Annotated in this window: 102 protein-coding genes, 3 pseudogenes and 1 other annotated feature (1 of these 106 cut by a window edge); of the genes and pseudogenes, 23 read left to right on the top strand and 82 right to left on the bottom strand. The window is 43.7% G+C overall.

What is annotated here, in order from left to right; translation table 11 throughout:
• Positions 1-507, top strand: the 3' portion of a protein-coding gene (locus E6W40_RS09890) for a LysR family transcriptional regulator (RefSeq protein WP_136605328.1). The gene continues 375 nt to the left of window position 1, outside the view; only the last 507 of its 882 coding nucleotides appear in the window; the start codon falls outside the window, past its left edge; its stop codon occupies positions 505-507.
• 197 nt (positions 508-704) lie between these two features.
• On the opposite strand, the gene E6W40_RS09885 is transcribed toward E6W40_RS09890, so the two are convergent.
• A complete protein-coding gene (locus E6W40_RS09885; protein ID WP_136605327.1) occupies positions 705-989 on the bottom strand; it encodes a GNAT family N-acetyltransferase in 285 nt (94 codons plus the stop codon).
• 219 nt (positions 990-1,208) lie between these two features.
• On the opposite strand from E6W40_RS09885, the gene E6W40_RS09880 reads away from it, so the two are divergent.
• Positions 1,209-2,618 (top strand): amino acid permease, encoded by a 1,410-nt coding sequence (locus E6W40_RS09880; protein WP_136605326.1) that lies wholly within the window; start codon positions 1,209-1,211, stop codon positions 2,616-2,618.
• A 119-nt stretch (positions 2,619-2,737) separates the two neighbouring features.
• Here the strand turns inward: E6W40_RS09880 and E6W40_RS09875 are convergent, their stop codons facing one another.
• The 11 genes from E6W40_RS09875 to pyk all read right to left on the bottom strand — a co-directional run bounded on the left by E6W40_RS09875 (position 2,738) and on the right by pyk (position 12,837).
• The gene (locus tag E6W40_RS09875) at positions 2,738-3,700 is read right to left on the bottom strand and encodes an NAD(P)H-dependent flavin oxidoreductase (RefSeq protein ID WP_136605325.1); all 963 of its coding nucleotides are present in this window, start codon (positions 3,698-3,700) and stop codon (positions 2,738-2,740) included.
• A gap of 36 nt (positions 3,701-3,736) precedes the next feature.
• Positions 3,737-4,531, bottom strand: coding sequence for an energy-coupling factor transporter transmembrane component T family protein (locus E6W40_RS09870; RefSeq protein ID WP_136605324.1), 795 nt, complete (start codon positions 4,529-4,531; stop codon positions 3,737-3,739).
• The gene (locus tag E6W40_RS09865) at positions 4,532-5,380 is read right to left on the bottom strand and encodes an ATP-binding cassette domain-containing protein (RefSeq protein WP_136605323.1); all 849 of its coding nucleotides are present in this window, start codon (positions 5,378-5,380) and stop codon (positions 4,532-4,534) included.
• A complete protein-coding gene (locus E6W40_RS09860) occupies positions 5,365-6,165 on the bottom strand; it encodes an energy-coupling factor transporter ATPase (RefSeq protein WP_136605322.1) in 801 nt (266 codons plus the stop codon). Before E6W40_RS09860 ends, E6W40_RS09865 begins: the two co-directional genes overlap by 16 nt.
• Positions 6,166-6,246: 81 nt before the next feature.
• Positions 6,247-6,987 carry an SDR family NAD(P)-dependent oxidoreductase gene (locus tag E6W40_RS09855; RefSeq protein ID WP_136605321.1) on the bottom strand — a complete coding sequence of 247 codons (741 nt, stop codon included), beginning with the start codon at positions 6,985-6,987 and terminating at the stop codon, positions 6,247-6,249.
• Positions 6,984-7,328, bottom strand: a complete 345-nt coding sequence (locus E6W40_RS09850) for a MaoC family dehydratase (protein ID WP_136605320.1) — start codon at positions 7,326-7,328, stop codon at positions 6,984-6,986. Before E6W40_RS09850 ends, E6W40_RS09855 begins: the two co-directional genes overlap by 4 nt.
• The gene (locus E6W40_RS09845) at positions 7,306-7,704 is read right to left on the bottom strand and encodes an FAS1-like dehydratase domain-containing protein (protein ID WP_136605319.1); all 399 of its coding nucleotides are present in this window, start codon (positions 7,702-7,704) and stop codon (positions 7,306-7,308) included. Before E6W40_RS09845 ends, E6W40_RS09850 begins: the two co-directional genes overlap by 23 nt.
• Positions 7,701-8,852 (bottom strand): thiolase family protein, encoded by a 1,152-nt coding sequence (locus E6W40_RS09840; protein WP_136605318.1) that lies wholly within the window; start codon positions 8,850-8,852, stop codon positions 7,701-7,703. Before E6W40_RS09840 ends, E6W40_RS09845 begins: the two co-directional genes overlap by 4 nt.
• Complete coding sequence (locus tag E6W40_RS09835) at positions 8,849-10,330, bottom strand: AMP-binding protein (protein WP_136605317.1); 1,482 nt, start codon at positions 10,328-10,330, stop codon at positions 8,849-8,851. Before E6W40_RS09835 ends, E6W40_RS09840 begins: the two co-directional genes overlap by 4 nt.
• Positions 10,331-10,361: 31 nt before the next feature.
• Positions 10,362-10,916 (bottom strand): biotin transporter BioY, encoded by a 555-nt coding sequence (locus E6W40_RS09830; protein ID WP_136605316.1) that lies wholly within the window; start codon positions 10,914-10,916, stop codon positions 10,362-10,364.
• A 505-nt stretch (positions 10,917-11,421) separates the two neighbouring features.
• Positions 11,422-12,837, bottom strand: a complete 1,416-nt coding sequence (gene pyk / locus E6W40_RS09820; protein ID WP_136605315.1) for a pyruvate kinase — start codon at positions 12,835-12,837, stop codon at positions 11,422-11,424.
• Positions 12,838-12,943: 106 nt separating this feature from the next.
• Between pyk and E6W40_RS09815 the strand changes: the two genes are divergently transcribed.
• Positions 12,944-13,729 carry an AraC family transcriptional regulator gene (locus E6W40_RS09815; RefSeq protein WP_136605314.1) on the top strand — a complete coding sequence of 262 codons (786 nt, stop codon included), beginning with the start codon at positions 12,944-12,946 and terminating at the stop codon, positions 13,727-13,729.
• Positions 13,730-13,878: 149 nt separating this feature from the next.
• Here the strand turns inward: E6W40_RS09815 and E6W40_RS09810 are convergent, their stop codons facing one another.
• The 4 genes from E6W40_RS09810 to E6W40_RS09795 form a co-directional block, all read right to left on the bottom strand.
• Positions 13,879-14,763 (bottom strand): IS3 family transposase, encoded by an 885-nt coding sequence (locus tag E6W40_RS09810; RefSeq protein ID WP_168928788.1) that lies wholly within the window; start codon positions 14,761-14,763, stop codon positions 13,879-13,881.
• Complete coding sequence (locus tag E6W40_RS09805; protein WP_246072784.1) at positions 14,685-15,029, bottom strand: helix-turn-helix domain-containing protein; 345 nt, start codon at positions 15,027-15,029, stop codon at positions 14,685-14,687. The genes E6W40_RS09810 and E6W40_RS09805 overlap by 79 nt, the downstream gene beginning before the upstream one ends.
• A 178-nt stretch (positions 15,030-15,207) precedes the next feature.
• Positions 15,208-15,975: a DODA-type extradiol aromatic ring-opening family dioxygenase gene (locus E6W40_RS09800; RefSeq protein WP_136605313.1), complete on the bottom strand. Its 768-nt coding sequence runs from the start codon at positions 15,973-15,975 to the stop codon at positions 15,208-15,210.
• A gap of 85 nt (positions 15,976-16,060) precedes the next feature.
• Positions 16,061-16,414: a DoxX family protein gene (locus E6W40_RS09795; RefSeq protein ID WP_136605312.1), complete on the bottom strand. Its 354-nt coding sequence runs from the start codon at positions 16,412-16,414 to the stop codon at positions 16,061-16,063.
• Between the two features lie 148 nt (positions 16,415-16,562).
• On the opposite strand from E6W40_RS09795, the gene E6W40_RS09790 reads away from it, so the two are divergent.
• Complete coding sequence (locus E6W40_RS09790) at positions 16,563-16,940, top strand: winged helix-turn-helix transcriptional regulator (protein WP_136605311.1); 378 nt, start codon at positions 16,563-16,565, stop codon at positions 16,938-16,940.
• A gap of 160 nt (positions 16,941-17,100) precedes the next feature.
• On the opposite strand, the gene spoVB is transcribed toward E6W40_RS09790, so the two are convergent.
• The 11 genes from spoVB to E6W40_RS09735 all read right to left on the bottom strand — a co-directional run bounded on the left by spoVB (position 17,101) and on the right by E6W40_RS09735 (position 28,606).
• Positions 17,101-18,657 (bottom strand): stage V sporulation protein B, encoded by a 1,557-nt coding sequence (spoVB, locus tag E6W40_RS09785; protein WP_136605310.1) that lies wholly within the window; start codon positions 18,655-18,657, stop codon positions 17,101-17,103.
• A gap of 305 nt (positions 18,658-18,962) precedes the next feature.
• Complete coding sequence (locus E6W40_RS09780; RefSeq protein ID WP_136605309.1) at positions 18,963-20,099, bottom strand: FtsW/RodA/SpoVE family cell cycle protein; 1,137 nt, start codon at positions 20,097-20,099, stop codon at positions 18,963-18,965.
• 10 nt (positions 20,100-20,109) lie between these two features.
• Positions 20,110-21,240 (bottom strand): putative lipid II flippase FtsW, encoded by a 1,131-nt coding sequence (gene ftsW / locus E6W40_RS09775; protein ID WP_136605308.1) that lies wholly within the window; start codon positions 21,238-21,240, stop codon positions 20,110-20,112.
• A gap of 46 nt (positions 21,241-21,286) precedes the next feature.
• Complete coding sequence (locus E6W40_RS09770; RefSeq protein ID WP_168928874.1) at positions 21,287-21,820, bottom strand: hypothetical protein; 534 nt, start codon at positions 21,818-21,820, stop codon at positions 21,287-21,289.
• Positions 21,821-21,913: 93 nt separating this feature from the next.
• On the bottom strand, positions 21,914-23,170 hold the full coding sequence (locus tag E6W40_RS09765; RefSeq protein WP_246072941.1) for a sensor histidine kinase: 1,257 nt from the start codon (positions 23,168-23,170) through the stop codon (positions 21,914-21,916).
• Between the two features lie 130 nt (positions 23,171-23,300).
• Positions 23,301-24,005 (bottom strand): response regulator transcription factor, encoded by a 705-nt coding sequence (locus tag E6W40_RS09760; RefSeq protein WP_136605305.1) that lies wholly within the window; start codon positions 24,003-24,005, stop codon positions 23,301-23,303.
• Positions 24,006-24,295: 290 nt separating this feature from the next.
• The gene (gene pepF / locus E6W40_RS09755) at positions 24,296-26,095 is read right to left on the bottom strand and encodes an oligoendopeptidase F (RefSeq protein WP_136605304.1); all 1,800 of its coding nucleotides are present in this window, start codon (positions 26,093-26,095) and stop codon (positions 24,296-24,298) included.
• A 546-nt stretch (positions 26,096-26,641) separates the two neighbouring features.
• Complete coding sequence (locus tag E6W40_RS09750) at positions 26,642-26,818, bottom strand: hypothetical protein (RefSeq protein WP_211146990.1); 177 nt, start codon at positions 26,816-26,818, stop codon at positions 26,642-26,644.
• Between the two features lie 141 nt (positions 26,819-26,959).
• Positions 26,960-27,676 carry an HAD family hydrolase gene (locus E6W40_RS09745; RefSeq protein WP_136605303.1) on the bottom strand — a complete coding sequence of 239 codons (717 nt, stop codon included), beginning with the start codon at positions 27,674-27,676 and terminating at the stop codon, positions 26,960-26,962.
• 73 nt (positions 27,677-27,749) lie between these two features.
• Positions 27,750-28,109: an acylphosphatase gene (locus E6W40_RS09740; protein WP_136605302.1), complete on the bottom strand. Its 360-nt coding sequence runs from the start codon at positions 28,107-28,109 to the stop codon at positions 27,750-27,752.
• Between the two features lie 35 nt (positions 28,110-28,144).
• Positions 28,145-28,606, bottom strand: a complete 462-nt coding sequence (locus tag E6W40_RS09735) for a GNAT family N-acetyltransferase (RefSeq protein ID WP_246073069.1) — start codon at positions 28,604-28,606, stop codon at positions 28,145-28,147.
• A gap of 632 nt (positions 28,607-29,238) precedes the next feature.
• On the opposite strand from E6W40_RS09735, the gene E6W40_RS09725 reads away from it, so the two are divergent.
• Entirely contained in the window at positions 29,239-29,664 is a 426-nt protein-coding gene (locus E6W40_RS09725; protein WP_136605300.1) for a hypothetical protein, read from the top strand.
• 225 nt (positions 29,665-29,889) lie between these two features.
• Here the strand turns inward: E6W40_RS09725 and E6W40_RS30455 are convergent.
• The 6 genes and pseudogenes from E6W40_RS30455 to E6W40_RS09695 form a co-directional block, all read right to left on the bottom strand.
• Positions 29,890-30,186: pseudogene (locus tag E6W40_RS30455) on the bottom strand (transposase); the annotation flags it as partial.
• A 348-nt stretch (positions 30,187-30,534) separates the two neighbouring features.
• Positions 30,535-31,350: an ABC transporter permease gene (locus tag E6W40_RS09715; protein ID WP_136605299.1), complete on the bottom strand. Its 816-nt coding sequence runs from the start codon at positions 31,348-31,350 to the stop codon at positions 30,535-30,537.
• A complete protein-coding gene (locus tag E6W40_RS09710; protein WP_136605298.1) occupies positions 31,347-32,378 on the bottom strand; it encodes an ATP-binding cassette domain-containing protein in 1,032 nt (343 codons plus the stop codon). Before E6W40_RS09710 ends, E6W40_RS09715 begins: the two co-directional genes overlap by 4 nt.
• Before the next feature lie 162 nt (positions 32,379-32,540).
• Entirely contained in the window at positions 32,541-33,944 is a 1,404-nt protein-coding gene (locus E6W40_RS09705) for a vWA domain-containing protein (protein ID WP_136605297.1), read from the bottom strand.
• Between the two features lie 261 nt (positions 33,945-34,205).
• Positions 34,206-35,081: a hypothetical protein gene (locus E6W40_RS09700; RefSeq protein ID WP_246072939.1), complete on the bottom strand. Its 876-nt coding sequence runs from the start codon at positions 35,079-35,081 to the stop codon at positions 34,206-34,208.
• A gap of 311 nt (positions 35,082-35,392) precedes the next feature.
• Positions 35,393-36,319, bottom strand: a complete 927-nt coding sequence (locus tag E6W40_RS09695; protein WP_136605296.1) for a VanZ family protein — start codon at positions 36,317-36,319, stop codon at positions 35,393-35,395.
• 397 nt (positions 36,320-36,716) lie between these two features.
• Between E6W40_RS09695 and E6W40_RS09690 the strand changes: the two genes are divergently transcribed.
• Positions 36,717-39,698, top strand: coding sequence for a hybrid sensor histidine kinase/response regulator (locus tag E6W40_RS09690; protein ID WP_246072938.1), 2,982 nt, complete (start codon positions 36,717-36,719; stop codon positions 39,696-39,698).
• A 105-nt stretch (positions 39,699-39,803) separates the two neighbouring features.
• On the opposite strand, the gene E6W40_RS09685 is transcribed toward E6W40_RS09690, so the two are convergent.
• The 11 genes from E6W40_RS09685 to E6W40_RS29420 form a co-directional block, all read right to left on the bottom strand.
• Positions 39,804-40,538, bottom strand: a complete 735-nt coding sequence (locus E6W40_RS09685) for an amino acid ABC transporter ATP-binding protein (RefSeq protein WP_136605294.1) — start codon at positions 40,536-40,538, stop codon at positions 39,804-39,806.
• The gene (locus E6W40_RS09680; RefSeq protein WP_136605293.1) at positions 40,531-41,979 is read right to left on the bottom strand and encodes an amino acid ABC transporter substrate-binding protein/permease; all 1,449 of its coding nucleotides are present in this window, start codon (positions 41,977-41,979) and stop codon (positions 40,531-40,533) included. The genes E6W40_RS09685 and E6W40_RS09680 overlap by 8 nt, the downstream gene beginning before the upstream one ends.
• A gap of 342 nt (positions 41,980-42,321) precedes the next feature.
• On the bottom strand, positions 42,322-42,705 hold the full coding sequence (locus E6W40_RS09675) for a VOC family protein (RefSeq protein ID WP_211146989.1): 384 nt from the start codon (positions 42,703-42,705) through the stop codon (positions 42,322-42,324).
• Positions 42,706-42,768: 63 nt separating this feature from the next.
• On the bottom strand, positions 42,769-43,563 hold the full coding sequence (locus tag E6W40_RS09670) for a carbohydrate-binding protein (protein ID WP_211146988.1): 795 nt from the start codon (positions 43,561-43,563) through the stop codon (positions 42,769-42,771).
• 165 nt (positions 43,564-43,728) lie between these two features.
• Positions 43,729-45,285 carry an ABC-F family ATP-binding cassette domain-containing protein gene (locus tag E6W40_RS09665; RefSeq protein ID WP_136605290.1) on the bottom strand — a complete coding sequence of 519 codons (1,557 nt, stop codon included), beginning with the start codon at positions 45,283-45,285 and terminating at the stop codon, positions 43,729-43,731.
• A 113-nt stretch (positions 45,286-45,398) separates the two neighbouring features.
• On the bottom strand, positions 45,399-47,957 hold the full coding sequence (locus tag E6W40_RS09660) for a glycosyl hydrolase family 95 catalytic domain-containing protein (RefSeq protein ID WP_136605289.1): 2,559 nt from the start codon (positions 47,955-47,957) through the stop codon (positions 45,399-45,401).
• Between the two features lie 217 nt (positions 47,958-48,174).
• A complete protein-coding gene (locus E6W40_RS09655) occupies positions 48,175-48,954 on the bottom strand; it encodes a GNAT family N-acetyltransferase (protein WP_136605288.1) in 780 nt (259 codons plus the stop codon).
• A 44-nt stretch (positions 48,955-48,998) separates the two neighbouring features.
• A complete protein-coding gene (asd, locus tag E6W40_RS09650) occupies positions 48,999-50,084 on the bottom strand; it encodes an aspartate-semialdehyde dehydrogenase (RefSeq protein WP_136605287.1) in 1,086 nt (361 codons plus the stop codon).
• A 189-nt stretch (positions 50,085-50,273) separates the two neighbouring features.
• Positions 50,274-50,534, bottom strand: a binding site (T-box leader).
• 93 nt (positions 50,535-50,627) lie between these two features.
• Complete coding sequence (locus tag E6W40_RS09645; protein WP_136605286.1) at positions 50,628-51,125, bottom strand: GNAT family N-acetyltransferase; 498 nt, start codon at positions 51,123-51,125, stop codon at positions 50,628-50,630.
• Between the two features lie 147 nt (positions 51,126-51,272).
• Positions 51,273-51,605, bottom strand: a complete 333-nt coding sequence (locus E6W40_RS09640; protein WP_136605285.1) for a hypothetical protein — start codon at positions 51,603-51,605, stop codon at positions 51,273-51,275.
• Positions 51,606-51,794: 189 nt separating this feature from the next.
• Entirely contained in the window at positions 51,795-51,953 is a 159-nt protein-coding gene (locus E6W40_RS29420; protein ID WP_168928873.1) for a hypothetical protein, read from the bottom strand.
• A 222-nt stretch (positions 51,954-52,175) separates the two neighbouring features.
• Here E6W40_RS29420 and E6W40_RS09635 point away from each other — a divergent pair, with 222 nt between their 5' ends.
• Positions 52,176-53,663: an MDR family MFS transporter gene (locus tag E6W40_RS09635; RefSeq protein ID WP_246072937.1), complete on the top strand. Its 1,488-nt coding sequence runs from the start codon at positions 52,176-52,178 to the stop codon at positions 53,661-53,663.
• Positions 53,664-54,063: 400 nt separating this feature from the next.
• On the opposite strand, the gene E6W40_RS09630 is transcribed toward E6W40_RS09635, so the two are convergent.
• The 11 genes from E6W40_RS09630 to metE form a co-directional block, all read right to left on the bottom strand.
• Entirely contained in the window at positions 54,064-55,923 is a 1,860-nt protein-coding gene (locus E6W40_RS09630; protein ID WP_136605283.1) for an LTA synthase family protein, read from the bottom strand.
• Positions 55,924-56,185: 262 nt separating this feature from the next.
• Entirely contained in the window at positions 56,186-56,620 is a 435-nt protein-coding gene (locus E6W40_RS09625) for a YciI family protein (RefSeq protein ID WP_136605282.1), read from the bottom strand.
• A gap of 114 nt (positions 56,621-56,734) precedes the next feature.
• A complete protein-coding gene (locus tag E6W40_RS09620) occupies positions 56,735-57,547 on the bottom strand; it encodes an alpha/beta fold hydrolase (RefSeq protein ID WP_136605281.1) in 813 nt (270 codons plus the stop codon).
• Between the two features lie 305 nt (positions 57,548-57,852).
• Positions 57,853-60,375 carry a hypothetical protein gene (locus tag E6W40_RS09615; protein ID WP_136605280.1) on the bottom strand — a complete coding sequence of 841 codons (2,523 nt, stop codon included), beginning with the start codon at positions 60,373-60,375 and terminating at the stop codon, positions 57,853-57,855.
• Positions 60,376-60,479: 104 nt separating this feature from the next.
• Positions 60,480-61,379: an extracellular solute-binding protein gene (locus E6W40_RS09610; RefSeq protein ID WP_246072936.1), complete on the bottom strand. Its 900-nt coding sequence runs from the start codon at positions 61,377-61,379 to the stop codon at positions 60,480-60,482.
• A gap of 13 nt (positions 61,380-61,392) precedes the next feature.
• Positions 61,393-61,668, bottom strand: coding sequence for a hypothetical protein (locus tag E6W40_RS09605; protein ID WP_136605278.1), 276 nt, complete (start codon positions 61,666-61,668; stop codon positions 61,393-61,395).
• An 87-nt stretch (positions 61,669-61,755) separates the two neighbouring features.
• Positions 61,756-62,634 carry a carbohydrate ABC transporter permease gene (locus tag E6W40_RS09600; protein WP_136605277.1) on the bottom strand — a complete coding sequence of 293 codons (879 nt, stop codon included), beginning with the start codon at positions 62,632-62,634 and terminating at the stop codon, positions 61,756-61,758.
• Positions 62,635-62,648: 14 nt separating this feature from the next.
• The gene (locus tag E6W40_RS09595) at positions 62,649-63,515 is read right to left on the bottom strand and encodes a carbohydrate ABC transporter permease (protein WP_136606921.1); all 867 of its coding nucleotides are present in this window, start codon (positions 63,513-63,515) and stop codon (positions 62,649-62,651) included.
• Between the two features lie 270 nt (positions 63,516-63,785).
• The gene (locus E6W40_RS09590) at positions 63,786-65,204 is read right to left on the bottom strand and encodes a DUF4179 domain-containing protein (RefSeq protein WP_136605276.1); all 1,419 of its coding nucleotides are present in this window, start codon (positions 65,202-65,204) and stop codon (positions 63,786-63,788) included.
• 22 nt (positions 65,205-65,226) lie between these two features.
• Positions 65,227-65,736 (bottom strand): sigma-70 family RNA polymerase sigma factor, encoded by a 510-nt coding sequence (locus E6W40_RS09585; protein ID WP_136605275.1) that lies wholly within the window; start codon positions 65,734-65,736, stop codon positions 65,227-65,229.
• 434 nt (positions 65,737-66,170) lie between these two features.
• Positions 66,171-68,459 carry a 5-methyltetrahydropteroyltriglutamate--homocysteine S-methyltransferase gene (metE, locus tag E6W40_RS09580; RefSeq protein ID WP_136605274.1) on the bottom strand — a complete coding sequence of 763 codons (2,289 nt, stop codon included), beginning with the start codon at positions 68,457-68,459 and terminating at the stop codon, positions 66,171-66,173.
• A gap of 268 nt (positions 68,460-68,727) precedes the next feature.
• On the opposite strand from metE, the gene E6W40_RS09575 reads away from it, so the two are divergent.
• Positions 68,728-69,693 (top strand): iron-hydroxamate ABC transporter substrate-binding protein, encoded by a 966-nt coding sequence (locus E6W40_RS09575; RefSeq protein ID WP_136605273.1) that lies wholly within the window; start codon positions 68,728-68,730, stop codon positions 69,691-69,693.
• 111 nt (positions 69,694-69,804) lie between these two features.
• Here the strand turns inward: E6W40_RS09575 and E6W40_RS09570 are convergent, their stop codons facing one another.
• From E6W40_RS09570 to E6W40_RS09555, 4 genes are all read right to left on the bottom strand, one after another.
• The gene (locus E6W40_RS09570; RefSeq protein ID WP_246072935.1) at positions 69,805-70,275 is read right to left on the bottom strand and encodes an SRPBCC family protein; all 471 of its coding nucleotides are present in this window, start codon (positions 70,273-70,275) and stop codon (positions 69,805-69,807) included.
• 31 nt (positions 70,276-70,306) lie between these two features.
• Positions 70,307-70,690, bottom strand: a complete 384-nt coding sequence (locus tag E6W40_RS09565; RefSeq protein WP_246072934.1) for a hypothetical protein — start codon at positions 70,688-70,690, stop codon at positions 70,307-70,309.
• A gap of 54 nt (positions 70,691-70,744) precedes the next feature.
• Complete coding sequence (locus tag E6W40_RS09560) at positions 70,745-71,074, bottom strand: low molecular weight protein tyrosine phosphatase family protein (RefSeq protein WP_211147042.1); 330 nt, start codon at positions 71,072-71,074, stop codon at positions 70,745-70,747.
• 225 nt (positions 71,075-71,299) lie between these two features.
• On the bottom strand, positions 71,300-74,449 hold the full coding sequence (locus E6W40_RS09555; protein ID WP_136605271.1) for a glycosyl hydrolase: 3,150 nt from the start codon (positions 74,447-74,449) through the stop codon (positions 71,300-71,302).
• Between the two features lie 261 nt (positions 74,450-74,710).
• Between E6W40_RS09555 and E6W40_RS09550 the strand changes: the two genes are divergently transcribed.
• A complete protein-coding gene (locus tag E6W40_RS09550) occupies positions 74,711-75,382 on the top strand; it encodes a Crp/Fnr family transcriptional regulator (protein WP_136605270.1) in 672 nt (223 codons plus the stop codon).
• Between the two features lie 82 nt (positions 75,383-75,464).
• Entirely contained in the window at positions 75,465-76,022 is a 558-nt protein-coding gene (locus E6W40_RS09545) for a peroxiredoxin family protein (protein ID WP_136605269.1), read from the top strand.
• Positions 76,023-76,182: 160 nt separating this feature from the next.
• Here E6W40_RS09545 and E6W40_RS09540 read toward each other — a convergent pair whose 3' ends face one another.
• The 6 genes and pseudogenes from E6W40_RS09540 to E6W40_RS09515 form a co-directional block, all read right to left on the bottom strand.
• Positions 76,183-78,741, bottom strand: a complete 2,559-nt coding sequence (locus tag E6W40_RS09540) for a hypothetical protein (RefSeq protein WP_136605268.1) — start codon at positions 78,739-78,741, stop codon at positions 76,183-76,185.
• Positions 78,742-78,790: 49 nt separating this feature from the next.
• On the bottom strand, positions 78,791-79,924 hold the full coding sequence (locus E6W40_RS09535; protein WP_136605267.1) for an efflux RND transporter periplasmic adaptor subunit: 1,134 nt from the start codon (positions 79,922-79,924) through the stop codon (positions 78,791-78,793).
• A gap of 17 nt (positions 79,925-79,941) precedes the next feature.
• Positions 79,942-80,820: pseudogene (locus E6W40_RS09530) on the bottom strand (carbohydrate ABC transporter permease).
• A gap of 15 nt (positions 80,821-80,835) precedes the next feature.
• Entirely contained in the window at positions 80,836-81,717 is an 882-nt protein-coding gene (locus E6W40_RS09525) for a carbohydrate ABC transporter permease (protein ID WP_136605266.1), read from the bottom strand.
• Positions 81,710-83,092 (bottom strand): ABC transporter substrate-binding protein, encoded by a 1,383-nt coding sequence (locus tag E6W40_RS09520; protein ID WP_168928872.1) that lies wholly within the window; start codon positions 83,090-83,092, stop codon positions 81,710-81,712. The genes E6W40_RS09525 and E6W40_RS09520 overlap by 8 nt, the downstream gene beginning before the upstream one ends.
• A 329-nt stretch (positions 83,093-83,421) precedes the next feature.
• Positions 83,422-84,219, bottom strand: a complete 798-nt coding sequence (locus tag E6W40_RS09515; protein ID WP_136605264.1) for an AraC family transcriptional regulator — start codon at positions 84,217-84,219, stop codon at positions 83,422-83,424.
• 115 nt (positions 84,220-84,334) lie between these two features.
• Between E6W40_RS09515 and E6W40_RS09510 the strand changes: the two genes are divergently transcribed.
• Complete coding sequence (locus tag E6W40_RS09510; RefSeq protein WP_136605263.1) at positions 84,335-85,573, top strand: MFS transporter; 1,239 nt, start codon at positions 84,335-84,337, stop codon at positions 85,571-85,573.
• Here the strand turns inward: E6W40_RS09510 and E6W40_RS09505 are convergent.
• A complete protein-coding gene (locus tag E6W40_RS09505) occupies positions 85,557-85,931 on the bottom strand; it encodes a glyoxalase superfamily protein (RefSeq protein WP_136605262.1) in 375 nt (124 codons plus the stop codon). The two genes, E6W40_RS09510 and E6W40_RS09505, sit on opposite strands and share 17 nt — an antisense overlap.
• 174 nt (positions 85,932-86,105) lie before the next feature.
• Here E6W40_RS09505 and E6W40_RS09500 point away from each other — a divergent pair, with 174 nt between their 5' ends.
• Positions 86,106-86,918, top strand: a complete 813-nt coding sequence (locus tag E6W40_RS09500) for a CAP domain-containing protein (protein ID WP_136605261.1) — start codon at positions 86,106-86,108, stop codon at positions 86,916-86,918.
• A gap of 116 nt (positions 86,919-87,034) precedes the next feature.
• Here the strand turns inward: E6W40_RS09500 and E6W40_RS09495 are convergent, their stop codons facing one another.
• Entirely contained in the window at positions 87,035-88,450 is a 1,416-nt protein-coding gene (locus tag E6W40_RS09495; protein WP_136605260.1) for an aminotransferase-like domain-containing protein, read from the bottom strand.
• A gap of 122 nt (positions 88,451-88,572) precedes the next feature.
• Between E6W40_RS09495 and E6W40_RS09490 the strand changes: the two genes are divergently transcribed.
• From E6W40_RS09490 to pdxR, 5 genes are all read left to right on the top strand, one after another.
• Positions 88,573-89,484 (top strand): DMT family transporter, encoded by a 912-nt coding sequence (locus tag E6W40_RS09490; RefSeq protein WP_136605259.1) that lies wholly within the window; start codon positions 88,573-88,575, stop codon positions 89,482-89,484.
• Positions 89,485-89,572: 88 nt separating this feature from the next.
• Positions 89,573-91,024, top strand: coding sequence for a spore germination protein (locus E6W40_RS09485; protein ID WP_136605258.1), 1,452 nt, complete (start codon positions 89,573-89,575; stop codon positions 91,022-91,024).
• Complete coding sequence (locus E6W40_RS09480; RefSeq protein WP_136605257.1) at positions 91,021-92,166, top strand: Ger(x)C family spore germination protein; 1,146 nt, start codon at positions 91,021-91,023, stop codon at positions 92,164-92,166. The genes E6W40_RS09485 and E6W40_RS09480 overlap by 4 nt, the downstream gene beginning before the upstream one ends.
• A gap of 279 nt (positions 92,167-92,445) precedes the next feature.
• Positions 92,446-93,543, top strand: a complete 1,098-nt coding sequence (locus tag E6W40_RS09475; protein WP_136605256.1) for a GerAB/ArcD/ProY family transporter — start codon at positions 92,446-92,448, stop codon at positions 93,541-93,543.
• Positions 93,544-93,719: 176 nt separating this feature from the next.
• Entirely contained in the window at positions 93,720-95,156 is a 1,437-nt protein-coding gene (gene pdxR, locus E6W40_RS09470; protein WP_136605255.1) for a MocR-like pyridoxine biosynthesis transcription factor PdxR, read from the top strand.
• 91 nt (positions 95,157-95,247) lie between these two features.
• On the opposite strand, the gene E6W40_RS09465 is transcribed toward pdxR, so the two are convergent.
• The 7 genes from E6W40_RS09465 to E6W40_RS09435 form a co-directional block, all read right to left on the bottom strand.
• Positions 95,248-95,451, bottom strand: a complete 204-nt coding sequence (locus tag E6W40_RS09465) for a hypothetical protein (protein ID WP_136605254.1) — start codon at positions 95,449-95,451, stop codon at positions 95,248-95,250.
• 139 nt (positions 95,452-95,590) lie between these two features.
• Positions 95,591-95,917, bottom strand: a complete 327-nt coding sequence (gene cyoD / locus E6W40_RS09460) for a cytochrome o ubiquinol oxidase subunit IV (protein WP_136605253.1) — start codon at positions 95,915-95,917, stop codon at positions 95,591-95,593.
• A gap of 1 nt (position 95,918) precedes the next feature.
• Complete coding sequence (gene cyoC / locus E6W40_RS09455) at positions 95,919-96,539, bottom strand: cytochrome o ubiquinol oxidase subunit III (RefSeq protein WP_136605252.1); 621 nt, start codon at positions 96,537-96,539, stop codon at positions 95,919-95,921.
• Positions 96,536-98,521 carry a cbb3-type cytochrome c oxidase subunit I gene (locus E6W40_RS09450; RefSeq protein ID WP_136605251.1) on the bottom strand — a complete coding sequence of 662 codons (1,986 nt, stop codon included), beginning with the start codon at positions 98,519-98,521 and terminating at the stop codon, positions 96,536-96,538. Before E6W40_RS09450 ends, cyoC begins: the two co-directional genes overlap by 4 nt.
• 21 nt (positions 98,522-98,542) lie before the next feature.
• Positions 98,543-99,499: a ubiquinol oxidase subunit II gene (gene cyoA / locus E6W40_RS09445; protein WP_136605250.1), complete on the bottom strand. Its 957-nt coding sequence runs from the start codon at positions 99,497-99,499 to the stop codon at positions 98,543-98,545.
• A gap of 73 nt (positions 99,500-99,572) precedes the next feature.
• Positions 99,573-100,487: a COX15/CtaA family protein gene (locus tag E6W40_RS09440; protein ID WP_136605249.1), complete on the bottom strand. Its 915-nt coding sequence runs from the start codon at positions 100,485-100,487 to the stop codon at positions 99,573-99,575.
• 17 nt (positions 100,488-100,504) lie between these two features.
• Positions 100,505-102,013, bottom strand: coding sequence for an aminotransferase class I/II-fold pyridoxal phosphate-dependent enzyme (locus E6W40_RS09435; protein ID WP_136605248.1), 1,509 nt, complete (start codon positions 102,011-102,013; stop codon positions 100,505-100,507).
• A gap of 226 nt (positions 102,014-102,239) precedes the next feature.
• Here E6W40_RS09435 and E6W40_RS09430 point away from each other — a divergent pair, with 226 nt between their 5' ends.
• The gene (locus E6W40_RS09430; RefSeq protein ID WP_136605247.1) at positions 102,240-103,130 is read left to right on the top strand and encodes a dihydrodipicolinate synthase family protein; all 891 of its coding nucleotides are present in this window, start codon (positions 102,240-102,242) and stop codon (positions 103,128-103,130) included.
• 155 nt (positions 103,131-103,285) lie between these two features.
• On the opposite strand, the gene E6W40_RS09425 is transcribed toward E6W40_RS09430, so the two are convergent.
• Entirely contained in the window at positions 103,286-103,921 is a 636-nt protein-coding gene (locus E6W40_RS09425) for a histidine phosphatase family protein (RefSeq protein WP_136605246.1), read from the bottom strand.
• Between the two features lie 104 nt (positions 103,922-104,025).
• Between E6W40_RS09425 and E6W40_RS09420 the strand changes: the two genes are divergently transcribed.
• Positions 104,026-104,949, top strand: a complete 924-nt coding sequence (locus E6W40_RS09420; protein ID WP_246072932.1) for a LysR family transcriptional regulator — start codon at positions 104,026-104,028, stop codon at positions 104,947-104,949.
• Between the two features lie 79 nt (positions 104,950-105,028).
• On the opposite strand, the gene E6W40_RS09415 is transcribed toward E6W40_RS09420, so the two are convergent.
• From E6W40_RS09415 to E6W40_RS09400, 4 genes are all read right to left on the bottom strand, one after another.
• Positions 105,029-105,451 carry a FixH family protein gene (locus E6W40_RS09415; RefSeq protein WP_168928870.1) on the bottom strand — a complete coding sequence of 141 codons (423 nt, stop codon included), beginning with the start codon at positions 105,449-105,451 and terminating at the stop codon, positions 105,029-105,031.
• A 171-nt stretch (positions 105,452-105,622) separates the two neighbouring features.
• On the bottom strand, positions 105,623-106,762 hold the full coding sequence (locus E6W40_RS09410) for a toxic anion resistance protein (RefSeq protein ID WP_136605244.1): 1,140 nt from the start codon (positions 106,760-106,762) through the stop codon (positions 105,623-105,625).
• Between the two features lie 25 nt (positions 106,763-106,787).
• On the bottom strand, positions 106,788-108,476 hold the full coding sequence (locus E6W40_RS09405) for a vWA domain-containing protein (RefSeq protein WP_136605243.1): 1,689 nt from the start codon (positions 108,474-108,476) through the stop codon (positions 106,788-106,790).
• A gap of 12 nt (positions 108,477-108,488) precedes the next feature.
• The gene (locus E6W40_RS09400; RefSeq protein WP_136605242.1) at positions 108,489-109,226 is read right to left on the bottom strand and encodes a hypothetical protein; all 738 of its coding nucleotides are present in this window, start codon (positions 109,224-109,226) and stop codon (positions 108,489-108,491) included.
• A 676-nt stretch (positions 109,227-109,902) separates the two neighbouring features.
• Here E6W40_RS09400 and E6W40_RS09395 point away from each other — a divergent pair.
• The 3 genes from E6W40_RS09395 (at position 109,903) to E6W40_RS09385 (ending at position 112,161) form a co-directional block, all read left to right on the top strand.
• Positions 109,903-110,832 carry an L-lactate dehydrogenase gene (locus E6W40_RS09395; RefSeq protein ID WP_136605241.1) on the top strand — a complete coding sequence of 310 codons (930 nt, stop codon included), beginning with the start codon at positions 109,903-109,905 and terminating at the stop codon, positions 110,830-110,832.
• 142 nt (positions 110,833-110,974) lie between these two features.
• Positions 110,975-111,625 (top strand): TetR/AcrR family transcriptional regulator, encoded by a 651-nt coding sequence (locus E6W40_RS09390; RefSeq protein WP_136605240.1) that lies wholly within the window; start codon positions 110,975-110,977, stop codon positions 111,623-111,625.
• A gap of 68 nt (positions 111,626-111,693) precedes the next feature.
• Positions 111,694-112,161: a hypothetical protein gene (locus E6W40_RS09385; RefSeq protein ID WP_136605239.1), complete on the top strand. Its 468-nt coding sequence runs from the start codon at positions 111,694-111,696 to the stop codon at positions 112,159-112,161.
• Positions 112,162-112,268: 107 nt separating this feature from the next.
• On the opposite strand, the gene E6W40_RS09380 is transcribed toward E6W40_RS09385, so the two are convergent.
• From E6W40_RS09380 to E6W40_RS09370, 3 genes are read right to left on the bottom strand one after another with little or no spacing between them, the layout of a single operon-like run.
• Positions 112,269-113,180, bottom strand: coding sequence for an ABC transporter ATP-binding protein (locus E6W40_RS09380; protein ID WP_136605238.1), 912 nt, complete (start codon positions 113,178-113,180; stop codon positions 112,269-112,271).
• The gene (locus E6W40_RS09375; protein WP_136605237.1) at positions 113,164-114,024 is read right to left on the bottom strand and encodes an ABC transporter transmembrane domain-containing protein; all 861 of its coding nucleotides are present in this window, start codon (positions 114,022-114,024) and stop codon (positions 113,164-113,166) included. Before E6W40_RS09375 ends, E6W40_RS09380 begins: the two co-directional genes overlap by 17 nt.
• Before the next feature lie 33 nt (positions 114,025-114,057).
• Complete coding sequence (locus E6W40_RS09370) at positions 114,058-114,618, bottom strand: GNAT family N-acetyltransferase (protein ID WP_136605236.1); 561 nt, start codon at positions 114,616-114,618, stop codon at positions 114,058-114,060.
• 384 nt (positions 114,619-115,002) lie between these two features.
• On the opposite strand from E6W40_RS09370, the pseudogene E6W40_RS29970 reads away from it, so the two are divergent.
• Positions 115,003-115,193: pseudogene (locus tag E6W40_RS29970) on the top strand (ABC transporter ATP-binding protein); the annotation flags it as partial.
• Between the last annotated feature and the right edge of the window lie 150 nt (positions 115,194-115,343).

Genomic DNA, 115,343 nt, shown 5'->3' with positions numbered 1-115,343 from the left:
CTGTCTCAGGATCGGACCAGCAGCATTTTGGAGCGTTTGAAAAAAGGCTCACTGGACATAGGCTTCGTCCATCTGCCCGTATCGGATGAAGAAATCAAGGTCCTCGACTTCCATGCCTCGCCTTATTGCGCGGTTGTAGGAATGGCCTTTGCAGATTGGACACGAGAGTCCTTACGGACTGAACAGCTGACTGAGCTCCCTCTACTGATGCTATCCTTGGGCAGCTCGACACGTTCCTTCATCGAAGGGTGGTTCCAATCGCAAGGGGTAGAGGTGGAAGCCGATTTCGAGTTGAACAGCCTGGATATGCTCGCGGAATTTGCCGAGCGTGGTTATGGAATAGCCTTCTTGCCGCGGGTCTTTGTCGCATCTCGTATTGCGGACGGATCGTTGCTGGAGCTTAGAACAGAAACTCCCCTACCGGATCGGCATATCGGTATTGCTGTCCAGAAAAATTTGACCCCATCGCTGGCTGCAGGGGCTTTTTTGAAGATGCTGCAGAACTGACGATTCTTAAACTCATATAAGATGCTTCTTTAAAACGCACCTGAAAATTCCAGTATCTTCATGACGACAACGCATTTTCGAGCCCTATCTGCAAAACAAAAGAGCCGCGATTTTCGCAGCTCCTTCTGGATTTATTCTTATCCTTCGTCAATAGACCCCTTGATTACCATCATGTAACATGCTCCCTGATACGTTAGCTACCCTTTCACCTGTGCCCAAACATCCTTATATTCCTTATGTCTTTTAAATTGAGCCAAAGCAAACGAGCACGCGGGAACGATTAGCTTGCCATCCTTGCGTGCGATATCTACGACCGCCTTCACCAGCTGATCGCCAATCTTCTGGCCTCGCAGCTGTTCCGATACATACGTATGGTCAATAACAATTGTCCGGTCATCGAGCGGCTTGAAGTGAATCTCCGCAACATCTTGCCCATCCTCTACTAGAACGAGTTCCTGACTGCCCTCACGAATTTCTCTCATGGGCTTCACACTCCTTGTCGGTTGCTGTACTTTATTATCTATTCTTCCCCCTCGCACGGTCTGCCGAAACATCGGGCCTGCTTACGGGGAGGGAAATAAGTGCTCTCCTGATATTTACTCTGGTGCTTTAGCAGAAGAAAGTGTATCATAGATACTTGTCGGTTCATTTTTCATATCACTCGTGACTTTTTCAGAAATTTTCAAAAGGGGTTTATCATCATGACCAGACATAAATTAGGTTTCTGGATCCTGACCGCCCTCGTGGTCGGGAACATGGTCGGTTCCGGAATCTTCATGCTGCCTCGATCTCTGTCAGAAGCGGCAAGTCCTGCCGGGGTCATTCTGGCTTGGGCCGCTACAGGACTCGGTGTTCTCACTTTGGCGCTTGTCTTCGGCAGCTTGGCTGTACGCAAGCCTGAGCTCAGCGGTGGCCCGCAAATCTATGCGAAAGAGCTGTTTCGTGAAGGTTCCCATGGATCCCTCTTGGCCGGCTTTATGTCCACCTGGGGATACTGGGTCGGCAATATCGCCGGTTTTGTGGCGGTTATCACGACGTTCGCAAGCTACCTTTCCACCTTCTTCCCGGTGCTTACCAGTAGCAAGGTATGGCTGACCATCGGGAATTTCACATTAAAAGCAGGCAATACCCTGACGTTTCTCGTCTGCTCGGTACTTCTATGGGGAACATACGCCATCTGCCAAAAAGGCATGAACGGTGCGGGGCGGTTGAATTTCATTGCTACGGCGACTAAGGTCATCGGATTTGTACTCTTCATCGTAATTGCCCTATTTTCGTTTGAGCAGAGCAATATTGGGCCATTCCTGGCTCCACGCACCAATGACAGCGGGGAGACGCTCAGTCTGCTTTCCCAGGTTAACTCGGCCGCGGTTGCAACACTATGGGCTTTCATCGGGGTGGAATCCGCCATGGTCTTTGCCGCACGCGCTCGGCGCAAGCAGGATATCCGCCGCGCGACCATCGCAGGGCTGTTGATCTCGATCGTATTGTATGTAGGCATTAGCATATTGACAATGGGCCTGCTGACACAAGACCAGCTAATGGCCTCACAGAATCCGCTGGTGGACGGCATTTCTACCGTGCTGGGACCCATTGGCGGCAAGCTGCTAGCGGGCCTCGGTCTGATCAGTCTGATAGGCTCCACCATCGGCTGGGTGCTGTTAAGCAGCGAAGTGCCGTTTCAAGCGTCCAAGTTAGGCGTGTTCCTGCCGTCTTTTTCCAAGGAGAATAGTAAAGGCATGCCGAAGGTATCACTCCGGATCTCCAGCATCCTCGGACAGATCTTGCTGCTGTCCACGATCTCGGGTTCCATCTCAGCAGCGTTTGATTTTATCATCTATATCGCTACGCTAGCTTATCTGGTCCCTTACCTGATTGCATCTCTCTACCACCTCAAGCTGACCTGGACCGGCGAAACCTACACACTGCAGAAGGAGCGTGTAACCGAAGGGATCATAGCGGCTTTGGCTGCCATCTACTCGCTATGGGTGATCGTGGCAGGAACCGCGGATCTCAAGACGTTCCTGCTTGGACTTGCGCTGATTGTCAGCGGCATCCTGTTTTATCCGCTTCTGCTGAAGTATCGGAAAGTCCATAAGAATTCAATCTAAGGTCTTTCATGCGCTTTCGTTCAGCAGAGTGCTACGACGATTATGAACTGTTTTGTCCATATTGGATATGAAAATAAGTTCTTGTCCTAAGCACTGGACAAGAACTTATTTTATAAAAATTATAGAGACCCCCACTTTTTACGAATACTCCCTGCTTCCTCAACCATTCTGTCCATCAGCTCGGTAACCGTAGGGATATCATGGATCATACCGGTTATTTGACCTGCCCAGCCAAAGCCTTCTTCTTTGATGCCATCGTAAATCCAGCGTTTGTTGGCTTCTCCGCTAATATAATTCTTTAACGCCTCATATGTTGGTGACTCGCGCTCGATTTCAAGTACTTTATCGATGTATTCACTTCGCAGTACTCTGGCAGGAGAATGGATCGAACGTTTAATTACTGCTGTATCAAACTCCGAACTCTCGATTAAAGCCTTTTTATAGGAAGCAGAGGCATGGACACATTCCTGAGTGGCTATAAAGCGCGTTCCCATTTCGATACCCTCTGCGCCAAGAGCTTGGGCAGCCATCCAACCGCGGCCATCTCCGATCCCCCCGGAGGCAACGACGGGAATTGAAACGGCATCAACCACCTGCGGAACGAGCACCATGGTTCCAACATCGTCACGTCCTAAGTGCCCGCCTCCTTCCTGCCCCACAACAATAACAGCGGATGCGCCTAGTTGTTCCGCTTTCTTTGCCTGCCTGCTCGAGGAAACAAGCACCAGTGTTTTGATATCCGTGGACTGCAGCATCCCTAAAATCGGCGCAGGGTTACCTCCCGTAATCGTCACAACGGATACTTGCTCATCAATGGCGACTTGCACCCGATCCTCGAAAGATGCACCATGCATACCAATAGCAAAGTTGACACCCAATGGCTTGTCTGAAAGTGTACGTGCATGCCGAATTTCTTGGCGGAGGGCATCTGCGTTCGGGAGACTCATGGCAGTGATTTGTCCTAATCCACCGGCATTCGAAACTGCGGCAGCGAGGTCTGCATAAGCTAAATAGGCAAGCCCTCCTTGAATGATAGGATACTTAATGTGCAATAATTCGGTGATTCTCGTATTCCATTGCATCGTCAGCGCCTCCTGTATTTTTACATATGCATTCAGCTATATCCTTAATAACAGTAAGGTCAAGGCAAAAAACATAACGATCACGCCTGCTTGATAATCCATTTTCTGAAATTTCAGCTGCTTATAGCTGGTTCTTCCTTTACCATTACCATAAGCACGTGCATCAATAGCGTAGGTCAGCTGTTCGGCGCGTTGAATGGTCGTGAAGAGCAAAGGTACTAAAATCGGAATATAGGATAACATGCGTTTAGCTAGCGGTAATGTCGTCATATCAAAGCCTCTGGCTTTTTGTGCTAAAAGAATGCGCTCAAGCTCCTGTACAATGGTCGGGATAAACCGAATAGCAATGACAATCATCAAAGAAAACTGCTCCACCGGAACGTGAAGCTTGGATAGCGGTGATAATAATTTTTCAAGACCATAGGCTAATGTTAGCGGTTTTGTGGTTAACGTTAATAAAGATGCTAATAAAACGAGTAAAATAATGCGCCATACGAAACGCGTCCCATTTTGTAACCCTTCCTCAGATATCTCGACGAATAACCAGGACCAAATGACAGTTCCTTTTGTAAAGATAACATGATAAAGAAAGGTAAACATCAAGATCAATAAAATGGGCTTTAATCCCCTCCAAATCACGCGGGCCGGAATCTTCGATATCATTAAAAAGCCAATGACGAAGATGGTTGCGATCAAGTAGCTAAGACTAGTTTCAAGCATCAGGAAGCTCAGCATCATCATGGTGATGCTTATAATCTTCGTCCTCGGGTCCAGCCGGTGGAATATAGAATGCGTCTCGATATATTGACCTATGAGTACGGTATTAGCCATTCAGACGCCCCTTCTTTTCCAGATTGGGATAATGGCTTTGAATATATCTTCTTCTCTACAGCTTGCCGCTTCAATTTTGTGGCCGGATAATTCCTCAATCAGCTTCAGCAGTTGTACGGGTTCCGGTAGTGACAACCCGATTTCCCGCAGCAGCGAGGTCTGTTCTAGAAATAAATTGTTGGTGTCATAATGACCCCTGAGTTGGCCGGCATGAAATACGATGACCTCATCCGAGTATTCAGCGACATCTTCCAGTTGGTGTGACACGAAGATAAGGCTGCGATCATCTTGTTGCTGCCATCTTTGCAGTAACTGTAGTATCGCGACTCGGCTGACCGGATCAAGACCTGCTGTCGGTTCGTCCACAATAAGCAGCTTCGGATCCATCATTAACACAGAGGCGATGGCTATTCGTCGCTTCTGACCCCCACTGAGCTGAAACGGAGGTAACGGAAGAATCTCCTCTGACAGACCTACTTGAGGTAAAATCGTTTGAATAGACTCCGTGATCTGCTGACTTGAAAATCCTTGCTGTTTCAGTGCAAAGGCGAGCTCCTTCTGAACCGTCGTTTCAAATAGCTGATGCTCTGGATATTGAAAAACGAATCCGATTTCCGGGACGACCCGTATCTGCCCTTTAGCATCTCTATTAACGGGCTGATGATGAATCAAATAGTCTCCATCAATGGCGGGTATCAGCCCCTTCAGCACTTTAACGAACGTAGTCTTTCCTGCACCCGTTTGACCGATGACGGAAATCCATTTCCCCTTTTGAATGGTGCAGTTTACATGCTGTATAGCTGTATGATTGGAATAATGCACGCTCACATCATTTAGTTGATAGACCATTGTGAACGAATCATCTCCTTCCAATCAGCTGTAAGTGGCGATTTTTCATGAAGCTGTTGATGTAGTCGCACGGCAAATGGCAGGTGTAATTGATAGTCCGCAGCGGGTATGGTTTCAAAAAAGGTCAAAGGGTCGCCATCAAATTCGAGTCTCCCTTGATGTATGAGTAACATTCGTTCTGCAGATAGCACTTCCTCCATATGATGAGTGATGTGAATGATGGTCATGCCTTGCCCGTGCAGCTCATGCATAATCGAAATAATCTGTTCTCTCCCTTGTGGATCTAGCATCGAAGTCGCCTCATCGAAAATAATGATTTTGGGGCGCATCGCTACAATAGCTGCAATAGCTACACGCTGCTTTTGACCGCCGGATAACTCGTGTGGCAAGGCTTCCAAATAATCCTCCATTTGAACAGCTTGCAGGGCATGCTGAAGACGTTCCAACATTTCCTCTCTTGGCACGCGAATATTTTCCAAGCCAAACAGTATCTCATCCATAACGGTTGTGGTAATGAATTGATCCTCCGGATTTTGAAAGACCAGGCCGATTTGCTCATGAATCCGGGTAAGGTCTGAAGGCCTTGACGTGTCTAAGTGGTTAAGTTCCACACTGCCTTCCTTCGGAAGCAGCAATCCATCCATCAGCTTTGCAATTGTAGATTTCCCGCAGCCATTCGCGCCTACAATCGCGACAAACTCACCTGGCTCGATCGTAAAGCTTATATTTTCTATGACAGACTGTCCCTTTTTATAATAGAAATGAACCTGTTTGAATGTAAGCATTCATATACTTCCCTTCTGTCGGTACCACGTTGTGAAGAATGCCTCTATGCTATTTTCGGAATAGACTGGCTCCGGCTTTTGTCACTTTGTCACCTTAGCGCCGTTTACACCAAATATTTCACCTGTTAACTCTGGATCCGGCTGAGCCAGTAGGGCGGTCACGAAACGGGCGATGTCATCTGCTTCCCCTACCCGCCAGAACTCCGGAAGTGGCTCATGACGACTAGCATACTTTTCCTTCAAATGATCGATCACAGGCCTTGTCATATCGGTTAAGGCAGCTGGAGAAATGGCATTCACCCTAATCTGATGATGCTTAAGTTCGGCTGCGAGCGTCCACATTAATCCAAGCAATCCCGCTTTTGCCGCACTGTAATTCACTTGTCCAACCGAACCTGTGAGTCCTGCAGTAGAAGTCATCAGAATGATGTCTCCACCATTATTTTGCATATGCGGCAGTGCTCGCTGAATCGTATAAAAGGCGCCGTTCAAATGAACATCGAGCACAGATAGCCACTCTTCATCCGCCATACGAACACATTTTTGGTCATGTACATTTCCCGCGTTATGTATCAGCACATCGATACGTCCATACTCGGCTATGACGGCATCTACCATCGCGGTGACTAAGGCCGGATTTGCAATATCCGCACAGTATCCGATCGCCTCACCACCAGCTTCATGAATCTCATGCACGACTTGATTGATTAACATTTGATTTGTACCATTAACAACGACTTGATAATCGGATTGTCCAAGATATGCGGCGATACTGCGCCCGATCCCTCTCGTTGCTCCTGTGATGATCGCTACTTTTTTCATCGCTGTCTCTCTTTCACTGACAATATGCCCGATGTTATTACTTCGCCATTCTCATCTGTAACAGTCACCTGGATATGGCCATCTCTGTCCACAAAATCAAAAGACACTACCGAATCTACTAGAAGTGGCTTATGGAATTTCATATCATACGTGGTGATCCATTGCGCTGGATGCTCTCTCAAATAGAGGGATTGTGCCAATCCCATGATATACATACCATGCACGATAGGTCGCTTGAATCCCGCCATTGCTGCGGCTTCCGTATCTAAATGGATGTCTGCCATATCTTTAGAAACTGCGGCATATAGAAGAATCGCTTCACAGGTTATGCGTTTTTTCATGATCATCACCTACCCGAATCAATACCGTGTCCGCTGTGACAATAAGTTCGCCATCACATCTACAAACAAGCGTATGTGTAAAAAATGTCAGGATGCCTTGTTTACCCGCTTTTCGCTCTATATTCGTTAATGATAATTCACAGTCCAAGATCATGCCTGCCGTAATCGGTGCCTCATATGAAAACCGCTGCGAACCGTGAATCAGAGGTGCATCCATATTCATCCAAGGAATATCAAATGTTTGCCAGAAAATAACGGGCATTGTCGCTGGTGCGATGAGATTGCCATGTATCGACTGCACAGGAGCCTCAATACTGTCTGCATACTGGGAAATCCACTCAGCTGTGATATGAACTTGATGCTGAATCCGATTCATTCCATCGCCTCCACAAGGGTTGTGATACCTATACCACCGCCAATGCCCAGCGTGGCCAGACCTCTTTGATAAGGATTATGCAGCATTTCAGCACATAGACGCGTCATTAAAATCGCCCCTGATGCACCATATGGATGACCAATAGCAAGCGCGCCACCACCAAGATTGACCTTTTCCTGAGGGATCTGAAGCTGATTTAGTGAAGCTAATACTTGGGAGGCGAATGCTTCATTAAACTCCACGATGTCTAAATCAGCCACGGTCAGCTGTTGACGGCTCAGCACCTTCTGGACAGCTGGAACGGGGCCCATTCCTAAATAATTCGGATCGACACCTGCCGCTTGAGCATCCACAACGCGCATTATAGGCTTTAACTTAAGCTCCTCACATTTTTCACGGGACATGATTAGAACAAGCGCCGCTCCATCATTGAGAGGACAAGCATTACCAGCGGTTACGGTACCTTGTTCCAGAAAGATTGGCGATAGTTTTTTCAGCTTTTCAAGGCTCGTGTTGGCTCTAGGACATTCATCGCCAGTCACCCATTCGCCTTCAACTTGAAGCGGTACTATTTCCTGCTGAAAACGTCCTGTCTGCTGAGCATGGATAGCTTTTTGATGGCTTTTCAAAGAATAAAGGTCTTGTTCTACTCTGGATATCTCGTATTTATGAGCGACATTCTCCGCGGCAATACCCATATCCGGATCACCGTAGGAACTTGGGGTAAAATGTGCACGTGTATAGAGCTTGGGAACGCCCATCAATGTTTGCGGCTTCGCCATTTTCCATGGCGCGCGACTTGTGCTTTCCACACCACCTGCCAAATATATCTCACCGGCCCCGCTTTGAATGAAGCGTGCTGCGATATTGATGGCCTCAAGACCCGAACCACACTGCCGGTCAACCGTAACGCCAGGGACGGTGACAGGAAGTCCTGCTTCAAGAGCAGCAACTCTTGCAATATTCCCACCTGGACCTACCACATTGCCAATGATGACATCATCAATGAAGTCCTTCGGTAATTTCGTTTCGGCTACAATATGCTGAATAAGTGGCGCTAATAATGCTTCCGGTTCAAGCCCGCTTAGAACGCCGCCCAACCTTCCAATGGGCGTGCGCTTAGCCATGACAATCACAGCTTCTGTCATACCATCACTCTCTTCACATAATCTTTCATCGCCTGACGAGCTAATTTCCCGCTGCTTGTGTAAATGAACTCATCCACCGTGATGAGCTGCTTCGGTGACTTGTAGCTCGCTAAATACTGCCGGCAATATTTCTTGATTTCATCGATAGATAATTGCTTTTGACTATTCCATTTCACAAGTGCCGTCACCTGTTCTCCCCAGTAGGCATCAGGCAATCCAAGTACCATTACTTCTTGAATCTCCGGAATTTGCTGCAGCACGGATTCGACTTCCTCGGGGAATACATTTAGGCCACCCGTTACCATCATATTTTTGGACCGTCCAGCCATATACAAATAACCATCGTCATCCCTATACATATAATCGCCAAGAATGAGCCATCCGTCACGAAAAACGGCTGACGTCTCCTCAGGCAATTGATAATAGCCAATAAACATCATGTCACTTCGAATGTACAGCTGCCCGGCAATCCCGGGAGACACCTCCTGAAAATGTTCATCCCGGATGGATATTTGTACGCCTGAAAAGGGCTTACCTACTGAATTCGCTTTATTCTCATCATGAACATCTAAATAACTGATGTAACTTGCTTCGGAAGAGCCGTAATATTCATAAATCTTGGCCCCGCCAAATACTTCCTTGCTCCTTTGCTTGGACGTTTCGGACCACTTCCCACCTGAACTAATCAAGGCTTGGATGTGTGTCTGTCCGGGAATGGTCTCTTGCATCATCGATTCAATCATCGTGGGCACGACAAACAAAATGGCATCTGGAATTTGCCTGCACAGCTCTAAAACCTCTCTTGCATTGAAATGTTGTACGATATGAAAGGTCGCCCCGCTGGTTAAGCTTTGCATTAATGCAAATAGAGATAAGGAGTGAACGAGTGGGCCAGGGGCTATAATATGCTCCATGTTGTCTAGTTGAAAGGCTTCGCTCGTCGCCTCAAAGCTCTTGATCCAAGATAAATGGGTGCGCATATACCCCTTGGGTGTACCAGTTGTGCCGGAAGTAAAGCCGATAAATAATAATTCATTCGTATCATCCATTTCAGCTTCTGGCTTGAAAGTATGCAGCCAGTTGTCATACGAACCTGCATCTTCAGCTGAAAAGGTTAGAAGTTTTATCTTTGTATCCTCCAAGACCAGATTCTTTACGAATCTAGTCTCCGAAAAAATCATTTTCGGCTGACATTGCTGTACAATCGCATTGACTTCGTTCATGCTCCATTTCGGATCTAAAGGTACAGGAACACAACCTGCATAGATGGCTCCTAGAAAAACCTCCACAAATTCTATGCGATTCGCAGATAAAATAGCGACCTTATCCTGTCTCAGGCCATTTTGTTGAAATCCCTGCGCGATTTGCATCATCCTCTGTACTAATGCCAAGTAAGTACGGCTCTCTCCACCATCGGATAAGGCAATTTTGCCCGGCTGTTGTATAGCATAACGCAGTAGTGGTTCTACTAAATTCATCTCATATCACACCTATTCACAATTTAAGTAACTATGTGTTATTCACTTTTTCTTCAATCGGGCTGATAGCTTTTAATTGTATTGCAATAATGGCTGCGATAACAGCTTTGATACAATCCCCTGGCAAGAATGCGGTAGCACCTACAAGTCCGGCCCAGACAGATGTATGGGTAATGAACGCCATCACCGGCGCACCAATTAAACTAACTAGCACAACACCAAACACTAAATTGATCAGGATCATTTTCCAAGTTTTTAAGGTTGACCATACCTTTTCCGTAGCATACCCGATACAAAACGCGGCCACTGGCCAGCTTAGAAAATATCCAGCTGACGGTGCTACGAATACGGAAGGACCTCCACGTCCACCAGATAATAAAGGTAAACCTAAAGCGACTAATACGATAAACAAAACCAAACTAATCGTACCCGTCTTCTTTCCTAAAAAGCATCCCGCAAGCATAACGCCAAGTGTTTGTGCGGTAATGGATACCGGGATAAAACCCAGTGGAATCGGTGGAATCAACCCTAATACTCCTATGAATGCTGCGAATAATGCAGCAAAAACCATCTCTTTTGTTTTCATTTTACGTCCTCCATGACAATGTTCTCAAATTAAATATCTATAGAGTCGACATCTATGTATGGGTAAATCATAGCTTGATATTTTTCAATTGTAAACCTAAAATTTTTATTCAGGTTAACAATACTGTTCTATGGGATAATAACAACGGTTTATCGTAAGTCTCTACCTTTTATGAAAAAATCCAATTCCAGTAAAAAAAGTAAAACTAATCAATACAAAACCCTGCTTTTTTATAGGGCAGGGTTTTGCTGTAAAGTTTGGATGCACGCTGTCTGCATACACTATACCCTTCTCGCCCCAATGAGTGGCAAGATATCTTCACCTTTGGATAACATCCAAGTAACCGATAGCTATCCTTTTCGATGTTACGATTGAAAAGAGAGTATTCTGATTCTACCAAACTTATGGGATGAATGGCATGTGCCTATCTTAGCGTATCCGCTCCAACTTGGGTAAGTCCGATATGTTTAACATAACCCGCTTTAACCATATTCTTGAATTGATCTTACAGTTCTTGCACTTTAAGTATGTTGGTGGTTCCTTCCTTACCTATTGGCACTCCAGCAGATATGATCACGTAATCACCTTTTTTGATTAGTCCCGTCCTGATACTATTATTTATTGCTGAATCGAACATATCATCAGTATTTAATGCGGTATCTCCAAGAACGGGTATAACCCCCCATAGAAGGCATAATTTCCGTAAAATATCAGGATGCCGTGTTATTGCAATAATGGGTGCCATGGGGCGATATTTAGAAACCATACGGGCAGTATATCCACTCTCTGTTGGCGTAATGATTGCTTTCGCATTTAACTCAAATGATGAACTCACCGCGGATTGACTGATAACTTCTGTAATATTTATGGCGTGTTGTGCCCTTCGTTTAGAAAATTGTTCAGCGTGGTCCAAACAGGACTCCATCTTCTCCGCCACTGTTGCCATTGTACGGACGGATTCAACAGGATATTTGCCTGCTGCCGTTTCTCCCGATAACATAAGCACGTCTGCCCCTTGTAGAACCGCTGTTGATACATCACTAACTTCCGCCCGGGTTGGACGCGGATTTAATTGCATGGAGTCTAATAAATGGGTTGCTACAATAACCGGTTTCCCGGCTCCATTGCATTTTTCAACGATTTTCTTTTGAACAAGCGGCACTTCCTCCACTGGAATTTCGACTCCGAGATCACCTCGTGCAACCATAATGCCATCAGAGACCTTTATAATTTCGTCCAATTGAGAGACTCCCTCTTCGTTCTCAATTTTCGCAATGATTTGAACTTGCTCCGCCTTGTTTTCCTTTAATATCCTTCTTACTGCCAAAATATCTTCCGCTTTTCTCACAAAGGATACCGCAATGATATCAATTTTGTTATCAAGACCAAACAAAATGTGATTGACATCCCTTTCCGTAATCCCCGGCAACGTGGTTCTAACACCTGGAAGATTAACTCCTTTTCTAGGTTTTACGATACCTCCATTTAGCACTTTGCAATAAATATCTTGACCCTTAATGGATATAACACTTAATTCAATAAGCCCATCATCAATGAGTATTCTTGAACTTGGCTTTAAGACATTAGGCATGTCTTCATAGTTAACCGAGATCATATTTGAGTTACCTAAGATTTGATTTGTAGTAATAACGATCTCGCTATCTTGTATTAATTCAACATACGGATCCTTCAGTTTCCCTATTCTTATTTCAGGACCCTTAATATCCAGCAACACAGGGATAAATGTATTCTGTTTAAGCGCGGCTTTCCGAATATTTTCAATTCGTATTCGATGTTCGTCCAATTCACCATGAGCCATGTTTAATCTGGCTATATTCATTCCGGAATGTATCATTTCATATAGAATTTCATCTGAATCGCAAGCAGGACCCATTGTACAAAGTATTTTTGATTTCCTCATATGACCAACTCCGTTCGAATTTACTTCATTATTATTCAAACGGTTATAATATGGCAATGAACTATAGTATGATGATTGTAAAATAGTACGGGACTTGGGTGACAATATGATTAAGATTCAAAGCGTACGTCAAGATAACGGATTGAATGGGAATGAAGAGAAATGGAACACGGAAGAAGCCGGTTTCAGTTTCGGTATAGTCACATACGGCAAATGTGTTTATTGGATTAATGATCAGAGAATCATCATGGAAAAAGGTGATGCAATTTTGATCCCAAGCAAGTCCCCGTTTTATTGGAAAAGTGTACCTACCGTATTTCATTCAAAATATGTAATAAACTTTAACGTAACCACGGATTCACCGGAGCTACCCCTATTAGGTTCTGAAAAAACTCTCCACTCGAAGTTAGGTTGTTTTGATTTGGTGCATGAACGGTTGAAATTGCTCATCCACCAATGGACTGATAAACATTCGTATTACGACTTATACACGAACGTATTACTCACAGAAATACTAATTCTTTGGAACAGAGAATTGGATCGAGGAACGATTCTTTCTAAGAAATACAAGCATGTTGAATTAATGAAAAGATATATTCAAGATCATTATCGGACAAAGATTACGAAGCATGATCTAGCGGATGTCGTAAATCGAAGTCCAAATCATGCGGCAACCCTCTTTAAGTCCGTTACCGGACAAACCATCAGCGAATACGTCCATGCTTTGCGCATAAAAACAGGAGTGTATATGCTAACCGAGTCTCAGCTAACGGTGGGAGAAATATCCGATTTTTTGGGTTACAGTGACGTGTCATTTTTCAATAAGAAATTTAAAGGGAATACCGGACGGAATCCTTCGGATTATTTAACGGACAGACCACGCATCGTATAAGGCGAACAATGCTCCTATGGCAGATTACGTTACGTAACTCAGCTTCCCTGATCCCTGTGGTAACCAAGTGTTTAAATTATTTTTGAAAATAAAAAACCCACCTGCTTACAGGTGGTCAAGACCCCATTTAGTGGACATTGAAAAAACACCTAGGCTGCAAACTGGCGCCGGTACTGTACCGGCGTCAGTTTGTTTAATTTACGCTGCGGTCGCCTTTGGTTGTAAAATTGTATGTACTTCTCAATTCTCCTTTGTGCCTCTGCCAGATTTCGGATATCATAGGGATAGAGCCCTTCCGTTTTGAGATGCGAGAAGAAGCTCTCCATGGAGGCGTTGTCTAGGCAATTGCCCCGGCGAGACATGCTGATTTGGGCGCTAACCTTTGGCAGCATGTCGTGGTAAGCATGAGACGTGTACTGGAACCCTTGGTCGCTGTGAACGACCAATCCGGACACGTCTTTTCGCTTAGCAAATGCTTTAGCGAACGTCTGAAGTACCAGTTCATTATCGTTACGTTCGCTAAGTTGGTAGGCCACAATCTCGTTATTGAATAGGTCTTTCACTGCCGAAAGATACAGCCAGCGCTCGCCTATCCGGTATTGAGTCACATCCGTCACCCATTTCTGGTTTGGTTTTTCGGCTGTGAAATTTCGCTTAAGCAGATTATCAGCCACGCGCTCGGCAGCCTGGTATGTCATATTAAATCGACGTTTCCGGCGAATGCTGGCTTGAAGACCAAGCTTTTGCATTAGGCGCAGTACTTTCTTGTGATTCATCCATACACCTTCATCCTGCCACAAGAAAAGTTGGATCTGACGGTAGCCATACTTTCCTTCGTAGCGTTGATACACGGTGCGAAGGAGTCGTTTAGCCTCGGCATCTCGGTCATTCTTCTTCCTCTTCAAATACGCGTAATAGCCACTTCTAGAGACGCCAAGGAGCTTGCAGTGTTCGGCTACTTGGCCGACATTCGCTGCTTGTTCGATAAGCTTGAAGCGCTGTTCTTTCCCTCCTGCATCCAGATTTCCAAACACTTTTTTAGCATCGTATTCTCCCGTTTCAACTGCTGAACATATCGCTCTTGATCTAAATATTCCTTCCGCCTTCCTCGTTGATCCAGTAAACCAAACTCACCCTTTTCACGGTATTTTCGCATCCAACGCTTCATCCGACTCTGGTCTTGGATTCCCAAATGATCGTTGATTTGCCGATACGTCCATTTTTCCTCTACGTGCAAACGGATTGCCTCCATCTTGAGTTCCTCAGAGTACGTCTTAAACTTTTGACCTTTTATAGCCATAAAAAATACACCCCCTAGAATTCATCGGTTAAACCAAGGGGTTTTTCCAATGTCTATTCTAAGGGGTGCACTTCACAGGTAGGTAGGTTTTTCTATGTCACTTCAGCGATCTATTCAGCTATTACCGTTAATTAAGGCTTGGAATGTGCCCAAATTATTAGTATTCTGACAGCCAAGATTAAAACTGAAAAGACAGCGAGCTTCCGGAACCATGCTCGATTGAATCAAATAAAACGCGAATATCGCTACCGGAGTTTCCGCTTCCCAGCGCTATAAGCAGCGGCACGAAGTGCTCTGCCCGCGGTACTGCCATCGCTGCATGCGGTGCCAAGATATCATACTGACTCAAGGACTCAATATCCCTGGCAACTACTTTATCTCGAATCCAATTTTTGAACTGCACAGCCCATTCACGAGGTGGAGCATCCTTATCCCGGTCAAAAGCACGAAGATTATGGCTTACGAAACCGCTGCCGATGACGAGAATACCGTCTTTCTCCAGACCTTGAAGTGCTTCACCGATCGCAATTTGCTGTCTGGCCGGTAAGAAAGGATTTACCGATACGGGAACGATTGGAATATCCGCTTCCGGATAAGCATGCATCATAATTGGGAATACGCCATGATCCAGCCCCCGATATTTCTGCTGGACAGGAATATTATTCCGGCGCAGCCGTTCTTCCACGATGGAAGCAACAATCGTTGAACCTCTCGCGGGATACTGTACCTGATAAAAGGAATCCGGAAACCCGTAATAATCATACACCATCTCATGAACATCATCGGTAGCGGCTATAGTCGTCATTTCGCTCTCGAAATGAGCCGAAAATATGACGATCGCTTTAGGGCGATTTTCTTGGCCGAATTGTTTGAGAAACTTCGTAAAATCGGATTCCTCAAATATAGTAAACGGTGAACCATGTGCCAAAAAGACTGGGGAAAGCATAGTCTGACCTCCTTATTTCTGTAACAGTTACATCATGTCGGTAACGATGTTCCATCATGATTTTCTTATGATTTAAACGACAAACTTAAAAGCGCCCAATCGCAACAAACACAGCTAACGCTAACAAAATGATGTTCATCCCGATCCCCTGATATTCTTTTCGTTTCGCGTGAAAGCCGGCAGCCAGTACCATGACTATTGCAAGAGCAATCGCTGCAATCGGTGTCAGGATAGGTAGAATTCCCGTAGCTTGAGGGATGATCAAACCCAGTCCGCCAAGCAGTTCCGAGATCCCGATAAAAGTAACTAAACCTTTTGAATATTCTTTTACCCAGGGCAATGAAGCCTGCGCTTTTTCATACTGAAATGCTTTCATCGAGCCTGCAAAAATAAACATGAATCCTAAAAGTCCCTGGACGATCCATAAAGCAATATTCATAACGGATGCTCCTCCTTGTATATGCCTAACTTATAGAGCTATAATAATGCCAAGGGTCATTCATTGGAAGTAGGCACTTAAATTAAACATAGTATACAAAATGATACCTAGTACCTTGCTTATACTAATACTGTGGGAGGGTTCTGATATGTCAGATGAATGTAGAGTCGAAACGGCATTAGAGATCCTGGTTGGTAAATGGAAACCTGTTATTTTATTTCAGCTATTTTCGAATGGTACGATGAGATTTAGCGAACTACAAAAAGCAATACCGGATATAACAAAAAAAATGCTTACCTCACAATTAAGGGAATTAGAGTATCATGATATCGTTCATCGTAAAATATATCAGCAAATCCCACCTAAAGTTGAATATTCTATTACGGAATATGGAATAGGTATGACCCCTGTGTTGCAGACAATGAATGATTGGGGCATGGCTCATGTGGAGCATTTAAATGAATTATACGGTGAAGTTAGAGAAGTAGAATCGTTCGAGGTAAAAGATGAGCTCGTAGGGAAATAATAAATATGCACACAAAAAATCCGCGAATTTCGCGGATTCGTTAGCTTATATGATCTTATTACTATGACCAACCAAGAAGATCCGATGCCTACGTGGTACCGGATCTTCTTATTTATTTCAGTAGCGCTCTCTGCTTCAATACCAATCCATACATTCCCATTCAAGAAACCGGCGTAATTGTCGGCGTTTTCGGTCCGCTTCGCAAAGCGCGGGTTAATTGCAATGTTGCAGCATAGACGACCAACGAAATAAACAGCGCTCCGAATAACGCAATCGTCTGCCCCAATTCCATGCGTTCCAGAAAACGGTGAGCTGCCAGACTTGTAACCGTCATGACAATGCCTCCCGCTCCCGCTTTGACGATAATACGGAGGTCAAAATAAAAGCCGATTGTAGTAGCGACGGAATAAAAATTCAGCAGGGTCAGCAGCAGGATGCCAAGCCCAAATCCCATCGCAACTCCCTCGATTCCAAGGTTAGAACCGAGCACATAAATCAGACTCACTTCAAAAATATTCGTCATCACATGATTCCACATGACGGTTGACGCTTTGCCCAAGCCCAGCAGAATCGCTTGCAGCGGCGCCTCAAAATAATGGAGGAAAAATAAAGGTGCAAGCAGCTTGAGCAGCACGCCAGCTTCTGGCGCATGATAGATTAAGGTCGCTAACGGTACTGCCCATAGATATAAGATGATAGTACAGGGCACACCGACAATAAGCGCGGTACGCATGGCCATGTCCATGCGGCTGTGCATGAGCTTAGTATTGTTGTCCACACTTGCCTCGCTGATCGCCGGAATTAACGCTGTCGACAGCGATTGGGTAAAGAAGCTGGGGAGGAACAGCAGCGGAATGGCATAACCGGCCAGCAGACCGAATTGCTTGGTCGCCACCTCCACGCCGACACCGAACAGCACCAAGCTCTTCGTAATCAGAAGCGGGAGAAATGCATGATAGATGGAATGGATAAATCCGCTGCCTGTCATCGGCAAGCCGATGCGCAGCAAATCTCTCAGCGTGCGATCTCCTTTAAGCGAAGCGCTTGGCGCAATGGGCGGGGTTTCCTTGACTTTCCCCCGATTGTCCCATTTGAATACGGCAAACAAATAGATTAAACCAACGCCTTCACCAATAACTGCAGCACCCATCGCCCCTGCCGCAGCGTAGGCGATACCGTACGGAAGCAGCACTTTGACAACTCCGATGATGACGAGGATTTGTGCCAAATTTTCAATGATGTCAGATAAGGCGAGGGGGTTCATGTTCTGTCTACCCCGAAAGTACCCCTTCAGTACAGCCGACATCGCGATAATAGGAATGATTGGCGTAATGGCGACCATTGCATAATACGCCCGCTGATCGGCTAAAACAATCGAGGCGATCCACTTGGAGCCGAATAGAGCCGCCAAGGTTAATACAACACTTAAGCTTCCTGTGACCGTTAAGGATACGGCGAGAATACGTTTTACTCGTGCTTCATCCCGTTTAACCTCTGCCTCCGATACCAGCTTCGAAATCGCAACAGGCAGCCCAAGTTCCGTCATCGTAATAAACAACGGAAGCAGCGGATGAGCAATCATAAGCAGCCCTACGCCTTCTGCTCCCAAAAAGCGTGCCAGCAATATTCCGTTAACAAATCCAAGCCCTTTTGTAAAAAATGACGATACGGTCAAAATAAACGTCCCGCGAATAAAGCTTTGTTTATTCATTCCCATCTGCTGCATCTCCACCCTACTGTCTGTCCTGTTCTACTTTCTAAACTTATTCGAGCAATAACCAATACATGCAGACAAGTATGTACAATTGATGTAAAGATGCAAAAAAAGAACCTCAAAACACAAAAAAACCGCTGTATTTTCCTTCATGGGAAATGCAGCGGTAAAGGCAATTAAAGCATGTCTACATGGTCCTGTCCATTAACGTTGAAACTTTTATCACAGTTTAATAGTTGATTCTTTAGTTCTTCCCGTTTAACCATTTCGAGATACTCCTTCGTGATCCTATTAACATCATCTGCCTTCTATTTCACAGATGGTTCTATCGAGATTTCATCTTTATGAATTTTCACACTGAGCACGAGGCCGATCGCAATCATATTGCTAAGAAGCGAGCTGCCGCCATAACTTATGAAAGGCAAGGATATGCCCGTCAAGGGAAGCAAGCCGATATGCATTCCGATATTAACGGAAACTTGAAAAATGATCATTGCGATAAACCCGATAACCAAATATGATCCTGCACGTTCCCTACTTTCCATGGCAATATGCACCATTCGATACACGAGCAGTAGATAAAACAGCAGCAGCACGGAAGAACCTATAAAACCATATTCCTCGCCAATGACCACGTATATCGAATCAGAATACGCATAAGGAATAAATCCTTTACGTAAATAGATTCCGTCGCTTCCTGTCAATCCTCCCGAACCAATCGCCGTCATTGCGTTTTTAACATGCCATGATTTATCGGGATCGCTGGTTGGGTCCAGAAAGGTCTGAATTCTTGACATTTGGTGTGGCTCTACAATTTTAGATAACAATTCGAAGTTGGCATAATATAACCACAATATTGTGCCGATCGTAGTGATCAATAAACCAAGGAAAAGAATCATATATATTGAACGGATGTTACCAATCCACAGCATACTAATTAATATGCCAACGAAAACGAGAGAAGTGCCTAGATCGGGCTGATCCATGATTAAGATGAAAGGAATCAAGAAAATGATGCAAATCGGAACTAAATCTTGAAAAAGACGGAGCTTCATTCCCTCCCGCTTACCCAATACATGAGCAATCAGTAGCACTGTGAATATTTTAGCCAGCTCAGAAGGTTGAAGCTGAAAGCCCCCAATACTTAACCAACGGGATGCACCGTTAATGTGTTCTCCGAACAATTTGACCACAACAAGCATCGCTATGCCGATCCCATAGAAAAGGTAGGACAACCTGCCCAATAGAATTTTGTAATCCAGCAATGCGAGAAATAACATCGGAATGCAGAATGCACCGAATAGATATAAATAGCTAATGTGAAGGCCATCTAAATGTGTATCTGTTGTTGCCCCATAAATGGCTACGGTTCCAATGGCAACAAGACACAATATAAGAAAAAGCGTTAATTTATCAAGTTTTGCAAGTTTGCTGGTGATAAACATATGACAACCTCTATTTTGTTGAATTTCTGTCGTTTTCTTTACGTCTTCTATAGTTGTCTCGAGAAATGCTAATTAGAATACCTGTACATGCCAAACACAAAATGAGCGAAGATCCTCCATAGCTGATAAAAGGAAGAGGTACCCCTGTAATGGGCAGGCTGCCGATTACAGCACCAATATTCAACATCATTTGAATACATATCATCATAACGATTCCCATGCCCAGCATTAGGCCAAATGGATCATTACTCCTGATTGCAGCAATAAAACCCCGCCAGATAAAAAGAAAAAATACGATGATGAGCATTGACGTGCCAATAAACCCCAGTTCCTCGCCAACCACAGCAAAGATAAAATCGGTGTAGGCTTCAGGCAAATAAAAGATCTTTTGCACACTATGACCGATTCCAGTCCCGCGAAGACCTCCATTCCCTAACGCATAAAGCGACTGAATAAGCTGATATCCCGAGTCATCCGGATGATCAAGTGGATGTAGAAAAGAAGTGATTCGCTGGAGACGATAGCTCTTACTCATGGCCAGGTAAATCAAAACAGGAACGAGCGCCAAGAACAGGATGATAAGGTGACGGAGATCAACACCGCCGACTAAAAGAATCGTTATTGCAATAAAGAACAGGATTAACACCGTGCCGAAATCGGGTTGTTTCATGACAAGCAACAGAATGATGCCTATCATGACCAAAATGGGTAGTAAGCCTCTACGAAAATTCCGGATTTGATCCCCTTTTTTACTAATGATTGCTGATAAATATACGATAATGGATAACTTGGTGAACTCTGCCGGCTGCAAATTAAAACCGCTCAACACAAACCATCTTCTAGCACCGTTGATGTTCGCGCCCCCTATTAATACAAGCATTAGTGCGAGCAATGAGAACAGCAGCAGAATTGGCGAAGCCTTTTTCCACCGTGAAAAAGGAATACCCATAAAAATGAACATCACAAATAATCCGATGAGCGCAAATACGCCTTGTTTCACGACGTAGTGCCACGGACTATTATGTTTTAATATGGCAACCGGATAGCTTGCGCTAAATATCATCATTAATCCAAAACCAACAAGCAGCACCGTTAAAAATAGAAGTACATAATCAGGGCGTCCTCTTATTTTACTGTTCAAATCATAGAACACCTCCATCAACGACAAAGACTATCCTTGGGACAAATTACTCAAGATTCAATTCTTCGTGAAAAGCCTTTTTGGATAACAGCTTTAACTTATCCTCACTCAACCTGTAGACATCTAGTCCTTTTCCTGCGTCACCCAACGACCAGCCTAACGCAAGTTCGTTATTTCCATCATGATCAATATCAAAAATTCCGGCATACTCCAGACCGTAACCAAATCCATTGACTTCCGAGATCTTTTGCCAGGTCTCATTTTGCTGCTTAAACAGCGCGGCTTTTAGAGTATTACCTATGTTTTCATTGTCTTCATATACAACGACAGCTTCGTCGATACCGTCTCCGTCCATATCTCCGAAAGAAATATCTTGCCCCTCTTGTCCCTGTATTGGTGCTAACAATTGCGCTTTCTCAGGTAATAATTTGATCAACTCTTGGCTTGTCTTATATCGCTGCATGTTTGCTTTTGATAAAGGAGGTTTTATCGTATCTAGTGGTGTTGCTGGAACCCCGCATCCTCCGAGCAACCATAACGTTGTCAACATGGCACCTATTCTAATGAACTTGCTCGGCATTAGGATCATCGACTCCTCGCTTATCAGCTTATTTAGTATTCTATCTGTGAAAGGGAATAAAGTGGTTATGAAATAGTTAAATTTGAGATTCCCTTATACCGGCAGTTCAATTTGGACGATCGTTCCCTTGCCCACCGTACTGGTTATTCGCAGTTCTCCATGATGCAGCTTAATGATCTGCTCAGATATGGCTAGACCCAAACCACTGCCTGAAGCATGTTGATCCCCTTTGTAGAACTTTTGCAGTACATTATTTAAATCCTCATCTGTAATTCCTGATCCTGTGTCCTCAACGATAATAACGACTTTGCGTGGAGCCGTATAAGCATGAACCAGGATTCGCCCAGAGGGAGACGTGAATTTGATTGAATTATCAATGAGATTAATCAGTACTTGCTTCAACCGATTCTCGTCTGCTTGAATGGTAGGAAGGGCTTCGCCTGTTTGTATTTCGAGTGATATCCCTTGGCGAGCAGCTCTTGGGGCCAGTTGTCTGACAATACGCTGTATTAGTTCCGTTAGATCCACAGGTTCAAAGTGAATGGTAATTCTTCCATTGTCCAATTTAGAGAAATCTAACAGTTCATCCACCATACGGGTTAACCGGTCACTTTCTGATTCAATAATATCCAATCCATCATGAAGCAAAGGTTTGTTGTCCACCCCATTCGATTTCAAAGTGATGATCCATCCTTTAATCGACGTTAGTGGCGTACGCAGTTCATGCGACACTGAAGAAATAAAATCATTTTTAAGCTGTTCGCTCTTCGTTATTCGACTTGCCATCATATTTAACGTGTCTGCCAAGGTACCGAGCTCATCACGGTAGCGCTTATGCACTCTAATACTGAAGTTTCCTTCAGTCATCTGGTCGGCTGCCTGTTTAAGGTCTTTAATGGATCTTGTAATGGTCCTTGATAGTACGAGTCCAAGAATGGTAACGATCGCAATAACAAGCATTCCGACACAGATCAGTAAGACTGTGATTTGATTAACCGTACTTATTGTTTCGGTTAACGAAGTGATAAATCGGACTCCTCCAACGATAGTATCATTAGCTTTTAAAGGATACGACACCGCTAATATGGCTTCTTGGGTTGCAGGGTCCTCTCCTTTCCAAACGCCAGGAAGACCTTTAACAGCTTCTTGCACATCAACAAATTTCATCATGATATTGTTACCCGGAAGTCCGGTAGAGTCCTGTAATAGTCGACCCGATGGATCAATAATCTGCACTTGTGCATCGGAATTGTTGGCAAACCCTTTCAGTAATCGTTCCGATTGTTTCTCCAGATCCTCATCTGCAAAATATTGCTGAAAAAAAGAAGCGGATAACTCCGCTTGATTCATCAGAATTCGCTCTATATTGTGAAAATAATAATATCTCAGGGAAAAAACAAGAAAGATCTCAAGGATGAGCACCGTGAGGCAAATGACCACAAGATAACTTCCGACTAATCTTTTCTGGATACCCATTAATTCAATCGTCCTTCCTGAAGCGATATCCTAGTCCCCATACCGTTTCAATCCAATGAGGCTTGGAACAATTATCTTCGATCTTTTCTCTCAGCTTCCGCACATGAACATCTACCGTTTTAGGATCTCCAATATAATCCTCTCCCCATACGAGATTCATTAATTCATTCCTGGAAAGTGCTGTGTCTGGATGCTCCAGGAAAGCCCTGATCATTTGGAATTCCTTCGGTGTTAGTTCGATATAAACGTCATTTTTGAACACCTTATTCGAATTCAGATCCATACGAATGGGTCCGGCTTGAAGTACGCTTTTTGGCGGTTTTAAAGCGATTTCTGTTCGGCGTAATATTGCATTAATTCGTGCTACCAGCTCTAACGGATTAAAGGGTTTGACTATATAATCGTCGCCGCCGAGTTCAAGGCCCTTGATTTTGTCCAGATCTTGTCCACGTGCTGTTAAGAAGACAATGATGACCGCAGGATCCCGTTCCCGTATCTTCCGGCAGACTTCAAATCCGTTAGCATCCGGAAGCATAATGTCCAGAACAACAACGTCAGGCCGATTCGTTGTGAAGCTCTGCAACGCTTCATCTGCAAACGCAGCCTCACTGACCACGAACCCGTTTGTAGTTAAATTGATTGATATAAAACGTCTAATATTGTCGTCATCTTCAACAATAAGTACATGATTACGATGTTCCGTTCCCAATATTCCCACCCCTATAACCGGATTCCTGGCAAGTAAAATGCAAAAAAAAGGCTCTCCCTGTTAAGAGAGAGTCTTGTGCTTTAGATCCTTATTCGTACTTGCACCTTCATACTGCGACTGTTCACATTATGATGGTAACGATCACATGTGGATATTACTCTAAATTGATTGACTTGTCAAAAACATAGATGAATACTGCATTTGCCCAAAAACATAGAGCCCTACGCAGCAGTTTGCGAAACAAAAATCCCACTACAATATAGAAGTGGGATTTTTGGGCAATCATAATTTTAATACAGGCTCTCCAGCTCATCAATAAGTGAACCCACATAAGCCGCTGCGCTGCGGATTGGATCAGGTTGAGACATGTCCACGCCTGCCTGTTTCATCAGTTCGAGGGGACTCATAGATCCACCGGCTTTTAATACTTCGAGCCAACGAACTACGGCAGGCTGTCCTTCCTCTCTTATGAGCTTGGCTACAGCCGTGGAAGCGGTAAGCCCCGCAGCATAAGTATAAGGATACAAACTCATATAATAATGCGGTTGACGCATCCAGGTTAACTTGGCATCCTCATCGATTACCACATCCTCTCCCCAGAAGGAAGATAGGATATTTCCTTTCAATTCACATAATTTCACCGCAGTAATCGGTACGTTGTTCATTGCAAGATCGTAGACCTGGCGCTGAAGCTCTCCTTCAAGCAGATGAGTTACATAGTTGTGGAAATAGGTGCCAAGCAACTGCGAAATAACCCAACGACGCATTCTCGGATCGTTTGACCTTGCCAGCAAATGATCAGCCAGCAAAAGTTCGTTCATCGTTGAAGGTGCTTCGATGAAATACAGCGAAGGTCTGGAGTTGGTCAAACGCTGATATTTGCTTGCAAGCATCAGATGGCCCGCATGTCCTACTTCATGAGCGAGTGTAAAGGCACCTCTCATGCTATCAGCCCAACTGATCAAAATATAGGAATGAACTCCAGGGATCGACATGCAGAACGCACCTGTTCTCTTCCCTGCATTATCCGCGTAATCCACCCAACGATTTTTAAAGGCATCCGATACAATTTCCCCATATTCAGGACCAAGAATGGTTAAGGCTTCCTTGATCAGATCACCTGCCTCCTGAAAAGAAATGTCAGGACTGAAATCAGGATCCAGCGGTGCTTTCAGATCCGCAAACGTTATCTCGTCTAAATTAAGCACGCGTTTTTTGAGTGCGGCATATTTTCGCATATGAGGCGCAAGCTCTTCTTGAAGAATATCCAAAATGTTGTTGTACATTTCCGTTGTGACCTGCTGCGGCGTCAAAAGCATATCGGTAACGGAGTCATATCCGCGAAGACGCGATTCAATGACTTGGCGCTTCACTTCGGTACCGTAGGCCTCAGCAAAGGTATTGCGGTAATTGTACAATGTCTCGCTGAAAGCTTTAAACGAATTACGGCGCAGATCTGTATCCGGAGATTCAACGTACTTATTCTCATAAAGTGCAAAAGAAACCGGCACCTCTTCCCCTTGGCCGTTTTCTGTGGATGGGAATGTCATATCTGCCAGCTTGCTGCGCTCATAGATGCGGTAAGGCGCCCCTAAAACTTCACCCAAGGAAGCAAGCACCTGTTCCGTCTCTGCCGACAGTCTGTGCGGTTTAGTTTGCATAAGCAATCCGAGACTGCGTTCGAACACCTGAAGTTTAGGCTGTTCTTTTATGTACTGGTCAATCATTCCGTCTGGAAGCGCGATAATTTCGGATTTGATAAAGGAAAGAGCTGAACTCACTATTGAAGAAAGATCGCGCGCTTTCGCAGCATTCATCTGATTTTCAGGACTAATGCTGTCTCCGGATTGATGCAGATAAGCGTAGGCTCCTACCCGGTTAACTCTTCCTTGAAGATCTTCCTGTGCAAGAAGACATGCCAGCAGCGTATCTGCTCCTTCACTGAGTCTTCCTTGATACGTTGTAACAGAAGAGATGTCCTGCTGAACTGCGTTTAATTCTGCTTCCCACGCTTCTTTTGTTTCAAAAATATCATTCAAATTCCACGTTAATTCTGTATCCACTTCTGCTCGGGTTAAAATTTTCGACATTCGTTAAGCACCTCTCCCATGTTATTAATTGACCAATGTATGGTTCCAGTAAAACCCATTGTAACATAGATTCGCAGCCTTTAACTGTTCAATGTTTTCTAGGTATGCCACGATATGAGTGGGTGTCTCGCTAATAACGAAAATTAATTTAAAAAAGCCGCTATCAGCAGTCACTGATTCACGGCAATTTTGCAATCGATGATTCCCTGTTTAAATTTCCAAAAAAGTAATTATTTTAATATGTTGAAAAATACCAATAAAAATAATATACCCAATACTAGGTAGGGGATGCGAATATAACTACTTTCTTCGTCTCTCCAAAAGCGAATCGAAGCGGCAAAAAACGTTAATGCACCGCATAAATTAAGGTATTTCAAATGACCCGTGATCAGAACAATAATAATTGTAATTATTATACAAATCACAGTGGCTATATACCATTTAGGTTCAAACCTTAAAAACATAACAGAACCCCATGTTATTTTATAGATATTTATATACTATTCATACTCATCCGTATAATGTTACTGAAAAAATTCAACTTGATTATCCGCCAAAAGCGATCCGATACCCATCAGGATCCTGAATCGTAAATTCGCTAAAAGAGTCATTTAAGTCCGGTCCTCTAACGATTTGGATCTCCTTATCCTTAAATTCCTCCAACAACCCTCGAACATCTCCATAGCAGAATGCATCAAAATACAACAGTACTGACTTAGTCATTTGTTTTCGCTCCTTCGTCCTTGTCTTGTTTTCAATTGACAGATTTACAAAGATGAAATATGTATTCCGATTAAAATATTGGTTGTTCATACTGGATTGAAAAACGATAAGTTGTTACATGAATTTATTGATATCTTCGAATTATCCCAACAAAAATGACTTTAATTCAGTAAAATTCTTAACTTTACGTACTTCCGACTCGTAATCAATATTATTGGTCTCTTTATCTAATAATATTGACATCATATTCATTCGCTTTGGAGCTAAATAGTCATTCTCGTAATCGTCGCCAACAAATATAATCTGATCAGATGCACAATCAGCATATTGAATTGCTAATTCAAAAATTTTTGGACTTGGTTTTCTCCAACCTGTATTAATAGAAGTAATCACAAATTCAAATAGATTACTTGCACCATTCAGGCGCAATAGCTCTTCGATTCCATCTCTAATCTTAAAATTCGAAACCACTGCTAACTTGTACTTTTTAGCTAAATCCAACAAAATACCCAGTTTTTCTTGTTTAATAAAGCACTTTGATTTGTATGTACTCCAATAAGTATCATATAGATTTGTTGCCACATCATTTTTCAAGTGAATATCGATGTTATCTGTTCTTTCAACAACGAATTCAAATCTTCTGATCATTTCATACTCTTCATTCGGATCAAGTATTGATGCAATTTCAATCTTGGATTCATTGTATCTCTTTAAAAATTCATCAAAGTCTTTCCAATAATGCTCTACTCCGGAACCGTTAAATGCCCATAATGCATAATCATGATCACTGGGCAGTTCATATAGATCAACGAGTGTTTCCATACAATCGAAGAAGATGTACTTCATATTGCTTTTCATTGAAATACCTCATCAATTTTTATTTTAACCGGGTGTAATCTCTGGAATCAGTCTCGCTTAAACTATACTTATTTTAATCCAAATCCACTATTGTAAATTTTTTTTCGCCTTCTCTAATCGGCAAATCAATTATAGTCATTTTCTTTACAGACGCCCGTTTCAATGACCGCATGCAATTGACCAGAAAATCAATATGCGATTCTTCTCCTTGTAAATCTGCTTCCACACTCCCATCCGTTACATTTTTCACCCATCCAGTTAAATTCAGTCTTTGAGCAATACAATTTAATTCCAAGCGGAATCCTACCTTTTGTACTCTTCCAGAAAAACACACCTTTTTTCTGACTACAATGCTTGGTGTAAACTTTGGAATTTCAACATGATTTGCATGCCATATTACGTATTTATTTCTTAATTTCTTAAAAGAATTCATTCTTCCTTGCACTCCTTTTTAAGACTGTTTTACATTTAAAAAACGAATCGATAAACAATTTCATCATCATATACTTCTCCGGTCTCAGAAAACCCCAACTTTTCATAGAGCTTTCTGGCAGCTCCATTATCTGCACATACAGTTAAATTCAAACACCTGCTATTATAGTAGTTCTCTTTTATATATCTAATCACAGATTCTATAGTTGCCTTTCCATAACCCTTACCTTGATAGCTTGCATCAATCATCAAACCATTTAGCCAATATGACCAAGCTGTTGTGTCATCTACTGTGATCATTACAAAGCCCACTAAGCTATTCTCCGTATTATATATACAAAATGGTAAATATTTGTATTCATCTCCGTCTGGACGAATGTGTACTTTAGCTAAAGACACAGCTACGGATGGAACATAATGATTTTGATGGACTTGAACTTGTAAGTTTAATGCATCCTTCCAGTTTTCTCTTGTCGTGGGAATGAATCGGATCAAAATAATATCACTCGTTTCGTTTAGTTTTAGGGACGGCCGCGACATTTATTGTTATGCGAAGTAATCAATCCTTCGAGCAGCTTACTTATTATGAATTAAAAAATTTGCCACAGGTTTTTTGTGGGTGCCTTCCTGAACTGCTTTCTCTCACTGTTTACTGTTGACCCAATTTGGGATATGGTGTTTAAAATATTGACCTACCTTCGTCAATTCATTCATTACATAATTTATTTTATGCTCATCCAAATACCAGTTATCTTTTGTGGTACCCGTCTTGTCTGTTACCGGGCTTACATAAAATTCAACCTCACTAGGAAACAAAATAAGACTTGCAAACTAATATAGCTTCATCCTCTCTATTATTTTCATCGTTTGTACCAATTTCTTATAACTTTATTCTACGAATGTCTTCATACTTCCTACTTTCAAGAGTATGACGACATTCTTAATAATGTATTTCAACATAATAGCTCAAGCACCCGCTGATCGTATCAGCCCAACTTTATATTATTTTAAAGAATAATTAAGGTTCTACTCAGGTTTGCTGTTTATAATAACATTAGGCTGAAACTCTCACATCCCTTAACTTTACGTATATCTCAAGCACCAAAAAACATGAAAAGAGGATTTTAACCATGAACATAAAGCGAGTGATGATTGTCGGAACGATGGTAGTTGTTATGTCCTTCGGAGGCACCGCTTTAGGCGGTTCCATCACAAGCGCAAGTCCGGTAGAGAAGTGGTTCTCCACTGGCGTCGCGGAAAAAGATGACCTGCTGGAAGCACTTAATCAATCATCCGACGAAGAACTGTATGAATCCTTGTATGCAGGCAAATCCCTGAATGATATTGCGGCCGGCCAAGGCGGAGATATAGCCGATGTCATCAATCTTCAGATGACCCAGCTTACACAGCAGCTGGATGACCGCCTACGCAGCGGAAGTATTTCTGCTGAGCAATATGCCGCGCATAAGGAAGAACTCAGGGATGTCGTCGAACAGAGCGTCCTGACTTCCTTCGGTGATCGGGAGGTACATAAAGACAGAAACGCTTTGCATTAAACACAACACTCTCAGTTATTGCTGCATTCTAGGTCAAGAATGAAATTCAGCATGATACGAGCGGGTATCATGCTGAATTTTTATGAATGAATTCAAATGCTCACCCGATACCTGCAAACATTGGCCGGAACAATATCTATAAGAAGGGCTGTCCCATAAGTGGATTTCCCACGACAGAGACAGCCCAGTTTTATTTTAAATCTCAGCAAAGGAGCGATTCTTCCGTTATTGGAGAATCGCTCCTTTGCGCTTTTGCTCTACTGCGTCTTGCTTCAGCATTTTTATGGGCAAGCGAAAGCCAGTCGACCTCAAGCGTCACTTTTTCCATGCCGCGAAGCAGAAATCGCCGGAAGCTCCAGTTGTTCTTTTATTGTCCAAGCACACTTTCCGGTTCCGTCATCCGACGTACGGCCAAGGCGTAACCTTTTTCACTCCGTAGAATTTCCCGAGCCTGATTCTGGTGTCGCAGTCGTTCTAGACTGACAATACCACGTCACAGTTTCCTGCCGCTTTTGTACAACGAAACCTCTCCTTGGAAATGGTTGGTCTCACTTCCATTTCACCCAAAGAAGGGTTTCTTTTTTTGTGTTTCTTTGAAGATTGTGATCCTTTTCCACTTAAACAGCGGAGAGGACGGACTGATTGTGGAAAAGCGGCAGCGGTCGCCTTGGTCTCCGGATTTTCACCGTAAAGGAGAATGAAAAAAATCTGGAGAGCACAGCGATTGGAACAACGGTCCGTTCACGCAGCGTCCACTCCAAGTGCTTACGTACATCCTACTCAAAAAACAGGGGTGTCCCAGCCATATCATGGCTTATGAGACACCCCCATATTTTCCCTACCTTGATCTGCTTTCAATTGATATTGTCATCACGTTCTACGCATATATGCACGGACTGTGATGGGTGCAAAAATCAACACAATAACGGCCGCTCCGATGAGAGAAATAACGAGATCCCATCCTACGGTTCCTGAGTTAGCAAGATCACGAACGGCAGTGACCAGATGCGAGATCGGATTAATCTTAACAAACCATTGAAGCCAGTTCGGCATGGTATCGACCGGCACGAACGCGTTGGAAAGAAACGTGAGCGGAAACAGCACGATCATCGATATCCCCTGTACGCTTGAGGCAGTACGGGCAATCACGCCGAAGAATGCGAAGATCCAACTGATTGCCCAAGCACAGGCAATGACAAGAACCGCGGCGATGGCGACGTGACCCAGACCGCCTTCAGGCCGATATCCCATAATATATCCCATGGTAAAGGTGAGCACAGTCGCAATCGTATACCTGACGGTATCTGCCAGCAGAGCTCCCGCCAATGGTGCTATACGCGCGATAGGCAATGACTTGAACCGGTCAAACACGCCCTTATCCATGTCCTCACGCAGTTGAACGCCCGTGACGATTGAAGTCGTGATCACGGTCTGTACGAGGATGCCGGGAATGATGACTGGCAAATAACTCACCACATCACCGGAGATGGCCCCGCCAAAGATATAGGTAAACATTAGGGTGAAGATGATTGGCTGCAGCGTAACGTCGAACAATTGCTCGGGAGTTCGCCGAATCTTCAGCAGTCCTCGGTAGGCCATCGTCAACGAGTTGCGAATAGACTGGCCGAAGCTCGTATGGTTTTTCAAATTGCGATCAGCGCCCGGCTGAATTGAAGTGCTTCTCATACTCTTGCCTCCTCAGCTTTATTCGATTCACTTGATGTCTGTGGCGTGTCTTCCTTCACGCCATGGCCAGTAATAGTTAAAAACACCTCGTCAAGTGTAGGTTTCTGCACACTCAATTCGGTCAAGTGAATTCCTGCTGCACGGAGAGTGATAAGCAGTTCAGTGACCAGATCGGCGTTCGCCATCGGTGCGGTAATATTACCGGATTCCGCCGATACTTTTGACTGGACTTTGAGCACCTGCTCAATGGTCCGGCGCGCGCCCTCAATGTCTTGAAGATTTTGGACTCTCAGCTGTAACGATGAAGTTCCGACTGAAGCTTTCAATTCATCCACGGTTCCCTCTGCAACGACTAGGCCCTGATCGATAACCGCGATCCGGTCAGCCAGTTGATCCGCTTCATCTAGATACTGTGTCGTGAGCAGAACCGTAGAGCCTGTATTCACCAGACGACGGATCGTATCCCACATCTGCGCACGCGTGCGCGGGTCTAAACCCGTAGTCGGTTCGTCCAAAAAGATGAGTGGCGGCTGTGCAATGAGGCTCGCTGCGAGATCCAGCCGGCGACGCATACCTCCAGAGAAGTTTTTGAGCGGCCGCTTCGCAGCTTCCGTCAAACCAAACTCCTCTAGCAACTCCTCTGCCTTGCGGCGCGCCTCTGCGCGCCCGAGTCCAAGCAGGCGGGAGAAGATAATCAGATTCTCGGTAGCGCTGAGCGACTCGTCAACCGATGCGTATTGACCGGTCACTCCGATCAACTGTCGAACAATCTGTGACTCCTTCACCACATCATGACCAAAGATTCGTGCGGAACCCGCGTCTGGCCGAAGTAAGGTCGCCAGCATTCTAATTGTAGTGGTTTTCCCCGCTCCATTCGGACCGAGCACTCCATAGATCGAACCTGCACGCACTTTCAGATCTACGCCATCCACTGCACGGTTATCACCGAAGTTTTTGACGAGTCCATGCGCTTCGACGGCCCAATCCCCATTGTTAGGATCTATTCCCTTTCTGTATACATGATCCATTGCAATTCCTCCTATATAACTGAATACTTAGGATTGTAAATTACAATTATGAACTGAATGTGAACTGTAATAAGTACTTATCATAATTAGTTAAGCGATAAAAAAAGCCTGAAGAAATCAGACTTTTAGTGGTTAAGGCTTTTATGTCATTAGATACAGCCGCTAGTTATTTTTCTTGTTTTTCAGATCATCGATATTCTTGTCACCTTCATCCTTGATATCGTCATAAACCTGATTTCCACTTTTAGTGACTTCGTCATACAAACGCCTCTTGGTATCACGAGCATAAGTCCATGCGAAACCCTTACGTTCATTAATCTGCATCCAGAGCTCACCGTGAGGGATAGCCTTTCCTCTTTTAGTTTCCAGATACCTAAGGGCTGCTAGCAGATGATCATATTCTTTATTCGCTAGTATTTGCATATCTGTTTCTGTATTATTGATCGTTCCCTGCTTCTTTTCTTTTTGTGTATTTGCCTGTCCTTCTCCTTTTTCTTTCCACATCGTCCACTCGCCTTGTAATTTGGAATATGCTTTATTGAGATAATTTTTTAGTGATTCGTCATTATCTACGGAAGTGAACTCTCCACCACCAGATGTAGCAACTTGTCGAAGCAATTTCTGTCCTTCGTTATCCACGTTAAAGCCAATAATGTTTACAACGGTCTTCACTTTGGATTGGTTGAGTTCTTTGGCTATCTGTACCGGATTACCTCCACATGTTTCAATTCCATCACTAACTACATACACGACCGAATCGGTTGTTTCAGGATTAATATCTTGTTTTACAGATTTCAGTGCATTTGCAATGGGTGTCCATCCAGCCGGTTTTACCCCTTGAAGTGCCGTTTTCATTTGATTTGTTTGGTCACCTTGGCCATGAAATATTTCTTCTGTACTGTTACATGATACTTGTTTATCTTTCTGACTTCCTGTTCCTTTATGTCCATATACCCGTAAAGACACCTCTGCATTTTGGGGTAATTTATCTGCGAAGCTCTGAATAGCTTCTTTGGCAGAGTCCATCTTTGATTTGCCATGGATCTGCGCTTTCATGCTGCCACTGGCATCAAGTAAGATTGAAATGTGCAGCTTCTTACTTGTGGGTAGAGTGATCTTATCATCAGGTCGCTCATTATTCACTTTAACTTCGGTTTCAAAATTATTGAAAATAGTCACATAAGGGCGATAATCCTCAGCCAATAGGAGGAGAAGCTCTTCCTTGTACTGATCAGCCGTCAAATTACTTGGTAATTGATCCAGAGCAGCCTGAACTTTCTGTTCATTATAGTTAGAACCAGCAAAACGTCCTGGAGTTTTCATTAAGATTTGTTCATCTGTTGAGGAAGTTTGAGGCTCAGTTTGATTGGAGTCCGTTGGGCTCTGATCTTCTGAACTCGGTTCACTTTGAGTTGAATCTGAAGGGGGCTGAACGTCTGAGGTTGCTTTACTTTGATCTGACTCTGAGGAGTTCTGAATTTCTGAGGCATTCTTTTCTGTTTCCTTACTACAACCCGCAAGGAATATGATTAACATTACAAATATTAAGACTGACCTTCGAATCATAAACTCACCTCCGATTAACAATCTTTTTACATACTACCAAATTATGTTTACTTTTCACAACTGTTTGTTAAAAGGGACAGTCCTAATTCATGATGGGTTTTTGTCTTTCGGTATGGACGAGAACTTATATTCTTAAAATAAAAAAAGCTGCGATATACGCAGCTTTATTTGAATATATTCCTGTCAAACATCCTCAGACAGCAGTCTGCAAACACAAATGTTTCCCTAGAGTGCTGCTCTGCGCTCATTGGTATTGTGAAGTTACCAGGACGACAGTTCCGTCCGTTTCCAGCTGTTTGGAGCAACGCAAACATATACATGTTGGTCGTCCCAAGACATCTGTCCCTGACTGCAGGGAGCACTGGATGAAGCGGGCGTATATTTGTCACGGATACGCAGCTTGTCCCCATTTACATCTAGCTTGGTGTCAGGTTCACTCGTGCCTATCCCGACATTGCCGCCGCTGCGCTGCATGGTAAGCGCGGAATCAACCACTTTTCCATCATCGCCGTAACGGACGAACTGCAGGTCAGCCCCCGTGTTATCGCCTGCTTCCTTCGAGCTGTCCGCGCGAACGGCCCATCTCGGTGTCGTTGCATTATCCTTGCCGGCAACGCTGAACTGGATGTCCCGGTTCGTCTCGGCTTCCCCTGCTACCCGCAAAATGCCGCTCATCACATTGAAGTTGGACGAATGGGTGCGGATCTCACTGATATCGGTGTCGAAAGGGATTTCAAACCGAGTAAACAGCTGGTTTGCATATTTTCCGGTTGGCGACATCGTCGTTTCGAACGAGATATGCTTATGGTCATGCTGCTTCGGATCATTTGCCTTGTCATGGGAAATGATCGCCGTCTTGTCATTGCCTTTCTCATCTGCCCAGACGATCGCCGGCTTGGCCCGATCCGCAGTCCATTGCAGCCTGATTAAATCGGACAGATGCCCCTCCTGCGCAATCCACTTTTTGTCCGTCGAAAGAAGCAGGCTCTCATTGTGCGGAACCCTGATTTCGTTGCCGGATACCTCAGGTTTTGCGGATGCCTCCGTCGCGCTCGGTTTCTGTTCGGAACAGCCGATACCAAGCAAGCAGACGCCTCCCAATAAATATTTTGACATAATGGCCATCGTTATTTTCATTACATATTCCTCCGTTTTCGTCGTGATTCACTTTGTTCGCTTTCACGAATAAAAAGGCTTGGTCTGATCGTATTATACCCAGTGCTTGGCATACAACCTTTTCGACGATATTCCCGGAAAAATGATTCTTTTAGGCTATAAAATTTGGCGAATTTCATCCGATATCTGTGAATGACTGCTCACATCGTCCAAGTCAACCACTTTATACACGGCAGTTAAAATGCTTTAAAATGACTCTAGGCCTATCGTCATAGTATGCCCGTTGTCTATGAACAATGAAATCCGAAGCTGCTAAGGACCATAGCTGTTTGTCATTCCCACCAATGCTTCATTTCACTAAACTTAACATCCCACAGCTTTGCGTTTCCTTTAAGCGTAATAGTAATTTCATGAACTGAATTCATTGAAAAATCTATCGTTTCCATATCTTGATAATATTGTTCATTGTATTGAACGATCTCCTTACCATCCACTGCGATGATTAGTTCACCATGATCGTCCCCATTGTCAGGAATTCCAAAAGATGAGTAAAACAGAATATCCTTCTTTTCCCCCAAAATATAAGTATATTTTTTAGTATCTTGACCCTCACTGCTATATAAATTCATTTTTGGTTCTATTTTCTTGCCTGCGACAGTAAAGCCGGGAAGATCTTTCGTCATAGGCATACTTCCCGTAATTTCTTTCACTTCATTTAATGCGTGAACAGGTCCTTCTCTTTTTTCCACAGCATAATTAATGATTTCGGAGATTCCCATAATTCCTACCAATAGAACAACAATCGTCAACCCCATTGCCATGAGCTTTTTCCAAAAAACTTTTATAGTAAGTCCTACCTTATACGCACAAAATCCGATCCCTGCACCTAACGTATTTGAGATTACATCATCTACGTCAAAAGTACCAAGAAACGTTAACGATTGAAGAGTTTCCAGTACAAGAATCGTCAGGACAAACACGGATATGAATTTCACAAGATGTGTACGATACAACAAAGGTATTACTATACCATATGGAATAAAAGCAGCTATGTTTCCCAAGTTAAATATCCACGAAAATGATAGATCAGACAGGTTGGGAAATAGAATCGGAACCGATTCTGGAATAAGCATAAAATCATATCCATACTCAGAGTATTCATGATCTAATCTATTAAAAGCAAAAAACAAAAAATATAATATCAGAAACGTGTACAAAATGATTCCTGCAAAGATGATCTTCCGTAATTTTGTTTCCATAGTAACTCCTTTATTTTCGAGTGAAATTTTCGACTACAAAAAATGATATAAGCCATGGGGCTCCAACATAGACATATCTCAATTCTAAAAGGAGATCGCTATTTATCCTATTGATTTCGGTTACACGTTCCTTACAGGTCTGTAAGCAAGCATTGGGCGAATAATTACGTTATTTCGGCTTATCTTGTGACATCATCCTTATAACGCGATCAATAAAGGAATATAAACTAATTATGTCGAATTCCATCGTATTATGATGCGAATGAAAAACTATCCCACCTTTAAATACTTAGCTATGTTTCTATTATTTGTCAGTGTTGTACTCAGTCTTCGATGGGCCTGGTCTGAATTATTTTCCACTGCGGAGCATCCACATGCCATCAATGGGGTTCTTGACATGCGCGGTTTGGATTTGGAGAAATCCACCTCATTCTTTTTGGATGGTCAATGGCATTTTTACCCTGATCAATTCATTTCATATGAGGATATACAGCCGGAGCAAACTCGATTCAGCAATATCCAGGTGCCTGGTGACTGGAGAAATCAACTGAATAAAGATTCAAGTTCCTCCTACGGGTACGGAACATATTTGCTGCGTATTTTGATTGATCCACTGGAACAGCCCGTAGCGCTCTGGCTTCAGGGAATTGAAGCTTCATCGGAAGTCGAAATGAATGAGGTGAAATTTCACAGTATCGGCAAGCCTTCCATGAGCGCTAATGAATATACCCCCAAGAATGTCTCTTATACTGCTTCTTACGCAAAGGAAGGAACAACTGAAATACACTTGCTTATACACGTCGCCAATTTCGACGAGCCATATAACGGCGGTATCCTGCGTTCCATTCGCTTTGGCTCTCAGGCAGCGATCGACTATGCACGCTGGTATTCTATCGGGTTTCAACTGGTTACACTCATTATTTTGCTGCTGCACAGCTTGTATGCTTGTATTCTATACTTCTTCAATCCTCAAGAGAGGGCTTTGTTCACTACAGGTCTCTTAATGTTCGTTGTTGGAGTAGCCGTTACGATTGGTCATGATAACGTCCTCTTGCTATGGGTGCCAATCAATTACACATGGGCGATCAAGATCAGGCTGATCGCCCTCCTGTGGCAAAATCTTTTTATTCTTCTTATATTTAGAAGGCTTTCTTTGATAAATCCGCAAAACGTATGGCTGCGAGCATACACCGCGGCATTAGTATTCTTTTCAGTCTTTCTTATGGCAGCGCCGGCTTCATTGGTACATGGAGCGGTCGAATATAAGGTATTTATTGTCTTTTATTTCATTCCATTTGCTTGGTTTATTTATATCGTTGGAACAATGATTTTCAAGAAGTCCATGGCCAAAGACGTCGTCTTTTTACTGCTATCCGCCGTCGGCATCATATCCAACTTGTCATGGAGCATTGTGGAGTCTCTCAAAAACGTTACTACCGTTTACTATCCAATTGATATCATTGTGGCCATTACCGGATTTTCAACGTATTGGTTTAAAAAATTCTTCCGTAATTCCAGGGAAAATATCAAGCTTAACGAGCAGTTGAAAATAGCCGATAAGCTGAAAGACCAATTTCTTGCCAATACATCGCATGAACTGAGAACACCGCTGCATGGCATTATGAATATCGCTCAGGCTGTTGTAACCCATGAGAAAGGGAAGATGAATGAAAGAAGCGTGAAGAATATGGATCTGCTAATAACTATAAGTCGTCGTATGTCTTATATGCTTGGTGATCTTCTTGATGCCGCACGACTTCGCGAACACCGCATTGAGCTGCAGCAAGAGTCTTTAAAGATTCAATCCATTATTCCCGGCATAATTGCGATGTTACAATTTATGACTGAAGGTAAACCCATCCAAATGCAATTGGATATCGCGGAATCCATGCCGATGGTCATGGCCGATGAGAAAAGACTCGTACAAATTTTGTATAACCTGTTACATAACGCACTCAAATATACGGAAGAAGGGATTATCTCCATTTCCGCTGAAACACGGGACGGGAATGCCATCATTCATGTCTCCGATACCGGTGTCGGCATGGATGAGGAAACACTGGCGAGAGTGTTTCTGCCATATGAACAAGGGACGTATGGAATAAACGATGGAAGAGGAATTGGACTAGGTTTAAGCATATGCAGGCAGTTGGTTGAACTGCATAGCGGTGCATTGACAGTTCGCTCCGAACTGGGTAAGGGTTCCGTATTTAGTTTTGATCTGCCGTTAGCTAACGTATCGACTTCTCCATTGCCGCTGGGCTCTGTCCCTCTACACCAGATCATGGACGTAACTGAAAATGAAGCCCATGGATTCACTTTTCCGAATAGCGCAATTGGCGAGCTTGCAACTACCCTGCATATTCCACCGCTATTGAGTGTGAGGAAGCTGAATATTCTTGCCGTTGATGACGACCCCGTTAATCTGAATGTACTCGTTGAAATCCTTTCAACGGAACCTTATATCATTACAACAGCTAATTCCGCTCGTGAAGTGTTGGAATTATTGGGTACACGGCAATGGGATCTGCTAATTGCCGATGTCATGATGCCAACGATGTCCGGCTATGAGCTCACCCAGAGAGTAAGAGAGCATTATTCCGTATCGGAGCTTCCGGTTTTGCTGCTAACTGCACGGAGTCAGCCTGTTGACATCTACACGGGATTCTCGTCGGGAGCGAATGATTATGTTACGAAGCCTGTAGATGCTCTGGAATTAAAATACAGAATCAGGGCGTTGACCACGATGAAGCAATCAATAAATGAACGCTTGCGCATGGAGGCCGCTTACTTGCAGGCACAAATTCATCCCCATTTCCTGTTCAACACGCTGAATTCAATTATGGCACTTAGTGAGATCGACATGGGGAAAATGCAAAATATGGGAGAAGCGTTTGCATCTTTTTTGCGGATCAGCTTTGATTTTATTAATACAGATGAACTGGTTGAGCTTTCCCATGAACTGGAGCTGGCCGAAGCCTATTTGTATATTGAAAAAGAGCGATTTGAAGACAGGTTGTCTGTTGTATGGGAAGTTGAATCAGACATCAACATACTGCTCCCTCCACTTTCGATTCAACCGCTGATTGAAAATGCGGTCAAGCATGGCCTCCTCAGTCAGGACAAGGGTGGTACCGTTCGTATTCGGATTACCCGCCAGAATAGCTTCACGCTTATTGAAGTATACGATAATGGTAAGGGGATGGAACAAGAAAAGGTTAACCAGCTGTTGAGTCCAACTATCAAGGAAAAAAGCGGTATTGGACTCTCCAATACCAATAGAAGATTGATACAATTGTACGGACAAGGCTTGTCCATTTCCAGTAAGCCCAATGAAGGGACGACGGTGTCGTTTGCCATTCCGGATAAACCTATCTAGCAATCCAATCTGTTGCCGCATGTTGCAATTTCCTTTGGATTGCTATTTCAAAATAAAAAAGCCGCAAAGAGCGGCTTTTTATGTGTATGATTTACTCGATATTGATTAAGCTTTCAGCACCTTCTCCAAAAAGCTGATGGTGCGTTCATGCTTAGGACTGCCAAACACTTGATCAGGCGACCCTTCCTCAACAATGTAACCTCCGTCCATAAAGATGACCCGGTCGGCCACCTCGCGGGCAAAGCCCATCTCATGTGTCACGATCATCATGGTCATCCCCTCTCGTGCCAAATCGTTCATGACACCGAGCACCTCGCCGACCATCTCCGGGTCCAGCGCCGACGTAGGCTCATCGAACAACATGATGTCGGGATTCATCGCTAGTGCCCTGGCAATGGCCACCCGCTGCTTCTGACCACCCGACAGTTGGCTTGGGAATGCATCCGCTTTATCCGATAGTCCAACCTGCTCCAGAAGCCGCAGCGCCGTGGCACGCGCCTCTTTTTCAGATTGTTTTCCAAGTTCCAGGGGAGCGAACATGATATTTTTCAGGACGTTGAAGTGAGGGAATAGGTTAAAATGCTGAAACACCATCCCGATATTCTCCCGTACCTTATTAATGTTGGTTTTGGGATCGTTAATATCCCGATCATCTACGATCACGGTACCCGCTGTCATGTCTTCCAGTCGATTGATGCAGCGAAGGAAGGTGCTTTTTCCTGATCCGGAAGGTCCAATTACGCAAACTACTTCGCCCTCTTTTACCTCCAAGTCGATGCCTTTCAGCACCTCATTCGCTCCATAACTCTTCTTTAATGCCTCTACCCGGATTTTACCCATTACTCATCTTCCTTTCCAGGCGATTCGATATTTTGGTCAGAATCGTGATGACAATCAGATACAAGATCGCGACCTCAGCCCAAATAATGAATGACTCAAACGTTCTTGCGATAATGATTTTGCCGGATTGCGTCAGTTCGACAAGACCAATGACCGAAAGGATCGATGTATCCTTCAGTGTGATAACAAGCTGGTTGATAAATGATGGAATCATGATGCGCACCGCCTGCGGTATGATAATTTTAATCATAGCTTTCCGGTAAGGTAAACCAAGCGATCTTGCAGCCTCCATCTGACCACGGTCAATGGACTGGATGCCGCCGCGTATAATCTCTGTCACGTATGCGCCCGCATTAAGACTCAGCGTCAACACTGCCGCCAGGAACAGAGGCATTTTGAATCCGAAAGCCTGTGGAATGCCAAAATAGATGAAGAATGCAAGTACAATCAGCGGGATCCCGCGGAAAAGGTCAACAAATACAGTTGCGATGCTTCGCAGCCACTTATTTTGTCCCACCTTCATGAAGCCGAAGATCAAGCCCAAAATGAAAGCAAAAAATAAGGATATGATCGTATATAGCAACGTTTTGCCAAGCCCCTTAAGAAGCGGAGGCAGCGAATTCACCATAAGTCCCAAGCGGCTTTGTTTGGCAGGTTCTTCGGCATTTACACCGGTGTACTTATCGGTAATGCGTTCATACTCCCCGTTTGCATGCAGATTAGCCAGACCCGCATTGAATTTTTCGAGAAGCTCCTTATTCTGGCCTTTACTGACCGCAAAGCCATAGGATCCTCCTTCTTCCATCTTCGTAACGATCTTTAGCCCATTCTTTTGTTTCACCCCGTAAGCAAGAACGGGAAAGTCGTCAAAACACGCAATCGAATTTCCGGTTTTAACATCATCATACATCTGAACGGATTCGTCGAAAGGTACGATGGTAAAGCCATATTTCGAAGCAATGGATTGTGCGAAGGTATAGCCCTCGGTACCTGTTTTCACGGCAACCTTCTTGCCCTTCAAATCTCCGTATTCTTTAACCTTTGTTTGATCCTCGCGGACAGCCATAACCACACCTGATTTGTAATAAGGCTCCGAAAAGTCGAATTTTTGCTTACGTTCATCCGTAATACTCATGCCGGCAATGACCCCGTCAACCTGACGGGATTCCAAAGCTTGAACAGCAGCGTTAAAACCCAACGGTTTGATTTCGAACTTGAAGTCCTGATCCTTGGCAATTGCCTCCATTAAATCCATATCGATACCGACGAAATTACCGTTAGCATCCTGGAATTCGAATGGAGCAAACGTAACGTCCGTTCCTATTTGATAGGTTTTACCTGAGGCTGGCTCTGCCGCTGAGCTTGCTGTTAAATAAGGCATGCCCGATATGCTTAAGAGCAGCAGAGACATAATAATAAAGAATGTCCGCATTTTTTTCATAGGGTCCTCCTCTTGTTAAACACCGTCTTAAGAAAGTTACCCATTAATCATTCTTTCTTAAACAATTGCTGCTTTTTTCATAACCTTTAAAATATGACTTTGGAATAACCCATGATGGAATCTCACCCTATACTTCCTCATCTTACGATTGGCACAAGGCCGCAAATATATGCACAGCTTTAAGAACATAAATACGTAAAAACGGCTTCCCTTAAAAATAAGAATCAGACTGGCATAAAACAGAAACAGCGACAGTCGTGGACAAGAAAATCCTGTCCTTGACTGCCGCCGTTTTATTGCCCAATTATACACAATTTGTGTTATTGGATTTTTAGGCTAACTTTAAATTCCTCCATTAATCTCAATCAAGTTCCCGGCAGGGTCACGAAAGTAAGCTACGCGATGTCCCCATTCAGGAGTGTCATGCGGTTCTTTTACAAACTCAACATCTCTGCTCTTCAATTGATCGTAAGTTGCATCAACATCATCCACACTGAAAATGATGGCAATTTGATCGTTTGCACTGAATTCATTTGACTCACGTAAAGCTGCCCGTGGTTCATTCACCAGAAGAGGCTCTAGCGCAATATGTATGTCCCCCGTTAAAAACTCAGCATATGGAGTGTCTTCATTACCATGGAGGACTTGTAGTCCAAGTAGATCTCGATAAAACAAAAAACAATCTCGAACATTAGGCACTAATAATCGAACTTGTGAAATTTTCACGGTAATTCCTCCTTAGAACTTATTAATTACTCCAATACCACATTCTCTCAACGAGGAAAGCGTTCACAAAACTTCATGACCGAAAACTTCAAACTGACTCAAAGCCGGGAACGGAGATGGATCTTCTGACTTAATGAGCTCTTTTAAGGTAACCCACTCTACTTTTCTTCGCTCCAGTTGAATGGTTTGCTTCAAATGGGACTTAACCAATTCTGCAGTGTGCTTGCTGCCATCCGAGAAGAGTAATGTAACCCGTTCCCAGTAATTATCATGAGGAAAATCTGCACGGATCGTCAACGCGATCTTATCAATTTCCACCGTCCTTCCAAAGTTCACAGTAATTTCTGCATCTTCCCTCTGATTGATTCCCCATGACTCAAATGGCCACTTTCCATGGGAGAAGTTCACACTGTTCCCGTTAATGGCATTTCGTGCCGCAAATACGGATTCGCCGCGGGTTTCCACATTAGCAAAAGCATGCGGGAAACAAGCAGTGTTTTCATGCTGGTCATATACATTTAATGCAAGATTTTTATAGGCACTTATTTCTTCTTCCGTTGCTGAGCGGGCAGTCAGAACATGCAATTCCCCTGTGAATGATTTTGGGGAGTATGATATCTTTTTCTCATTAAAAGGAACATAGAACCGGTACTCATGCCCTGTCATATAAATAAAGGCTGGATCCATCGCATCATCAAGCTGAATGACCAGAAATACATTTTCATTTTCGCTTCTCAAAATAATCTCGTCCCCAGGCACGTAGGATCCCCGGTAAACTAAATGGGCTTGTCCAAGATCCGAGCTTGTTGCCTGGATGATTCCATCTGCGTTCTGAACTTCGAGAGTAATTTGATTCATTATGCATTCTCCTAGTCTACATAAATTTGGATAACATCTCCATCATATCCTATTGTCTTACAATCAAGCTAGCATAGCCCTGAATCTTTCTAGCTTTAAAACCCAAAATCCGCATTGATGCGGCTTTTGGGTTTAGAGCATAATTACGATGAATTAATACGACATTTAAAATACTTTTGTCGTCCATGATTCGCAGTTCCAAATATGTGTTGCAATATCATTATAAAACTCAGGCTCGTGAGAAATCATCAGAATGCTGCCTTTGTAAGCTTTTAAGGCCCGCTTCAGTTCATCTTTCGCATCTACATCCAGATGGTTCGTCGGTTCGTCAAGAACAAGCAGATTTGTTTCCCTGTTAATGAGCTTGCATAAACGGACCTTGGCCTTTTCCCCACCGCTCAGTACAGCAATTTTGCTCTCAATATGCTTGGTAGTGAGTCCGCATTTGGCCAGCGCAGCGCGCACTTCAAACTGGCTCAGGGATGGGAAAGTCTCCCATATTTCCTCTATGCAAGTGTTGTAATTTCCCTCTTTCATTTCTTGTTCGAAATATCCGATCTCTTGATTGTAGCCAAGCTCCACAGAACCGGATAATGCAGGGATTTCACCTAAAATACTGCGCAGGAGCGTCGTTTTCCCGATCCCGTTCGCACCAACAAGCGCTACCTTTTGTCCACGTTCCATCTGTAGATCAAGAGGTCTGGAAAGAGGACTGTCATAGCCGATAACCAAGTCTTTCGTTTCAAAAATCACTTTTCCGGAAGCTTTGGCATCCTTGAAGTTAAACTGCGGCTTTGGTTTTTCTTTCGAAAGTTCAATAACATCCATTTTGTCGAGCTTCTTTTGTCTGGACATCGCCATATTCCGGGTAGCCACACTAGCTTTGTTACGGGCAACAAAATCCTTCAAGTCCGCAATTTCTTGCTGCTGACGGTTATACGCCGATTCAAGCTGCTGTTTTCTCATTTCGTAGACTTGCTGGAACTGATCGTAATCACCAACATATCGGGTCAGCTTTTGATTTTCCATATGGTAAATCAAATTGATTACGCTGTTTAAAAACGGAATATCATGCGAGATCAGAATAAATGCATTTTCATACTCCTGCAGATAACGCTTAAGCCATTCAATATGCTGTTCGTCCAAATAGTTGGTTGGCTCGTCAAGGAGCAGAATATCCGGCTTTTCCAGCAGCAGCTTGGCGAGCAGGATTTTCGTACGTTGACCGCCGCTAAGGTCATTAACGTCACGGTCGAGTCCAATGTCGGTAATGCCAAGACCGCGGGCTGTCTCCTGTACCTTCGCATCAATCATATAAAAATCCTGGCTGGTCAGCGTATCTTGAATTGTGCCGACTTCCTCCAGCAGCTTCTCCAGCTCTTCCGGTGTAACTTCCCCCATTTTGTTATACATTTCATTCATTTCTTGCTCAAGGTCGAACAAGTATTGAAATGCACCCCGGAGTACATCTTGAATGGTCATGCCTTTCGTCAAAACTGCATGCTGATCAAGATAACCCACGCGTACCCGCTTAGACCATTCGACCTTGCCTTCATCCGGCTGCAGCTTGTTCGTAACGATGTTCATAAAAGTAGACTTGCCTTCGCCGTTTGCACCGATTAATCCGATATGTTCGCCTTTTAGAAGTCTAAACGAAACATCCTTAAAGATGGCGCGATCTCCAAAACCATGACTTAATCCTTCAACATTTAATATGCTCATATATAGACACCTTTTTCTATTTTTATCGATCTATTATAAGCATGATGAAGTGAAAATTTCAATATAAAGCATAAACATATTTAATGAACAGAGCATCTTGCCATACAATTCGATTAGTTTAATACATGTAGTTCGATATCCTCGTCTTTTCGTGTGTCGAATACCAATAATGAGCCTTTCAGAATTAATTCCCTGCCAGCCGCACTGTTCAAGCCAACCTCTGCTTTACCCCAGGGATTTCTGATTCTGCATATTCCTCCTAATGAAGAGCTGATCTTAACATACGGAATGACGCCTGAATGAATCTCGGATGTGACGACAAAACCACCGTGGCACCATAAAGACATCTCTGCGTCCCAATTCGCCGGGCATGCCGAAAAAACTCGAATTACCGATTCTTTACCGGGACCTGGAGGCTGGCTTTGGCAAAGTGCCGCCTGAAGCGCGGAGGCAGCATTGCCTAATCGCTGAATGCTAATGCAGTTAATCCCTTCTCTAACGGTTAATCTGTTTTCAAAAGATTTCACCCTGCCTGTGTCCGTAAAATAACAATAGTCCCGTTCTGCGTTGACGCATTCCAATTGGGCCAATACGACCTGCTTGAAAGGTTCCGCCAATCCCATGTGGGCCAGCACGCGCGCAGTGCTCGACATTTCCGACGCCGCACGGCTCCAATCATAATCAAGCTGTCCTTCCTGGAATTTAATTGTGTTCATCGTCGTCTCAAACATTTCCGGGTTGTCGTATGCCGTTTCCAACGAGCAGAGGTTACCGAACCGGCCAGGCTTCAGCTCAATGCCGCTCTTGTTATCCAGTACAGGTCCCAGAGCACCTACCCACACAGCAGGCTCACCTTCTTGAGTTCTTAAAACGGCATCAGGATGATCACTGCGCGGCATTGGGGCAAGATGATCGTACAGCTCCTTCCAAACAGGTCTTAATTCTTCATCCACTTCCAAGATCTCCGATGCCTTAAGGACAATAGGGAAAATAGTATGCATACCCGCCATCGAGTCCATTGTATTTTTGCCACCGTAATATTTCTCGTCACTGGTTGTATTGTAAATGTGATACTTGCCGTCTTTATCCTTCTTCAGGTTCGGGAAATGGCGGAAAAACTCGGCAACTCCCTTCATCATTGGGTATGCCCGTTCCCGCAACCAGGCTGCGTCTTGAGTGTACTCATAATACATCCAGTAATGATAGGCAATTCCGACTTGGGATGCGAACATGTGGGTCGTGAAACCGAATGATCCGAAGCCTCTCTCTACATAAACTAATTTGCCATCCACATATTTTTCATGATACTTCCAATTCCATCGGCTTTCATGGGGGCGCTTCGAATAAGCAAAATCACGAAAGCGGTCAGACATTTGATCCCACGGCTTCCTGACCAGATACAGTTCTCTCATTTCCGCTGCAATATCTTCCGGCAATTCCTCCATCCCATTAAACGTCACGACTTCGGGTATGTAGATGCCCTCACTTCCCCATTGCTGTTTTGCAGCCGCTGCGCAAGAATCGTACATCGAGGTATACATGTTGAAATATGGGTGAAAAAGCTCGTTATGACCTGATGGAAGCACAGCGTTATAGTACAGATTCATATTATTCCACCAGTGCATGGCTCCCCAGTGTCTGAGATCTCCCCGTGGGCTAAGCAGCATGCCTCCAAAGTTTGGAGGAAAATTCCCTCCTCTGGAGTTTGACGCCATCAGATACAAATAATAAGTGTAATGCTGCTCTACAAATTCTCCACTCTTGTCCTCACTGCTTAAGTGGATATACGATTTCCTCCAGAACTGATTCCACCAAGTTTTGTGTTCTTGCAGCATGATGTCATACCCGGTTACAATAGCCTTCTGCACTAAAGCGACTGCTGATTCGACTACATCCTCACTTTCGTCAAAGCTGGCGGCACTACCGATAAAAATATCAAATGATCCCTTACCCGGCTTAACGCATAAACGCATTTCGGTTTCGTTCGGCTGTCCAATCACTTGGCTATCTCTAAAGCTTCCAACAGGCTTCTGGCCTCCATACTCATCATTCATTCTGGCGATGGATTCACGTCCATAAATTCCGATGGCAACGGCGGAGCTGCAGTAATAGCTGCCCTCCCTAAATTCCTGTTGTAATATAATCATCCCGTCTCGCATGCTTAGACTCGAAATGGCCGAATGGTTTTTCGTTAAAACTTCCGCAGGTCTCATCATTTTGAGTTTAATATTGATTCCCTGGGGCGCTTCCCGTTCGTCCTGCACTCGAACTCCAAATACATCTTGATTGGCTGAAGCATAAGCCTGTGTCTTCACTCCATCACCCGAAATCTCCGCTATTCCGTCATATAGACATAAATGCTGCTTGATTCGATCATCATGAAAAACATCTTCTCCATAGTCAACAAAATCAATATCGACAAAGGCACTTGCATAAGCATAATCCGAATGTCTCTGATTGAAGCTATTCGTATCACAGTCGTTTGCATAAACATCCACCCGGTTGACCTGAAATTTAACGGCGGAAGGGGATGTCCACAGCAAGCTGCCCATTCTCCCATTTCCCAGCGGTATTCCGCCTTCACTTCGTTTCACTGTATGTTCATAGTGTAAATCTGCCCGCGATACGAGTTCCTCATAATTGATTTTTAAATCGGCATTCGTTCTTTTCACTATTATTCACACTCCCTAACCCATAATGGAATAACAAGCGCTTTCATTACCCATCATAAAGGAGTTGATGTGGTTCTCCATATGAATATATTACGATGTCCATGGGATTTATTATGGCTTTACGATTAGATATCTTGATGGAACTGTCCTATTCGTTGCATTGTAATCTCACATTCCAAAATCAAAAACCCGTCTAAGAATCAGACGGGTTTGTTTTTTAGATTACAAATTCAACAATGAATTGATTGCAAATGACCTCGTAACCGATCGACCGATAAAGTCCGATTGCTCCAACATTCTCTTCGATGACATTTAGATATACATTTGATGTAACGGATCTGCCGTTACGGGTCAGCTCAGCACACACCATTTTACCGTATCCTTGTCTTCTCCATGCCTCGTCTGTTCCGATATTCCCCAGTTCGGCGTAATCCTCACTGTAAATATGATATCCGCCTACCGCGATCAATTCCTCTTGTTCCAGTACGCCATAAAACGGGTTACATAATTCCTCTTTTGTAAAGGCCATGGTTTGCATTGCTTTCATTTTCGACTCAATGCGTTCAAAATAAGGCGCTCCCAATCGCATGACCCGTTGATCTTCTGGCGGCAAGGCTCCATGATGTATATGCTTCATGAGAAGCAATTTTTTGGGAGGCTTGAGAAACTCGATCTGAGAGGAGAGAACTTCCATCTCTTCTTCATTCATAATAAAGCTGCCGACGGCGTCTTTAGGCAGTTCAAGTTGTTCTCTCATGAACGACAGCATCGACCGGAGACAAAATGACTTCTTCATGGGATACACGGAAAAAGCATAAAACGGAAGTCCCCATAGATAGGCCATCACGCCGAGCAGCTCACCCTCGTCTGTATAATGTCCGTAATGTACTGTATTTTGCTTACGTTGTGTAAGGTATGAATAGTATAGAAAATGCTGTTCCCTGTGGATCGAACTCAAAAGTGTATCCAACTCAGTAGACGTTAACTCGCGAAACATCTTCTCTACTCCTATCAACATTATGCTGTTACTGACAGTCATTATTATTTGGCTTGAATGTACCCGTCAGCTTTGAGTAGTTCAGCAATCAAAACAGCGCCGCCTGCAGCACCACGCAATGTATTATGCGATAGTCCCACAAATTTATAATCGTAAATGGAATCCTCGCGCAATCTGCCTACCGACACACCCATACCACGTTCAATGTCCCGATCCAATTTCGTCTGAGGTCTGTTGTCTTCTTCAAAATACGTGATGAACTGCTTCGGTGCGCTTGGCAGACCCAGTTCCTGCGGACGTCCCTTGAATTGACGCCAACGATCAAGGATTTCTTCTTTCGAAGGTTTGTTCTCGAACGATGCAAATACGGTAGCTAAATGTCCATCAGTTACAGGAACGCGAATACACTGCGTCGTAATTAAAGGTGAAGATGCTTTTATGATTTCATCATTTACAATGCTGCCCCATATGCGAAGCGGTTCCTGTTCGCTTTTCTCTTCCTCCCCGCCAATATATGGGATGACGTTATCTAACATATCCGGCCAATCGGTAAAGTTTTTACCGGCTCCGGAAATCGCTTGATACGTCGAAGCAATCACCTGCGTTGGTTTGTAATCCATCAATGCATGCAGTGCAGGTACATAGCTCTGAATGGAACAGTTAGGCTTAACCGCGATAAAACCGGATTTCGTTCCCAGCCGTTTTCTTTGCGCGGCAATCACTTCAATATGCCCTGGATTAATTTCCGGGATGACCATCGGAATGTCTGGTGTCCAGCGATGCGCTGAATTATTGGAAATAACAGGCGTGCCCGTTTTCGCGTATGCTTCTTCTAGTGCTTGAATTTCGCTTTTTGTCATATCGACCGCACAAAAAATAAAATCGACCTGGGAGGCAACTTCCTCCACTTTCGAAGCATCCTGTACGACAATGTTTTTCACATCTTCAGGAATGGGGGTGGACAACTTCCATCTGCTTTGGACAGATTCTTCATATGTTTTACCTGCAGAGCTGCTGCTCGCTGCAATGGCCGTTACTTTAAACCAAGGATGCTGATCCAGCAACTGAACAAAGCGCTGACCAACCATACCCGTGCCTCCGACAATACCTACTTTAAGCTTTTCTGACATTAGATATTCAATCCTTTCGATAGTGGCATCATGTTTCATTGCATCCACCAAATTCCGTAGAACGGATCAGGCAGGCAATGATCTTCTTCTAGATAACTATTCAAGTCGTCTGAATTGGTGTGCATTTTTGACAGATGTGCTGCGACTTACTTGGATACAACAAAAAAATCCCACCCCCAAGACCGTAGTCTTAGGGACGAGATTGTATGCTCGTGGTACCACCCCAGATTCGCCAATATGTCGCCATATCAACCTCTTCGAGTAAGGCATGATCATGCATGCATATACTCTAGCTCTATAACAGGAGCTCCTGGCACGACATCCCCTTACATAAGGTTCCGAGGTGCTGCTCTGAGGCTTTATTCAATAATGTACTCTCTACTCCTTTTCAGCTAACGGAGCTCTCTGTAAAAGAATCCAATTATCTACTCATCTCGTCATCGCATTTGATATTAGCATTATAATATAAAAAAAACTCGCTGAGGTAAACAATTTTTTGATATTTAGAACAATACGTGTGTGAGCATGATTTGGCATAAGGAACTAAAATGTTTTGAAGTATTGATATACGATTTTAATGCCTTCCTCAATTTCTTCTTTTTCATATGTATTTATACCACTGGATTCATAAACTTTTCTCCAGAATTTTAAGGCGGGAATGTTGGTCTCTGCTTGACCAATTGCATATCTGCCTGGATACATTTCAAAAAACTTCTGACAAGCTAATCTTCCGAACCCTTTCCTTCTGTGGTTCCTAAGGATAAAGAAGGAATTCAACACATAATCAGCATATTCTTGGTTGGAAAATGGACCACTTTGTAACAGGATAAAGCCGATGGGTTTCCCTTCTAAATGAATGAAGAACGGTGATAATCCATCTTTCTCGAAAAACCAGTCCAAGATATCGAATTCGAATAATCCCTTGTCCGGATTTAACTCTATATTATTTATGAATTCGGACAAGTCGTGTAGATGTAATGTCATTAAATTTCTTAATATTTCTTTTTTATCAGGATCGACCTTTTCAATAAGCAATTCCATTCTTTCTCCCCCTAATAAAGATGAACTTATGGTTTTTTACTAATGATGTACTATGTACTTTTATAGTGATAGGCAGAATTTGGATATAATTGAATTATCCTGATTTGTAAACCTATATGCATGCTTTTTCTTTGTTTTGGGTTACAGTTAGAACTTCGTTCCATCGGGCACCCGGTCATATCTATGGCCATTATCAAAAACAACCTGAGTATCTTTTCTAATTTTTTTTATACTATAAACGACTCCATCATCGGGCAATGGTTCCGTAGTATACGTAAGTTTGAAGGTTCCGTACTTCGTAATGATTCCACTAACAGTATCCATCAATTGTTGTCTTTCCGCTGCATTTAGTTGCCTGTACTTGGGTTTTTGTGATTGATGATTTGTGATTGCTTCACTAACAACAGTCCAGAGCATTGCTCCACCACCTATGAAAACCAATGTGCATATCATGATGAGTAAATTTCTTTTTATTTTCATGGACGTGATTCCCCCTTGAATTCATAAATGTAACTTTCTTTATATATAACAAGATCAATAAGGTGTTGGTTATAAGTATTAAATCCCTCTGACCAATAAGCGGTTATGAATAAAAAAAACAACGCTTCATGAAGACAACGTTGTTAGTACCCATTCATCCAGATGGCCAAAAAGCACAATGTAATAAATCTAAAGAAAATGCCGCAAAAAACTAAACAAATGTCCACCCGTCCGGGCAGCCCAGTCAATCAGCTCATGCAGTTTGGTGAAACTCAGATACATAATATAAAATATCAAAATGGTATAAAGTACGATTGTAAAGATATCTCTACGTTGATTTTCTTCCATAATAACCTCCTCCAATACTCTCATCTTAATGAAGTCAATGCAACATCCAACAAAAGCCTACATCTAGTATAAAAGGGGCTGGTTATTCCTCCTATTTATTTGGCTTACACAAACCTTACAGGCTTGTAAGTTTAGATCCTCCCTAGTTCACATTCAGTTCATAAATATCATTTATTATGGCTTTATTCGAACATTAGATATAGAGAAATGAGGGAGTTTGGAGTGAAATCAAGTCATAATAAGCTGATATTGATCGGTTTGATGATCGGACTCATCTTCGCTGAACTGGACGAAACGGTCGTCTCAACGGCCATGCCGACCATTATCCGTGACCTGCATGGGTTAGCTTTGTACGGATGGGTGGCCGGGATATACATGCTGGCGGCTACTATCTTTATGCCGATCCTTGGTAAATTGGCCGATATATATGGCCGGAAGGTTATTTATTTAAGTTGTATGGGCTTGTTTATCGCAGGCTCCATCGTCTGTGGACTCGCACCATCGATGACGGTGCTGCTGATTGGCCGGGGGATTCAGGGAATCGGTGCCGGTGGGCTCATGCCAATAGCTCTGGTCATCATCGGGGATGCCTACCCGCTGGAGCAACGAGCCAAGATCCAAAGCTTATTCGGTCCGATGATGATCGTGCCGCAGCTGCTTGGACCGACGGTGGGAGGTTACCTCGTTGGCCACGTGAACTGGCATTGGGTATTCCTCATAAATATTCCTGTCGGCCTGATTGCCGCCCTGGTACTTGGTGTAGGAATGCGGGAATCCCGCATCAATGAGAAGAAAACGATTGACTGGCTTGGTTCTTCCGTTCTTACCATGGGCTTGCTGTCACTGCTGATGTCGCCTGTTTTGGTGGATAATCAAGGCTTGGCATGGTCCTCACCGTTAATTACAGGAATGCTGATTCTCGGCGTCCTGCTGCTTGGCTTATTTATCTGGATAGAGTCGCGGGTTAAGGAGCCGATCATTCCGCTTCACCTGTTCCGCAACCGCAATGTGGTGGTATTGTCATTACTGGTATTTATTCTGATGCTCGGACTTATGGGCGGAATTGCGACTTTCCCATTCTTTGCCCAAAATGTGATGGGATTAACCCCGACGGAATCGGGATATCTCATGCTCGCCTTTATGGCAGGCGCGATTCCCTCCAGCATCGTGAATGGTTTTCTGATCACGAAGGTTCCATACCGAAACCTGTTTATTATCTGTTTCATTCTTCCGGTCATTGGCATCTTCTTACTGACACAGATCGGTATTCACACCTCGGTTGTATATATTGTCGCTTCGTTCTTCACTTTAGGTCTGGGACTCGGCGCTTTATTCGGAGGGGACAATTTGATCGTCCAGGAATCTGTTTCCAAGGACAACAGCGGGATTGCGCTCAGTACGGTTAATCTGATTCAATCCCTTGGTACGACCGTTGGACTCAGCGTCTTTGGCAGTTTGCTTGCCAAGCATATTAAGGACGGTGTCTCGTCTATCGGCGGTCAACTGCCTGCAGGAAGTGCCGAGCACCTGGCTACAGGCGGTATTCCGAAAGGTCTGTCTGTGGATCTGATAGTGAAGGTACAGACCGTGTTCGTGGATGCGTTCCACAACTTGTTCATGATTGCTCTCGGATTTATTATTGCTGCTTTTGTGATCTGCTGGTTCTTGAAAAAAGAGGTATTATCCAGCAAAGAAACGGCTGCGGATTAAATGTACAGCAGCAGCTCTTATACCACTTGATTCAGTATTTTTCTCAGTATCCATTAAATAGAAAAGCCGCTTAATAGCGGCTTTTTTTTGCGATATTCCAAATGTTAGCATCACCCGCATCGCAAATCTATGTAAACATATCTTTCAGTTTCAGGGCAATTTCTACGGCTTCTTTTTCGTCACATGACTTTTCTTGAGTCATGTACGTCATACCTTTCGTATCACTATGGCTCATTCGAGGTATGAAGTGTGCATGGAAATGGGAACCCATAAAAAACAAAAAACCTGCCGCCTACAATAGGCGATAGGTTATCTCTCGCGGTGTGTTTAATTCTAAAATTGAACTTAGTATACAATTTACAAATATTCCCTGTCAATAGATTTGACTTCGTGCTATTTATTATTGCTGATCTGGCAGCTGCAATATATAACTGTTGGACATATTAAGTAAACGCTGCGCTGCTGTAAATTGCGTCTCGGTTGATCCGTCCGCTGAAATGGTGTTGTCTCTTAAACTATAGTTAAGCCCATCCGCATAGGCATTACCCGTTACATACATACTTTTGTCGTTAATGAAAGACCCTGAAGGCAAAAAGTGCCTGAGTGGAATCAGATTCGTCTGCTGGTTCAGAAGATCTTCACCAAAATGCAGTTGATTCTGAACCGATATTCCAAGCAAATTCGCGACCGTAGGCAAAATATCAATTTGTCCACCTGTCACTTCGACTTTTTCAGGAAGACCGGAGCTTGGGGAATGTACGATGAACGGTATGTTGAACATATCCGTATAGCCATATTCATGACCGAGTAACTCATCCATCATGTCTCTCTCTTTACTCCCCAGGGTATACATCGGCACTCCCTGGTGGTCGCCATAGAACACAATCAGGCTGTCATCCCAAAGTCCGCTAGTCTTCAGTCCTTCCAAAAATTGTCCCATGGCAAAATCCGCATAATTCTGAGCACGAATATAATCGCCAAGCAGCGTTCCTTCGTATCTCTCAGGCAGCTTCATTTTGTACTTACCTTCCGGAATGCGAAAAGGATGATGTGCGCTCATCGACATGACCATCGCATAAAACGGCTCACTCTTTGCATCAAGTTTGGAAAGCTCCGGTACCGTTTTGGCAAACAATACCTCATCTGATGAACCAAAAGCGATATGGTCTTCATCACCATAAAAAGACTGATCATAATATTTGTCAAAACCTATCGCCTTGTATAGATCCTTACGGTTCCAGAACTCCACATCATTGGTATGGAACGTAGCAGTATCATAGCCGTTTTCACTCATCAATCTTGGCAGACTTGGCACTGCTTTCTTCATATATACCGAAGAGGTTGCCGGTTCATTTTTGGGCACGTAAAAAGAAGAATTCACTACGAACTCCGCATCCGAGGTTGTACCCTGACCTGCATTCGTGTAGAAATTACTGAAATATATATTCTCTTTTGCCAGCTTATTCAGATTAGGAGTGATCTCTTGTCCATCAAGGGTTAGTCCGATCAGAAAGTTCTGGAAGGATTCCATTTGAACGACGATCAGATTTTTACCCTTGTCCGCGCCCCAATACTGCGGTGATGCAGGCGTTGTGATGCCTTTAAGCTCATCAATGGATTGTTGTGAAATCTCCTTGGAGTTCATAATTTCTTCCTTTTCCGTCGTATCCGCAAACAGCGTATATACCTCGTAATTAAGTATCCCCATGCTCTTCGCCTTTTTGATCTCATTCATACTTGCGTGATTGGGCCAGATGTTAAAGATACAGAGTCCAAAGGAAACGGCAGAGATCACGATCAGAACTGGACGGTTCATGCGTCTAGAGCCTCTTTCCTTCCATCTAGCAATATATTTCGGACGAAACATGAAGAAAAGAAAGAACACAATATCTACGAAAATAAACAGATAATAGGGTGTAATCAAAGAATAAGTACTTTCTCCCACTTTCGTGACCTTATCCGCTTGCTGCAAGGCATGATAGGTGGCTATGACCCCATAATATTTGTAATACATCAGAACAGCAAAATAAATTAAAGTTATAAATAAATTGGAAATCATGTAATACAAAATCTTCCGTTTCGTTGCGAACCATTCGATCAGACTAAATACAATAATAAAAAAGGGAATTTCGGTAAACACAATGCTCCAACTGGGACCATCGTTAAAAACGACAAACCAGGCCACCGCACTTTTCAGAAGCAGGACAAAGCTAAATAAAAATATAGGGCCATTCTTATTAACGAGTCTTTTGTTCATCATATGTTCCATCCTCCTTGCCTCATGATTTCGATCACTGATAGATCTTGATATGCTCTCTATCATTATGCATAATTGCACAACGAGAAATTATACTCTGTAATTTGGGTTTGGGAAAGGGTCGCAAAATGATTTTATGGCCCAATCTTTCAATCTAGTTCCACAAAAAAATCCCCACCTACTTTTATTTGAAAGTGGATGGGGACGTTTTATTAATTTATTATTTTCATAATGTTGTCATTCCGTTTAGAAATGCGTGACAAAATTACGCCTTTTTCATCTCCTCAACCTGCTGGCGCAGTGCCGCTTCCTTCGCCAGAGATTCCGGATTGTCCGTTAAGTCCTCAGCCTCGAACACTTGTCTTAGCTCAATTTGTCCTTGACCATTTCCATGGGGGTCCGGCATACGCAGCGCCCATTCTATGGCTTCTTCTCTGGATTTAACTTCAATCAGCGTATATCCCGCGATCATTTCTTTTGCCTCTGTGAACGGGCCATCAATAACCTTCGGTTTGCCACCGGGCTCCGGATAGGAAATTCGAACTCCGCTTGAACTGGGCTGTAAGCCATCCGCAGCGAGCAGTACACCAGCCTTTACCAACTCCTCATTATACTTCATCATGGCATCAATAAGCTCCTGGCTGGGCAAAACTCCCGCCTCTGAATCTGTAGTTGCTTTGACAATCATCATAAATCTCATAAGTATAATCCTCCTAATTTATAGTAAAGCGTCGTATACCGGTGTGAATATTATCCGTGTAAGTCCGCTTCTACATATACGACGAATCAATCTCGACTGGATCGACATCTAGAATTAGAAATTTCCATTAAAAAAAGCTCTCAGCTCCGATGAAATGATCTTTGTATTGAGTTTCTTGGTATGGCCGAGGCCCTTTTTACTCAATAGCTGCGCATGGGGGAGCACGCCCGCCAGTGCCTGGGCACCATGACGCAAGGAGGCCGGACTCTCAGTGCCTTCAAGCACCAGTGTCGGCATCTTCAATTCGCTCCATGTATTGGCCGGTAACGGCTTTCCATCCATATACCCGTCGAGCAATGCCGCATCGTAGGGAAGGGTGTGTGCAACGGCCAAGAGTTTAGACCATACTCCCGGCATCAGGCGCATCATGCCAATGACGAACGAGGGTGCGCCCATGCCTTTGGTCATAAAGTACTTAATGGCTTCGGCCCGGCGATTATCAGCAATAAGTTCGGAAACATGTCCGAAGAAATGAGCCGGTACTATGCGATCTGCAGGATCAACTACAAATGGGGGTTCATGTAATGCCAATTTCGTAATATTTACTCCGCTCGCTGCTGCTTGAAGGGCAAGTACTGCTCCAGATGACAATCCCCATACATATGCCGAGCCGCCAGATTCGTCAATCATTGCCTGTAGATCCTCAAATTCGCGGGTTATGGCATATGGCTGTGTGTCTCCGCTATCCCCGCGGCCACGGCGGTCGTAGTTGTAGACTGTAAATTGCTCAGATAATAGATTCGCCAGCTGTACCTGCCCAGGAAATTTCCGGTAGCTGAACGCACCTGTTACCAGTATGAGTGCCGGTCCTTGACCAACCTTGTCATATGCAATTTTGGTGCCATCTTTTGAAGTTACTGAGTACATTGTATCTCTCCTTTTATTTTCCAGTTATATTTGTTATGGATTGAGCTGCTCTTTCTTAAGATATCCGAGCTTCTATGAAGACGACGAACGGCTGACGACAAAATCGACACATCCCCAATTAAATTTTTATTATATTTTCTTGCTGCAACGCTTGAAACCTTCTTACGTGGTTTGGAATTCATACCGTGGTTTCCTGAAATTATAAAAGAAATAAGCCTAGTCTAAAGACCATGCTTATTTCTTTTGAGTTGAATGTCGTATTGCTATTTACAAGTATGGTACTTCCATTACTTACGCTGACGATGCTATTCATTTACTTCTTTAGATACCTTTTCGTAAATAATTGGATAGGACTGACTGCCCACCAAAATTCTTCGGCCCTGGAACTCATCATACAAGCTCATGCGGATGAAGCCTCCGGTTAATTTTTTGTATAAGCTGCTATTTAATGCTGTTGAATATGATTTATTATTCCCGATAGTCCAATCCGTTCCGAGTGTTAACGTTTTTTCTGTCGATTGTCCATACGGGTCGGTGAGTTCTAAGACAAGCTTATGCTCGTAAGTACCTGCCTCGTATTCATTATTTTTAGTCAGGCTGTAATTGATGACTGTATCAATTGTATCCGAACCTTCTGTAAGGTTGCCCTCTGCTTTGGTCATTGAAAGATTGTAAGGGAATAGATCCACATGTCTCAAATCAGACGAAGTTTTAGCAGCTATAGGGTTAAGTGAAAGTCCCACCGCATTGATATATCCCGTCATGGAACCCGGTGACTCTGCCGATTTATCTTCCGTTATCCCTTCACCAATATAGAGTACTAGGTCTGACGTATTTACATTCTGTGGAATCTTACTCCAGACCGTAACCAAATTCTTGCCATTGGGGATTGTGGAGCTGGACGATTGACTAACTTTGGCCTCATAAAATTGATTATCAGGTGTCTTATAATAAGCCACGAGCTGTGCTTGTTTGGATTGACGTGGTTCTTCGCTGATCATTTCTAGTTCTGTATATATCAAATTTGAGCTGTTATCACTATACGTGATTGATCTGCGTTCCTTCACTTCTGCTTTTTGGCCGTTCGTATTGATATGGTAAGAGCCGCCTGCGTTTACGGTATTCATCATGGTATTCACTGCATTCGTGTTCATAGAGAGAAACTTCGTAACATCATCTCCAGAGGTTTCCTGCAAAATAATTCTCAATTGACTAAAACTATACGAATAAGGTATCTTTGCAAGCACGTACATCTCTGTCGTTTCAGAAGGAGCTAGAGACGTAAGGATGCTTTTGGTCACAATCCGGGCTGTACCGCTTAGATCGTTCATTCCTGCTTTGACCAGAGCTTGGAGGGAAGGCAGCTGTACGGTATTGAGAGATGCATTACGAATGCTGATTTTCGCTGTGATTTGATCTCCCTCTGCCCAAGGCAGCCTCTGAATAGAGTCAAGCTTAACGCCGAACTTTCCATGACTATTCTCGAGTAAGTACTCTATTCCCAAAGTGTTATTGCTTTCTTGAGAATAAGGTATTTTGTAATAAGCGGTTGGAAAAACAACCTTTCCGTCTACAGAGGGTTCTGTTAAGAGCAGCTGTAAGGTACCTTGATTCAGTTTCAATGGCACAACCCCGCTGAGATCAATGATCTTCTCTTCAAGCGGCTTTATGGTTAAATTAGCAAGCCCTTTTGAATTCACTGGAATACTGAAACCCTCAGCGGCTTTAATGGCAAGCTCATAAGCAGGCAGAGTTACCGATTTATTACCGAGATTTTTAATACGGAATTGCAGACTCCATTTTGCGGATTCGTTCTCCGAATACACAGCTGCACTCTTTAGCTGCGTTTCTACCGCATTATTGGCGATGGAAATTTTCTTCACCGCGTAGTCCGCCACGACTGAGTCAGCAGCTGTTAAACCGGGAAGCTTAAAAGATTTAACTGGAAGATTCATTTTCAAAGTCGAGTCTTCATATGCGAATTGCAGTGTCATATTATCTGTTTTCATATAAGAAGGAACTTCTGCCAGATAGTAGATTGTTTTCTTCTCTTGTGGTTGTACCTTGTAATTGCTGCTGGCATCCTCCAGCTTGAGCTCGAATACCGAACCACCGGATGACTTCAGGTACGCTTTATAGTCTGGATTGATTAGAACTTTTGTGCCCCAATTAACGAGACTCACACCTATCTTCATGTATACTTTTCCATTCATTTGAATCTTTTGAAGGCTCTCTGCTTTGGTCGTTACAGGCAGATTATTCATCATGATCTTCTGACTTTGGCCTTGAGGGACTAGCGATGTATAGCCGCCTGGAGTCGTGAAAACACCCAGCCTTTTCTGATAGTTGGCGCTATTGAAGTCCCACTCGAAGATGGAAACCTTGACTCCATTTAATTTTACAGCCTTCCCAATATTCACATAATAAGTGACGGTTTGACTGCTCTTCGCGGGAACCATTTTTTTGCCGGCATCAATTGTGACAGATTTTCCTTGTATGACCGTGCCGCCGGTCGTGGTGATCTTCGTGAAATAATCGATAAGATCTACTCTATTACTCGTTCCATTGCTATAAATAAGTGTATAAGTAAGAATATTACCTCCCGGCTGCGCAAAAACGTCCATATCCGTCAGCTTCATACTGACATTGCTCTTCAGAGTAATAGAGCCGAGTTTGTCCAGCATGAATGGTGCTGCGTTAGTTGTTGTTGTTTTCTTGACCGGTGAAACTCCTGAGAATGCTGCTGCGTTAGCGCCGTGTGCGATATTCTGACTTAAGACTATTGTGCCTAGCAGAACTGCCGCATACAAGTTGATGCGTTTGTTCATGAATTCCCCTCCCTGATTTCAAGCATTATGTTGAGGCTGCCTAATTCCCTGTTTCTTGGAAAAAGCAGCTCACGGGGTGGCTGCCTTTTATCTTTCCATGCTTTCTATTCGTTCAAATAAATTGTCGTCCGGTTCTGAATAAGCTTGGCCACTTCTTCCGCAGATTTCTGTCCACTAAAAAATGAAATAGACTCTTCTCCTACAATGTAAATCACTTTACCATCCAGACTTGCGTATTGATCCGCGGAATTAATAAGTTGTTTGAACTGAGTAAATTCTTCGTCGGATACCTTGGCTGTATTTCCATTGGGAAGCTTGTATGCGGCATTTTTAACTTTTTCCTGAATGTCGTTCAACATCTTCTCGTTAACCGATTTCAGAAGCGAAAATCCTTCTCTGTCCTGCATTGATTGCGCTTCCTCAGATAATAAGAAGGTAATAAATTTCCACGCTTCGTCTTTAGCCGGAGATTTGGCTTGTATCGCGAACTGAGATGACGGGATGATCCTCATGCCGCCTGTAGCTTGTCCATTATGCGGCTTTTGAAGCAGTTTCGGATTTTCAAAAAACGAATGCGGGCCATCGATTAAATCTACTGGAGATGTTATAACTGCTGAGTAAAACAATTGATTGCCAACATCCGCTGGCGCCGAAGTCATGATTTTTTCATCGTACATTTTTTTGATTTGCTGCATCAGTTCCACTAATGCGGGAGAATCGAACTTTGCCTTTTTTGCGGCAGTGTCAACGAACTGTGCGTAACTATCCACAATCATTTCTTGAAGGATCACATCCGGCGGATTGTTCGCTAAGGCATAGCGCTGATCCTTATTGCCCTTCTCGGCCCTTTGCATGATTTTTTTCGAAATTTCCCCAAACTCCTTCCAAGACCAGTTCTTTTCATCGATCTTTACATCTGTGTTCTTAAGAACATCCCCATCGCCAATGAAAGCTCTCAAGAAAAATCCGGAAGGAACGGTGTAAATACCATCATTTAACTTCATAGCATCCAATACGTTACATGGAACAAGACAAAACATTGAACAAGAGCGATGTACAGATCTTCAAGTTCGCAGTATTCGAAAGTTTAACTTCAGCGAGCGGGTGCAAAATACCGCTACCTTCGATCGTAAAATTAATACTTCCTAGCGTAGGTTTTTCCGTTCCCACTTTCGCCAGGTTTAACGATTGCAGCGTGTTACTGAACAATGTAAAGAACAGCAATAGCCCCACAAAAAACATGAATGCGACCTGAATGATTCGTTTGCGTTTTCGATCAATTGCTAGCTCCATTTCCCGTTGTCTCCTTAAAACTTTCCGAAGGAAAGTTACCTTCGTAAGCAATCGCTAAAACTTTCCGAAGGAAAGTTAACGTAAATATCAACCTTTGATGCCGGACAATTGAACGCCCTCGATGAAATACGACTCCGCATACAGAAACAACATAACCATCGGAGCCATATAGAGCATGGAAGCAGCGAAAGCCATTCCCCGCTCACCTTCATTGATCCTGGATAGAAAAACCGATAACGGCTGCTTGAACGGATCGTCCAGAAAAATTAACGGCTGCTCCACCATATTCCAATAATCGACGAACAATAAAATAATCAATGCAGCTAGTCCGGGCTTGATCATCGGAATAATAATTTGAATGAATATCCGTAAGTGTCCGGCTCCGTCGATTTTGGCCGCTTCGATATAGGCATAAGGAATATCCAGCATGAACTGCCTGAGCATAAACACGCCAAAAGCAGCAAAAATCCCAGGCAATATAATCGCATTCGGACTATTCAGTATTCCAAGCTGATCCGCCATGATATAATTCGGAACCAGCGTTACCTGGAACGGCATGAGCATCGTTAAGACATAGATTAAAAATAACGGATCCCTGCCGCGAAACCTCAGCTTGGAGAACGCATATGCAGCCAGTGCTGCGACGACGGTCTGTCCTGAGATGATCGGCACCACCATCAATACGGAATTCCAGAACATCGTCAAGTATTTTGGGTTGTCCAAAAGCACCTTGCCATACTGCTCCAAGGAGACTTTATCCGGCAACAATTTTAAATTCACATAAGGATTTGCTTTGCCTGCAGACGCTTCTTTCATCTGTCCGATGGGTCCATAATTAATATTGATTTCCTTTTCTGTCATCAGTGAATTTGTGAATGTGATCACAATTGGGAATAATAACATGACCGCTATAACGCCCAGGACGAGCGTTAAGGCACTTTTTTGCAATACTCTGGCAACTGGCACTGTTTTCTCGCCCCCTATTCCATGAACTGCCGATGTCGGCGTTCAAGCGCAAACATTCCCAAGACGATCAGCAATATACACCCGAACATCAAGGTCGCTGCCGCTGTCAGCTTCTGAATGTCCATCGACATGAACATATTGTTCATATAGTGCTGCATCATGTAGATGCTGTCATGCGGATAATCGCCAGCGATCAAATACGTTTCCCGAAACACTTTAAATGAATTAATGATCGACATGATGACGACAAAGAACATCGTGGATGTTAGATAGACAAGTGTAATATTGCCAAACTGCCGTAAACGCCCTGCTCCTTCAATCTGGGCAGTTTCATAATAGTCCTTTGGGATTTGCTGGAGTCCCGCCAAAAACAAAATGACGTTGTATCCCATGTTCTTCCATAAGTAAACGACAATGACCACAATCCTGGCTGCATCTGTCTTCATCCAATCTACACGTGCGTAACCGAAGCTACCCAGCCAGGCATTAAGAGATCCATTCCAATCAAACAGCATCTGCCAGATAAGTATGATCGAGGCGACAGGTACCACTAGAGGCAGCACATATGCCGTCCGCAGCCATTTTCGGAGATATGTACTTTTGTTGAGCAGTATCGCTAACCCTAAAGACAGTAAAAGCATGAGCGGAACACTAACCGCGGTAAAATAAAATGTATTGTAAGCTGCCTTACGGAAAGAATTACTCGCAAGCAGCTCACGGTAGTTATCGAGTCCTACAAAATGGCCATCTATCGTATTGTCCATAAAGGAATAGATCACTCCCATGATGAACGGAATAAGGTAGAACATCGCAAATCCGACACCGCTTGGCACAAGGAACATAACTGCCACTGAAATATCCTTACGGAGCCAGTTCTTCATGATCATCTTCATCACCCCCTTCTTGGTCTAAGCTTCCTTCTTTATGTCTCTAGCATAGGCAAGACTATTTAAGAAGGAATGGGGTAAAAACTAAATATTCCTTAAATTTCTAGCTAAAAGAAACCCTAGACCAGATGCGCAGCCAAAAATTCGACTAATCTATTAGGGATTAAATGAATAAAGAAAAACCGGATTCCCAAGGGAAACCGGTTAAAAATTAATGTATTACAATACGATTTATCATGAATCCTGATTTCTTCTTCCAGGATTTTAATGCTTTGAATGCAGCTCTACGGTTTGCGTATCCATGACCGGAATCCAGTACTGCTTGACGTCAATCGTGAGCGGCTGCGGATAGTCGAGAGCTCCCTTTCCAAAATTATAAGCTGTTTCATCTTCCACGGTGTCTTCTTTCGTTGATGAGGTCGTTCCTCCATGGCTGGTGCTTTTCGGAGATACCCTTTTATGCTTTTCTCCCATGGCATCGGTGAAATCGCCCAGCCACATGCCGAAACTGTCTCCAACTTGGGCTTGTTCAAGCTTGCGGTAGAAATAAATTTCTTCTCCGTCCGCCTCCTGATCTGGTGGAAGGATTTGCAGCAAATTGTCAGGAGCATCTAAGATTTGTCTCTTCTTCAAATCGACGACAACCTTTAATTGATCCTTTTTCACGGCGCCAATACCGAATATTTTCAGTGAAGTGGTATCCAGCTGATCGAGCTTGCTGCTTTTGAATACCAGGGTAGATTTGGTGTTATCCTTTAAGACCTCTTCCGGATAATATAGCTTTTCGATGTTGCTGCCGCTTTTACCGATGACGACAGGACTAATCACTTTGAAAATCTGCTTGTCATTGGCCTTGTCATATTCCAGATCTACATACGTATTCAGCGGCGTAAATTGCACTTGGCTCACGTTTATTTGCTGTCCGTCCACGGTCAACGACTGCGTCGGATGATAGATACGTTCCTGATTCTTCAGTGCTTTGGTATCGAGTTCGAACGATATGTTTAAGCCCTTTTGATATTTTTGAGTTACGTTATCCCATATGGCTACACTCATCTTCGCGTCTTTGCTGTAATCAACTGAAGGCAGAAGATTCGTGGTATATACATAGTAAGCCGTTTCTCCCGGAGCGATGTCGGATCGCTCTCCCGCATGTTTCGCCTCTGCTCTAAAAGATGGTGCTTCTTCGTCCCCAAAGTACAACGAGTCAACAACAGGACTCGCTATATGTTCCGAGTGATTTTGCACACTAAACATGATAAATGACTTTCGCCCGTCCGAAACGGCGCCAGCCACGTCCACACGGTAACCGTTTTTCTCCACGCCTTGCTTTATCGGCTTCATCAGACCTTGCTCCATAGCCGCTGCAAACCCTTGATCTCTTTGGCCAATGGGACGGAACAATTCAAAATCGGTTACGCTATTCGCGCTCGCTGTTTGCATCACCTTCTCTTCGACTACTGCTGCTGGAGATCCGATAGATGAAAATATAATGACAATCGCTGCTGCCGCTGCTGCAACGGCGCTCACTCCGTAAGTATAGATGCGCCTCATCTCGCGCTTCCTCCCTTGTGCTACACCGCCACGTACGGCAGTGGAAAGTTTCATTTCCCGAATCGTTTGGGCATTCGCTTTAACTTCATTGGCATCCTGCATCAGGACCCGTTCTTCTTTTTCCAACATATACGATTCGCCTCCCTCATCACTACAGATAATTCCGAAGCTGCTTTAGCCCTTCGCGCAGCCAGGTTTTGATCGTGCCTTCCGGCTTCTTAAGCACCTTCGCAATATCGACGGTCTTCATGTCCTGATAATATTTCAGCATGACGACATGCCTGTATTTCGGCTTCATCCGGTCCATAGCCCGCTCTAAATCGATTCGATCACTGCTTTTCATTTCCTGAGCTGTATCATCCTCCAGCTTTTCCACTGGAAATACGCGTTTTTTTCGTCTGAGCTCGTCCATGCAGCAATTGATAGTAATCCGGATTAGCCAAGGAGTGAAGGACTGCTCGTCCTTGAGCTTTTTACGCTTCATCCATGCCCGGCAAGACGCTTCCTGCACCACTTCCAGGGCATCCGCTTCGTTGCGCAGGTAGCTGAAAGCAATCGAGTACAGTTTACGTTGTTCGCTGGACAGGCGATCAAAGAAACTCTCTTCGTCTATCAACTCCAATTTCGCCATTTTGACTTCATTCATTGTGTTTTCCACCATTCACCGTTCCCCCTCTTCCTTATTTGTGTTGGTATACGGAAGAAGTCATCTGTTTTAAATTCCTAATAGTAAGACGCGACTGACCAGAAAAACGATTGATTTATTTCATTTTGTTTTTTTCAATATATGAAATGGTACTATTTAATAAATAAAAACAGGTCAAAGCATGCTTTTTTCTATCCATGCCTTGGCCTGTCTTTTAAATTGTTATGATATTTACCCTGCACCGACTCAAAAAGACATTCATAAAGCTACTTAACTCGATGTTACCATAGCAATACGATGCGGACAATGCTCCATGATTAGGCAATCTGGAGTGATCTGATTTTGCAAAAACAAAAAAAGGACGGTATCCAAAAAGTCGAGTGACTTTGGTATACCGTCTATGTTTAACCGTCAATTCCAGTACATACTATATAACTGCTTAGCTTCTTTTACACCGTTAAGGTATGCTTTTCACGAGCGATCTGCGTTGCTTTAACCATGTTGCGCAAGGAATCAACCGTTTCCTCGACTCCACGAGTTTTCAGTCCGCAATCCGGATTAATCCAGAACAGGTTTGGATCCAGCACTCGCAAGGCGCGTTCGATCATACTAGTCATTTCCTCCACCTGCGGAACACGTGGACTGTGGATATCGTATACACCTAAGCCGATACCTAATTTGTATGTGTTCAACTCAAAGCTATGGATCAGTTCACCATGACTGCGGGATGTCTCGATGGATATCACATCCGCATCCATTGCTTCAATCGAATCGATCATGTCATGGAATTCGCAATAACACATATGCGTGTGAATTTGCGTCGTGTCCTGTACCGTACACGTGGTCATACGGAACGCTTTGACAGCCCATTCCAGATACTCCGCTTGATCTTCTTCTTTAAGCGGCAGCCCTTCGCGAACCGCAGGCTCATCCACTTGAATCATGCCAATGCCTGCCTGCTCAAGTGCTTCTACCTCTTGTCTAAGGGCATAAGCCAGTTGATAAGCGATTTGCTCGCGCGTGATGTCCTCCCGGACGAACGACCAGTTCATGATCGTAATCGGTCCCGTTAACATCCCCTTAACAGGGCGATCCGTCTTCGTTTGCGCATACTTTGTTTCCTCGACAGTCATCGCTTCTTCGAAAGCCACATCACCAAAAATAATAGGCGGTTTCACACAGCGTGAACCATATGACTGTACCCATCCATACTGTGTAAAGGCGAATCCCGCAAGCTTCTCACCAAAGAATTCGACCATGTCCGTTCTTTCAAATTCACCATGCACGAGAACATCCAGCCCGATCTCTTCCTGATGCTTAATCCAAATATCGATCTGTTCCCGGATGAAGTCAGCATACTGCTCGTTGTTCCATTCACCTTTGCGCCAGCTTTGACGGGCCTTGCGCACCTCTACAGATTGCGGAAAGCTGCCAATCGTCGTCGTTGGAAAAAGTGGTAATTGCCATTTTTTCTGTTGAGCGGTATGACGTTCAGCAAATGGCAGACTACGAACAGGAGACTGCGCGCCAATGGTCGCTACGGCTTGCTGAACATCATTACGGTTGCGCTCATCTGATTGTTTGAGCGATTGAAGAACTCTCTCACTCTTTTCAAGTTCATCCGTGATTGTGGCCTCACCTGAAGAGACTGCTTTCGCCAGGAGTGCAATTTCATCCAGCTTCTCATCAGCGAATGCAAGAGCATTCTTTAGTTCAGGTAAGAGCTTCGCCTCATTTTTTACCGTAACCGGAACATGCAGCAAGCTGCAAGAAGATTGCACGATGAGCTTATCGGTCGTTACAACTCCGGCAAGTTCTTTGAGCAGTACAAGCTTCTCACGTAGGGATGCCTTCCAGATACCGCGGCCATCGATAACTCCTGCGCCTAGAACCTTGTCCTCAGGAAAACCATATGTTTTAATCGATGAGATATTGCCAGACAATCCATGCACGAAATCAAGACCTATTCCTTTGACCGGCAGCTGGACAATGTCACTGTAGTTCTCTACGGACTCGAAATAGGTTTGCAGCATGATGTTCAGGTTAGGTGCTTTCGCTGCAAACGTATCATAAATGGTCTTGAGTCGCTTACGATCATCCTCACTTAATTTTGTTACCAGAATAGGTTCATCGATTTGTACCCATTGAACCCCTTCGAATGCCAGCTCCTGAAGTATCTGTACATAGAGCGGTAACAATCGCTTCAGCCAAACGTCGGTCTCCGAAACATCGTATCCTTTTGATAATTTCAGGAAGGTCAACGGGCCTACGATAACCGGTCTCCCTTCGATACCGAGTTTTTCCTTAGCTTCTCTATATGCAATAAGGGGTCTATTTTCAGTAATCGTAGGTGCAGCTCCATCTAGTTCAGGCACGATATAGTGATAGTTGGTGTTGAACCATTTGGTCATTTCACTTGCTGTTGCATCTTTCGTTCCACGGGCAATGCCATAATAGACAGACAAGGGTACGACTCCGCCTTCATAAGAAAAGCGTTTCGGAATAATTCCGAACATTGTTGCTGTATCCAAAATATGATCATAATAGCTGAAATCATTTACCGGGATGATATCAATTCCCTTTTCCTGCTGTTTACGCAAATGATCCAAACGGATCTTCTGCAGTTGATTGTGAAATTCTGATTCTTCGAGCTTGCCGGCCCAGAACGCTTCGAGCGCTTTTTTCCATTCGCGATCTGCACCAATACGTGGATATCCCAAAACACTACTTTTCGCCATCTTGTTACACTCCTATACGAATTGTTTGTTACAAGAAAGATATCACGTATCCGCAGCTATAGAGTAACTGGAATAAACTATATCCAGCTATAGCCTATGGCTATAACAAAGCTTTACTGGCATGATTGCGCAAAAAATAAGCAGCTCAACTCATTGACAAAATCATTATATAGCTATTGACAGTTATGCCGCATAGATATTATATTAGTGAAAATGATTATCATTATCATAAAATACATAGCTATAGCTAGGGGAGAAGAAACATCTTATGAAAAAACCATTCATCTTGTTAGTCTTTATACTTATTTTTGTTTTGAGTGCTTGCGGTGGTACTAAGAATGACGCCAATAGCGAAAGCAAGACGTCTCAGGAAACTTCCTCGAATGGCTCGACAGATTCATCATCTTCTACTGAGCCCGCCACATTTACATACCAGTCCGAGAATGGACCCGTTGAGGTTCCAACGCATCCGCAGCGTGTCGTTGTGCTTACGAGATTCTTAACAGGTAACGTCATGGCGCTTGGGGTTCCCTTGGTTGGAGCGGATGAAATGTCCTTGACTAACCCGAGGTTCGCAGAGCAGTTGAAGAACGTTGAGGCAGTTTCAGACGAAAGTCTCGAGAAGATCATCGAGCTGAACCCGGATCTGATTATCGGACTCTCAGACATTAAAAATATCGATAAGTTCAAACAAATTGCTCCGACCGTCACTTATACATACGGAAAAGTCGACTACTTAACGCAGCAGCTGGAAATCGGCAAACTGTTGAATAAAGAAAAAGAAGCGCAAGCCTGGGTAGATGATTTCAAAGCGCGTGCCCAAAAAGCCGGTGAAGAAATCAAGGCGAAAATCGGTGCTGACGCGACCGTCTCCGTCGTAGAAACGTTCAATAAGCAGCTCTACGTCTATGGTTATAACTATGGACGCGGAACCGAGATCCTTTATAATGAATTCAAACTCGACATGCCAAAGAATGTCAAAGAAGCAACCGCTAAGGACGGCTACCTTGCCTTGTCCACGGAAGTTCTGAAAGATTACTTTGGTGACTACGTCATTTTCAGTAAGAATGCAGATGAGGACACCTCATTCCAAAAGACCGAATCGTATAAAAACATACCTGCAGTCAAGAACAATCATGTCTTCGAAGTCGATGCGAAGTCGTTCTACTTTAACGATCCGCTGAGCTTGGATTATCAATTGGATTTCTTTATTAAGAGTTTTCTTGGCAAATAATCAAGTTTCTGTGACACCAACCTAACAGTGAAAAACCCCCTTCATCTGGTCTTCCGATGTGAAGGGGGTTTTTGTAGGGTGAGGAAACAATAATTGGGGCATGATGGTACATTAATTGCTCGCCGTCATCTGCTGATCAAGTTGTTCAAGTACAAAAGGCCATGCTTGCTCATGTCCGCTCTTCGACTCCTCATCGGGAAATCCCGCATGAGTGAGCTTTAAGAATGTTCCGTTACCGTGTGGCTCAAGAATCACCGTAACTACCGTTTCCGCTCCTTTGGTTCCCCCTTCGCCTGTTACCCAGGTCAGTTCAACCAGATGATTGGGCTCAATTCGTAAAAATCTTCCATAATGGGGATGACGCTGTTCTTCGCTATGTGGGTTTGGCTGGAAAACCGTCTCAAAAAAGAAAACGGTGTTGACGCGCCCCTCCATTATTACCGCTCCTGGTGCCGCAAACCAACAGTCGAATTCTTTTGTCCAGGCCTTGAATAATACTTGAGGTGATGCTTTCATTTCACGCTGTACTTGTACAAAAAGCGGTCTCGAAGAAAGATCTGGTTCACGAAATGTTGATTCCATTCATATTCATTCCTTTCCCATTGTGTTGTATTTATTTATCATGGATAAGCCAGGTTTTGGCGTCCTCAGGATCTTTATAAAACGAAATGATGAGATTAATGCCTGATTTTTTTATTTTCCTCTTTATTCTCCACACATTAAAGCCCGTTAAACCAACAATAGATATTTTATCTATTCGGTCATTTATACGTTGCAGATGATTTATAAATTCTTGCAGAACTCTCTCAGTGATCGTTGTTTTATAAAAATCAACCCAGATCTTTAACTTTCTATTGATACTGAATATGAATTCTTGTTCTTGCTCCATCAGTTTAAACAGATTTTCTTTGTTATCATATTTGCTTCCATACTTGAGGCAGTGAATTTCACCGCCTTTGTAATAGTAAGGAAACATGGAGCCCCCAGGAGATTTCATGATTATACTTCCTCTCCATATAAAATAAAGTAACTTCATATTAATTCAAATTATTCACTCCGGGACTTCAATGAACTCGGAAACTCTTATTTTCAGCAATTCAATCAGTTCCTCATCCATAAAAGTATATTCATCGGGAATATCTAGTCGTATGATCTGTTTAGCATTCAATTCGTGTCCAAACTTGTCTTTCAGTCTGCGTTCATGCTTTTTCTCCATGACAAATATGAAGTCTGCCCATCCCACATGACCTGAATTCACTTTGATTCTTGCATTGTCTTCGGTCCCGGCGGATTTAACATCATACATGTGATATTGTTCAAAAACCTTTTCAGCTGTAAGGCTTCTCCATTTATTCCTGCTGCAAATAAACAATAACTTGATTTTGATCACACTTTCTCTTTTATTGAATCGGGCACTCCATATAAATATACCATCACATCAATTTATTGGTAATGGTATTAATCTCTATATTCTTACGAACAGAAAAAAAAGACGCTGAACACGTCTTTTTGAGATAAGCTATTTGCTTGCCTAAGGCCATTTCACGGACATCATACTTCCCACGGAAGGCAATTATTGAGTCAAACGTCGTGTAGAAACTACATGTTACAGTGAGTCTATAGCCTGCTGATTGATCAATTTTGGTGGGGATAATAACCCTGTTGGCAGTAGTGCATACCTCTCGGTGAAGCTGTCTCCCTCCGTCGTCCAATTTCCAGGGCCATAGCTTGATGTAAGCAGCGGAAGCTGATGCAATGGACCAAACGTGTTTCTTCTTGTTAGGATCAGATCAAATTCCAGCTGTGACGATGAACCATTCTTCCTATTGATCTCAGTTTCATAAGGCTGCCATGCAATGATGCGATCATCTGCACCATGACGAACTTTTATACAGCCTGCTTCAAATGCAGGGAATGAAATGATTGTCCTGCCATTATGATTATTTTCAATTCTCCGGCTAAACTGCTCATACTCCTCCTCATCGTCCATGATTGGAATATAGGTGATCATCCCCCCGTAAAAAGGGAAGCCCTGCTCCGTAATAGAGCCTAGCTTGAGGGTATCCGGCTGTCTGATCATCGTGCAAGTATTACCTTCGATATTGACGCCGAACTCTCCTAACAAATAAATGGCTTCCAAATGAATGCCTTGATGGAACATCACCTGGAGCTCAAGTACATTTTCTCCTTCGTGAAAGTTTCCCGCCGGAAGCGGGATTTTGATGAAGCAGCGGTCAACCCACCATTCGCCAGTGTCCTTGGCTTCGATTGGTTCTCCGTTCAAGCTGATTTGGAAGCACTCCGGGCTTTCAAGGGCAAGATATATGGGTGAGTCAGGAATTTCATGAACATGGAAATGATAATTCAGCACAAGCGGATACTTCAAATTTGTTTTGGCCTGACCGGACTTTTCTACAAACCAAGGCTGAATCATTTCACCATGTCGAAAGGGGAGCTGTAATGTGGTTCTAATTTGCCGATCCGCTTTCAGAATTTCCATGGGTCCAACTGTCTTCTCTTCTTTATCCAACCGATAAGTAACCCTATCCAGCACGAAGACATTCGGTTCGTTTAACCGATATTTAAATCGCTCTGCGATATCTAACGAGTCAACATTTACGTATCGGATTATTGTTGGCAGAGACTGATCATACGTATCGTCGATGACATATACATGCTCTCCAACCGGTGCGAAATCCGTAATCCATTCATTGGCGCCGTCATGCAGGTTGGTAGTAATATGTCCTCTTTTACCGGTTTGGCAATTCCACTCCTCGATAAAACCTGGCTGTGAGACGCTTATAACGACGTTCCTATGCCACTCCTCGCGGTTCATATTCATCAGTACAATGTACGTTTGCTCTTTATCCTTGCGTACCTGTGCGAATATATCAGGAATGGATGCTCCTGTCGCCGCGTCCCGAATAGTAACCCAAGTCCGGACCGCCTCTCTGCAAGTGGTAAGCAATTCATCGCAATCAAAGGGAATATGCTTCACGCTTTTAGCAAAATGGATCACTTCGTCAGAAGCAAGTGCATCCATATGACCCGGTGCATCGCCTGCAAAAATTACAGTTCCACCCGCATCCCTAAATTGCTTGAGTATTTGCAGTGTGGATCTGCGCATGGTCATCATTCCCGTCACAAGCACGGCCCGATAAGCCGCTTGGCCGACATACAGCACAGCACTGCCGTCTTTGTCCTTACCGATGCTATATAGACGTCCCAGCATTTCCTCGTCGCCATAGTCAAAATCGATTTGCCCACCCGCCAGATAATGAAAATTGTCTTGATATCTTTGTTCAAGCTCCTGAACCTTGCGAGATACGGCCGATAATCCTCTGGACCATCCCGGGTAGATCTGTCCCCATAAGCTTTCGACCGGATTGATAACCAACAGATCACATACCGGTAACCCACTCGACATAATCACACCCAGTCTTGAAAAATAGGTTTCCACATAACTATATTCATGCCACCAGGCCGATTGATGGGATATGCTCGCGGGATAATCGCGTTTGGATTCCCCCTCCATCGTGTACCAGGATAAATGATGGCATCGTAAGTTAATGCCGAACAGCGCCTGCCAATCGCCGACGGCCTTATGTCCTTCGAACGGCATTTGCCAGCCTGTGCACCCATATAGCTCAGATAACATCCATGTCTTGCCCAACTGCCTGGCTGCCGAAGACAATTGTTTGACGATCCAATAATTCACGTTACCTTCTGTTAGTACATCGACACCGGGATAACCCATATGCTCATAAAAACGCATCAGTGACCCAACCATTGCTGTTTGGGCGGTTAAGCTGTCTTCATGCAAAGTATGGCCCGTCAAAATCAAACCGTTGCTCTCACACCATTGCTTCATTGGTTTAGCAAAGCTGTCTTGAAACATTTCCTGAATCAGATCCACGTAATGCCATTTCACTTGAGAAAACTCTTTTCCTTCAGGCATTAAAAATAATTCAGGAAGACGTGAAATGAGATCGTAACCATATACGGACTGAAATTGTTCAAAAAGCGAATACGTCCATGGTGCGTGCCAATGCCCGTTTTCATTTTGAATTCCGAACCCGTCCATTAACGCTCCCCGATGCGGTTCATCGGTGAAAATACCTTTAATAGATTTGCCGAAATGTTTTCCGCTCTTCGCCTTATATTGTTCATGCGTTACTTCAAGAAACCGATCGACCGCTTCACGATTCAAGGTATCCAAATATGTATAACCGTTATAAAATGTTTCCTTCTCCTGCTCTACCACAGAGAAAGCAAGCATGGTCCGACCCGTATGCTGACCGCTGCCCTGATCCCTTTCCAACTGCGTACAGTTCGTGAAAATCATGCCCTCGACATCACACTGAAAAGCCGCAAACATATGATCTTTCCATACAAACTGCTCAACTGGAATGACTTCAAGTCTTATGAATTTCAAGCGATACTTTGGCTCTTGCGTGACCATGCCGCCTGCCGAGCCGCTTGGCCATCTGTCCTCATCATAAAGCCAGGCTTCAAGGCCAAGCCGCTCAGCCTCCTCCGCGCAAAGGTTGATGAGCTCGAACCATTCATCACCCAGGTACTCGGTAGCGAGCCCTGTTCTTGAATGCATAAAGAAACCTCCGAAGCCCATTTCCTTGAAATGTTGTATTTGGCGCAGCAGCTCCTCTGGGTCAAGCCTGCCATTCCATGACCAGAACGGTTTCCCTCGAAAGGCCGGAGTCGGTTCAACAAATAATTCGTACAGCTTATTTGTCACGGATTTATCGCTCCTCTCCTACGTATCATTCATATAATGATTACATTCACCAAGTAACAGACTATTCGATTTTATATTAATGTATACTATATTATCATTGGATGTAAATAATATTATTTATTTTATTCTAAGTATACATTAATTAAATCCTATATACGTCAAATCATCGATTACTGCTCTTCCAAGTGGATCTATAGTGTTCTAAAATATTCATAGTAACTCTTTATTCTTACAAGCGTGTACAGAAAGGACAAAATAAAAATGACAATTTCGGGGATTGAAGACACCCATCTGCTGGACATATTCCCTTGCTTCAGCGCTCTGCAGCCGGGAGAATGGGCAGACGCCCAGCCTTTCGTACGGCGTTTCCCCGCCAAAACCAGAATATTTCACCGCGAAGATGCGGCAATATACGGCATGTTTCTGCTTAGCGGGACAGCCCGGATTACGGTTATCAATGAAAAGGGAAATGAATCGGTATTAAATATGCTCTCCGCAGGAGAGGTCTGTTCACTGATGGTACTCAGCGGGTTAAGTGGACGCGATTATCCGGGCTCTCTGATCGCCGAATGTGATGTGGATGTGCTATTTGTGCTCAAAAGCAGCTTTTTGCGTTGGGTACAGGAATATGAACCCATTCGCAGAACTATTTTTGGAGGTCTCCTCGAAGGCATGCTCCGAATGGTCGATATGCTGCAGGAGAAACAATTCATGCCTCTTGAAATGAGACTAGTCAAAGCCCTGCTTCGCGTAACCACAGAGGATCAGCCGCTTCTTCACACGACACATCAGGAATTGGCTGAAGAGATTGGTTCTGCGCGTGAGGTCGTTTCCCGAACACTGCTCCGGTTTAAGCAAAACGGATGGGTTCAGACAGGACGGGGATGGGTGAAAATAGTCCAGAGAACCAAGCTGGAAGCACTTGGTGACTAAGTCACGGAGGGATCGCTTTTCACCTGCTAAATTAGGGTTGTAGGTGTTAACGCCAGACCCGAAATTTAGGAGGGAAAACCATATGAATCATCAGCTTCTGCACGGGGACACAGCTCCCTTATTCCAAATGACAGATCAGAACAACGAGTGCATTACACTAGAAAAATATCGCGGACGCAAAATATTGCTTGCCTTTTTCCGTAACTCAGCCTGTGCGCTGTGCAATCTGCGAGTGCATCAATTTATCCAGCGGTATCCGGAATGGCAGCATCAGGGAATGGAAGTCATCGCATTATTCGAATCCCCCGAAGCTAATCTCCACAGGTATGTGGGCCAACAAAATGCTCCCTTTTCCCTCATTGCCGATCCTGCAGCTGAAATCTACAAGCTATATGGTGTCGAGACATCGGAAGCCAAAACGAAGGCAACATTATCGCAGCCGGGTATCCATCAGAAAATTAGTGATCAAGTCGAGGCTGCCGGGTTCAAGCTTACGCCGGAGGAAGGCTCCAATTTCAACCGGATCCCGGCTGAATTTCTGATAGATGAAGAAGGTATCGTGACTGTCGCCTATTACGGAAGCTTAATCACGGATCATCTGCCTTTTGAAACAATTGAACGCTTCGCCGCCGGGAAATAAGGTGTATGCGCTCCATTCCCTTAAGAAGTGGTACCACGTAGTAAAAGCCTGTCTTCTCATTATGAGATGACAGGCTTTTCAATTTGATCTGAGTGTGAAAGAAATGGGATGTGAGCACTCCGCAGCTTCAATAAAAAAGCACCCGAAGGTGCTTTTTCCGTTATTTTTCGGTTTCCTGGGCTTTTTCGATGGACAAATTATAGGTTTGACTGGCAAGTTCAATACGTTCACCCATAAGCTCATCATACAAGGTTAACCGGTAGACTCCTCCAGTTAAAGTCTTATACTGATTGCTGTTGAAGGTAGCCATGAACGTATTGTAATTCCCTACCGTCAGATCGGTGCCTATGTTCAGGTTTTTTTCCTGTGACTGACCGGTTGCATCTGTCATTTTGAGCACCAGCTTATGATTGAAATTCCCCATGTCATAACTATTTTCCCGCTGCAGGTTGTAATTCACAGTGATATTCAAGCTGTCACTGCCTTCCATTGTCCAGCCTTTCGAATTTAGAACGGACAGTTGATAAGGATACAAGGAAACCAGTGTCAAACTCGTTTGGGGGCGGCTCACAGCTGGATTGAGCTGTAATGCTGAAATATCAATATATCCTGTCGGAGCCTCTCCTGGTTCGGTAAATTTAGTGCCGGTAATTCCCGGTCCAATGTATAGCGAGAGGTCTGAGGTTACTGCTGATTTGGGAAGTTTTGCTGAGAAGGTAATAAATTGCTTAACGTCCGGTGTTGCCGGATTGTCCGGTTGATTGGACTCAGCTTCATACAGCTGTCCATCGGCTGTTCTGTAATATGCCTGAAGACGGGCCATCTTGCTTTGGCGCTTCTCTTCACTGCCAAGAAGCATTTCCGTATAGACAATATTTGAATTCATTCCCTCATAGACTATCGTTTTATTTTCCTTAACTTTGGCATTTCTACCTAGACCTGAAACTACATAGCTGCCGCCTTGCTTAATAGATTCGATCGCGTTCATTGTATTCGGCGTACTTAATGTAAGAAATGGCATTTTCTCATCTTTTTCAGATGAATATAGATTTACCTTTAAGGTGTGAAATTCTTGGGTGTAAGGAATATGGGCGATTACGTTGATGCTTGTACTCTGTCCGGGTCCTAATACAGCAATGCCCTTGTCCATCATTATTTCGGTCGAAGCAGATAGTTCATCATTATCTATCTTTAACATCCCCTTTAAGTCGGGCAGAGAGAGATTGGTCGATTGCATGTTGGTAATATTCAGTTTGGCTGCTAAGATATCCTCATCTTTCCAGGGGAGGCGCTGCAGCGATTGAAGACTGTAGGAGAAAGTTCCGTATGAATTCGTCGCACTGTATACTTGTCCCTTCTGTGCATCCGTATGCAGGACATATGGGATGGTGAAATACGCAATGGGAAGCTTCAGCTCGGCACCCGGTTCCTTTGTTCCTGTCGCTTCCACAGTACCCGCTGCTGCTGTATCTCCTGCAAGCTCCTTGGAGACAGATTCAATCAATTCGAGTTGAAGAGTGTTCTGTTCAATTTCCAGCGGAATCTGCACATGGAGTGGAATAATTTTCTCCTCCATAGGCTTTATCACTAAGCCGCTTAATCCTTTGGAGTCCAGCGGAAACCTTTTTCCATTCTTAGCATTCACGGCAAGATCGTATGCAGACAGTGTTACCGCCTTATTACCGGTATTCTTCATACGCAGTTGGAATGACCACTCCCCCTTGCCATCCTCACTGGCTACACTGGCATTTTTAAGCTCCGTTTCGATGATATTGTTATGGATCATGATTTTTTTAACAGCATTCTTGCCAACGACTAAATTAGCCATAGCAGCCGCAGGAAGCTTGTACGAAGATCCAGCGTATTCCTGCTGCAATGCATCATCCTTTTGCGTGAATTGGAGCTTCATATTATCGGTTTTTAGATAAGAAGGGATCTCTGTCACATAATATATGGTCTTTTTTTCGTTAGGCTGAATTTTATAATCCGTCTGCGATCCGCTTATGGACAGTTTGAATATGCTTCCTCCGGCCGATACCAGATATGCCTTGTATCCCGGATCCTCAAATACCTTACTGCCCCGATTGGTCAGGTTGAATCCGACCTTCGCATAAACTTTTCCGTTATATTTATAGATCTCCAGCGATTGGCTGCCTGCTGTAACCGGGTTATTATTCATGGTGGTATTTATGCTTTTTCCAATGAGCGTCACGTTTGAATAATTAGCGGGTAGTGTAAAGGTACCTGCATGTTTCAAATAATCTTTGGCATTGATGTCCCAGACATACACGGGGAACTTCATACCTTTAAGAGAATTTAATTGTTTCATATTGACATAATATGTTACCCGTATGCTTTCCTTGGATAACACATTTTTTTTCGATACATCATTAGTGATGGGATGACCCATAATAATTGATCCCCCCGGAGATACCACCTTCGAAAAGAAATTCATCAGACTTACGCTGCTGCTGCCTGTATTCGTGTAGTTCAAGGTGTACGTCACGATATTGCCTGTTGCCTGCGGCCAAATATGGACTTCTTCAAGGGTAGCTTTAATCTTGGAATTTAATGAAATCGTACCGAGACTGCTGTTTGAAACTCCTGTTGTATTTGTACCAGATTGGACAGAAGCAGCCTGGATCGGATAAGGCGATATTTGGCTAAAGACAAAAATATTTAACAGTACAGCAATATATATGGTTCCATGCTTTCTCATTCGTTCTCCTCCGGTTTTATTCTTGAATTGTGTAGTCTCCATCTCAGAGCTATTTGTGGACGCGTGTCCCATCCATAATAAGACCGCTGTTCTCCACAATAATTTCCTGCTGATCAAATAGACCTTCGCTCACAGCTGTAGATACATCATTCGCATCAGAGATCTTTATCGGTGTACGTACGGCATAATATGCGTTCCCTAATGGGCTTGCTGATTCACTGATGGTATAAACATAAACACCTTGATTGTCCTTGTGAACGGCTTTATTCGGAACCAGCATCTGATCTTCACCTTTTGATTTCATGAGCTGGACCTCCACTCGCTCTCCCCCATGAAGATCATGGTCCTCGAGAGCGATCACTAGATGATACATCGCGCTAACAGGTGCGTTAGCATCAGAAGTATTGGAGCTGTTATTCGTAGAATTCAATGCTTCGTCCAGCTTTTCGATCTTCCCCGTTAAAGATGGATGATCTTCCCGATCAAGCTTCATGTTATCCAGAACTTCGCCTACGCTGAGCATCGAAGCCATCTCGGAAGGTATAAGAAGCTCGAGCTTATATCCCTTTTCAGCGTTGGAAATCTTAATATCCGGAACTCCGCTGGAGCTGAACCCCTCAATCGCACTAATCTCCGTGACAATCCCGTTGAATGGGGCCACAATTTGCTGATTGGCAGCAAGAGTATTTTTAAGATTTTGAATATGCTGCTGCTGTGTCGTCATATCAACCTTTGCTGTTTCCAAAGCCGCTGAGGCGCTTATTTTGGCGGCATCATCTTCTCCTTGCATAGCTAGCATCACACTATATTTAAGCTGCTCCAATGATAAATTACTTTTCTTGAGAGCGGATTGTTCATCGGCAAGCTGCTGCTTGATTTCAATTCCCTCATATTTTATTAGAGACTGACCTTTGTTCACGGCCTCTCCGTTCTTAACGAGCACCTTCGATACTTTCCAGCCTGCGGGATTCGTAAGTTCTCTCTCCTCCTGCGGATTTACCGTCGAGCTGCCCTCATAAGAATGAACAAGCGATCCCTTTGTTATTTGTGAGGTAATTACCTTAGGCAGCGTGAGGGCCTGAAAGGTGTTGCCTGCAAACGTCAGCATGAGCAGAAGCCCGATAAACAAGCCTGCAATTAGACCAACCTTACGTTTTCTTGACTTTGATATCTCCTCTTGCAATGATAATCACTCCTAAGCTAACCTTTAATCCCCGATAACTGAATACCTTCAATAAAATAAGACTCTGCATAAAGAAATAGAAGAACCATTGGAGCCATATACAGTGCAGAAGCCGCGAATCCGATTCCCAGCGCATCTTTGTTAATCTGTGCAAGATAAAGAGACAAGGGCTGTTTATAGGAATCTTGCAGAAAAATGAGAGGCTGCTCAATCATGTTCCAATAGTCGACAAAAAGTAAAACCATCAAAGCTGCCAGACCGGGTTTGACAAGCGGCAGAATGATGCGTCAGAAGATCACCCATTGTCCCCCTCCATCCATCATGGCAGCTTCGGAATACGCTCCAGGAATATGCGCCATAAATTGTCGCATCATAAAGACGCCAAATGCCCCAAAGATGCCGGGCAGTATTATTGCTGTGGCATGATTCATGAGCCCAAGCTTGTCTATTACCAGATAGTTCGGAACTAGCGTCACTTGAAACGGCATAAGCATTGTCATCAAATAAAGCATGAACAGCTTGTCTCTCCCGATAAAGTGAAGCTTGGCAAAAGCATATGCTGCCAGCGAGGCAACAACGGTTTGTCCGGCAACGATCGGAACGACCATCGCTACTGAATTCCAGAACATCTGCAGGAACTTTGTAGATAAAATCAACACTTCAGCATATTGTCCAAAAGAAATCCAATCGGGGATCAACTTCAGATTGATAAATGTGTTTTCGCCACCTTTAGCCACATCAATCATTTGTCCGATCAGGCCATAATTTTGTCCTATCTCTTGCTCCGTCATTAGGGAGTTCGTGATGGTTAGCAGAATCGGCACTAGCATCATGATGGCTGCTGCACCCAACAGCAGCGTCAACATTAGCCTTGGAATCCACTGCTTTGTTTTCATGGTGTCCCTCCCTGTTCACTCAAAATTATCCCGAAATCGACGCTCGATGCTTAATAGACCCATTACAAGAATGATGATGCAGACAACCATAAGCGTGGCAGCAGAAGTCAACTTCTGAATATCGAGCGTGAAGAACATGTTATTCATGTAGTGCTGCATCATATAGATGCGGTCATAAGGATAATCCCCTGCAAGCAAATACGTCTCCCGAAACACTTTAAAAGAATTGATTATCGAGATTAGAACGACGAAAAACATCGTAGGAGTCAAGTACACCAGCGTGATGTGAATCAATTGACGAGGTCTGCTTGCTCCCTCGATTTGTGCCGTTTCATAGTAATCTTTTGGAATGGATTGAAGACCTGCTAGAAATAAAATCATGTTGTAGCCAATATTTTTCCAAATATACATGAGTACAATGATGCTCATCGACCCATTCGATTGCATCCAATCGACCCGTCCATAATGGAAATGATGCAGCCATGCATTCAAGGTCCCATTCCAATCGAAAAGAATTTGCCAGAACATAACGATGGATGCAACAGGCACGACGAGCGGCAAGATAAAAGAGCTGCGGAGCCAATTACGCAAGTACATGGACTTGTTCAAAAGCAATGCCAGAAGCAGTGATAACAAAATAAGCAGCGGAACACCTATGCTGGTAAACAGCAGCGTATTGGCTGAAGCCTTACGGAATGAGCTGCTGTTGAGGACCTCCTTGTAGTTATCGAATCCAACGAATGTTCCACCTAACGAACCGTCTGTGAACGATTCATAGATGCCCATCAAGAATGGAATGATATAAAACAACGCAAAACCAACCAGACTCGGCGTCAGGAACCATATCGCTTTAAACCCGTCTCTGCGCAGCAGTCCTCCGAAACGGCTGCTATTCATTCAGATATGTGTTCACTTTATTTTGGACAATCCTGGCGACATCGTCCGCAGATTTTTGTCCGGTAAAGAAAGCTTTTGACTCATTGATGATGGTCTCCCGCACCTTGTCTGACTTGAAATTGGCATGATGAATCGCTCCGTTGACAAAGCTCTCCAATTGATCCAATTTGGCTTGGTCGACTTTAAAAGTCAGTCCATGTAATGGGCCTTCCTGATACGCTTGGATCGTTCCTTCTTTTTTCAACTGTTGGACCTGTTTGGCAAATACTTTCTTATTGATTGGAAATCCTGCGGTTGTGGGAGGGGTTTGAATCTCCTCCGACATCATGAACTTCAGGAAATCCCATGCCTCAGATTTCACCTTGGAATTTGAGGTCAGGCTAATATCCCGGTATGTCCTGAAATAACCGCCATCTGTCGTATCCTGAGCATGAGGCTTGATGAACAGCTTCATATGCTCGCCATTTTCTCTGAGAGTAACAAGATAGTCCCATGGAGAAGTAATTTGGATATCGCTAAAATAAGCATTGCCGCGGCCATCCGATCTGACAATGTTATCGTCGTACATCGACTTCACTTGATTCATCAGATCTGTAAAAGAAGCCGATTCAAAATTGGCTTTATGGCTGGCTGCATCCACAAATAAGGAATAATTATCGATTACAATATCAGCCAATAAGTATTCAGGGTCGCCGTATGCTAATGCGTAGGGAAGCGCCTTTGAAGCAACCAATTGCTTTGAGGTTTTCATGAAATCAATCCAGGACCATGATTTGTCATCAACGGAAACGCCAGTTTTCGCGATCACGTTCTCGTCTCCGGCAAAGCCTTTCAGGAAGAAAGAGAGCGGCATACTATAAAGTGCATTGCCGGTTCGGACATTATCCAGAATATTGCCGAAGTAATCTTCCTTCTTAAATGCCGAATCCTGATCCATCATCGGGCTCAAATCGGTCAGCAGCTTATGCTTGGCGTAGTTGTCAGTAGGCAGTAAATCCATTTGAAGTAAATCGGGACCTTTGCCAGCCAGCATTGCCGTATTCATGGTAGTTACGTACTTATTGATTGCTGCCTCCAGATGGGAGTCGTCGGTTTTGACCTCCTCAAGTTTAATTTCAATATTAGGATGCAGCTTCTCATATTTCTTCTTTGCCTCTTGAAACCTCGCATCCGGGAAAAATGTCGAGAAGACAATCGTCTTTTTGCCGCCTGCAGACGAGCTGTTATCATTTTTTTCTGATACCTTATCGTCCGTGTTTATGCCCTTGACAGCATCATTGCCGACCGTTCCCGCGCTAGTACTGCCGCCCCCACAAGCTGTCAGAGAGAGAGCCAGAAAGCAGCTCGCCAGAATTCCTATTCCGAATCTTTTCATATCACACTTCCTCCTAGTTTCACCCATAGAAAAATAGATCGATTATTGAATCCTTGTGCATAGACAATCTACTCTTCCCAATATAAAGAGGCGATGTCGCCAAAACTTCACCTACTTGTAAACAAATTGTCTCCAAATAAAAAAACGAAAGACTGAACAAGTTTTTCGTTCGGCCTTTCGTTAATGTTCGGACCTTTTGGTCATTGTGGACTTAAATCAGAAATCTTTGAGACAACTCTAGTAAAACCGGAGCAGCTGACAAGATGGCCGAAATTTCTTCATAAAGAAAAACAGAGCCTGTTAAGCTCTGTTTAGGATCAAAACCTTGTTTATCGTTTTTCTTTGCGGAACTGTTCAGGTGTCATGCCGACGCTTTTCGAAAACACACGAAAAAATTGACTCGTGCTGGAGAACCCCATAAGGAAGCTGATCTCGGTTACCGTCATCACGGAACGTTCCAGCTGCTTCATAGCCTCTTCAACACGAAGCTGCAGCACATATTGATAAGGGGTTAGCCCCGTCAATGATTTGAAGGAACGGATAAAATGAAAGCGGCTTTGCATCGCCATGGTTGCCAGTGTACCGACGTTCATTTGCTCGGTGAAATGAGCATGAATGTAATCGAGAACGCGGGAATAATGCGGATCGGAAACCGCGTTAACCGGCAAGAGCTGTAATCTGTTAGAAGCTCCCCATATCCATTCCTGTAATTCCAAAATAATCCGGTATTCCATCTCCTCAACAGCCATGGGGTCTATCTGACCCATTCCGAGCATTTCCACAGTCCATTTTTGAAAATGATCATTCACCTTCGCTAAATCAAAGGGCTGCCTCAATCCAAGCTCTCGCGATTTCGTTGCTGTTTCGGGAAACAAGCTTTGGTCCTTAATTCGTATGATCATGACACTATCCCCGGAACCGATATGAAAAGAATGTCTGTCCTGCGGATGCAAAATAAGTCCGTCACCAGGGGGCAGTGACAATGGTTTATTTTCAAGGGTAAAATGACAGGTACCCTGGATAGGGATTGTCATTTGATATTGATCTTCATGGGCATGTGTTACGTTTTCAAAAGAATTTGAAATCTTATGTATTTCCAGCTGTGGCAGTATCATCTCTATTCTCATTTTGATCTCTCCCTGCCCAATTATAGCATAAATTGCTTGGGCCAAAAGCAATAATCACAACGACACATCCTAAGGTTATCCGCTAATATGGTTAAAAAAAAGAGGATGTGGAGAGATGTCACAACAAGGCATAATTGCAGATACAACAAAAAATGCCACACTTGCCGTACTGCTGGGCGTAAGCGCAGCTCATCTGCTGAATGACGCCATGCAGTCGGTAGTGCCCGCTGTTTTCCCGTTTTTCCAGCAAAAGATGCAGCTCAGTTATACAGAGATCGGATGGGTAGCTTTCACCTTAAATATCACGGCGTCCATTCTCCAGCCAGCCATCGGATACTATACTGACCGCCGCCCACTGCCTCTGCTGCTGCCGCTTGGCATGTTTTTCACCTTGCTTGGCATGGTGGGACTGGCATTATCGCCCTCGTTCTGGTCCCTGCTTATCTCGGCAGCCCTGATCGGGATCGGTTCATCGGTCCTTCACCCGGAATCCTCACGGGTGGCTCATTTGGCAATGAGCCAGCGTAAGGGACTTGCCCAGTCCGTATTCCAGGTTGGCGGTAATACCGGGCAGGCGTTCGCCCCGCTCATGGCGGCGTTTATTATTATCCCGCAAGGACAGCTTGGCTTTCTGTGGTTTATCCTGCTCGCAGGTCTAGGTATAGCACTCCAATGGGGGATAAGCCGCTGGTATAGCCGTCATACCCGGCCAACAGGAGCAGCTCACAGCTCCAATATCATCAAGAGACCGAATCAATTCAGCAACCGGTTTATCGTCTATGTTCTCGGGATTTTGATTCTCATGTTATTCTCAAAATTTGTATACCTCGCAAGTATGACCGGCTATTATTCCTTTTACTACATGGATAAATATCATTTGCCATTAAAAAATGCGCAAATATGTATCTTTGCCCTTCAGTTTGCCGGTATGGCTGGAACATTTTTGGGAGGGCCACTGGCTGACCGGTTTGGACGCCAGAAAATGATCTGGTTCTCGATTTTGGGTACTTCTCCGTTCTCTCTCCTGCTTCCCTATGCGGGTCCGGCAGGTTCAATTATTTTATGCGCAGTGATCGGAGCCATATTAATGTCAGGTTTCTCCGTCATTATTGTCTATGCGCAAGAATTGCTTCCGGGACATGTTGGAACGGTTGCGGGGTTATTCTTTGGATTATCCTTTGGCATGGGTGGTCTGGGGTCTGTCGTCATGGGCCGGCTAATGGATACACATGGAGTCAACCTGATGACTCAGGTCTGTGCTTTCCTGCCGCTTCTTGGTTTATTTGCGCTGCTGCTTCCCAGGGATTCCGTTATTATGGGGACATCAGAAAACAGGATTATAACTCCTGAATAAGATCCTCATAGAAGATGATTTTATTAGCAAAGGGATCAATAACACATATTTCTTTACTTTGCCATGGAGTGTTCTCCAATCCCGGTCTGGAGTAGTTATACTGCTTACCAATCAGTACTTTGTGTAATTCTTCAATTCCATGAACTTCGATTCTGATCGCAGAGCCTGGACTGCAATCCCCATGATGCTCGCTAAGATGCAGTTTAATGTTACTCATTGAGATTTGGATATATAGAGGAAAATCCTGCTCGAATCGGTGTTCCCAATCCAATTTAAAGCCAAGGTAGTCCATATAAAACTCTTTAGCTTTTCTCTCATCAAATATCCGTAATATCGGGATGATTCCTTGAAGATTCACATGAATCCGCCTCCTGCTTTCATTTCGTAATTGCATTGTTCTTTCAGCTGTACACGTTGTATTTTATCATGAATGGAGTCCGAAAGAACAAAACGAAATGAAGAATAAACAAAGGCCAGGATGGAAATCTTAATCCGGTGGCTTCACTAATTTGTCTTACCGAGGAGGTTGGTCATGGTCAAGTATATCGTCTTAGCAGTATGTATTTTGGCAACTGGCTGTTCGGCTAATCATATGTCAGAAAAGCAAGTTAGCCAAAAGCAAGCAACGCAAAAACAAATGATTCCAAATCAAAACCGAATTACAAATCAAACTCGACTTACAACCCATGCTCATAGGGTTTCTCCAAATGCAGTCATTACGCAAGCATCATCAACCGCAACTTCGAGGATTACAACAAAAGGTAACGGGATTCCATCGGAGCTTCTCGATTTGATTCAAGCACCGACTGGTAACAAATCAGCAAACCAAACACCAACAGGCAATCCTGTGAATCAGGTACCGACCGGAACGGTGGGGAAAACACCGACAGGGACAGGTTCCACAGGACAGGCGCAGCAAGGAAATACACAAGGTAATACGCAAGGTAATACACAAGGTACGGAAAGCAATAAGGATTCATCCCAGTTCGCGCAGCAGGTGCTGGATTTGGTGAATAAAGAAAGATCTAAAGCTGGCCTAAGTTCTCTGAGTATGGATGGCGAATTGTCTAAGATGGCAATGGCTAAGGCACAGGACATGTATGACAACAATTATTTTGATCATAATTCACCAACACATGGATCTCCTTTCGACATGATGAAGGAGTATGGCATCACCTACAAGACGGCTGGAGAAAACATTGCAAAAGGACAAACCACGCCTACGCAGGTTATGAATGATTGGATGAATAGTCCCGGTCACAAAGCCAATATACTTAACAACGGTTACAGCCATATCGGAATTGCTTTTTATAACAATGAATGGGTTCAAGAGTTTACGGGATAACTTATATTTCAATGTATAAAAGACGGCACTGCACGGGTTTACCCTATGTAGTGTCGTCTTTTTCAATCAAAGTGACTCAGGTGAATAAGCTGAGTTCCTCTCATTCCGAAGCTGATTTATCCGCTTAAATGCGCTGCTATTTTCACTAATCTCCTGATTCCCTCCCTTATCAGCTCTTCATTTACAAAGGAATAGCATAAACGTATGCTGGAATTCATGTCGCCTGATGGATCAAACACCCTTCCAGGAACAAAAGAGATTTGCTCCTGAATGCACATTTCCCACAAGGTATCCACAGATATGGACTGAGGCAGTTCAACCCACAAATTAAGACCACCATTCGGAGTTGTCCACTTCCAACCGGTATCTAACAGTTCCTGCTCCATGATATCCCTGCGGATCTGCAACGCTGTCCTAAGCTTGTGGAGATGCTGCTGCATCCTTTCGGACCCAAAATAATGCAGGAACAACTTCTGATTGACTAGAGGAGAGCCATTATCAACGAGCGACTTTAAGGTAATGAGCGGTTCTATGACGAGGTTGCGTCCGACAATCGTACAGATTCTCAAGCCAGGTGCTACATATTTGCTGAAGCTGCTCAGGTAGACAACCCAACCATCCGTATCATAGGTGAACAGGGATTGGGTAGGCATTTCATCAAAGTACATATCATGAAAAGCATCATCTTCAATTAACAGGCATTGATACCGCTCCGCCAGCTCTACAAGCTGCTTGCGCTGAGAAGCAGGAACCGTGTAGCCCGTAGGGTTATGGAAAGTTGGATTCATATAGAAAAAGCGCGGATGGTGATCCTTCATGATCCGTTCTACTTGATTCAGGTCATATCCTTCTGGAGTGATATCTACAGAAAGAAACCTCGCTCCCTGCGCACGGAAAATATCGAGTGCTGCGCTATAAGTTGGACGTTCAACCAATATTGTATCTAATGGTCTGATGAATAATCGAGCCAGCAGGTCAATGGCCTGTTGAGCACCGGAGGTAATGAGCAGTTCATCTGCTGATAACTGCACTTTTAGACGCTGCGTCATATAACCGATAAGTACTTCGCGCAGTTCGACATCCCCTTGTACAGTGGAATATGTACCCATGATTTTGGGATATATATCAAACACTTTTTTCACATAATCAGACAGAAAGAGATTTGGCAATAAATTCGGATCGATTAAGGCTTGAGAGAACTGATAGATAGCCGGAATCCGCTGTATCTCGGATATGTCGTTTTTATAACGATTCTCCGTACGAGGATGAGAAATTAATAATTCTCTCTCGCTTTCTGTGGTTGGAGAATTTACGTAGTAACCGGATTTTTCTTTCACATAAGCTTTTCCATTCACTTTTAGCAACTGATATGCGCGAAACACGGTCAACCGGTGAATCTTTAATTCCGATGCAAGCATGCGAATAGAAGGCAGTTTATCATGTGTCTGCCACTCTCCTCGTTGAATTCGGGAGAGTATATGTTCATACACCTGTAGGTATAGCAGTTGCTTGTCCGCTGCCGAATTCTTCATAAGCTGCCTCCTTCTTTGTAATCCATATTGTACACTATATACTTCCCATCTGTTCTACTAGGTACAATCTGTTCTGTTCTACATCTCGTAAGATGTAAACACTACAGAAGGGGGAGAAATTCATGATTTTATTCAATTATTTACTGATGTGCCTCATCTTCGGGACCACTTTTCTGGCCATAAAAGTGGGGATTAACGCCTCGTCCCCTCCATTTTTCTCATCAGGCTTACGATTTCTTGTGGCTGGCCTAGTTATATTGTTATGGATGGTGTGGAGGAAAAAGGCTAGCTTTGCTCTCCTGCTGCGAAAAGAAATGCTGCTGACAGGATTAGGTTTGACATTCGGTACATTTTCGATGCTCTACTGGGCAGAGCAGCATATTTCATCTGGCATTGCTGCCGTATTGTCTGCCACTGGACCACTTATGATCATGTTGATTCAGATGAGCGTACTTGGTGAAAAGACGACAGTTCGTTCAGCGTTGGGCTGCATGATTGGATTTGCTGGTGTTATCCTGCTGATGCTTTCGGATCTTTCAATCTCTGCCACTGCCGATCATTGGTGGTTAATGGGAGGCATCGCTATTTTAATTGGAGAAATCTGCTATGCTTCGGGAGCTTTGTACTCGCAGCGGGTCATTCAGCGATTACCGAATGTGTCGCCTATTGCATTGAATGCAGCACAAATGATTTATGGCGGACTAATGCTGCTGTTATTATCCTTATTCACGGAACAAGTGCACATACAACAGATACTGGATCCAAATGCAATAGGATCATTACTATACTTGATCATTGTAGGTTCTATGGCTGGGCATAGTATCTTTTATTGGCTTGTCGCCAAAACCAATCCAGTCTTTCCATCAACTTGGCTGTATGTATCCCCGATTATTGCAATGGCAACCGGGAGCATAATCTATCACGAAACGGTAACATGGATTTCGATTATTGGAATGATCACCATTATTGGCGGTACGATAGTTACGAACCTGGACAAGATCACCCAGCTGATGCATGTACACAAAAAAGCCTGATTCTCAGGCTTTTTTGTGTAATTTCTAATTTTTCCCGGGATTCTATATACAACAACAATTACTGATTTGTCAGGAGTCGTGAAAGTGGATGGCTACGCACATAACAATGGTCGAGCAAGTTAAAGGGCAGCTCGCAGCAAACGAAGATGTTGATTATCAGAATTTCCTCATTCATGGTCATTCATTTGTGCTTATTTATATCGCCTCTATCATTAATGTCCCTGTAATGCAGGAACGGATTGCCTATGTTCTTGTTCAAGAAGCGGCTGCAGAACAAAATAAGGAGAACTTTGTAAGCAGGCTGGATAATGGCAGTCTGTTTCCGCTGCATTCCGTGCTGGCTCAGTCTCCTGAGGATGCAATCAATCAATTGGTCCAGGGTAAAGTGCTGCTATGCCTGAATGAAGCGAATAAAATTTACATGTTCGATCTTGTGAAATACGAAAAAAGATCCGTTTCAGAATCCCAAAATGAGCTCGTTGTCATCGGTCCCCAGGAAGCTTTTATCGAGGATATCGACACAAATCTTTCTTTATTAAGACATAAAATTAAACATCCTGATCTCAAGACCGTCCGTTATGAGGTTGGTACATACACAAAGACCATCATTTATCTCGTGTATATCGAAGGATTGTGTAAGCAGGACATTGTAAAGGATTTGGATGAGGAAATACGCAAGATCGATATCGATGCGGTTCTTGGTATCAGTTATACCGCTGAACAAATGAAGAAAGGGAATCGAACGCCATTCCCCCAGTTTCAATATACAGAGCGCCCAGACTCAGTCGCAGCTTCTTTGCTGGAAGGAAGAATCGGAATCATGCAGGATGGGACGCCGTCTGCTCTTCTCGTGCCCGTCACTTTACTCTCTCTTATGCAATCCTCTGAGGATTATTATCAGAGCTACATGTCCGCCAGTTGGATTCGAATCGTAAGAATATTTTTCTCATTAATATCCATGCTGCTTCCCTCACTTTATGTGGCCATCACGACTTTCCAGACAGATATGATTCCGACTGCTTTACTTCTGACCATCACTGCAGCACGTGAGAATATTCCATTTTCAGCATTGACGGAAGCATTTATTATGGAACTGACCTTTGAGGGGCTCCGCGAAGCGGGTACCCGTATTCCCAAGCCTGTTGGTCAAACCATATCCATTATAGGAGCGATTGTTATCGGACAAGCTGCTGTACAGGCCGGCATCGTTTCCTCTCCTATGGTCATCGTTGTCTCTATCACAGGGATTGCATCCTATATCATCCCTCACTTTGAACTTGGGCTTGCTCTGCGCCTGCTTCGGTTTCCGCTTCTTATTATCGGTGGAACCACAGGCCTCATCGGAGTATTCATTGCAGCATTTATTGTATTTGGACATCTCGTCAATCTCAAAACGTTTGGCACACCCTATATGCAGCCCTTTGCACCATTAGTGCTTAAGGAATGGAAAGATATATTTGTTCGTGTCCCTTCCCCTGACATGAAGAACAGACCAAGCGCTTACGCTACTCGAAATACAAGGAGACAAAAGCAGAAATGAAGTCTTTGAAATGGCTTATCATATTTATCCTCTTACTGCTCCAAAGCGGATGCTGGTCCAAGGTCGAAGTGAATGAACAAATCTTCGTACTCGCTATTTATGTAGATAAAGGTGACAAGCCCGGCACGGTAGAGGTGACGATCAGCAGTCCCTTACCTAACCGCATGATGGCCGGTCAGCAGGCTGGGAGCGGTGCCGCAAACGGAAAACCCTATGCCATGATTACACGATCTGACCTTACGATACCGGACACCATGCGAACAATACAAAAAGACCTTACAAGGCGTTTGAATTTTGGACATACCCGTGAAATCATGGTAGGCCAAGATTTTGCGAATGATGGAATCGGGGATTTACTTGACTGGATCGAAAAAGAGCCCAATTTCCATATCAGCTCTTTCCTGACTACAGCCGAGGGAAAGGCCAAGGATATAGCTGAATTAACTCCACTCTATGAACAAATGCCGGCAGAGGTTCTTCGTAAAATGAGCTTACAGCATAACTTTTTCAGTACCAAGGTGAAGGAATGTCTGATAGCTCGCTACTCACAGGTCGGTTTTGCCACGAATCTTATGTCGATTGGTTTTACTCGTATACCTAGTGAAGGTAAATCTGAGAAATGGGCAGGAATTAAGGGGGCTGCTCTGTACCAGGGCGATAAGCTGACAGGAACTCTTCCATCCCAGGAGGCCAGAGCCATTGCTTGGAATGCAGGCCGGCTGGGAAGACAAGCATATACGGTTACTTGGGATGGCGGCGAAAGCCGCGCAAGTGTATTATTTGATAATTTCAAATTCACAAAAAGCGTGAGAATGACGAAACAAGGTCCGAGATTTATGATACAGCTCAAAACCTCCGGAGACATGATATATAAACAAGATTCAAAGCAGCGAAAGGATACGGAAGTAAGCCATATCGTAACAAATCTACTCAATTCGAAGATTGAAAGTGAGCTGAATTCCGCACTGCGCATGACCAAGAAATCGGGATCCGATGTACTAAAGTTGGGACTACTTCTGGAATGGAAATATCCCCGGTATTGGAAAAGCGTCCATGAGAACTGGCCTGAATATTATAGAACTTCAAATCAAGTTCAAATCAAAGCAAACGTGGATGTTATCAATATCACTAACCAGCCTTAGAAAATCAGTGCTGTTACTTCTGCCAGAAAGGATGTGCCATCATGATCGCCATTAGCTTTGCACTATTTGCTGTTTTCGAATGGAGACAGATCAAAAACAAATCTTCAAATCATAATAAAGCATTCTGGTGGCTTTTTTCGCTTCTCCTTGCATGGAATACGGCAGCTAATGTCATTCCCTGGTGGCCTTCTCCAAACCGATTGATCATTTATCTGTTTGGTTGGATATGATCCATATGATACAGGAGCACGATAACTATTTCTAAAGGATGGTGTATTCATGCGCACGACATCTTTTCAAATTTTTCGGTTTGCTTGTATCTATATGCTTACGATGCCGCTGGCTTTTATGATTCCACCACTCATTGTTACATCTGGATATCTGGGATGGATCGCAGTGCTCATCGGGGGAACCATTAATTTCGGATTAATCCTCTGCACTTACCAACTGGGTAAAATGGCTTCGGGGCAAGCTTGGACCGCTTTTGGAGAGAAAATCACAGGCAAATGGGGTCATCGGGTAGTTCTTCTCATTTTGGTATTTTGGAGTGTCTATTACGTATCAGTGGATATGGAACAGTTCACTATGTTTTATCGGAGCGCTTATATGAGAGAAACTCCAGCTTGGTTCCTTTTACTTTTGGTCGGTATCGTTATTTTGATCACGGCCCGTTGGGGATTTGCTACACTCGTGTATATTGCAGATGGTACATTTATCGTTATTCTTCTAGGGATCATATTCATCTTAGTGATATTCACTGGAGATGCGAATTATCAGATGCTGCCGGCATTAGTAACCAATCATGACTTCCATAACGTCTTTTCCGATGTCATAAGCGTGATATCCTGGAATGGTGAATGGTTCATATTCCTGTTCATTATGCCGCAACTAAAATTTGATAAAAATACCCTGCGAAATCTAATATTAGCGAATTCGCTTGTTATATTTGCCGTCCTGTTAACATGGCTGCTTGTACTGCTTAATTTCGGTAATCATTACGCCAGTCAACTCAAATACCCAGTCCTTCAGTTGATACGAAGTACGTCCTTCACCGGGCTCATCGGCAATGCGGATCCCTTGTTCATTGGATTGTGGGCTACATCCATGATTGTTCATGATGCTTTTCTGATCTACGTAGGAGTAACATGCCTTGGCCATCTTCTGAAATTTAAGGAGAACAAGCCTTTTATAACCCTTCTGGCAGGAACAGCAACCGTAGCGGCATTTCAATACTCAAAAAATACCACTTTGTTTCAGAAGGATCTGACTGAACTTGGTTTCATTTCATTCTGGGTGATGATCAATGGTATTCCCCTGTATTATGTACTGATAGCCTTCTTGCGTGGGCGATTGGGCAGAAAGAAATTAAGAGGATGACAGATGAAGGCGGAAGTCAGACCATCCAATTCATGTCCATACATACCATCCATGTTCAAGGAATCGATTAACATTTGTCATGGTTCATATAAAAACGGCAGCAATATCATTAAAAATTAGTGATATGATGAAAATCACTGTTATATTATTTTTGCAACCAAGGGAAGTGAAAGATCATGTGGAAGCCCGACCGCCAAAACAAAAAACCACTCTATGAACAAATAGCAGACCATATCGAACAAAGAATCTCCTACGGTGAATTTCCGCCAGGCAGTTTACTTCCATCTGAAAGAAAGCTGGCTGAACAACTCGGAGTAAACCGAAGCACTGTCATTTTAGCGTTCGCAGAGCTTCGATCGATGGGCATTATTGAAAGTCGATCAGGCAGCGGAACACGTGTAAGCAATACCAAATGGGAAGCTACGCCCAAGCATACACCAAATTGGAAGCGCTATGCCGAAGGCGGGAGCTTTTTGCCAAACTTGCCGTTTTTGCGTAGGATTCGTGAAGCGCTGAATCAGAATTCATCGCTTATTGATTTTGCCAGTGGGGAATTGTCGGGGGATTTAGCACCAATGGATGAAATCACGAAGCTGATGAGCGAGCATCCATATCCTTCTTATCTGGGTTATGTTAACCCTCAAGGTTATGTTCCTCTCAGACAAGCACTTGTAGCATATCTGGATCAATATCGCGGGATCCAAACAACGGAATCATCTATATTGATTACATCCGGATCTCAGCAATCGCTATATCTGATTACTCAATGTTTACTATCTCCGGGGGACGCTGTTGCGATTGAGGATCCTTCATATAGTTATTCACTCCCCATGTTTCAATCCGCAGGGCTTCGTCTCTTCCGTCTCCCTGTCGAACGTGATGGGGTCTGTCCTGAGGAGATCCGTTCCTTATACAAAAAACATCGAATTAAAATGATATTTACAAACCCTAATTTTCAAAATCCAACGGGCACGCTCCTCAGTGAACAAAGGAGGAACCAATTGCTTGAAATCGCAAGCGAGTTGGGTCTCCCTATCGTAGAAGATGATCCCTATAGCTTAACAGATTATGAAGGAATCCCTCGACCCCCGCTCAAATCAATGGATCCGATCGGTTCCATTATTTATATCGGCTCCTTCTCGAAGATAGCAGCTTCCGGCTTGCGAATTGGATGGATGGTCGCTCCGCATTCGATTGTAGAGAGGCTGGCAGATGCCCGGCAGCAGATGGATTTCGGCCTAAGCGTAATTCCGCAGCAAGTGGCAGCACAGTTTTTAATATCGTCATACTTCGACCCGCATTTGGAACGACTGCGAATGCAGCTTCTTTTCAAACGGGATTTGCTTGTGGAGGCACTAAATCAAGAGCTACCGGATTCGATTCAGTTCAATATTCCGCAAGGCGGACATCACATGTGGTGCAAGCTGATTCCCGAAGTCAATGACTCTAAACTGTTGGATGAAGCCATTAAACAAGGAGTCGTTTTCGTACCGGGCAGTGTATATGGCTCGGATTCGGGCTTCGTCAGGTTTACTTTTGCACGAGCGAAAGCAGAAGAAATAGGCCTTGGAATTGCAAGATTCGCGAAAGCGCTGCGAGAACTTATCCGTTAACCTCAGAGACAACGACCTCTAAGCCAACAACTAAAACAACCGCCGAGTCTTGAGAACTCAGCGGTTGTTTTTTATTTCATCGTATCGTATTCTAATTTTTCCAAACAACAATCATAATGATGGCAAGCATGACAGTGCAGAGGACATAAATCCAACTGAGGTGCATCCACTTTTTCCCTGTGAACTTAAAATAATTGGAGTTTTCCTTTTTATTCTCCTTCGACTCGCCAATCATCATCGTTGCAATAAATCCGACGATCATTACGATCACGGCAAGAACCATCAACCAGAGCATGTTTCCCCTCCCAAATGAGCTCCTTTACAAGCAGATCTCATTATAATGAATAGTCCGTCCCATGACACCAACCATTTATTCATCAATTTGGACCATCCAATTTAGCAGGTTATACATGGAGGTACGAGTTCACCACGGCTCATAACGCTACCATATTGTACAACATAATCCACATGGAACCAGCAACGATCACCACCAGGATTACAAGCCCAAGAACAAGAGAAATCAGATTATAGCGTGGTTTCTTCTCCTCGCGAAGATGCATAAAGAAATAAAGTTGAACAATGAATTGCAAGACGCCAAACATCATCAAAGCTACCGCCTTGCTCGTTCCTTCTAACCATCCTCCCAGAATAATCGCGATCGGTATAATCGTCAATACGATCGAGCACAGAAAACCAATGGTATATGACTTGAGTGACCCATGGTTGTCCTCCACCGAATGAGTTGAATCTGTATGTGCCACTTTATTTCACCCCCATCAAATACACAACCGTGAATACAAAAATCCAGACGACGTCTAGAAAATGCCAAAACAGGCTGATGATATTCACCTTGCGCTTCGTTACTGGAGTAATTCCTTTTACAGACAACTGCACCATCAAGGCGATCATCCAAACAAGTCCGACCGTCACATGCAGACCGTGGGTGCCCACCAGAGTATAAAAAGCGGACAAGAAGGCGCTTCTGCTCATGGTTGCTCCTTCATGTACCATATGAGCAAATTCGTTGATCTCAAGTCCTATGAATACTGCACCCAGTAAGGCGGTAACGGCGAGCCAGCCGATTAAAGCCTGTTTTTTCCCTTTATTTAATGCAAGGACTGCCAATCCGCAGGTATAACTGCTTGTCAGCAAAATAAATGTACTTACGATCACTCCGCTCAGTTCGAAGAGATCCGCTGGACCCGGTCCGCCATTGGTGTTGTTGTGCAAAACAATGTAAGTCGCAAAAAATGTGCCGAAGATCATAATATCCGTCATTAAGTAAATCCAAAAACCAAACGTACGCATCTCTTCCATGTCGGGATGACTGTGATGTCTATCCGAATGATGCTTTTGTACATTCTTGAGGCTGGATGATTTCATGAAGTGGTCACCTTCCTTATGGCTGCTTCCGTTTCCTTGATTTCTTCTATTGGGATATAGTAATCGGAGTCATCGTTAAATGAATGGGCAAGCATGCATATTGCAACACCGGCTAATCCCGGAACCGTAAGCCATAACCAATGAAACACGAATCCAAAACCGGCCATAAACCAGAATCCCGCCATGAGGATCGGTATACCTGAATTTTTAGGCATATGAATCGGCTCTATGATTTCTTTAGCAGGTGGAACATATGGATTGTGTTCTCTTCGCTGCTTCTCTTCCCACCAATCATCCAGTTCAGAGACTTGTGGAACAACTGCAAAATTATAATGGGGTGCCGGAGAAGGAATCGACCACTCCAGTGTACGCCCGTTCCATGGATCTCCTGTCGTATCCCGGTTTTTGCGATAATGCTTAATACCGTGGAAAATCTGCCAAGCTTGAAACAGAAAAGCGATACCCATCAAGCCTGCACCTATTGTAGAAACCAGGTTCAACGGCCACCAGCCCTTATCCCAGCTGTACGAGACAACTCTCCGCGTCATTCCCATTAAACCGAGAACATATTGCGGCATGAAACAGACATAAAAACCGATATTCCAGAACCAAAAAGCCCATTTGCCGATATGCTCATTCAGCGTAAAGCCGAACATCTTAGGCCACCAATAATAGAGTCCGGCAAAATATCCGAATACAACGCCACCGATGATGACCTGATGAAAATGCGCAATCAAGAAGTAACTGTTATGGAATTGAAAATCGGCAGGCGCAACCGATAAAAGCACGCCAGTCAGTCCCCCTACAATAAAGCAGGGAATAAAGCCTATCGTCCAAAGCATCGGTGTTCTGACCGTGATCCTTCCACGAAACATGGTGAACAGCCAATTGAAGACCTTCACCCCTGTCGGAATCGCGATCAGCATCGTTGTTAAAGCAAAAAATGAGTTCACATCTGCTCCCGAGCCCATGGTAAAGAAGTGATGCGCCCACACAAGGAACGACAAAATACTGATGATCATCATGGCATATACCATCGAATGATATCCAAACAGTTTTTTTCGTGAAAAGGTCGATACAATTTCCGAAAATATTCCAAATGCTGGTAAGACGATGATATACACTTCAGGATGTCCCCACATCCAAATCAAATTGATATACATCATGGGGTTGCCGCCGCCATCAAGCGTGAAGAAGTGTGCGCCCGCATAACGATCCAGGAATAACAGTGCTAAGGTAGCAGTCAGGATTGGAAATGAGAAAATGATGGCGATGCAGCTGGATAACACAGACCACGGAAACAGTGGCATTTTCATCAGCTTTATACCCGGCGCACGCATTTTTAATATGGTCGCAATAAAGTTAATACCGGTCATCAAGCTGCCAATCCCGGATATCTGAATGCCCCATATATAAAAATCTTGCCCGACGCCCGGATTGTACATCAATTCGGAATAAGGCGGGTAGGCAAGCCAACCGGCATCCGGCGAACCTCCTATCACAAAAGACAGGTTAAATAACATGGCACCGGCAAAAAACAACCAGAAGCTTAGCGAATTAAGAAACGGAAACGCTACGTCCCTCGCTCCGATTTGAAGAGGTACGATCACATTAAAGAGGCCAAACATAAACGGCATGGCCATAAATAAGATCATGATGACGCCATGAGTCGTGAAAATCTCGTTATAATGATCTGGCTGCAGCAAATTAGAATTCGGCATAGCCAGCTGGGCTCGCATTAAAAGTGCGTCCACTCCCCCACGAAACAGCATAAGAAAAGCCGATAGGATATACATAATGCCGATTTTTTTGTGATCTACACTGGTAAGCCACTCCTTCCACAGCCACCTCCATTTTTTGAAGTAAGTCAGTGTAAATAATACAGCCAGGATCGTCAGCAAAATACTGACATCGGCACCATAGATCATTGGGTCACCTGTTACAAAAAAGCCTGACGCGAAGCTTTTAATATGTTCTAACATTTCAATTCTCCTTTACTACAGCTAATGGCTCATATCCATGCCCGGCATTTCGCCGTGAGTACTGTCATGATCATCAGATGTTGACATGTCCAGCATATCCTTGTGGGACATACCATGATTATGGGATGATGCATACTTGGTCACGGTCATTTCAAACAATCCTTCGGGAAAGGATGAATAAGAGCGTGCCTGTAGCGTAGAAGGTTCAACCAATTGCTTGTATCCATCTAACGTAAGCACAGGCGAATCCGATTTGATTTTACTTACCCATTGGTCAAATTGATCCTGCCCTACAGAATCGACGTCAAAGTACATCTTCGCAAAATCGGTTCCGGTAAAATTAGCGCCTGACCCCCAAAACTTCCCTTGTTCGTCTGCTTGCAGATACAGCGTCATCGCCATGCCTGACATTGCGTACATTTGACCGCCAAGCTGCGGAATCCAAAAGGAATTCATTGGAGAATCTGCTGTGATTTCAAAACGGATGGGTACCCCTTGAGGAATCTTCAGCTCATTTACTGTAGCGATTCCCTGCTCCGGATACTGAAACAGCCATTTCCAGTTCAACGATGTCACTTGCACCGTTATCGGTTTAACGCTTGCTTTTAGCGGTTTCGATGGCTCCAAGGCGTATGTAGAACGAACCGTAATGACAGCGAGCGTTGCAATAATTGCGATGGGTATTCCCCACCATATTAATTCCAGCTTGGTGCTATGAGCCCAATTGGGAGAATAGCTAGCTTTCCGACCAGCTTTATCCCGGTATCTCCAAACAATGATGGCTGTTAATATAAGAACCGGAATAATGACTATACAGCAAAGCACGGTTGATATAAGCATCAAATCCCGCTGATGCTCAGCAATAGGACCTTTGGGGTTCAGTACAATGATTTTTTCTGTACACCCGGTGGATATCAATAGCATGAATATCAACATGGATAATGTTGCCAGCCAACGCAACTTTTTGGGTACCTTCATGTTTCTCACTCCTAATATCTTCATTCTTCAAAAAGCTGCCAGTCACGATCACCCAAATACGATAAATGGCTGCTTACTTTTTACGATACTTCCAAGATCGAATGGCAGTATCGGTTAACAAGCTGAACAGTAGCGTTGCCAGTGTGTTATGAAGAAGACTCGCAAAAAACATCTCGTTTACGTTCCTGAATGCATAGGTCAACCAGGCGCCGCTCAGGATTTGCCCCACCGTACAGAGGAGCGAAAAGACAGCAGCCATCGTAAAGGCAGCCCGCTCCCTTGGAGCTTCGATTCGGCGAATAATTATCAACCAAGCAATCATAAGAACGAGAAGAAAAATGGCAGCTAGTCTATGGGCAAAAACGACCTCAGTTGCATGGGTTAATACTGGAATCACCCTCCCGTTACATAAAGGCCATCCACTGCATCCGCCTTCTACCTTCATATGCCGGATAAAAGCCCCTAAATAAACGACACCATAGCAGAACAACCAAATGAACCAAGCAAACAATGATATGCCTGTTGAGGATTGAACGGATGGATTGCTTGGTTTATTAAATCTGTGAATCCAGACAACCAAAAGCATGCTAGCAGCAACAGCAAGCAGTGATATTCCGAAATGTAGTGCCATGACTGCGGGTTGCTGCGTCCATTTCACGGCTGCGGCACCCATCAGTGCCTGAATAATCGTGAAGATGAGTGTTCCTGACGCATAAACAAATGCTTCGCGATACGGTTTGCGGTAGGGCCAAGTGGAGAAAAAAGTGCAGACCACCAGCAATCCGACGATGCCCGTGATCAGCCGATGCGAATATTCGATCAAGGACTCGAGCGTGTAAGCGGGAATAAACCTTCCATTACACAAGGGCCAGTCACTTCCGCAGCCGCGTCCTGAACCCGTTTGGGTGACGATGGCACCGGCCACAAGGACAAAAAACATGCCAACGAATGAAGACCACGCCAAGATTCGATAACTGGTCGATATCATCTGCATCCCCCCTCCAGTCAATCTCGAACTATATATTCGGCAGTGTTAAAGCTTACTTCTTTTGATGTCGGACCAGCTACGACTCTCAGTTTTTGGTTAGTGGGATCCTCCGGCCCTTTTACAGGCAATCCAACCTCCAAATGTCTTTTTATATAATCGACAATTTCAGGACTGATGACTTGTCCAGGTACCAGAATGGGAATTCCCGGTGGATAAACATAAACAAATTCGGAGATCACCCTTCCGCAGGATAGCTCGAGCTCCACGCTTTCCGCCTGCGCATAGAAGGCTTCTCTTGGTGTGAACGAAATACACATCGACTCTGGGACAGAAACAGGAAGGCGAGTATAGGATCTGTTAAGACAGAGAAATTCATCTGACATATGACGCAGTGCCGCAATTAATGTATCTACATTCTCCTCTGTATCCCCCAGCGTGATTAGACATAAAATATTGCTCAAATCACTTAATTCAACCTCGATGTTATAATTCGACCTCAACCATTGCTCAGCATCGAATCCGGTCATGTTCAATGCCTCTAAATGAATGCAAAGTTTGGTCGGATCATATTGGAACACGCCCTTCTTTTGGCATATCTCATCTCCATAGCAATACATTCCGGGAATCTCGTTAATTTGCTGCCGGGCTTCCCTAGACAATTGAATGGTTTGTTCTGCCAGTTCTCGACCATAGAGAGCAAGCTGTCTTCTGGCGGCATCCAGAGAAGCCAGCAGCAGATATGAGGTCGAAGTTGTCGTAAGCATGCTCATGAATGTACGAATCCTTCTGATATCCACCCTATTCCCTTGTACATTCAGAATCGAGCTTTGCGTCATGGATCCCCCTAATTTATGGACACTGGTTGCAGCCATATCAGCTCCTGCTTGCATCGCGGACATCGGCAGCTTTTCATGATAGTGAAGCAGGGTTCCATGCGCTTCATCAACCAAAACCGGGATATTATAGCTATGAATACATTCGACCATTTCCCGTAAATTAACGCAGGTGCCGTAATAAGTCGGATTGATAAGGAGAACCGCTTTTACAGCCTTGTTCTGTTCGATGGCTTTCTGTACCGAACTTATCGTTACGCCATGGTCAATGCCAAGCTGTTCATCCCTTTCCGGGTTCACCCACACCGGAATCGCTCCCGCAAAAATCACAGCGGACATAATGGATTTATGGGCATTACGCGGGAGTATGATAGATTCTCCTGGTGAACAAACCGACATAATCATCGTCATGATGGCTCCCGTAGTCCCTTGAACCGAAAACAATGTGAAATCTGCTCCGAAAGCATCTGCCGCCAAACATTCGGCGTCACGAATGACCCCGGCTGGTTGATGAAGATCATCAAGTGGAACGATATTAATGAGGTCGATTGAGAAAGCATTGCTGCCAACAAAATCTCGAAATTCCGGGTCCATCCCAACCCCTTTTTTGTGTCCTGGAATATGGAATTGCAATGGATCGCGTGCTGCATGCTCACGTAGTGCCGTGAACAACGGGGTGTTGTGATGATTCATGGTGAATCTGTCCTTTCATTGAGCGTGATGATTGATGTGGTTGATTCCATCACCGAATATACCGGGTATCATCTCGCACGTAACCATCCATTCTGAATTTTCATATACCAACCGGTTCTGTGACAAAAGTGGTTGACTAAACTACTATTCAATTGGTTGGTTACTTTTCAGGAGAAAGACTATATATTTAGCCACACAACATTTGGGGGAGATTGGAGTTGATAACATGCTAACAGAACAGGCTTTGAAAGGGGTTTTCGTACCTGTTGTGACACCGTATGATCGCAGACGGAACCTGGATATGGCTTCGCTGCAGGACCTGATACTCCGTCTGTTGAGCAAAGGAATTCATGGGATCATTGTGAATGGAACCACCGGAGAGCTCCCAGTGATAGAAGACCGGGAATTTGAAACCCTCGTGCTGACGGCTCGCCATACACTTGATACTGCAGGTGTTAATCCTCCTTTAATTGTGGGTACAGGTTCTAATAACATATCCGTTACCTTGAGAAGGACAGTCCAGGCCAAATCCCTTGGAGCGGATGCTGCGCTTGTTGTCACGCCTAATAACAATCACCTTTCACAGCAAGGCATGATCCACCATTTCCTTGCATTAGCCGAAGCAGAACTTCCTTTGATTTTATCTGATATCCCAAATTGCACCGTAGGGGCTATGGAGCTGGAGACCATACAAGCTATTATGGAAATGAATCACATCATTGGTTTAAAAGAAAGTACAGGCAACTTAAGACATGTATTTAGGCTTGCACGGGTCATGTCCAAACCGATTCTATGCGGAGAAGATGAGCTCTTTTTTGCTTCCTTATGCTGCGCGGCAAAAGGAGGTATTTTAGCCAGTGCTAATTTGGATAGTGAACAGTTTGTACAAGTCTATGAGTTATTTCAAGCCGGTAAAATAGATGAATCACACCAGGCATTTGACAAGTTACTTCCACTTATTGAATTTCTGTTCTCTGAACCCAATCCCGCACCCTTGAAGTGGCTTCTTGCCCAGCGAGGACATATCCGCTCCGATCGCCTTCGCCTGCCTATAACAGCGATTAGTAGTTTGACGGCGAACAAAGGTGCCCAACTGCTGCAGGTAACTAACTCATAATCGTGATGAATCAATGAGAATTCTTCTTCGCTGATCAAGCACAAAAAAAACGTACAGATCCTATTTGTCTTCTAGGAACCTGTACGTTTTTTTATGCAGACCACATTGATACTTCCGTTTTCTCAGCATGTGCTGAAGTATCGAATTTTTTATCTTCATCTCACCTTTGTCAGTGTTTCATAATGGGATGCGTCCCCGTAAAGCTCAACAATTGGATGAGCGTCCCGAATCGTGATTTTACTTAAACTGGCTGGAGGAATATCAGGCATATTCCCCATACCATCGAGTCTATTTCCTGAATAGTAGTTCAAAATGGTTTTTAGAGTCATACGGTGAGTGACAACCAGAATGCTCCCTCCCTTATATTTTGATATGATTCCTTCCATCGCAGGGAGCGCCCGCTCTAACAACTCCTCATAGGTTTCTCCCTGTCCTGTAGGACGATATAAATGAGGTTTTTCAAAAAAATGCTCGAATTCCCGAGTCCATTCCTTTTGTATACTCGCTATGTGCTGCCCTTCCCAAAATCCCATGTTGATTTCCTTCAATGCTTCAAGCTGATGTATATCATCCGGCTTTCTTTCTGAGATAATTTGAGCTGTTGTGACTGCTCTTAGGCTTGAACTTGAAAAAATGGCGTCAAATGGAACCGGTCTTAATCGTTCCTTCAATCTGGCAGCCTGTACTTTCCCTTCAATGGTTAGTGGGGAATCCATATGTCCCTGCATTTTTCCCTTCACATTCCATTTGGTTTGACCATGTCTAACGAGATATATGTTGGTGTTCGTCATCATACTTCCTCCTTTTGGATAATTGAAGTATAAGACGATAATGTATAAAATAATAATATATGTTTTATATTATATATCAACAAAATGTATAGAAGGTGAGCCGTTTGTCCATTAATTTACATGCCATGATGTTGTTTTACCATGTAGCACTGACTGGCAGTGTTACGGAAGCTTCAAAAAGGCTGAATATCAGTCAACCTGCCATCTCAGCTCAAATCCGAAGTTTCGAGAAACAATATAATGTGATTTTGTTCGAAAAAAAGGGAAGGAACCTGGTACTAACGACATTTGGTCAAAAGCTGTTTAAACCCACGGAGAAATTATTTAATTTAGCGGACCAGATTGAGGTTATGATCGAGGATTACCATAATCATCCTAGAGGGAAACTGCGGATCACCGGTAATTATCTTGCAACAAGCGTACTGATCCCCAAATGGGCTTCGTTATTCAAACAAAAATATCCCGAAGTCGAAGTGGAAATTTCAACAGTGAATTCTCAACATGCTCTCGATAGATTGATGAATTACGAAGCAGATATCGCTATTTTTGGTAATGGTGAAATTACGAATCCTAATACCCAATCCCTTCATTGTATTGAATTATACAGAGATGAATTTAAGTTTGTGGTTGCTCCAAGTCATAAGTATGCGAACAAGCAAATTTCAATTGAAGAAATGATGAAAGAACCATTTATTATGCGGGAAGAAGGAAGTATTACGAGAAAAAGACTCTTTGAATTATGCAAAATAAATGACGTTAGTGCACCAAAGATCGAATTACAATTTAATGGACTTAATGAAACGATACAAGCCGTTATCGCTGGGTATGGGGTGAGTTTTGTATCATCTCTAATCGCAAGCCAATATATCCAACGCGGAGAACTGGCTGTGGTGGACGTTATTGGAGTCCGTTTCACGAATAAAATTGTTCTTTGTTCTCGTGATAAAAATTCCCTGGAAGGATTTATCCGAGATTTTATTTTAATAGCGCAAAAGGATAAAACTATAGAAGAGAACGTCTCACATTAATCCATTTTGTACCAAAGTAATATGACTTAATGAAAAAAAAAGTGGGCACCGAATAGCGGCCCCCACTCCAAAATGTCATTTATCTGAATTCATCCTCATTAACGATCAATTCTTGTGCAGCTGTCGTAATCTTGGTGTCCTTATGCTCAACATGGGCTTTTACGTAGTATACGCCGCCTTCTTGAAACATCGTTTTGATCCGGTAAGTACCATCCTGCAAAGAAGTTGCCGTAATCGTATCATGTTTCACGCTATTCTTTTCCCATATTTCAAAACTAACTTCGCTGGCATCTTTTACTCGCTGCTTTCCATTGGTCAAATGAGCATCTATGAGAATTGCACGACCGGGTACAAGCACGGTTTGGACGGTATTCACTTCTACGTTGATCTTTTGAGCTTCCTTAAGCTCTCCCCCGCTTTCCTTTGAACAAGCAGCTGAGAGGATTAGACTTGATGCTCCAACCAACAACAGAAGACTTTTTTTCATGCTAAGCATCTTCATTCTATCAGCACCCCCTTGATGTACCCTAAGTATACTGATACAAGACATTTAGAAATAATATATTATTTCTAATACATATATAAAAAATCTATATATCGTTGATTTGGAAAACATTAAACCCCCATAATCTGCGATTATGGGGGTTCTGGTATCTATGCTGTAAAAATTCTCTTATAGACCTAGCTTGTGGCCCTTCTCCAATCGCTGAATCTGCTTTTCACCACTATCCGCCATTTCACGGAACTGATTAATGGTATCCCGCATTTTAGGGAGAGCCTCCTGCTTGTAGGTGCTGATGGAATCCAACGCTGACAGCACATCCGAAAAGGCTTGTTTTAATGTGTCTACTGAGATACTGCTTTGAAGTGCTTGCTTTTGGATCTCTGCCCCTTGATTTTTCAGCATTCTGGACGTGCTGGAAATCAGCTCATTCGTGGTTTGATTTAAGAGTTCGATTTTCTTCAAGACAATCTTTTGATTGTAAAGAGCACTTGCTACAGTCACGGAAATCTTCAGCGCGGAGACCGTTACGTTTTTAGCGCGATCTACTCCGCGAATCAGTTCTTTGTTGTTCCTGATGACAACTTCAATGGCCATGATCCCCTGTTGGTTGACTACCAGCATCTGCTGCAGATCCATAACCCGCTGACGGAGCGGGAATAACACTTCTTCCGTGATGAAACGGATTTTGTCGGGGCTTTCATTACGTGCTTTGGCCGCCTCGATTTGCGATTCAATCGATTCGTCCATCAATCCCCCGAGCTGAATTTCTTTTTGAAGCTTTTTAGTCAAATCCCGAAGCGTCTGCTGCTCAATCTCCAGTGTTGTGTTGTCATTTTTAAGTGTCTGCTTTCCTTTATCCAAAGAAATCACAATATCTGCAATGACGCTATCCGCCTTCTCGAATCTAAGAAAGTATGCACGGAGCGGATTGAAGAGCTTGCCGAGAAATCCCGTTTTAGCGAAGTCTACTACGCTTGGGTCCAAGTCTCTCAGCTGGATATTCAATTCAGTCAGCCCTTTGGCAACATCCCCGCCCTCATCACCCGTTTTCGAGAGTTTACCAACTGAAACCTGAAGCAGCGCATTTTTATCCGAGGATATTTTCATTGTATTTAGGCCAAAACTATCGATGGATTGCAGAATCTCTTTCCGCTTCTCAAGCGATTCAACATCAAGATCCATAATCGCTGCGACATTAGAGTCTGCCAGCTCCTGCAGCTTCGCGACTTCCTCAGGAACGGGCTTTACTTCTTGTTCAATCGCTGCCTTAATCTCTTCCGGGCTTGCTACTTCCATTGAAAATGACATCGTATTCCTCCTTTATTAGGCTTGATTACATTTGGACGTTAAACAAGTTTCCGATCTTGTAGACGACATCATCGGTATCTGCATTAATGCTAGCCGCCTCGTTAATACTCGAAATACTTTGAAGCGCCTTTATGTTGGCGTTATAACCGATCGTATATATGGGTACCTTATAGGTCTCAATTAAGCTCTTGATGTCTTTTAGCGTATGTCCCTCATTGGTTTCCCCATCACTAAGCACGAAGATTAAAGGCTTACTCGTTGGATTTACAGCTAACTCATCCTCAAGCATTTTTAACGCGACCACGATCCCATCAAATGTAGCCGTACCTCCACTCGCTTGGAGACTGTCCACGGCTCCGACGAACATGGACTGCTGGTTCGTGTCATATTTTCCAATCGGCAAATTAATGGTTACGTCACTCGAATAAGAAACAAGTCCAATACTATTATCTCGTCCTAAAAACTTTTGACCCTTGAGCAGAGATTCTTTCAAGCGATTCAATGGTTCACCCGCCATGCTGCCTGAAACATCCGTTACAAATACTGCTGCAATGGCTTTATTGCCATTCTTCTTTTCTTTCCATAACTTTTGAGCGGAAGACAGAAGGTTGCCATCCACTACAGCCAGTTCTGATTTGTATTCTTCCAGACTATTAAAGCCCTTTTCTTTTGCTGTATTCTGATATTTATCCTGAGCAACAAAGTCTGCGAATTTCTTAATGACATCCAGCTTCTCCTGAGGCAAATCGCCTAAAGCATACAGCGGACTGTCATGCCTCACACCAAAAGGAGTGAAAACATAACCGCTCTTCAAGTCCGATGCGTTAACAAACGTCTGATATTCCAAAACAAACCCGTCAAGCATTCCCGATTTAGCCGCATCGCGCATTTGGATGGTGGTGGACGCGGTAAATGGTACATTAGCCTGGAATTTCTCAAACCCTTGAACGGCTTTATCACCCAATATATTCGAGCTGTCGAATGTATTAAGCGCAGTTACAAGGAAGTTTAAGCCTGTAGAGCTGGCAAATGGATCCGTATATCCCATGGAAAACTCGTTGTTTGCGATCGCTTCAGTCACTGTTTTGACATTCACAGATCCGTATTTATCTACTAATGCATCATATTTTGCCTTCGATAACACAATCCCCGGAACATTTCCGACAAGCCGTTTAGTAACGAGCTGAGTCTTTACGCCGCTGGCCTTGATCATTTCGCCCCATAATTCATTGGAAGGTGTAATCGCATCGGGTATGTATTTGCCGGATTTAATATAATCAACGCCCGTTCCGGATGCGATATTACGAATCTTAACAGACGCTGGTTTTCCGTTCACATTGATATTAGCCTTGTTAAACTCGGTAGCTACTTCGGTTAACCAACCGTCAACGCCAGTACCTCCCTTTTCAGGGGATGAGAAAATCTCCACAAAATTATTCGTCGTGTTGTTCACCGTAATCGGGAACTTGGAGATTTCCGGCAGGGAGTCAGCCACATCTACCGGATTAAGGTCGATTTGTCCCTTGATTGGCGTGTCCATAGACACCGAGATATTGGAGTAAAGCTTGTTTAAGCGCTTCGCTGCATCTTCCGCGGTCACCTGCGTTTTGGTCTTCCCTAAATTTGAGGTTAGGGTGACTCCCACATATACAAGAACAAATACGACAACTAAAATGATGCCGGATATAAGAAAAAACTTACTCTTTTTTGCCATTCTTTGCACCTCTCATTGCTTATAGTATTTGGTTTGCTTAATCAATGAGTCGATCTCCTGCATACAAGGCATATTATCAATATCCCCCGGCTCAAAACTATCCAAGCGGGATATTTCGAGCAGCAGCTTATCCAGTTTCAACAAAATTTCCTCGTTTGTATCCAGAGAACTTTTCATGAAAGACAGATAATCGTTGTACACGTTCCTTTTTTCTTGAAGAAGCTCCTTGGAAAACTTTGTGGACTTTTGGCTCATGACACTCATATACTCCGACTCATCAAAAACACCCAGCCTGTTCAGGATACTTCTGACATTAAGATAGAATAGCTTTTCTACCTCATACGTGACGGAATCAAACTTCTTGTAACTTAACTCCGAAGCATCAAATCTTTGATTTAGAACATTCAGCAAAGTGGCCTTCTTTTTTTTCAACCGTTCCAACTGCTCTAAGGCAAAGGTTATGTCTTCCTCAAGCGTCTTTACATGTCTGTAATGATTCAATGCCTCCACATAATCCTCATGTGTTTTTACTTCTTTTACAGGCAAAACAACGGGTTGTTTAAAAAGTAAGACATAGCTCCCATATAGAAGCACTAATGCGCTGGCGATCAGTAATGTTATTGCAAATGCTGTAGAGAGAGCATTTCTGCCTATTTCCACCCCTAAGAATCCGGGCGAGAGCACTAGGATATTCACAACCAAAACACCTAGTATAAGACCCACAAGTTTTATGTACTTCGTTTGATTCAATACTTACTCCTCCTCTACCTCCATAAGGATCCGGAAGTAAATAAGTGGTTCTGCGCCACTATCATATACATACAATTCAGAACCGGATGCTTGCGCTTGCACCTTGTTATCGGCATCATAAGATTTCCAGTCCACGCTTATCTCAAAGCCGATGAGAATCCGGTATCACTGCATTATACCTACGTTGTATTCCCGGATCGGTTCCATTCGATTTCGATTTTGTCTTTCCCTCCTATAACGGTTATATTTCATTTCATTACATTCTTTAAAGGCTTGCTCTGTAATCGGACTACTCTATAAAGAATCACGCTACAATTTTCCGCCTTAAGTAAAATGCTGTAATGTCTACATCTTTTTATGTAAAGACACTGCAACATGAAAATTGTACCATATGTCAGGAGATGAGGTGATAAGAAACATTTAAAAAAATCAGATTCTTTTGCAGCCTGATTTCATCATATGCAAATGCCCGGTTTATTTGCTCTCTGCTGTTCGGCTGAACCGAAAAAGGACATTTGCTCAGCAAAATATCTCTTTATGTTAATTTTGTGCTTTTCGCCAATATTGGCATTTTTGTATCACCTAGTTCATTATTCAAATAACAAAGGTATGTTTAGTTTTATATTAGAGATGGCTAATATGGATAAAACGAACATTCATCGAAGGAGAGATAAAAATGGCTTCTATTGGTCCACAACGCCCTACGCGTGTCGCTATAATCGGAACGGGAGCCGTTGGCTCGACAACCGCGTATACCTTATTCCTGCGGGAGCGGGTATCAGAGATGGTGTTGATTGATGCTAATCACGAAAAGGCGCTGGGGGAAGCACTCGATATGAACCATGGTCTTCCATTTGCGGGGGGAGTGACACTGTGGGCCGGCGATTACAGTGATTGTAAGGATGCGGATATCATTGTCATAGCCGCCGGATCGAATCAACGTCCTGGAGAAACCCGTCTGGATCTGTTAAAGAGGAACACAGCTATTTTTGACGATATCATTCAGAACATCGTGAAGTTCAATGATCATGGCATCATTCTGGTCGCCACGAATCCGGTGGATATCCTATCCTATGTCACACTTAAAAAGAGCGGCTTTCCCGTGCATCGGGTTATCGGATCAGGTACTCTACTCGATAGCGCACGTTTCCGGTATTTGATTGGCCAGAATAAACAGATCAATCCGCGCAGCATTCATGCCCACATCGTTGGTGAACACGGGGATTCGGAGCTTCCCCTCTGGAGTATTGCCAACGTCGCGGGTATCGGACTCGAATTTACGGATGAAGAACGCAAGGATATTTTTAATCGGACAAAAAATGCTGCTTATGAGATTATCAATGCAAAAGGTTCTACCTCCTACGCGATTGCGTTAGCGCTTGACCGGATCATTGTTTCCATTTTGCAAAATGAGAGCTCGGTACTTAATGTATCAACGCTCCTCACCAACTACAACGGTGTGTCGGATGTATATATGGGCGTTCCTTGCATCGTAGATCGATCAGGTGTACGGGGAATCCTAGATCTGAAGCTGGACGACCAGGAACTGGCGCAATTCCATGCATCGGCTGATAAGCTGAAGGAACAGATTGCTAACCTGATATGATGATGTCAAAAGAGGTTGCAGCATAGCTGCACGATCCGTTATTAAACGCATCTGGCCCAATGTCTAACGATTGACAACAAAGTTTGTATTTTCTATAATTTCGACAAGCACCCTACAGTCAAAGAAATAAGGTGAGTCGTCTATGTCTCCTCGTACAAAGGAACAAAATGAACAAATACGCAAACAACGGAAGCAAGAAATTCTGAATGCAGCTATCCGTGTTTATGTCGATAAAGGCTATGCGGCTTCCGAGATGGCGGATATCGCGAATCAAGCCGGTCTTGCGCACGGACTTGCTTTTTACTATTTCAAGAACAAAAAAAATTTGTTCCGTGAACTTTATGAATACATGATGGAAGAATCCAAGCAATATACCAAGGCATTCTTTGAGCAGGAAATACCTGTTCTTGAGCTGTTCAGCAGCTATGCCAGGATCGTATGCGAACGTGTCATCATAAGACCGGAAATTTCCCGTTTCTACATGAGGATTGGCCTGGACCTGCATTTGTTGTACAGTCCCGATGAAATTTCACCATTCAAATGGGTCAAGAGTTTTATGGAGCAGATGACCAAAACCATAGAAAAAGGAATCGCTCAAGATATGATTCGACAAGGAGATGCCCATTTGATGGCTATGCAATTTTGGGGATCTGTTTCCCAAGGCATGGCTTATTTGGATCAAACGAAGCAGGAGCTCGAATCACAAGGAATTCCTGAAGCAGATGTAACGGATCAACTGAATAAAGTGCTGAATCAAATCATTGAATCGTCTGTAGCCGTAATAAAACCTTAGAATTTTTTTTACTTTTTAGATTGACTTATAAATCAATTAAAAATAATATAAAATCGAGGAGAGTGAATATGTTGTTAGTAGAACTTTCAAGGCAGGAATTTCAAGAGTTGGATGGCGTAGGGCTTATGATGGCTTGTATTGAGCCAACAATCCAACAAGTTCGTGGTCAGCATCCATCTTTGAAGACAGAAAGGATTAACAAACTGAATAAAGCCCAGCAATCCTTGTTCATGTTCAGACTGCTCTACCCTGCCAGGAATTCCGAGCAGGATTATCAATTATGGATGACTTATGTTTTGCAAGAACCCGACTATTGGTCAGGGATCAACGCAGGTTTACGTTTTTTTGAAGAAGCCACTCTGATAGAAATTCTTAAAGAATCCGAAGCGGCTCTTACCTCGTCCCCGCCGGAAACTTTACAAACAGGAATCACTCCCTTATTCGAAAAATTCTGTGCTGCATTTGATGATAGCCTTCATCGGATTAGTCAATATATACGAACCAACCCAGATATGTTTATACAATTTCTAAATTAACACAGCAAAATAATGATTACTGTTTGACTTGTACTGCATAACTAGGCCATAACATAAAAATCCCCCTCAGAGTCTAATGGGTCAGACATTTGAGGGGGATCTCCTATTTATACTTCCATCACTAACCTATGCTCATCTTTTTCCATCTGGGAATGGTAAAGGGTATGATATCTTCCTCCAGCCAGCAGCAGCGCGTCATGCGTGCCTTTTTCCACAAGCTGCCCATTTTCCATCACCAATATCAAATCCGCATTCTGTACAGTTGACAGACGATGCGCAATGACGAGCGTCGTTTTTCCAACCATCAACTTTGTCAATGCATCCTGCACAACCCTCTCGGATTCATTATCCAGCGCAGACGTAGCTTCATCAAGTAGAAGTATCGGTGCATCCCTCAAAATAGCTCTTGCAATTGCAATCCGCTGCTTCTGGCCGCCGGACAGTCTGGAACCTCTTTCCCCAATCTCCGTCTCGAAGTCATCGGGCAGCTTCATAATAAAATCATAAGCATTGGCTTGTTTGGCAGCTGAAATCATCTGCTGCTCATTCACCGACGGGCTGCCATCCATTATATTATCCCGAATTGATCCCGTGAAAAGAACGGACTCCTGCGGAACCAGAGAGAAATAATTCCTGTATTCCCGTAATCCTATAGCCTCTCTGTCCCTCCCATCAATCTCGATCGTTCCGGTCGTGGGGATATATAGTCCCATCAGCAGTTTAAATAACGTGGATTTGCCTCCTCCGCTGGTTCCCACTATCGCAATCGTTTGACCTGCATACACATGGAATCGAACATCACGAAGAGCGAGGGCGTCAACAGAATCCGTATAGGAGAATCCGAGATTGGAAACAGCCAATTCGCTGAATGATGTTTTGGCGTGGCTTTCCTGCGGAAGCTCAGTATACTCTTTAGGGAAATCAATCACCTGAAATATCCGTTCAGCCCCGGCTAAAGCCTGCTGCATTCCGGACCACAAAGCAGGAAGCATGGAAAACGGGTTAACCAAATAGTTCATCAATTGTATAAATCATGGCCCCCACCTCAAGGCTCCCTTTGGCAACAAAAAAACCGGCAAGCAAAATCGCAATGATAAAGGTTAGATTAGCAATTCCCTGCGATACCGAATTCGCAGCCCCCTGGATTTTGCCCTGACTACGCTCAATCTCTGAAATTTCTGAGCTGTACTGTCGATATTGATTGGCTATTTTCTTTTCAAGGCCAAATATTTTATATAGAATACTGGCACCGAGAACATCCTGCAGAAAAGAGGTTGTCCTTCCCATCGCTTCCTGAAGGTGTATGCCCTTCTTTCTCATGACCTCACCGAACATTTTCCCGGCTAAAATCATGAGCGGACCTATGGATATCGTGATTAATGCAAGAGGCCAATGAATGCTCAGCAAATAAATAAAAGCGCAAAGGGCAAGCAGCGGATTTTTAAGCAAAGCCATAATCACGTTGCCGCTCGCTTCACCTACCGCGTGATTGTCGCTTGTAAAACGAGCAAGCAAATCGCCGGTATGATGCTGGTCGTAATAGGATTGGGGTAGACGTAAAGCATGCTCCATTGTATCCTGGCGGATATCGTTTCTAATTTTCAGTGATGCTTTTTGCTTGAGATATGTATCGAAATAAGCAATCAGGCTTATGCAAATGAGCATTCCCACACCCATGAGAATCAGAATAGGCCAGCGGTTTACTTCAAATTTCACTGCTGCATTTGTAATGATTGACAAGAACCAGGCAACGGACAGATCCAGCACAATGCTCGCAAGCATGGTAATGATCAGCCCGGCATACAGCAGCTTGTATCTGCCCATGTATTTTAATAATCTAAAAAAAGTACCTTCTTTGTTCATGCAACACCTCTATTCATGATTCTTATTAATAAATCAGCTTCTCCTCGCTGCTATGGTTCTTTTCATTTCAGGATCTTGCAACTGATTGGCTATTTCTTTCCATCTGGGCCCATGGCTCTCATGCGAGAGCTTCGGAACGAAGCCGAGTCTGAGATAGGTCTTGATGGCAGATATTCGAAAATCATCCGTATTGAGCAGCGCTTTTATCCCTCCGTCATTTCTCATTTGGATTAAGGCAGCATGGGTGATTTTCTGACCAAGACCTTGTCCTGCATAAGCATTCATGATGCCGACCATATGAAGATATCCCATATCGCTGCCGAGTTTTGCTTGATGCCAGGCGGAAGCCGTCGCCACCGGTTGATCTCCTTTCCACAGAATAATGATCCGTTCGGGTCTGAATTCCACATCCTTTTTCATAAATTCCTCGAAAGAAAATGGAGATTGGAAAGATTCCCCTATAATCGCTTCCCATGCTGCCTCATGACCAGGTTGATAAGCGGCCAAGCGATACGGTTCTGAATTTGAAATTTCAGGTAATAGAGATAACTGTTCGTGAATCATGACTAATTGAGGCAAAATGGAATCGCTCAATGGATAACCCCCTACACGTAGTAATATAAATCCTTCTTCATAGATTTCACTCTAAAATATTGAATATCTGCACACCGCAATCGTATCCGTGGATACTTTGTGCTGTCAACGAAACAAATAACGTACACGGTACATTATCGGATACAGATAACGTTCAAAAGTTTCGCAGCGGATACAGGTATTTAATGATATGGAGCGTACCCCTCCAAACATATAGAGGAGAAATCATTGATCAATGCCCAGGTTGAAGATATCCTGTCAGGCATAGTTGTACAATCTTTTACGAATGAGCATGTTGAACAAAGAAAGTTCGCATACGAGAACGAACGATTTGTGTATAGCCGAAAAGAAGGATATAAAAGTGAAACCCTCTTCGATGTATAGTTATTTGCAGGAAACATCATGGACAACATACGTTACGGGAAAACGGATGCAACTCTGGAAGAAATTATTTAGGCAGCCCAAAAGGCCAATACACATGGCTTTATCATGGAGTTACCGGACGATATGAGACAGATATTGGACAACGCGGTGTGAAATTGTCTGGAGGTCAAAAGCAAAGACTGAGTATTGCCCATAGGCGCAACCTATGCGAACCTCTACAACATGCAGTTAAAAATATGAGTACAGATAAACTAGAAGAATACTACTTGTTATTCTAAATTAAATGTTGAAACTGAAAAAAATATAAAATTCACCAAGACACAGCGGCAGACCCCTCATCC

It is taken from the genome of Paenibacillus dokdonensis (assembly GCF_004916975.1).
In the GTDB taxonomy this organism is placed as follows: Bacteria; Bacillota; Bacilli; order Paenibacillales; family Paenibacillaceae; genus Paenibacillus_AQ; species Paenibacillus_AQ dokdonensis.
Note: the sequence above shows the minus strand (reverse complement) of the source record. Positions and strands in the feature narration are given on the sequence as shown.

Excerpts from the sequence above, each read along its gene's own strand:
- E6W40_RS09885 (WP_136605327.1), bottom strand. The coding sequence starts at position 989 with ATGAGAGAAATTCGTGAGGGCAGTCAGGAACTCGTTCTAGTAGAGGAT.
- E6W40_RS09880 (WP_136605326.1), top strand. The coding sequence starts at position 1,209 with ATGACCAGACATAAATTAGGTTTCTGGATCCTGACCGCCCTCGTGGTC.
- E6W40_RS09875 (WP_136605325.1), bottom strand. The coding sequence starts at position 3,700 with ATGCAATGGAATACGAGAATCACCGAATTATTGCACATTAAGTATCCT.
- E6W40_RS09870 (WP_136605324.1), bottom strand. The coding sequence starts at position 4,531 with ATGGCTAATACCGTACTCATAGGTCAATATATCGAGACGCATTCTATA.
- E6W40_RS09865 (WP_136605323.1), bottom strand. The coding sequence starts at position 5,380 with ATGGTCTATCAACTAAATGATGTGAGCGTGCATTATTCCAATCATACA.
- E6W40_RS09860 (WP_136605322.1), bottom strand. The coding sequence starts at position 6,165 with ATGCTTACATTCAAACAGGTTCATTTCTATTATAAAAAGGGACAGTCT.
- E6W40_RS09855 (WP_136605321.1), bottom strand. The coding sequence starts at position 6,987 with ATGAAAAAAGTAGCGATCATCACAGGAGCAACGAGAGGGATCGGGCGC.
- E6W40_RS09850 (WP_136605320.1), bottom strand. The coding sequence starts at position 7,328 with ATGAAAAAACGCATAACCTGTGAAGCGATTCTTCTATATGCCGCAGTT.
- E6W40_RS09845 (WP_136605319.1), bottom strand. The coding sequence starts at position 7,704 with ATGAATCGGATTCAGCATCAAGTTCATATCACAGCTGAGTGGATTTCC.
- E6W40_RS09840 (WP_136605318.1), bottom strand. The coding sequence starts at position 8,852 with ATGACAGAAGCTGTGATTGTCATGGCTAAGCGCACGCCCATTGGAAGG.
- E6W40_RS09835 (WP_136605317.1), bottom strand. The coding sequence starts at position 10,330 with ATGAATTTAGTAGAACCACTACTGCGTTATGCTATACAACAGCCGGGC.
- E6W40_RS09830 (WP_136605316.1), bottom strand. The coding sequence starts at position 10,916 with ATGAAAACAAAAGAGATGGTTTTTGCTGCATTATTCGCAGCATTCATA.
- pyk (WP_136605315.1), bottom strand. The coding sequence starts at position 12,837 with ATGAGGAAATCAAAAATACTTTGTACAATGGGTCCTGCTTGCGATTCA.
- E6W40_RS09815 (WP_136605314.1), top strand. The coding sequence starts at position 12,944 with ATGATTAAGATTCAAAGCGTACGTCAAGATAACGGATTGAATGGGAAT.
- E6W40_RS09805 (WP_246072784.1), bottom strand. The coding sequence starts at position 15,029 with ATGGCTATAAAAGGTCAAAAGTTTAAGACGTACTCTGAGGAACTCAAG.
- E6W40_RS09800 (WP_136605313.1), bottom strand. The coding sequence starts at position 15,975 with ATGCTTTCCCCAGTCTTTTTGGCACATGGTTCACCGTTTACTATATTT.
- E6W40_RS09795 (WP_136605312.1), bottom strand. The coding sequence starts at position 16,414 with ATGAATATTGCTTTATGGATCGTCCAGGGACTTTTAGGATTCATGTTT.
- E6W40_RS09790 (WP_136605311.1), top strand. The coding sequence starts at position 16,563 with ATGTCAGATGAATGTAGAGTCGAAACGGCATTAGAGATCCTGGTTGGT.
- spoVB (WP_136605310.1), bottom strand. The coding sequence starts at position 18,657 with ATGGGAATGAATAAACAAAGCTTTATTCGCGGGACGTTTATTTTGACC.
- E6W40_RS09780 (WP_136605309.1), bottom strand. The coding sequence starts at position 20,099 with ATGTTTATCACCAGCAAACTTGCAAAACTTGATAAATTAACGCTTTTT.
- E6W40_RS09770 (WP_168928874.1), bottom strand. The coding sequence starts at position 21,820 with ATGCCGAGCAAGTTCATTAGAATAGGTGCCATGTTGACAACGTTATGG.
- E6W40_RS09765 (WP_246072941.1), bottom strand. The coding sequence starts at position 23,170 with ATGAATCAAGCGGAGTTATCCGCTTCTTTTTTTCAGCAATATTTTGCA.
- pepF (WP_136605304.1), bottom strand. The coding sequence starts at position 26,095 with ATGTCGAAAATTTTAACCCGAGCAGAAGTGGATACAGAATTAACGTGG.
- E6W40_RS09750 (WP_211146990.1), bottom strand. The coding sequence starts at position 26,818 with ATGACTAAGTCAGTACTGTTGTATTTTGATGCATTCTGCTATGGAGAT.
- E6W40_RS09745 (WP_136605303.1), bottom strand. The coding sequence starts at position 27,676 with ATGAAAAGCAATATGAAGTACATCTTCTTCGATTGTATGGAAACACTC.
- E6W40_RS09740 (WP_136605302.1), bottom strand. The coding sequence starts at position 28,109 with ATGAATTCTTTTAAGAAATTAAGAAATAAATACGTAATATGGCATGCA.
- E6W40_RS09725 (WP_136605300.1), top strand. The coding sequence starts at position 29,239 with ATGAACATAAAGCGAGTGATGATTGTCGGAACGATGGTAGTTGTTATG.
- E6W40_RS09715 (WP_136605299.1), bottom strand. The coding sequence starts at position 31,350 with ATGAGAAGCACTTCAATTCAGCCGGGCGCTGATCGCAATTTGAAAAAC.
- E6W40_RS09710 (WP_136605298.1), bottom strand. The coding sequence starts at position 32,378 with ATGGATCATGTATACAGAAAGGGAATAGATCCTAACAATGGGGATTGG.
- E6W40_RS09705 (WP_136605297.1), bottom strand. The coding sequence starts at position 33,944 with ATGATTCGAAGGTCAGTCTTAATATTTGTAATGTTAATCATATTCCTT.
- E6W40_RS09700 (WP_246072939.1), bottom strand. The coding sequence starts at position 35,081 with ATGAAAATAACGATGGCCATTATGTCAAAATATTTATTGGGAGGCGTC.
- E6W40_RS09695 (WP_136605296.1), bottom strand. The coding sequence starts at position 36,319 with ATGGAAACAAAATTACGGAAGATCATCTTTGCAGGAATCATTTTGTAC.
- E6W40_RS09690 (WP_246072938.1), top strand. The coding sequence starts at position 36,717 with ATGCGCGGTTTGGATTTGGAGAAATCCACCTCATTCTTTTTGGATGGT.
- E6W40_RS09685 (WP_136605294.1), bottom strand. The coding sequence starts at position 40,538 with ATGGGTAAAATCCGGGTAGAGGCATTAAAGAAGAGTTATGGAGCGAAT.
- E6W40_RS09680 (WP_136605293.1), bottom strand. The coding sequence starts at position 41,979 with ATGAAAAAAATGCGGACATTCTTTATTATTATGTCTCTGCTGCTCTTA.
- E6W40_RS09670 (WP_211146988.1), bottom strand. The coding sequence starts at position 43,563 with ATGAATCAAATTACTCTCGAAGTTCAGAACGCAGATGGAATCATCCAG.
- E6W40_RS09665 (WP_136605290.1), bottom strand. The coding sequence starts at position 45,285 with ATGAGCATATTAAATGTTGAAGGATTAAGTCATGGTTTTGGAGATCGC.
- E6W40_RS09655 (WP_136605288.1), bottom strand. The coding sequence starts at position 48,954 with ATGTTTCGCGAGTTAACGTCTACTGAGTTGGATACACTTTTGAGTTCG.
- asd (WP_136605287.1), bottom strand. The coding sequence starts at position 50,084 with ATGTCAGAAAAGCTTAAAGTAGGTATTGTCGGAGGCACGGGTATGGTT.
- E6W40_RS09645 (WP_136605286.1), bottom strand. The coding sequence starts at position 51,125 with ATGGAATTGCTTATTGAAAAGGTCGATCCTGATAAAAAAGAAATATTA.
- E6W40_RS09640 (WP_136605285.1), bottom strand. The coding sequence starts at position 51,605 with ATGAAAATAAAAAGAAATTTACTCATCATGATATGCACATTGGTTTTC.
- E6W40_RS29420 (WP_168928873.1), bottom strand. The coding sequence starts at position 51,953 with ATGGAAGAAAATCAACGTAGAGATATCTTTACAATCGTACTTTATACC.
- E6W40_RS09630 (WP_136605283.1), bottom strand. The coding sequence starts at position 55,923 with ATGATGAACAAAAGACTCGTTAATAAGAATGGCCCTATATTTTTATTT.
- E6W40_RS09625 (WP_136605282.1), bottom strand. The coding sequence starts at position 56,620 with ATGAGATTTATGATGATTGTCAAAGCAACTACAGATTCAGAGGCGGGA.
- E6W40_RS09620 (WP_136605281.1), bottom strand. The coding sequence starts at position 57,547 with ATGTACTCAGTAACTTCAAAAGATGGCACCAAAATTGCATATGACAAG.
- E6W40_RS09615 (WP_136605280.1), bottom strand. The coding sequence starts at position 60,375 with ATGAACAAACGCATCAACTTGTATGCGGCAGTTCTGCTAGGCACAATA.
- E6W40_RS09610 (WP_246072936.1), bottom strand. The coding sequence starts at position 61,379 with ATGAAGTTAAATGATGGTATTTACACCGTTCCTTCCGGATTTTTCTTG.
- E6W40_RS09605 (WP_136605278.1), bottom strand. The coding sequence starts at position 61,668 with ATGGAGCTAGCAATTGATCGAAAACGCAAACGAATCATTCAGGTCGCA.
- E6W40_RS09595 (WP_136606921.1), bottom strand. The coding sequence starts at position 63,515 with ATGAAGAACTGGCTCCGTAAGGATATTTCAGTGGCAGTTATGTTCCTT.
- E6W40_RS09590 (WP_136605276.1), bottom strand. The coding sequence starts at position 65,204 with ATGTTGGAAAAAGAAGAACGGGTCCTGATGCAGGATGCCAATGAAGTT.
- E6W40_RS09585 (WP_136605275.1), bottom strand. The coding sequence starts at position 65,736 with ATGGTGGAAAACACAATGAATGAAGTCAAAATGGCGAAATTGGAGTTG.
- metE (WP_136605274.1), bottom strand. The coding sequence starts at position 68,459 with ATGGCGAAAAGTAGTGTTTTGGGATATCCACGTATTGGTGCAGATCGC.
- E6W40_RS09575 (WP_136605273.1), top strand. The coding sequence starts at position 68,728 with ATGAAAAAACCATTCATCTTGTTAGTCTTTATACTTATTTTTGTTTTG.
- E6W40_RS09570 (WP_246072935.1), bottom strand. The coding sequence starts at position 70,275 with ATGGAATCAACATTTCGTGAACCAGATCTTTCTTCGAGACCGCTTTTT.
- E6W40_RS09565 (WP_246072934.1), bottom strand. The coding sequence starts at position 70,690 with ATGAAATCTCCTGGGGGCTCCATGTTTCCTTACTATTACAAAGGCGGT.
- E6W40_RS09550 (WP_136605270.1), top strand. The coding sequence starts at position 74,711 with ATGACAATTTCGGGGATTGAAGACACCCATCTGCTGGACATATTCCCT.
- E6W40_RS09545 (WP_136605269.1), top strand. The coding sequence starts at position 75,465 with ATGAATCATCAGCTTCTGCACGGGGACACAGCTCCCTTATTCCAAATG.
- E6W40_RS09540 (WP_136605268.1), bottom strand. The coding sequence starts at position 78,741 with ATGAGAAAGCATGGAACCATATATATTGCTGTACTGTTAAATATTTTT.
- E6W40_RS09525 (WP_136605266.1), bottom strand. The coding sequence starts at position 81,717 with ATGAATAGCAGCCGTTTCGGAGGACTGCTGCGCAGAGACGGGTTTAAA.
- E6W40_RS09520 (WP_168928872.1), bottom strand. The coding sequence starts at position 83,092 with ATGAAAAGATTCGGAATAGGAATTCTGGCGAGCTGCTTTCTGGCTCTC.
- E6W40_RS09515 (WP_136605264.1), bottom strand. The coding sequence starts at position 84,219 with ATGAGAATAGAGATGATACTGCCACAGCTGGAAATACATAAGATTTCA.
- E6W40_RS09510 (WP_136605263.1), top strand. The coding sequence starts at position 84,335 with ATGTCACAACAAGGCATAATTGCAGATACAACAAAAAATGCCACACTT.
- E6W40_RS09500 (WP_136605261.1), top strand. The coding sequence starts at position 86,106 with ATGGTCAAGTATATCGTCTTAGCAGTATGTATTTTGGCAACTGGCTGT.
- E6W40_RS09495 (WP_136605260.1), bottom strand. The coding sequence starts at position 88,450 with ATGAAGAATTCGGCAGCGGACAAGCAACTGCTATACCTACAGGTGTAT.
- E6W40_RS09490 (WP_136605259.1), top strand. The coding sequence starts at position 88,573 with ATGATTTTATTCAATTATTTACTGATGTGCCTCATCTTCGGGACCACT.
- E6W40_RS09485 (WP_136605258.1), top strand. The coding sequence starts at position 89,573 with ATGGCTACGCACATAACAATGGTCGAGCAAGTTAAAGGGCAGCTCGCA.
- E6W40_RS09480 (WP_136605257.1), top strand. The coding sequence starts at position 91,021 with ATGAAGTCTTTGAAATGGCTTATCATATTTATCCTCTTACTGCTCCAA.
- E6W40_RS09475 (WP_136605256.1), top strand. The coding sequence starts at position 92,446 with ATGCGCACGACATCTTTTCAAATTTTTCGGTTTGCTTGTATCTATATG.
- pdxR (WP_136605255.1), top strand. The coding sequence starts at position 93,720 with ATGTGGAAGCCCGACCGCCAAAACAAAAAACCACTCTATGAACAAATA.
- E6W40_RS09465 (WP_136605254.1), bottom strand. The coding sequence starts at position 95,451 with ATGCTCTGGTTGATGGTTCTTGCCGTGATCGTAATGATCGTCGGATTT.
- cyoC (WP_136605252.1), bottom strand. The coding sequence starts at position 96,539 with ATGAAATCATCCAGCCTCAAGAATGTACAAAAGCATCATTCGGATAGA.
- E6W40_RS09450 (WP_136605251.1), bottom strand. The coding sequence starts at position 98,521 with ATGTTAGAACATATTAAAAGCTTCGCGTCAGGCTTTTTTGTAACAGGT.
- cyoA (WP_136605250.1), bottom strand. The coding sequence starts at position 99,499 with ATGAAGGTACCCAAAAAGTTGCGTTGGCTGGCAACATTATCCATGTTG.
- E6W40_RS09440 (WP_136605249.1), bottom strand. The coding sequence starts at position 100,487 with ATGATATCGACCAGTTATCGAATCTTGGCGTGGTCTTCATTCGTTGGC.
- E6W40_RS09435 (WP_136605248.1), bottom strand. The coding sequence starts at position 102,013 with ATGAATCATCACAACACCCCGTTGTTCACGGCACTACGTGAGCATGCA.
- E6W40_RS09430 (WP_136605247.1), top strand. The coding sequence starts at position 102,240 with ATGCTAACAGAACAGGCTTTGAAAGGGGTTTTCGTACCTGTTGTGACA.
- E6W40_RS09425 (WP_136605246.1), bottom strand. The coding sequence starts at position 103,921 with ATGACGAACACCAACATATATCTCGTTAGACATGGTCAAACCAAATGG.
- E6W40_RS09415 (WP_168928870.1), bottom strand. The coding sequence starts at position 105,451 with ATGAAGATGCTTAGCATGAAAAAAAGTCTTCTGTTGTTGGTTGGAGCA.
- E6W40_RS09410 (WP_136605244.1), bottom strand. The coding sequence starts at position 106,762 with ATGTCATTTTCAATGGAAGTAGCAAGCCCGGAAGAGATTAAGGCAGCG.
- E6W40_RS09405 (WP_136605243.1), bottom strand. The coding sequence starts at position 108,476 with ATGGCAAAAAAGAGTAAGTTTTTTCTTATATCCGGCATCATTTTAGTT.
- E6W40_RS09395 (WP_136605241.1), top strand. The coding sequence starts at position 109,903 with ATGGCTTCTATTGGTCCACAACGCCCTACGCGTGTCGCTATAATCGGA.
- E6W40_RS09390 (WP_136605240.1), top strand. The coding sequence starts at position 110,975 with ATGTCTCCTCGTACAAAGGAACAAAATGAACAAATACGCAAACAACGG.
- E6W40_RS09385 (WP_136605239.1), top strand. The coding sequence starts at position 111,694 with ATGTTGTTAGTAGAACTTTCAAGGCAGGAATTTCAAGAGTTGGATGGC.
- E6W40_RS09380 (WP_136605238.1), bottom strand. The coding sequence starts at position 113,180 with ATGAACTATTTGGTTAACCCGTTTTCCATGCTTCCTGCTTTGTGGTCC.
- E6W40_RS09375 (WP_136605237.1), bottom strand. The coding sequence starts at position 114,024 with ATGAACAAAGAAGGTACTTTTTTTAGATTATTAAAATACATGGGCAGA.